This is a genomic window from Pseudomonas sp. 7P_10.2_Bac1, assembly GCF_025465935.1.
Classification (GTDB): Bacteria; Pseudomonadota; Gammaproteobacteria; order Pseudomonadales; family Pseudomonadaceae; genus Aquipseudomonas.
In genome coordinates, this window is sequence record NZ_JANLNV010000082.1 from 57,672 (window position 1) to 172,589 (window position 114,918).

101 protein-coding genes, 3 tRNA genes and 1 riboswitch (2 of these 105 running past the window's edge) are annotated in these 114,918 nt (G+C 57.5%); of the genes, 52 read left to right on the forward strand and 52 right to left on the reverse strand.

What is annotated here, in order from left to right; genetic code table 11:
- Positions 1-632, forward strand: partial view of a TetR family transcriptional regulator gene (locus NTD86_RS18055; protein ID WP_262204197.1) — the 3' portion only. It extends 4 nt beyond the left edge of the window; 632 of the gene's 636 nt are visible here — the last part of the coding sequence; its start codon lies off the left edge, out of view; it ends in the stop codon at positions 630-632.
- A 227-nt stretch (positions 633-859) separates the two neighbouring features.
- Here the strand turns inward: NTD86_RS18055 and fdxA are convergent, their stop codons facing one another.
- Both fdxA and mutS read right to left on the reverse strand, forming a co-directional pair.
- Positions 860-1,183 (reverse strand): ferredoxin FdxA, encoded by a 324-nt coding sequence (gene fdxA, locus NTD86_RS18060; RefSeq protein WP_262204198.1) that lies wholly within the window; start codon positions 1,181-1,183, stop codon positions 860-862.
- A gap of 128 nt (positions 1,184-1,311) precedes the next feature.
- Positions 1,312-3,891: a DNA mismatch repair protein MutS gene (gene mutS, locus NTD86_RS18065; protein ID WP_262204200.1), complete on the reverse strand. Its 2,580-nt coding sequence runs from the start codon at positions 3,889-3,891 to the stop codon at positions 1,312-1,314.
- Positions 3,892-4,082: 191 nt separating this feature from the next.
- On the opposite strand from mutS, the gene NTD86_RS18070 reads away from it, so the two are divergent.
- From NTD86_RS18070 to recX, 5 genes are all read left to right on the forward strand, one after another.
- Entirely contained in the window at positions 4,083-4,817 is a 735-nt protein-coding gene (locus tag NTD86_RS18070; protein WP_410016992.1) for a helix-turn-helix transcriptional regulator, read from the forward strand.
- 279 nt (positions 4,818-5,096) lie between these two features.
- On the forward strand, positions 5,097-5,438 hold the full coding sequence (locus tag NTD86_RS18075; protein WP_262204202.1) for a phage holin family protein: 342 nt from the start codon (positions 5,097-5,099) through the stop codon (positions 5,436-5,438).
- Between the two features lie 81 nt (positions 5,439-5,519).
- Positions 5,520-6,020 (forward strand): CinA family protein, encoded by a 501-nt coding sequence (locus NTD86_RS18080; RefSeq protein WP_262204204.1) that lies wholly within the window; start codon positions 5,520-5,522, stop codon positions 6,018-6,020.
- An 84-nt stretch (positions 6,021-6,104) separates the two neighbouring features.
- Positions 6,105-7,217 (forward strand): recombinase RecA, encoded by a 1,113-nt coding sequence (gene recA, locus NTD86_RS18085; RefSeq protein WP_262204205.1) that lies wholly within the window; start codon positions 6,105-6,107, stop codon positions 7,215-7,217.
- An 8-nt stretch (positions 7,218-7,225) separates the two neighbouring features.
- A complete protein-coding gene (gene recX, locus NTD86_RS18090) occupies positions 7,226-7,693 on the forward strand; it encodes a recombination regulator RecX (protein ID WP_262204207.1) in 468 nt (155 codons plus the stop codon).
- 63 nt (positions 7,694-7,756) lie between these two features.
- On the opposite strand, the gene NTD86_RS18095 is transcribed toward recX, so the two are convergent.
- Together NTD86_RS18095 and NTD86_RS18100 are read right to left on the reverse strand one after the other, a co-directional pair.
- Positions 7,757-8,890: a TIGR00730 family Rossman fold protein gene (locus NTD86_RS18095; protein ID WP_262204209.1), complete on the reverse strand. Its 1,134-nt coding sequence runs from the start codon at positions 8,888-8,890 to the stop codon at positions 7,757-7,759.
- Between the two features lie 198 nt (positions 8,891-9,088).
- Positions 9,089-9,499 (reverse strand): quorum-sensing-regulated virulence factor family protein, encoded by a 411-nt coding sequence (locus NTD86_RS18100; RefSeq protein ID WP_262204211.1) that lies wholly within the window; start codon positions 9,497-9,499, stop codon positions 9,089-9,091.
- Between the two features lie 220 nt (positions 9,500-9,719).
- Between NTD86_RS18100 and NTD86_RS18105 the strand changes: the two genes are divergently transcribed.
- From NTD86_RS18105 to NTD86_RS18115, 3 genes are all read left to right on the forward strand, one after another.
- Entirely contained in the window at positions 9,720-10,475 is a 756-nt protein-coding gene (locus tag NTD86_RS18105; protein WP_262204213.1) for a tRNA-uridine aminocarboxypropyltransferase, read from the forward strand.
- Positions 10,476-10,776: 301 nt separating this feature from the next.
- Entirely contained in the window at positions 10,777-11,427 is a 651-nt protein-coding gene (gene erdR / locus NTD86_RS18110; RefSeq protein ID WP_262204215.1) for a response regulator transcription factor ErdR, read from the forward strand.
- A gap of 75 nt (positions 11,428-11,502) precedes the next feature.
- A complete protein-coding gene (locus tag NTD86_RS18115) occupies positions 11,503-11,865 on the forward strand; it encodes a diacylglycerol kinase (RefSeq protein WP_262204216.1) in 363 nt (120 codons plus the stop codon).
- On the opposite strand, the gene NTD86_RS18120 is transcribed toward NTD86_RS18115, so the two are convergent.
- Positions 11,862-12,788 (reverse strand): LysR family transcriptional regulator, encoded by a 927-nt coding sequence (locus NTD86_RS18120; protein WP_262204217.1) that lies wholly within the window; start codon positions 12,786-12,788, stop codon positions 11,862-11,864. The genes NTD86_RS18115 and NTD86_RS18120 overlap by 4 nt on opposite strands.
- 117 nt (positions 12,789-12,905) lie before the next feature.
- Between NTD86_RS18120 and fpr the strand changes: the two genes are divergently transcribed.
- The gene (fpr, locus tag NTD86_RS18125; protein WP_262204218.1) at positions 12,906-13,685 is read left to right on the forward strand and encodes a ferredoxin-NADP reductase; all 780 of its coding nucleotides are present in this window, start codon (positions 12,906-12,908) and stop codon (positions 13,683-13,685) included.
- 97 nt (positions 13,686-13,782) lie between these two features.
- Here the strand turns inward: fpr and tsaA are convergent, their stop codons facing one another.
- From tsaA to rimO, 5 genes are all read right to left on the reverse strand, one after another.
- Positions 13,783-14,484: a tRNA (N6-threonylcarbamoyladenosine(37)-N6)-methyltransferase TrmO gene (gene tsaA, locus NTD86_RS18130; protein ID WP_262204219.1), complete on the reverse strand. Its 702-nt coding sequence runs from the start codon at positions 14,482-14,484 to the stop codon at positions 13,783-13,785.
- A 36-nt stretch (positions 14,485-14,520) separates the two neighbouring features.
- Positions 14,521-14,982 carry a DUF1456 family protein gene (locus NTD86_RS18135; protein WP_262204221.1) on the reverse strand — a complete coding sequence of 154 codons (462 nt, stop codon included), beginning with the start codon at positions 14,980-14,982 and terminating at the stop codon, positions 14,521-14,523.
- Between the two features lie 75 nt (positions 14,983-15,057).
- The gene (locus NTD86_RS18140) at positions 15,058-15,768 is read right to left on the reverse strand and encodes an rRNA pseudouridine synthase (RefSeq protein WP_262204222.1); all 711 of its coding nucleotides are present in this window, start codon (positions 15,766-15,768) and stop codon (positions 15,058-15,060) included.
- A gap of 71 nt (positions 15,769-15,839) precedes the next feature.
- Positions 15,840-16,313, reverse strand: coding sequence for a GNAT family N-acetyltransferase (locus NTD86_RS18145; RefSeq protein ID WP_262204223.1), 474 nt, complete (start codon positions 16,311-16,313; stop codon positions 15,840-15,842).
- A gap of 101 nt (positions 16,314-16,414) precedes the next feature.
- The gene (gene rimO / locus NTD86_RS18150) at positions 16,415-17,752 is read right to left on the reverse strand and encodes a 30S ribosomal protein S12 methylthiotransferase RimO (RefSeq protein WP_262204224.1); all 1,338 of its coding nucleotides are present in this window, start codon (positions 17,750-17,752) and stop codon (positions 16,415-16,417) included.
- 309 nt (positions 17,753-18,061) lie between these two features.
- Between rimO and NTD86_RS18155 the strand changes: the two genes are divergently transcribed.
- Positions 18,062-19,963: a potassium transporter Kup gene (locus tag NTD86_RS18155; RefSeq protein ID WP_262204226.1), complete on the forward strand. Its 1,902-nt coding sequence runs from the start codon at positions 18,062-18,064 to the stop codon at positions 19,961-19,963.
- 96 nt (positions 19,964-20,059) lie between these two features.
- Here the strand turns inward: NTD86_RS18155 and NTD86_RS18160 are convergent, their stop codons facing one another.
- From NTD86_RS18160 to NTD86_RS18180, 5 genes are all read right to left on the reverse strand, one after another.
- Positions 20,060-21,340, reverse strand: coding sequence for a virulence factor family protein (locus NTD86_RS18160; protein WP_262204227.1), 1,281 nt, complete (start codon positions 21,338-21,340; stop codon positions 20,060-20,062).
- Positions 21,340-23,982, reverse strand: coding sequence for a bifunctional lysylphosphatidylglycerol flippase/synthetase MprF (gene mprF, locus NTD86_RS18165; protein WP_262204229.1), 2,643 nt, complete (start codon positions 23,980-23,982; stop codon positions 21,340-21,342). Before mprF ends, NTD86_RS18160 begins: the two co-directional genes overlap by 1 nt.
- Before the next feature lie 257 nt (positions 23,983-24,239).
- Positions 24,240-24,316: transfer RNA gene (locus NTD86_RS18170), tRNA-Met, on the reverse strand.
- 162 nt (positions 24,317-24,478) lie between these two features.
- A tRNA-Met gene (locus NTD86_RS18175) sits at positions 24,479-24,555 on the reverse strand.
- 210 nt (positions 24,556-24,765) lie between these two features.
- A tRNA-Met gene (locus tag NTD86_RS18180) sits at positions 24,766-24,842 on the reverse strand.
- A gap of 287 nt (positions 24,843-25,129) precedes the next feature.
- Here NTD86_RS18180 and dinB point away from each other — a divergent pair.
- Positions 25,130-26,197 carry a DNA polymerase IV gene (gene dinB, locus NTD86_RS18185; RefSeq protein ID WP_262204230.1) on the forward strand — a complete coding sequence of 356 codons (1,068 nt, stop codon included), beginning with the start codon at positions 25,130-25,132 and terminating at the stop codon, positions 26,195-26,197.
- A gap of 18 nt (positions 26,198-26,215) precedes the next feature.
- On the opposite strand, the gene NTD86_RS18190 is transcribed toward dinB, so the two are convergent.
- The 4 genes from NTD86_RS18190 to NTD86_RS18205 form a co-directional block, all read right to left on the reverse strand.
- Positions 26,216-27,163: a hypothetical protein gene (locus NTD86_RS18190; protein ID WP_262204231.1), complete on the reverse strand. Its 948-nt coding sequence runs from the start codon at positions 27,161-27,163 to the stop codon at positions 26,216-26,218.
- A 17-nt stretch (positions 27,164-27,180) separates the two neighbouring features.
- Positions 27,181-28,896, reverse strand: a complete 1,716-nt coding sequence (locus NTD86_RS18195) for a proline--tRNA ligase (RefSeq protein WP_262204233.1) — start codon at positions 28,894-28,896, stop codon at positions 27,181-27,183.
- Between the two features lie 150 nt (positions 28,897-29,046).
- Entirely contained in the window at positions 29,047-30,594 is a 1,548-nt protein-coding gene (locus tag NTD86_RS18200) for an AmpG family muropeptide MFS transporter (RefSeq protein WP_262204234.1), read from the reverse strand.
- Positions 30,595-30,636: 42 nt separating this feature from the next.
- Complete coding sequence (locus tag NTD86_RS18205; protein WP_262204235.1) at positions 30,637-30,990, reverse strand: MGMT family protein; 354 nt, start codon at positions 30,988-30,990, stop codon at positions 30,637-30,639.
- 151 nt (positions 30,991-31,141) lie between these two features.
- On the opposite strand from NTD86_RS18205, the gene NTD86_RS18210 reads away from it, so the two are divergent.
- The gene (locus NTD86_RS18210; RefSeq protein ID WP_262204236.1) at positions 31,142-32,155 is read left to right on the forward strand and encodes a DUF481 domain-containing protein; all 1,014 of its coding nucleotides are present in this window, start codon (positions 31,142-31,144) and stop codon (positions 32,153-32,155) included.
- A 96-nt stretch (positions 32,156-32,251) separates the two neighbouring features.
- Here NTD86_RS18210 and NTD86_RS18215 read toward each other — a convergent pair whose 3' ends face one another.
- Positions 32,252-33,010 carry an SDR family oxidoreductase gene (locus tag NTD86_RS18215; protein ID WP_262204238.1) on the reverse strand — a complete coding sequence of 253 codons (759 nt, stop codon included), beginning with the start codon at positions 33,008-33,010 and terminating at the stop codon, positions 32,252-32,254.
- Between the two features lie 52 nt (positions 33,011-33,062).
- Here NTD86_RS18215 and NTD86_RS18220 point away from each other — a divergent pair, with 52 nt between their 5' ends.
- The 9 genes from NTD86_RS18220 (at position 33,063) to NTD86_RS18260 (ending at position 40,625) form a co-directional block, all read left to right on the forward strand.
- Entirely contained in the window at positions 33,063-33,794 is a 732-nt protein-coding gene (locus NTD86_RS18220; RefSeq protein WP_262204240.1) for a HugZ family protein, read from the forward strand.
- A 65-nt stretch (positions 33,795-33,859) separates the two neighbouring features.
- On the forward strand, positions 33,860-34,333 hold the full coding sequence (locus NTD86_RS18225) for an FxsA family protein (protein WP_262204241.1): 474 nt from the start codon (positions 33,860-33,862) through the stop codon (positions 34,331-34,333).
- Positions 34,334-34,582: 249 nt separating this feature from the next.
- Positions 34,583-34,876 carry a co-chaperone GroES gene (locus NTD86_RS18230; protein ID WP_016779794.1) on the forward strand — a complete coding sequence of 98 codons (294 nt, stop codon included), beginning with the start codon at positions 34,583-34,585 and terminating at the stop codon, positions 34,874-34,876.
- Between the two features lie 48 nt (positions 34,877-34,924).
- Positions 34,925-36,568: a chaperonin GroEL gene (gene groL, locus NTD86_RS18235; RefSeq protein WP_262204242.1), complete on the forward strand. Its 1,644-nt coding sequence runs from the start codon at positions 34,925-34,927 to the stop codon at positions 36,566-36,568.
- Between the two features lie 280 nt (positions 36,569-36,848).
- Positions 36,849-37,532, forward strand: coding sequence for a two-component system response regulator ColR (gene colR / locus NTD86_RS18240; protein ID WP_055100927.1), 684 nt, complete (start codon positions 36,849-36,851; stop codon positions 37,530-37,532).
- Positions 37,522-38,802 carry a sensor histidine kinase gene (locus NTD86_RS18245; protein ID WP_262204246.1) on the forward strand — a complete coding sequence of 427 codons (1,281 nt, stop codon included), beginning with the start codon at positions 37,522-37,524 and terminating at the stop codon, positions 38,800-38,802. Before colR ends, NTD86_RS18245 begins: the two co-directional genes overlap by 11 nt.
- 201 nt (positions 38,803-39,003) lie before the next feature.
- The gene (locus NTD86_RS18250; RefSeq protein WP_262204247.1) at positions 39,004-39,684 is read left to right on the forward strand and encodes a class I SAM-dependent methyltransferase; all 681 of its coding nucleotides are present in this window, start codon (positions 39,004-39,006) and stop codon (positions 39,682-39,684) included.
- Between the two features lie 3 nt (positions 39,685-39,687).
- Entirely contained in the window at positions 39,688-40,404 is a 717-nt protein-coding gene (locus tag NTD86_RS18255) for a lipopolysaccharide kinase InaA family protein (protein WP_262204249.1), read from the forward strand.
- Positions 40,404-40,625 carry a hypothetical protein gene (locus NTD86_RS18260; RefSeq protein WP_262204250.1) on the forward strand — a complete coding sequence of 74 codons (222 nt, stop codon included), beginning with the start codon at positions 40,404-40,406 and terminating at the stop codon, positions 40,623-40,625. Before NTD86_RS18255 ends, NTD86_RS18260 begins: the two co-directional genes overlap by 1 nt.
- A 71-nt stretch (positions 40,626-40,696) precedes the next feature.
- Here the strand turns inward: NTD86_RS18260 and NTD86_RS18265 are convergent, their stop codons facing one another.
- From NTD86_RS18265 to NTD86_RS18295, 7 genes are all read right to left on the reverse strand, one after another.
- Entirely contained in the window at positions 40,697-41,791 is a 1,095-nt protein-coding gene (locus NTD86_RS18265) for a DUF1513 domain-containing protein (protein WP_262204252.1), read from the reverse strand.
- A 14-nt stretch (positions 41,792-41,805) separates the two neighbouring features.
- Positions 41,806-42,870, reverse strand: coding sequence for an imelysin family protein (locus NTD86_RS18270; RefSeq protein WP_262204253.1), 1,065 nt, complete (start codon positions 42,868-42,870; stop codon positions 41,806-41,808).
- Positions 42,871-42,896: 26 nt separating this feature from the next.
- Positions 42,897-44,318, reverse strand: a complete 1,422-nt coding sequence (locus tag NTD86_RS18275; RefSeq protein WP_262204254.1) for a di-heme oxidoredictase family protein — start codon at positions 44,316-44,318, stop codon at positions 42,897-42,899.
- Positions 44,319-45,025: 707 nt separating this feature from the next.
- Positions 45,026-46,372 (reverse strand): imelysin family protein, encoded by a 1,347-nt coding sequence (locus NTD86_RS18280; RefSeq protein WP_262204255.1) that lies wholly within the window; start codon positions 46,370-46,372, stop codon positions 45,026-45,028.
- Between the two features lie 175 nt (positions 46,373-46,547).
- Complete coding sequence (locus tag NTD86_RS18285; protein WP_262204256.1) at positions 46,548-48,599, reverse strand: putative bifunctional diguanylate cyclase/phosphodiesterase; 2,052 nt, start codon at positions 48,597-48,599, stop codon at positions 46,548-46,550.
- A 246-nt stretch (positions 48,600-48,845) separates the two neighbouring features.
- Entirely contained in the window at positions 48,846-49,442 is a 597-nt protein-coding gene (locus tag NTD86_RS18290; RefSeq protein ID WP_262204258.1) for a superoxide dismutase, read from the reverse strand.
- Positions 49,443-49,672: 230 nt separating this feature from the next.
- Positions 49,673-50,275: a LysE/ArgO family amino acid transporter gene (locus NTD86_RS18295; protein ID WP_262204259.1), complete on the reverse strand. Its 603-nt coding sequence runs from the start codon at positions 50,273-50,275 to the stop codon at positions 49,673-49,675.
- 108 nt (positions 50,276-50,383) lie between these two features.
- Here NTD86_RS18295 and NTD86_RS18300 point away from each other — a divergent pair, with 108 nt between their 5' ends.
- The 3 genes from NTD86_RS18300 to NTD86_RS18310 all read left to right on the forward strand — a co-directional run bounded on the left by NTD86_RS18300 (position 50,384) and on the right by NTD86_RS18310 (position 53,242).
- Positions 50,384-51,277, forward strand: a complete 894-nt coding sequence (locus NTD86_RS18300) for a LysR family transcriptional regulator ArgP (RefSeq protein WP_262204261.1) — start codon at positions 50,384-50,386, stop codon at positions 51,275-51,277.
- Between the two features lie 52 nt (positions 51,278-51,329).
- Positions 51,330-52,316, forward strand: coding sequence for an NAD-dependent epimerase/dehydratase family protein (locus tag NTD86_RS18305; RefSeq protein ID WP_262204263.1), 987 nt, complete (start codon positions 51,330-51,332; stop codon positions 52,314-52,316).
- A gap of 104 nt (positions 52,317-52,420) precedes the next feature.
- Positions 52,421-53,242, forward strand: coding sequence for an ATPase (locus NTD86_RS18310; protein WP_262204265.1), 822 nt, complete (start codon positions 52,421-52,423; stop codon positions 53,240-53,242).
- Positions 53,243-53,335: 93 nt separating this feature from the next.
- Here NTD86_RS18310 and NTD86_RS18315 read toward each other — a convergent pair whose 3' ends face one another.
- Together NTD86_RS18315 and NTD86_RS18320 are read right to left on the reverse strand one after the other, a co-directional pair.
- The gene (locus tag NTD86_RS18315; RefSeq protein WP_262204266.1) at positions 53,336-54,853 is read right to left on the reverse strand and encodes an MDR family MFS transporter; all 1,518 of its coding nucleotides are present in this window, start codon (positions 54,851-54,853) and stop codon (positions 53,336-53,338) included.
- A 412-nt stretch (positions 54,854-55,265) separates the two neighbouring features.
- Positions 55,266-56,171: a LysR family transcriptional regulator gene (locus NTD86_RS18320; RefSeq protein WP_262204268.1), complete on the reverse strand. Its 906-nt coding sequence runs from the start codon at positions 56,169-56,171 to the stop codon at positions 55,266-55,268.
- A 106-nt stretch (positions 56,172-56,277) separates the two neighbouring features.
- Between NTD86_RS18320 and NTD86_RS18325 the strand changes: the two genes are divergently transcribed.
- A complete protein-coding gene (locus NTD86_RS18325; protein ID WP_262204269.1) occupies positions 56,278-57,162 on the forward strand; it encodes an MBL fold metallo-hydrolase in 885 nt (294 codons plus the stop codon).
- A gap of 137 nt (positions 57,163-57,299) precedes the next feature.
- Entirely contained in the window at positions 57,300-57,917 is a 618-nt protein-coding gene (locus NTD86_RS18330) for an NAD(P)-dependent oxidoreductase (RefSeq protein ID WP_262204270.1), read from the forward strand.
- Positions 57,918-57,983: 66 nt separating this feature from the next.
- On the opposite strand, the gene NTD86_RS18335 is transcribed toward NTD86_RS18330, so the two are convergent.
- On the reverse strand, positions 57,984-58,877 hold the full coding sequence (locus tag NTD86_RS18335) for a LysR substrate-binding domain-containing protein (RefSeq protein ID WP_262204272.1): 894 nt from the start codon (positions 58,875-58,877) through the stop codon (positions 57,984-57,986).
- 113 nt (positions 58,878-58,990) lie between these two features.
- Here NTD86_RS18335 and NTD86_RS18340 point away from each other — a divergent pair, with 113 nt between their 5' ends.
- A complete protein-coding gene (locus NTD86_RS18340) occupies positions 58,991-60,628 on the forward strand; it encodes a 5-guanidino-2-oxopentanoate decarboxylase (protein WP_262204273.1) in 1,638 nt (545 codons plus the stop codon).
- On the opposite strand, the gene NTD86_RS18345 is transcribed toward NTD86_RS18340, so the two are convergent.
- On the reverse strand, positions 60,623-61,552 hold the full coding sequence (locus tag NTD86_RS18345; RefSeq protein WP_262204275.1) for an AraC family transcriptional regulator: 930 nt from the start codon (positions 61,550-61,552) through the stop codon (positions 60,623-60,625). The two genes, NTD86_RS18340 and NTD86_RS18345, sit on opposite strands and share 6 nt — an antisense overlap.
- A 319-nt stretch (positions 61,553-61,871) precedes the next feature.
- Between NTD86_RS18345 and NTD86_RS18350 the strand changes: the two genes are divergently transcribed.
- Positions 61,872-62,201 (forward strand): putative quinol monooxygenase, encoded by a 330-nt coding sequence (locus NTD86_RS18350; protein WP_262204277.1) that lies wholly within the window; start codon positions 61,872-61,874, stop codon positions 62,199-62,201.
- 44 nt (positions 62,202-62,245) lie between these two features.
- Positions 62,246-62,488 (forward strand): hypothetical protein, encoded by a 243-nt coding sequence (locus NTD86_RS18355; protein WP_262204278.1) that lies wholly within the window; start codon positions 62,246-62,248, stop codon positions 62,486-62,488.
- On the opposite strand, the gene NTD86_RS18360 is transcribed toward NTD86_RS18355, so the two are convergent.
- The 5 genes from NTD86_RS18360 to NTD86_RS18380 all read right to left on the reverse strand — a co-directional run bounded on the left by NTD86_RS18360 (position 62,489) and on the right by NTD86_RS18380 (position 68,543).
- Positions 62,489-63,109 (reverse strand): flavin reductase family protein, encoded by a 621-nt coding sequence (locus tag NTD86_RS18360; RefSeq protein ID WP_262204279.1) that lies wholly within the window; start codon positions 63,107-63,109, stop codon positions 62,489-62,491.
- A 125-nt stretch (positions 63,110-63,234) separates the two neighbouring features.
- Positions 63,235-63,531: a hypothetical protein gene (locus NTD86_RS18365; protein ID WP_262204280.1), complete on the reverse strand. Its 297-nt coding sequence runs from the start codon at positions 63,529-63,531 to the stop codon at positions 63,235-63,237.
- A 343-nt stretch (positions 63,532-63,874) separates the two neighbouring features.
- Positions 63,875-65,191, reverse strand: a complete 1,317-nt coding sequence (locus tag NTD86_RS18370) for an MFS transporter (protein ID WP_262204282.1) — start codon at positions 65,189-65,191, stop codon at positions 63,875-63,877.
- A 259-nt stretch (positions 65,192-65,450) separates the two neighbouring features.
- A complete protein-coding gene (locus NTD86_RS18375) occupies positions 65,451-66,785 on the reverse strand; it encodes a sigma-54-dependent transcriptional regulator (RefSeq protein ID WP_262204284.1) in 1,335 nt (444 codons plus the stop codon).
- Positions 66,786-66,788: 3 nt separating this feature from the next.
- Positions 66,789-68,543 carry an ATP-binding protein gene (locus NTD86_RS18380; protein ID WP_262204285.1) on the reverse strand — a complete coding sequence of 585 codons (1,755 nt, stop codon included), beginning with the start codon at positions 68,541-68,543 and terminating at the stop codon, positions 66,789-66,791.
- Positions 68,544-68,871: 328 nt separating this feature from the next.
- On the opposite strand from NTD86_RS18380, the gene NTD86_RS18385 reads away from it, so the two are divergent.
- Both NTD86_RS18385 and NTD86_RS18390 read left to right on the forward strand, forming a co-directional pair.
- Positions 68,872-69,132, forward strand: a complete 261-nt coding sequence (locus tag NTD86_RS18385) for a short-chain dehydrogenase (RefSeq protein WP_262204286.1) — start codon at positions 68,872-68,874, stop codon at positions 69,130-69,132.
- 178 nt (positions 69,133-69,310) lie between these two features.
- Entirely contained in the window at positions 69,311-75,937 is a 6,627-nt protein-coding gene (locus NTD86_RS18390) for an NEL-type E3 ubiquitin ligase domain-containing protein (RefSeq protein ID WP_262204287.1), read from the forward strand.
- Positions 75,938-75,966: 29 nt separating this feature from the next.
- Here the strand turns inward: NTD86_RS18390 and NTD86_RS18395 are convergent, their stop codons facing one another.
- Positions 75,967-76,704, reverse strand: a complete 738-nt coding sequence (locus NTD86_RS18395; protein WP_262204289.1) for a 4'-phosphopantetheinyl transferase — start codon at positions 76,702-76,704, stop codon at positions 75,967-75,969.
- Between the two features lie 146 nt (positions 76,705-76,850).
- Here NTD86_RS18395 and NTD86_RS18400 point away from each other — a divergent pair, with 146 nt between their 5' ends.
- From NTD86_RS18400 to NTD86_RS18410, 3 genes are all read left to right on the forward strand, one after another.
- Complete coding sequence (locus tag NTD86_RS18400) at positions 76,851-77,528, forward strand: response regulator (RefSeq protein WP_262204291.1); 678 nt, start codon at positions 76,851-76,853, stop codon at positions 77,526-77,528.
- Positions 77,525-78,871 (forward strand): ATP-binding protein, encoded by a 1,347-nt coding sequence (locus NTD86_RS18405; RefSeq protein ID WP_262204293.1) that lies wholly within the window; start codon positions 77,525-77,527, stop codon positions 78,869-78,871. Before NTD86_RS18400 ends, NTD86_RS18405 begins: the two co-directional genes overlap by 4 nt.
- Positions 78,872-79,276: 405 nt before the next feature.
- Entirely contained in the window at positions 79,277-80,614 is a 1,338-nt protein-coding gene (locus tag NTD86_RS18410) for a dicarboxylate/amino acid:cation symporter (protein WP_262204295.1), read from the forward strand.
- A gap of 292 nt (positions 80,615-80,906) precedes the next feature.
- Here NTD86_RS18410 and NTD86_RS18415 read toward each other — a convergent pair whose 3' ends face one another.
- A complete protein-coding gene (locus NTD86_RS18415) occupies positions 80,907-85,097 on the reverse strand; it encodes a fibronectin type III domain-containing protein (RefSeq protein WP_262204296.1) in 4,191 nt (1,396 codons plus the stop codon).
- A 283-nt stretch (positions 85,098-85,380) separates the two neighbouring features.
- Here NTD86_RS18415 and NTD86_RS24360 point away from each other — a divergent pair, with 283 nt between their 5' ends.
- Positions 85,381-85,722 carry a transposase gene (locus tag NTD86_RS24360; protein ID WP_410016993.1) on the forward strand — a complete coding sequence of 114 codons (342 nt, stop codon included), beginning with the start codon at positions 85,381-85,383 and terminating at the stop codon, positions 85,720-85,722.
- Positions 85,723-86,109: 387 nt separating this feature from the next.
- Here NTD86_RS24360 and NTD86_RS18425 read toward each other — a convergent pair whose 3' ends face one another.
- Positions 86,110-86,604 carry a SprT family zinc-dependent metalloprotease gene (locus NTD86_RS18425; RefSeq protein WP_048369696.1) on the reverse strand — a complete coding sequence of 165 codons (495 nt, stop codon included), beginning with the start codon at positions 86,602-86,604 and terminating at the stop codon, positions 86,110-86,112.
- A 152-nt stretch (positions 86,605-86,756) separates the two neighbouring features.
- Positions 86,757-87,359 carry a Yip1 family protein gene (locus tag NTD86_RS18430; RefSeq protein ID WP_262204504.1) on the reverse strand — a complete coding sequence of 201 codons (603 nt, stop codon included), beginning with the start codon at positions 87,357-87,359 and terminating at the stop codon, positions 86,757-86,759.
- A 265-nt stretch (positions 87,360-87,624) separates the two neighbouring features.
- Between NTD86_RS18430 and ttcA the strand changes: the two genes are divergently transcribed.
- Together ttcA and NTD86_RS18440 are read left to right on the forward strand one after the other, a co-directional pair.
- Positions 87,625-88,449: a tRNA 2-thiocytidine(32) synthetase TtcA gene (gene ttcA, locus NTD86_RS18435; protein ID WP_262204298.1), complete on the forward strand. Its 825-nt coding sequence runs from the start codon at positions 87,625-87,627 to the stop codon at positions 88,447-88,449.
- Positions 88,450-88,505: 56 nt separating this feature from the next.
- A complete protein-coding gene (locus NTD86_RS18440) occupies positions 88,506-89,177 on the forward strand; it encodes a DNA-3-methyladenine glycosylase I (protein WP_262204299.1) in 672 nt (223 codons plus the stop codon).
- On the opposite strand, the gene NTD86_RS18445 is transcribed toward NTD86_RS18440, so the two are convergent.
- The 3 genes from NTD86_RS18445 to arsC are packed head-to-tail and all read right to left on the reverse strand — an operon-like array spanning position 89,161 to position 90,531.
- Positions 89,161-89,583, reverse strand: coding sequence for a DUF2069 domain-containing protein (locus NTD86_RS18445; RefSeq protein ID WP_262204300.1), 423 nt, complete (start codon positions 89,581-89,583; stop codon positions 89,161-89,163). The two genes, NTD86_RS18440 and NTD86_RS18445, sit on opposite strands and share 17 nt — an antisense overlap.
- On the reverse strand, positions 89,576-90,181 hold the full coding sequence (gene wrbA, locus NTD86_RS18450; protein ID WP_262204301.1) for an NAD(P)H:quinone oxidoreductase: 606 nt from the start codon (positions 90,179-90,181) through the stop codon (positions 89,576-89,578). The genes NTD86_RS18445 and wrbA overlap by 8 nt, the downstream gene beginning before the upstream one ends.
- Positions 90,178-90,531: an arsenate reductase (glutaredoxin) gene (gene arsC / locus NTD86_RS18455; protein WP_262204303.1), complete on the reverse strand. Its 354-nt coding sequence runs from the start codon at positions 90,529-90,531 to the stop codon at positions 90,178-90,180. Before arsC ends, wrbA begins: the two co-directional genes overlap by 4 nt.
- 125 nt (positions 90,532-90,656) lie before the next feature.
- Here arsC and NTD86_RS18460 point away from each other — a divergent pair, with 125 nt between their 5' ends.
- Positions 90,657-91,118, forward strand: coding sequence for a TlpA disulfide reductase family protein (locus NTD86_RS18460; RefSeq protein ID WP_262204305.1), 462 nt, complete (start codon positions 90,657-90,659; stop codon positions 91,116-91,118).
- 79 nt (positions 91,119-91,197) lie between these two features.
- Here NTD86_RS18460 and NTD86_RS18465 read toward each other — a convergent pair whose 3' ends face one another.
- Genes NTD86_RS18465 through NTD86_RS18480 form a run of 4 tightly spaced genes read right to left on the reverse strand, consistent with a single transcriptional unit; the run spans position 91,198 to position 95,859 of the window.
- Positions 91,198-91,602, reverse strand: coding sequence for an META domain-containing protein (locus NTD86_RS18465; protein ID WP_262204307.1), 405 nt, complete (start codon positions 91,600-91,602; stop codon positions 91,198-91,200).
- Positions 91,599-92,036, reverse strand: coding sequence for a hypothetical protein (locus NTD86_RS18470; RefSeq protein ID WP_262204309.1), 438 nt, complete (start codon positions 92,034-92,036; stop codon positions 91,599-91,601). Before NTD86_RS18470 ends, NTD86_RS18465 begins: the two co-directional genes overlap by 4 nt.
- Positions 92,037-92,063: 27 nt before the next feature.
- Positions 92,064-93,053 (reverse strand): 2-hydroxyacid dehydrogenase, encoded by a 990-nt coding sequence (locus NTD86_RS18475; RefSeq protein ID WP_262204310.1) that lies wholly within the window; start codon positions 93,051-93,053, stop codon positions 92,064-92,066.
- 40 nt (positions 93,054-93,093) lie between these two features.
- Positions 93,094-95,859 carry a response regulator gene (locus tag NTD86_RS18480; protein ID WP_262204506.1) on the reverse strand — a complete coding sequence of 922 codons (2,766 nt, stop codon included), beginning with the start codon at positions 95,857-95,859 and terminating at the stop codon, positions 93,094-93,096.
- A gap of 211 nt (positions 95,860-96,070) precedes the next feature.
- Between NTD86_RS18480 and NTD86_RS18485 the strand changes: the two genes are divergently transcribed.
- From NTD86_RS18485 to NTD86_RS18515, 7 genes are all read left to right on the forward strand, one after another.
- Positions 96,071-96,787, forward strand: a complete 717-nt coding sequence (locus NTD86_RS18485; protein WP_262204311.1) for a response regulator transcription factor — start codon at positions 96,071-96,073, stop codon at positions 96,785-96,787.
- Positions 96,777-98,144, forward strand: coding sequence for a sensor histidine kinase (locus tag NTD86_RS18490; RefSeq protein WP_262204313.1), 1,368 nt, complete (start codon positions 96,777-96,779; stop codon positions 98,142-98,144). Before NTD86_RS18485 ends, NTD86_RS18490 begins: the two co-directional genes overlap by 11 nt.
- 174 nt (positions 98,145-98,318) lie before the next feature.
- The gene (gene cysM, locus NTD86_RS18495) at positions 98,319-99,221 is read left to right on the forward strand and encodes a cysteine synthase CysM (protein WP_262204507.1); all 903 of its coding nucleotides are present in this window, start codon (positions 98,319-98,321) and stop codon (positions 99,219-99,221) included.
- Positions 99,221-100,573, forward strand: a complete 1,353-nt coding sequence (rlmD, locus tag NTD86_RS18500; RefSeq protein ID WP_262204314.1) for a 23S rRNA (uracil(1939)-C(5))-methyltransferase RlmD — start codon at positions 99,221-99,223, stop codon at positions 100,571-100,573. The genes cysM and rlmD overlap by 1 nt, the downstream gene beginning before the upstream one ends.
- A 119-nt stretch (positions 100,574-100,692) precedes the next feature.
- A complete protein-coding gene (gene relA, locus NTD86_RS18505; RefSeq protein WP_262204315.1) occupies positions 100,693-102,948 on the forward strand; it encodes a GTP diphosphokinase in 2,256 nt (751 codons plus the stop codon).
- 94 nt (positions 102,949-103,042) lie between these two features.
- The gene (gene mazG, locus NTD86_RS18510; protein WP_262204316.1) at positions 103,043-103,876 is read left to right on the forward strand and encodes a nucleoside triphosphate pyrophosphohydrolase; all 834 of its coding nucleotides are present in this window, start codon (positions 103,043-103,045) and stop codon (positions 103,874-103,876) included.
- Positions 103,877-103,898: 22 nt separating this feature from the next.
- Entirely contained in the window at positions 103,899-104,444 is a 546-nt protein-coding gene (locus tag NTD86_RS18515) for a DUF2058 domain-containing protein (protein ID WP_048369732.1), read from the forward strand.
- Between the two features lie 125 nt (positions 104,445-104,569).
- Here the strand turns inward: NTD86_RS18515 and NTD86_RS18520 are convergent, their stop codons facing one another.
- The 4 genes from NTD86_RS18520 to purM form a co-directional block, all read right to left on the reverse strand.
- Positions 104,570-104,755 (reverse strand): hypothetical protein, encoded by a 186-nt coding sequence (locus NTD86_RS18520; RefSeq protein ID WP_262204317.1) that lies wholly within the window; start codon positions 104,753-104,755, stop codon positions 104,570-104,572.
- Positions 104,756-105,113: 358 nt separating this feature from the next.
- A complete protein-coding gene (locus tag NTD86_RS18525) occupies positions 105,114-105,839 on the reverse strand; it encodes a DUF3108 domain-containing protein (protein WP_262204318.1) in 726 nt (241 codons plus the stop codon).
- Between the two features lie 8 nt (positions 105,840-105,847).
- Positions 105,848-106,498 carry a phosphoribosylglycinamide formyltransferase gene (gene purN / locus NTD86_RS18530; RefSeq protein ID WP_262204319.1) on the reverse strand — a complete coding sequence of 217 codons (651 nt, stop codon included), beginning with the start codon at positions 106,496-106,498 and terminating at the stop codon, positions 105,848-105,850.
- Entirely contained in the window at positions 106,498-107,556 is a 1,059-nt protein-coding gene (purM, locus tag NTD86_RS18535; RefSeq protein WP_262204320.1) for a phosphoribosylformylglycinamidine cyclo-ligase, read from the reverse strand. The genes purN and purM overlap by 1 nt, the downstream gene beginning before the upstream one ends.
- A 380-nt stretch (positions 107,557-107,936) precedes the next feature.
- Here purM and NTD86_RS18540 point away from each other — a divergent pair, with 380 nt between their 5' ends.
- From NTD86_RS18540 to NTD86_RS18560, 5 genes are all read left to right on the forward strand, one after another.
- Positions 107,937-108,938, forward strand: a complete 1,002-nt coding sequence (locus NTD86_RS18540) for a DUF2066 domain-containing protein (protein WP_262204322.1) — start codon at positions 107,937-107,939, stop codon at positions 108,936-108,938.
- 33 nt (positions 108,939-108,971) lie between these two features.
- Entirely contained in the window at positions 108,972-110,045 is a 1,074-nt protein-coding gene (locus NTD86_RS18545; RefSeq protein ID WP_262204323.1) for an AI-2E family transporter, read from the forward strand.
- A 216-nt stretch (positions 110,046-110,261) separates the two neighbouring features.
- Positions 110,262-110,966 (forward strand): DnaA regulatory inactivator Hda, encoded by a 705-nt coding sequence (gene hda / locus NTD86_RS18550; RefSeq protein WP_048369745.1) that lies wholly within the window; start codon positions 110,262-110,264, stop codon positions 110,964-110,966.
- Between the two features lie 210 nt (positions 110,967-111,176).
- Positions 111,177-111,800, forward strand: coding sequence for a C40 family peptidase (locus tag NTD86_RS18555; protein WP_262204324.1), 624 nt, complete (start codon positions 111,177-111,179; stop codon positions 111,798-111,800).
- 145 nt (positions 111,801-111,945) lie between these two features.
- Positions 111,946-112,485, forward strand: coding sequence for a C40 family peptidase (locus NTD86_RS18560; protein WP_262204325.1), 540 nt, complete (start codon positions 111,946-111,948; stop codon positions 112,483-112,485).
- A 178-nt stretch (positions 112,486-112,663) separates the two neighbouring features.
- On the opposite strand, the gene NTD86_RS18565 is transcribed toward NTD86_RS18560, so the two are convergent.
- Positions 112,664-113,968 (reverse strand): PQQ-dependent sugar dehydrogenase, encoded by a 1,305-nt coding sequence (locus tag NTD86_RS18565; RefSeq protein WP_262204326.1) that lies wholly within the window; start codon positions 113,966-113,968, stop codon positions 112,664-112,666.
- A gap of 115 nt (positions 113,969-114,083) precedes the next feature.
- Positions 114,084-114,331, forward strand: a riboswitch (cobalamin riboswitch).
- A gap of 81 nt (positions 114,332-114,412) precedes the next feature.
- Here NTD86_RS18565 and cobO point away from each other — a divergent pair.
- On the forward strand, positions 114,413-114,918 hold the 5' portion of the coding sequence (cobO, locus tag NTD86_RS18570) for a cob(I)yrinic acid a,c-diamide adenosyltransferase (RefSeq protein ID WP_262204327.1). Its footprint extends 106 nt past the window's final position; the window shows 506 of its 612 coding nt (coding positions 1-506); its start codon is at positions 114,413-114,415; the stop codon falls past the right edge of the window.

The window sequence follows — 114,918 nt, forward strand, 5'->3', positions numbered from 1 at the left end:
TGCGTCGTACCAAAGAAGAAGCTCAGGAAACCCGGAGCAAAATCCTCGAAGCAGCCGAGCAGGCCTTTTATGAACGGGGGGTCGCCCGTACCACATTGGCGGATATTGCCGCGTTGGCAGGGGTTACGCGGGGAGCCATTTACTGGCACTTCAGCAACAAGGCTGACTTGGTTCAGGCCATGCTGGACAGCTTGCGTGAGCCGCTGGATGAGCTGGCCAAGGCCAGTGAGAGCCAGGCCGAGGTTGATCCGTTGGGCTGTATGCGCAGTCTGCTGGTCCATTTGTTTCGTCAAGTTGCGATTGACCCGAAAACTCGGCGTATTAATGAAATTTTGTTTCATAAATGCGAATTCACTGACGAAATGTGCGATTTGCGCCGCCAGCGCCAAGTGGCGAGTGTCGACTGTAACAGCCGGATCGAACTCACGCTGAGTAATGCAATCCATCGCGAACAACTCCCTTCGGACCTGGATGCCCGACGCGCAGCAATTGCCTTGCATGCCTATATAGACGGCATTCTTGGGCAATGGCTTCTGGTTCCCGACTGTTTTGAGCTTCATAAAGAAGCCGAAACCTGGGTCGACATTTGCATGGATATGCTGCGGCACAGTCCTAGCTTGCGTAAGTCGTAACCCGATCGAGGCTAGAGTTTAGTAGCCCAAAGCCATATGGCTAGTGAAGTTTCAACCCGTAATGTGAATTGATACCAGATGGCCTTTATATACGTCTAGACCGCGGGTTTAAAGTTAGCGGCCTAAGTATTTTGTAGTGCAATTGTTATCGGCTGGGAATTTTTGCCAGCCCTGAACGCAAAAAGCCCCGGCTCGCAAGAGCACGGGGCTTTTTACTGAAGCATGAATCAGCGTTCCAGATCTTTGATCTTGCCTTCCACGCCATCCCACTCTTCCGCGTCCGGCAGAGCGTCTTTTTTTTCAGTGATGTTTGGCCAGATTTCAGCCAGCTCAACATTCAACTGAATGAATTGTTCCATGCCAGCAGGCACTTCATCTTCCGAGAAGATGGCTTGTGCAGGGCATTCAGGCTCACAAAGCGCGCAGTCAATGCACTCATCCGGGTGGATTACCAGGAAGTTCGGGCCTTCGTAGAAGCAGTCCACCGGACAGACTTCTACGCAGTCGGTGTACTTGCACTTGATGCAGTTGTCGGTGACGACGAAGGTCATTTCTAATTTTCTCCTCAGGCGGCGGCAGCGAAGCCCTTCCAGTTCGGGTTCGCAGGGCTCGGGAGTGATATCTACTGACCAGGCTAAAGGGCAGTAGCATCCCGAACCGCGCGCGATTCTAGCAGCTTTTAAAGGCGTGTCTTTAATGTGTAGAGCAAATCAAGTGCTTTACGCGGCGTCATGTTGTCCAGATCGAGCTTGGAAAGGTCATCCAGTACAGGATGCGGCAGGCTGGCAAACAGATCGCTTTGCTGCGGTACTGCTTTCTTGCCGGGCGCTGGTCGCGGTACTTCATGAGGCAGGCTGGTCGTTTCGAGTCGGCTCAAATGTTCACGTGCCCGAGTGATGACATTGGCTGGAACCCCGGCCAATTGTGCAACGGCCAAACCATAGCTTTGACTGGCCGGGCCTGGCAAGACGTGGTGCAAGAATACGATGCGTTCATTGTGTTCGGTTGCGCTCAAGTGCACGTTGGCGACCAGCGGCTCGTTTTCGGGCAGTACGGTCAGCTCAAAGTAGTGCGTGGCAAACAGCGTGTACGCGCGCAAGTGAGCGAGACGTTCGGCTGCTGCCCACGCCAGCGACAAACCATCGAAGGTGCTGGTGCCGCGTCCGACTTCATCCATCAATACCAGGCTGCGATCGGTGGCGTTGTGCAGAATATTGGCGGTTTCGCTCATTTCCACCATAAAGGTAGAGCGACCACCCGCCAGATCATCGCTGGAGCCGATCCGGGTGAAAATTCGGTCGACCAATGACAGCTCACAGCTGGCGGCCGGGACAAAACTACCGATGTGTGCCAACAGCACGATCAATGCGGTCTGACGCATGTAGGTCGATTTACCGCCCATGTTAGGACCGGTAATCACCAGCATGCGGGTCTTGTCATCCAGCGCCAAATCGTTTGCCACAAAGGGGGTCGTCAGCACTTGCTCGACCACGGGATGACGGCCCTGGTCGATACGCATGCACGGCTCGTCGACAAAGCGCGGGCAGTTCAAGTCTAGATTCAGTGCGCGTTCGGCCAAGTTACTCAGTACATCGAGTTCTGCCAGTGCAGCAGCGGTGTCCTGCAAGGGCGGCAATTCGCCAATAAGGGTTTCGAGCAGTGCTTCGTAGAGCATTTTCTCGCGAGCCAGCGCGCGGCTTTTGGCTGACAGGGCCTTATCTTCAAAAGCTTTGAGCTCCGGCGTGATAAAGCGCTCGGCGCCTTTGAGGGTTTGCCGGCGGATATAGTCCGCAGGCGCCTGCTCGGCCTGTTTGCTTGGCAGCTCGATAAAGTAACCGTGGACGCGGTTGTAACCCACTTTGAGATGGCTGAGGCCGGTACGGGCTTTTTCCCGGGCTTCAAGGTCAATCAGGAACTGCCCGGCGTTTTCGCTCAGCGATTGCAGCTCATCCAGCTCAGTGTCATAACCCGTTTTCAGCACTCCGCCATCGCGGATCACCGCCGGCGGATTGTCGTTAATGGCCTTTTCCAGCAGGGCAGCCAGTTCCGGGTAAGTGTTGGTGATGGTTGCCAGTTGTTGAAGATGTGGAGCTTCGAGGCCGATCATCGCATCTTGCAATTCAGGCAAGGCGCCCAAGGCATCACGCAGGCGCGCCAAGTCACGCGGGCGCGCATTGCGCAGGCCGATACGCGCCAGAATCCGCTCCAGGTCGCCGATTTCTTTGAGTTGCGGTTGCAGTTTTTCGAAGCGGTAGCCATCGAGCAGGCAAGTAATCGAAGACTGACGTGCCAACAGTACACTCAAATTACGCAGTGGTCGGTTCAGCCAGCGAGTGAGCAGGCGGCTGCCCATCGAGGTCTGGCAACGGTCGACAACAGACTGCAAGGTGTTGTCGCGACCACCGGCCAGGTTGGTGTCCAGCTCCAGGTTGCGACGGCTGGCGCCATCGAGCACCACGGTGTCATCCAGGCGCTCATGGCGCAGGCTACGCAAATGGGGCAGGGCGGTGCGCTGGGTTTCCTTGGCGTAGCTGAGCAGGCAACCGGCGGCACCGATTGCCAGGGTCAGGTTCTCGCATCCGAAACCTTTGAGATCCTGGGTCGAAAACTGTTGGCACAGGCTTTTTAGCGCAGAGTCGCGCTCGAAGTCCCACGGTGCGCGGCGGCGAACGCCACGGCGTTTTTCCGCAGGCAATCCTTGTGGCCAGTCGTCCGGAATCATCAGTTCTACCGGGTTGATGCGCTCCAGTTCGGCCAACAGGTTTTCCCAGCCCTTGATCTCCAGCACCGAGAAGTTGCCGCTGGTGATGTCCATCACCGCCAGGCCAAACAGACGCTCATCGCCCAGAACTGCAGCGATCAGGTTGTCTCGACGTTCATCCAGCAGCGCCTCATCGCTAACGGTGCCCGGCGTAATGATCCGTACCACTTGACGCTCGACCGGCCCTTTGCTGGTGGCCGGGTCACCGACCTGTTCGCAAATCACCACGGACTCGCCCAGTTTTACCAGCTTGGCCAAGTAGCCTTCGGCGGCGTGATACGGAATCCCGCACATTGGAATCGCCTGCCCGGCCGACTGCCCGCGCGCAGTCAAGGTGATGTCCAGCAACTTGGCGGCCTTTTTCGCGTCTTCGTAGAAGATCTCGTAAAAATCGCCCATGCGATAGAACATCAACTGGTCTGGGTGCTGGTTTTTGAGGCGCCAGTACTGTTGCATCATCGGCGTGTGTGAGGACAGGTCGGCAGTATTCTTACTCATGAGGGGGCTTAGGCGGATTCGATTGAAGGTGGGTGAAAAGCGGGCGTCAGGCGCGGCTGTTTCGCAATGGGCGCAAGGTTAACATGCCAGCCGCCTGCATCTACAGGTGCGTACCGGGCGTGCTGACACGTTGCTATAAATAGAAGAAATAGCATTTGCCATCTATAAACACGGCCAGCACTATTCCCGGCATGTCCAAACGAAATGTTTCATCTGTCTTGAAAGAGCTGCTTGCTCGGCATCAGATCAGCGCGATGGCGCTGCATCGGAGCACGGGCGTGCCGCAGTCGACACTCTCGCGGATCTTGAGCGGGAAAATTGTCGATCCCTCCGACAGACATATCTCCAAAATTGCCGAGTATTTTCACATCAGTACTGATCGCCTGCGTGGCCGGGATGATCTGCCAGGTTCGCGTCTTTCTGACTCTGCGCCCAGGCATGTTGAGTTGCGTGACATCTCGTTGTGGGATGACGACACGCCTGTGGCCGATGACGAAGTCTCCATAGCATTTCTGCGTCAGGTCGAACTGGCCGCCGGCTCTGGGCGTTTTGCCATTGAGGAAAGCGAGCGGGCTAAATTGCGTTTCGGCAAGCGCAGCTTGCGCCACAACGGGGTGGAGTTCGACCAGGCAAAATGCGTCACGGTGCGCGGTGACAGCATGCTCCCGGTGCTGCGTGACGGCGCCACAGTGGGTGTCAATGTCGGCAGGCGCTCACTTGATGAGGTCATCGACGGTGATCTTTATGCCCTCAACCACAACGGTCAGTTGCGCGTGAAACAGCTGTACCGTCTGCCCTGTGGCATTCGTTTGCGTAGTTTTAATCGCGATGAGTATCCCGATGAGGACTATGACTACTGCGATCTGGAGGATGAGCAACTGGTGATTCTGGGGCATGTCTTCTGGTGGGGCATGTACGCTCGCTAACCTTCGCTTCAAGAAAAAGCCCACGTTAAAGTGGGTTTTTTTCTGCCTTTTAAAAGATCGATCGTACTGCGCCTGCTGCCTTGGCTGACTGTTGACGGTCGGCAAAACAAATATATGCACTGGTGCATTGACTGTATATTCATACATGCATAGTCTTTGTTCATCGCGGTTCCCACTGGTCTGACACCGCGCAGGGATGTGGTGCATCGGGCTGCGCCCGCTGTTCAGTTCAGGCCAGGTATTGGCTTCTATCAGTAAGGATTCAGGAGTGATGACACGATGAATGAGCCGCAAATATTGCAGGAAATGCCCCTGCTGCTGGTCATCCTTCTCGCTTTGGTGGGCGGCGTCTTTGGCGAGATGTGGCGCGCCGACAAAGATGGCGCCAGCGGCTGGCTACTGGTACGGCGGTTGGCGTTGCGTTCCGGAGCCTGCATGGTATGTGGTGTGTCCACCTTCATGTTGTTGTATGCAGCGGGGATGTCGATTCTGGCTGCTGGTGCGTTCGGCTGCCTGACCGCCCTGGCGGGGGCCGATGCCGCGATCAGTGTGTATCAACGTTGGGCGGCAAAGCGGCTGGGGGTCGAGAGTCCTGCGTCTGACTCGCGCAGCGAACGTTAGGCCCCAAACAGGGCTGCGGCTGTTTAACATCCACTTGCTGGTGTAGGTTATGGCGCTTGGACGCACCCACCGGAGAGCCTCATGGACACACTATCTCAACTGGCGGCTGAACTTGGGCGCCAATTGCACACGCTTGACGCCCAGGTCACAACGGCCGAGTCCTGCACCGGCGGTGGCATCGCCGAGGCCATAACCCGAATCGCAGGCAGCTCTGCTTGGTTTGAGGCTGGTTTCGTCACTTACTCCAATCAGCAGAAAACCCGTCAGCTTGATGTACCACACCCTTTATTTGCTCAGGTGGGTGCTGTCAGCCGTGAGGTAGTCGAGGCAATGGTTCGCGGTGCACAGGCGCACAGTGGTGCCCACTTTGCTGTGGCGGTGAGTGGCGTGGCTGGCCCCGGTGGTGGGTCAGCAGAAAAACCAGTGGGCACCGTATGGTTGGCGTGGGGCGTGGGTGATGAGGTGACAGCCGAGCGCAGGCACTTCCCCGGCGACCGCGATGAGGTCCGCCGACAAACCGTTATTGCAGCGCTGGAAGGCCTAATACGCCGAACGGTACGAGAAATAGAAAATCAGGGGTAGGCGATCGTTTAACCCTGTGGAATAATACTGGCTACTTATACAGTTATCGGCCGTCACGGCCTTATTGATTTTGAGAGGACTTTAATGGACGACAACAAGAAGAAAGCCTTGGCTGCGGCCCTGGGTCAGATCGAACGTCAATTCGGCAAAGGCGCCGTAATGCTGATGGGCGATCAGGATCGCCAGCCAATTCCGGCCATCTCTACCGGCTCGCTGGGTCTGGACATCGCTCTGGGCATTGGCGGTCTGCCAAAAGGCCGTATTGTTGAAATCTACGGTCCAGAGTCTTCGGGTAAAACCACCCTGACACTGTCTGTTATCGCACAAGCGCAAAAAACCGGCGCCACCTGTGCCTTCGTTGACGCCGAACACGCCCTTGACCCTGAATATGCGGCCAAGCTGGGTGTAAACGTCGATGACCTGCTGGTTTCTCAGCCGGACACGGGCGAGCAAGCGCTGGAAATTACCGACATGCTGGTACGTTCCAACGCGGTTGACGTGATCATCATCGACTCCGTGGCCGCTCTGACTCCTAAAGCTGAAATTGAAGGCGACATGGGCGACGCGCACGTGGGCCTGCAAGCTCGTCTGATGTCGCAAGCGCTGCGTAAAATCACCGGCAACATCAAAAACGCGAACTGCCTGGTGATCTTCATCAACCAGATCCGTATGAAAATCGGTGTCATGTTCGGTAGCCCGGAAACCACCACCGGTGGTAACGCCTTGAAGTTCTACTCGTCGGTACGTCTGGATATCCGTCGCACGGGTGCCGTGAAAGAAGGCGATGTAGTGGTGGGTAGCGAAACCCGCGTCAAAGTGGTCAAGAACAAGGTGTCACCGCCATTCCGTCAGGCTGAATTCCAGATCCTGTACGGCAAGGGCATCTACCTCAACGGTGAGATGATCGACCTGGGCGTACTGCATGGTTTCGTCGAAAAAGCGGGTGCCTGGTACAGCTACAACGGCAACAAAATCGGTCAGGGCAAGGCTAACTCTGCCAAGTTCCTGGACGATAACCCGGACATCAAGGACGCCCTTGAGAAACAATTGCGCGCCAAGCTGCTGGGCCCAAAGACTGAAAGCGAGCTGGCTGAATTGAAAGTCATGCCAAAAATGAGCAAGGCGGCCAAGGCAGCGGCTGAAGAAGCTGAAGCGGCAGAAATCGAGTTCGAAAACTCTGCAGAAAACGACAACTGATAGAACTCATGACTGTCGTTTTGGATAACCTCGTCGCGGTGCGGCGAGCTGCAATGGACCTGCTCGCGCGACGCGAGCATGGTCGCGTCGAGCTGACGCGTAAACTGCGCCAGCGCGGCGCTTGCCCTGACATGATCGACATCGCCCTCGACCGTTTAACGGAAGAGGGGCTGTTGTCGGAGTCGCGTTACCTCGAAAGCTATATCAATTACCGTGCAGGCTCTGGCTATGGTCCTATGCGTATTCGCGAAGAGCTAAGCCAGCGCGGCTTGTCGCGCGGTGATATAGAAGAAGCTTTGCGTGAGTGTGGCTTGAACTGGCAAGCACAGTTGGAAGACACCTGGCGCCGTAAGTTTGCCGGTAAGTTGCCTGCAGATGCCAAAGAGCGCGCCCGGCAAGGTCGCTTTTTAAGTTACCGAGGTTATACGCTGGATATGATTGGTCGCGTGTTAAGCGGCCGCGAATTTGATGACTAGCGACTACACCTGTAGTCGCTGCCAAAGGCTGCGATGAGTCGCGCAGCGCGCCTGTTTTAATCCTTACACCAAACGTTCACTGGCTACTTGATTCTCCAGCGACTCACACTGCGCCGCAGTAGTTTCCAAGTCGTCCATTTCCCAGTGCTGCGGCAGGTTGATAAAGTCGACCAGTTCGCGCAAACGCCCCTGATTGCGCCCGCTGAACGCGAAACTCAAACAGTACAAGTTGAGTGACGCGTCATGATCCTGCCCGTCATCTGGCGACTGGCAAAACCCATTGTTCAAGCAGATATCGGCAAAGGCCTTTTGGATGTGCGCCAACGCATGCACGTTAAGCGGGTACTTCATGCGCAGAACAAAGGTTTTATTCAGCCAGCGGCTTGAATGGAAGTTGTTATAAAACTGATTGATCTCGGCCTGGGCCTCTTCGGCGCTGTGGGCAAAGCGCATCAATTTCAGATCGTTAGGCAAAATGTACTGATTGGCTTCCAACTGGCTGTGAACGAACTCCAGTGCGCTTTTCCAATACGTCCCGCCTGGCATGTCCAGTAACACGATGGGCACCAAAGGCGATTTGCCGGTCTGAATCAATGTCAGTACTTCCAGGGCCTCATCCAGCGTACCAAAACCTCCAGGGCACATGATCAGGGCATCTGCTTCCTTGATGAAGAAGAGCTTGCGGGTGAAGAAGAAATGAAAGGCCAGCAAATTGGCAGAGCCATTGATTGTCGGGTTGGCGCGCTGCTCAAAAGGCAGGGTGATATTGAAACCCAAGCTGTGCTCGAGCCCCGCGCCTTCGTGGGCGGCCCCCATGATACCGGCACCGCCCCCGGTGATGACCATCATGTCGGCACGAGCCAGTGTCGCGCCCATCTCGCGGGCCAGCGCATACAGTGGATGTTCAACGGGAGTGCGTGCTGAGCCAAAAACCGTGACCTTGCGTCGACCTTTGAAGGTTTGCAGCACCCGGAAGGTTTTTTCCAGCTCGCGGATGGCTTGAAGCATGATCTTGGCATTCCAGCGATCAAGATCGTCGTGGGCCATGCGTAGCACGGTGAACAGCATTTCGCGATACAGCGCACGATTCGGGCTGTCAGGTGCGACCAGCTGTAGCTGGGCATCGACGTGTTGAGCTAGGTCGAGGCCCTGCCCCTCGAAAAACAGCGGGACAGAATCATTGGATTGATCGGACATGTAATTCTCCTTCTACACAGCATCCTTGAGAGCGCCGCACATTGCTCAGGCGCCTAGACACACAGTGTCCATCACGATACCTTGATAATGGTCCCGGTGTATCAGCGCTGGCAACCGCTAATTGGCTGATGTAAATGAAGAATTACAGAGCGGGTGAGGGCACGCCGTCAGCAGTGACGGCGTGATGCGCTGGGGCGATCAGCCTTTACGCTGGCAGTTTTCAGCACGGATATCCTGGGTCAGCACCGGCGCGTTGGTATTGTATTCGCGGATATCGAAACGCATGGTGGCGCCCCGGGCCATCAGTTTGCGGAAATTGGGATCGCTGCAAACGCTGCGGCCCAACTGTGGAACAGCCAACTCAGGGGCCGAGCGCATTTTGGCGGCCATGTTCGGGCTGGCTTCCAGGCTGTTGATCAGGACAGTGCCATCCACTGTAAATCCCTTGTCCAACAGATCAGGGCTGATAGCCCGCGGTTTTCCCACGTTGCTGGCGTCTGCCGTCGCTTGCAGGGACTTGTTCAGGTTGAATTCTGCAAGAGAGGCAGCTTGCGCGCCCACAGGCAGGGCCAGCAATAGGGCTACGGTTGGAATAATAGTGCGCAACATGAATCTCTCCTGATTTGCGTGACGCAGGCTTTGACCCGTCATCGATCTGTGCGTTCAGTGGCGCAGGAGTATAGGTCAGCATTGAGTGTCAGGAAATGCCCGACGTCATGCTTTGGCATGTAGGCCCGTGCCCTCTGGTAGACTGCGCGACTTTCTCTATTGAGCCCGTTTATTCGCCAAATCGAGGCGAGTCGGCGGCTGCTGCCGTAAGTAAAAACCAATGACATTGACGACTTTTTCCCCTAACGCTGTAGCCCGTTTACGAGACGAGCGTGAAGAGGAGAGCACCAAACCGTATTTGGCGCGTGGTTCTCGTGCGCCGCGCTGCCATACCTGCCGCGTGATAGAAAGTCATTGTCTATGTCGGTGGCGGCCAAAGGTCAGCTCGCGCTCGGGCGTATGCCTGCTCATGACCAAAAAAGAAGTGTTCAAGCCCAGCAATACCGGGTGGTTGATCGCAGACGTGGTCAGCGACAACTTTGCCTTTATCTGGTCGCGGACCGAGACCGATCAAGACCTGTTGGCCTTGTTGGCGGACCCTCAGTGGCAGCCTTATCTGGTGTTTCCCGGCGAATATGTGGAGGCCGAGCGGGTCACTCATACCGTCGAAGTCGACAGCAACAAGCGGCCGTTATTTATCCTGCTCGATGCCACTTGGACCGAGGCCCGCAAGATATTCCGCAAAAGCCCTTATCTGGATGGGTTGCCGATCCTGAGTCTTTTGCCAGAGAAACTTTCGCGCTATCGCTTACGCCGTTCCACGCGCAGTGAGCATTTGTGTACGGCCGAAGTAGCCAGCCTGTGCCTTGAGCTGGCGGGCGACACTCAGGCATCGGCCGCGCTGGATGCGTATTTCGATGTGTTCAGCCAGCATTATTTGGATGCCAAAAACCAATTGCCGGTCAACGAATTGAGTGCAGCGCATCAGGAACTGGGCTTTTTTGTAAAAGACCTTCCTCAGAACCGGACTCAATAGACTAAAGAAGTAGCGCTACAATTTTCGCGGCGAAGTAAACGGTTAGCCCCTTTCGATTTGCGCGGTGGCAAAGTAATAGCCCTTACTGGACCGCAGTGTCAGGTTTTACGCTTGACCCTACCGTTTTCGCTGGGCATGCTTGGCGCCGATTCGGCGGCAGATGCTGCTCAAACGCTGAGATGTTCTGACTTTTAGCGTAAATCTTGCCTTTTGATGCGCAGTCTTCTGATTGTTGCTCGAGTTGCCTTAGCGGGTCCTGGCTGTAAACCAGGCCTGCCTGAAAAACAGGATCATTTAAAAAATGGCCACATACGAAATCCTGATTGCTGATGACCATCCGTTGTTTCGCAGTGCCTTGCACCAGGCGGTTGCCTTGGGGCTGGGCTCTGATGTTCGCTTGGTCGAGGTCGCCAGTATTGCCGAGTTGGAAAAACAGCTGGCAATAAAGGCCGATTGGGATCTGGTGCTGCTCGACTTGAACATGCCAGGTGCTTACGGTTTCTCCGGATTGGTGCTGTTGCGCGGGCAATACCCGCAGATCCCGGTGGTCATGGTGTCGGCTCAAGAAGAGGCGTCGGTCATGGTCCGCTCCCGCGAGTTCGGCGCCAGTGGCTTCATCCCTAAATCCAGTTCCATGGAAGCCATTCAAAGCGCGGTGCGTGCAGTACTGGACGGTGATGTTTGCTGGCCGCCCCAGGCATTTGAAGAGGTGACGGTTTCGGCAGAAGCCAAAGCGGCCAGCGAAGGCCTGGCCAGCCTGACACCTCAGCAGTTCCGGGTGCTGACCATGGTTTGTGAGGGGTTGCTGAACAAGCAGATTGCCTATGAGTTGAGCGTCTCGGAAGCGACGATCAAGGCGCACGTGACTGCAATTTTCCGCAAGCTGGGGGTGCGGACCCGCACTCAGGCTGCGCTGCTGCTGCAACAGCTGGAATCCATATCGAGCCATTAAAGTGCCGGGCTTCACGCATTTTTGACGCCGTGTCGCTTAGTTTCCCCATTAATTTTTTTGCGCAGTTGCTTATCTATGTCGCCTTTCAAGGGTAAAACCGGATTTAAACGGATTTTGAATGCTGGCGGTTACTCGCTGGACGGTCTACGCGCAGCCTTCACTGGTGAGGCGGCTTTTCGGCAATTGGTGCTGCTTAATGTGGTGTTGATTCCCTTGGCGTTCTTCCTGGAGGTGAGCCGGGTCGAGCGTGCGTTGCTGATAGCCGTATGCCTGTTGGCGTTGATTGTTGAGCTGATCAACTCGGCCATCGAAGCCGCGATCGATCGAATTTCCCTCGACTTGCACCCCTTGTCGAAGAACGCCAAGGACATGGGCAGCGCCGCTCAATTGGTGGTACTGACCCTGATCGCTGTGGTGTGGGCGGTGATTCTGCTTTAAGCGATGGCCGGCAAGACAATTTCGTCGCTGCGCTGAACCCCGGCGGTAAAAGCGCGGCACAGCTCCAGAAATTCGCGCATGGCAGAGGTTTGGTACTTCTTCTTGTGCCAGATAAAGAAAAACTGCCGTGCCAGATCCAGGTCTGGGGTTTCGACCGCCACCAGGCTGCCGCGGCGAAAAGCGTCACGCAGTGCCAGGCGAGAAATACAGCCGATGCCCAGGCCCGACTCAACGGCCCGTTTAATTGCTTCGGTATGTTCAAGCTCCAGACGGATATTGAGCGCACTTTGATGATGACGCATGGCTTGGTCGAAAGTGAGGCGAGTGCCGGATCCTTGTTCACGTAAAATCCAGGCTTCACGGGTCAGTTCTTCGAGAGTTGCGTGGCCACGGGCAGCCAGTGGATGTTGAGGGGCGCAAAACACCACCAATTCATCCTCGACCCAGCTCTGAACCTCGATATCCGGATGGCTGCAGTCGCCTTCGATCAGACCTAGGTCAATTTCATAATGGGCGACTTGTTGCACGATATGCGCTGTATTTTGGACAATCAGTTTGACTTGGCTTTCCGGGTGTTCCTGCATGAAACTACCGATCAGCAGCGTGGCCAGGTAATTGCCAATCGTCAGGGTCGCACCGACGGTCAATGAGCCAAAGCCCGACTTGCCATTAAGCAAGTCTTCGATTTCCTTGGCCTGGTCCAGTAAGGCGACGGCTTGGGGGAGTAATTGCCGACCCAGGGCATTTAGGCTCAAGCGTTTGCCCGCGCGGTCGAACAGTTGGCAACTGGTCTGACGTTCCAACTCGGTGATTGAGGTACTGGCGGCCGATTGTGAAAGAGCCAACAAGCCTGCAGCGCGTGAAACGCTCTCTTGTTGGGCGACAGTAACGAACACTTGGAGTTGTCTGAGAGTAAATCGCATATCGATATAACCGATAACCCTTATCTTAATAATTCAGTTAACAGATATTGTCGTCGCCATTAGAATGCTGTGCAATCGCGCTCATAGTCAGCGCTGGCGAATTTAGGAGCCCTGTACATGAGCAACATGAACCACGAACGTGTCCTCAGTGTTCATCACTGGAATGACACCCTTTTCAGCTTCAAGTGCACCCGTGATCCGGGCCTGCGCTTTGAAAACGGTCAGTTCGTGATGATCGGCCTGCAACAGCCAAATGGCCGTCCGCTTATGCGCGCTTACTCCATTGCCAGCCCTAACTGGGAAGAGCATCTGGAGTTCTTCAGCATCAAGGTGCCGGATGGTCCGTTGACCTCCCAGTTGCAGCACTTGAAAGAAGGCGACGAGATCATCATCAGTAAAAAACCTACGGGTACGCTGGTGCTGGACGACTTGAAGCCGGGCAAGCATCTGTACCTGTTGAGCACTGGTACTGGCTTGGCGCCTTTCATGAGCGTCATTCAGGACCCGGAAACCTACGAGCGTTTTGAAAAAGTGATCCTGTGCCATGGCGTGCGTTACGTCAACGAAGTTGCGTACCGCGAGTTCATCACTGAACACTTGCCGCAGAACGAATTTTTCGGCGAAGCGCTGCGTGAAAAACTGATCTACTACCCGACCGTAACCCGTGAGCCATTCGAGAACCAGGGCCGTCTGACGGACCTGATGCGCAGCGGCAAGCTGTTCAGCGACATCGGCCTGCCGCCGATCAATCCGCAGGACGACCGAGCCATGTTGTGCGGTAGCCCAAGCATGCTCGACGAAACCAGCGAAGTGTTGAACAGCTTCGGCCTGACCGTATCGCCACGCATGCGTGAGCCGGGTGATTACCTGATCGAGCGCGCCTTCGTCGAGAAGTAAGCGTCGCTGTACAAAAAAGCCCGCGCTACCTCAAGGTAGCGCGGGCTTTTTGCTATTCGTGACGACAATTCGACTCGCGATCTCTTAATCTTGACGCTTACGGTTGGCTGGCTAAAACAACCTCAAGCACACGAATTACTCCCGGCTCCGGATAATGCCAGCGCACATCCAGATCCCAGAACTGCGCGCCGTATTCACGCTCTACTGTAGGGGTTTGGTAGGCCGGGCGCGGGTCTTGTGCCAGGCACTGCTCAATCAAGACCACCAACGGCTCCTGCAGGCGCAACGCATGGGCATGCGCCTCAAGCAGGGCTTTGTCCGACCAGTACACTGGAATCAGCACCGGAGCGGCACTGGCCATGCTGTTGCTGGCGCTGTCGATGATATCGGCGTAAGGCACATACGGCTTGATGTCGAGAATCGGTGTTCCGTCGAGCAGGTCGATGCCTGAAATGTGCAACCGATCGGCTTGCACCTTGTCCAGCCTGACCACGGACTGGCCGATGCCATTGGGCCGGTGAGTAGCACGCGTGGCAAACACTCCCATGGACTTGTTGCCGCCCAAGCGAGGTGGACGCACCTTGAGTCGAGGCTTGTCTTCCAGCGCCTGATGAAACACAAACAACAGCCAGACATGGCTGACCTGCTCCAGGCCTTGAACCGCATCGCCCTGGTCAAAGGGTGCAACCAACTCCACCACACCCCGGGCAGCAGGCGCCAGTTGGGGTTGTCGAGGAATAGCGAACTTCTCCTTGAAGCAAGAGCGGACAAAGCCGACGGGAGAAACGGTGTAGGGCATGGTCGCGGGCTCCCAGCTTGCAGCTCAAAGCTGCTTTTAACCTCTAACCCGCAGGGTCAGTCCCTTGAGAAAGTTGCGCAGCAACTGGTCGCCACAGGTGCGGTAGTTGGTATGGCCGAACTTGCGGAACAGGGCACTCAGTTCTGGCTTGGACACCGGGAAGTCAACCGATTTGAGGATCGTGTGCATGTCTTCCTCTTTAAGTTCGAACGCCACGCGCAGCTTTTTCAAGATGATGTTGTTGGTCACGGGTAGCTCGACCGGCTGCGGTGGACGGCTTTCGTCCTTGCCGCGCTTGAAGATCACCAGGCCATCCAGAAAGTGCGCCATGACATTGTCCGGGCAGCGCACAAAGCCTTCTTCTTCGTCTTTTTTCAGGTAGGTCACGATGTCGTCTTTGGTGACATCCAGACCGCCCAGCTTGATGATCTCGACAACTTTGTTGTCGCTGATGTCCAGCATGTAGCGCACGCTGCGCAATACGTCGTTATGAATCATAGGGGTAATCCTGATAATCGGCAGTGAGCACCGCAGGCCAGGCTGCGGTCTCGAAATAGGGCGGCATGGCCGGAGTTAGAACTTTTCTTTGGCCGTCATATAGCGCCATTGGCCAGCGGGCAGTTTGCCCATCGACACGCCGCCAATACGAATCCGGCGAATCGAAATGACGCTGAGGCCTACGGCCTGGCAAAACAGGGCAATGACGCCCGGTTGCGGATTCTTCATTGCAAAGCGTAGGCGATTCTCACTCTGCCAACTGGCTTTGACTGCTGGCAGTTCACGGCCTTTGTAGGTCAGGCCGTGGTTGAGTCGATTCAGGCCATGGGGAGCCATCTCGCCAGACACCTCAACCACGTATTCCTGCTCAATTTTGCCGGCGTCGGCCGTCAGCTTGCGAACGATTTTCCAGTCCTGGGTGAACACCAGCAAACCGCTGGCATTGGCTTGCAGCTCATTGCCGACGGTCAGGCGCAGAAAGTGCCCTTTGAGTGGGCGCTTGGCGAAGCGGTGTTCTTCGCTCAGGGTCTGCGGGCTGAGCAGTTGCATGGCGCTGTCAGTGTCCAGGCCCGGTGGGGCGTTGAGCAGCAGGGTGACGGGCTCGGGGGCGGTGGCCTTGGCTTGCGGGTCCAGTTCGACTTTTTGCTGGTCGACCTTGAATTGCGGTTCGTCGATGACTTCGCCATCTACCGTGACCCAGCCACCTTCAATGAACAGTTCGGCCTCACGGCGCGAGCAGCCGACGAGTTCGATGAGGCGTTTGGAGAGACGTATCGGTTCAGACATGACAGGGGCCGTAATGTAATTGGGCGGCTATTGTACCCGCCTGGCGCCGGTTAAGCCCGGCAACATTTGACTTATGCGCGTGTCAGGCATGGCTGGCGCTTGTACCGCAGGTGAAGTAACGGATAAGGCTGGCCCAGACCATCGGTTTCACAGCGCCCGATTACTTCAAAACCTTGCTTGAGGTAAAAGCCGATGGCTTGCGGGTTTTGTTCATTGACGTCCAGGCATTCGGCGTTCAACTCGTCTATGGCGAACCTCAGCAAGCCCTTGCCAATGCCCTGGCCTCGATAATCCGGGTGGATGAAGAGCATTTCAACCTTGCCGCCTGCAACCCCGGCAAACCCGGCAATACGCTTGTTGATCGGGTCTTTGCAGCAAATCAGCATCACTGCGTCCAGATACTGGCTGATGACCAGTTGGCGTAGCAGCACAATATAACTGTCAGGCAAAAAATCATGGGTGGCGCGAACAGACGCTTCCCACACCTCGGTTAACGTTTGGAAATCCGTAATACGGGGTGTTTGGATAGCCCATTTGTGTTTCATCGTGCCTCCGGACACTGATGATTGAGCAGCTTCCTAACAATAGTCGTAAAAAAAGCCCTGGCGCCTAAGCGGCAGGGCTTTTTTTGCGTGCAGTTTGTCGTTTACAGCGCTTCAGCCCACAAATCGTATTCGTCGGCATCGGTGACGCGGCACATGATCTTGTCGCCCGGCTTGATGTCTTTCTCGGTGGCGATGAATACGTTGCCGTCGATTTCCGGCGCATCGAAGAAGCAACGGCCCACAGCGCCTTGCTCGTCGACTTCGTCGATCAGCACTTCGATCTCTTTGCCGATCTTCAGTTGCAGGCGTGCAGCACTGATTGCCTGCTGGTGAGCCATGAAGCGCTCCCAACGATCTTGTTTAACATCGTCCGGTACGATGGCAGCGTCCAGCAAGTTGGCCGGCGCGCCTTCGACTGGCGAGTACTGGAAGCAACCGACGCGGTCCAGTTGGGCTTCTGTCAGCCAGTCCAGCAGGTACTGGAAGTCTTCTTCAGTTTCACCCGGGAAGCCGACGATAAAGGTCGAGCGGATGATCAAGTCCGGGCAGATCTCGCGCCAGTTCTTGATGCGGGCCAGGGTTTTGTCTTCAAAGGCCGGGCGTTTCATGGCCTTGAGTACTTTCGGGCTAGCGTGCTGGAACGGGATGTCCAGGTAGGGCAGGATCTTGCCGGCCGCCATCAGCGGGATCAGCTCGTCAACGTGCGGGTATGGGTAAACGTAGTGCAGGCGAACCCAAACACCCAGTGTGCTCAAGGCTTCGCACAGCTCGGTCATGCGTGTCTTGACCGGCGCACCGTTCCAGAAGCCGGTGCGGTATTTCACGTCGACACCATAGGCGCTGGTGTCTTGGGAGATGACCAGCAGCTCCTTGACCCCGGATTTGACCAGGCGCTGCGCCTCGTCCAGCACATCACCTACCGGGCGGCTGACCAATTTGCCGCGCATTGAAGGAATGATGCAGAAGCTGCAGCTATGGTTACAGCCTTCGGAGATCTTCAGGTACGCGTAATGACGCGGAGTCAGCTTGATGCCTTGCGGCGGCACCAGGTCGATCAGCGGGTTGTGGTCCTGACGGGGTGGCACCACTTCGTGAACCGCGTTGACCACTTGCTCGTACTGCTGAGGGCCGGTCACGGCGAGCACGCTTGGGTGCACGTCACGGATGTTGCCTTCTTCGACGCCCATGCAGCCGGTCACGATGACCTTGCCGTTTTCCTTGATGGCTTCGCCAATGACTTCCAGCGATTCAGCCTTGGCGCTGTCGATAAAGCCGCAGGTATTGACCACCACGACGTCGGCGTCCTGGTAGGTGGAAACAACGTCGTAGCCTTCCATACGCAGTTGCGTAAGGATGCGCTCTGAGTCGACCAGTGCTTTCGGGCAACCCAAGGAAACAAAGCCAACCTTAGGGTTGGCTGGCGTGGTAACGGTGGACATGGCGAACCTCGGTATGTAGTGACGTTACATGCCCGTAAAGGCTGCACGACGAACGGGCGCTTAAGGTTTCTTGCGCCTCTGATCAAAAAAAGTGCGCAATTTTAGCTATGGTGAACGCACTTGACCAGCGTTATACGGGGATTTACGACGAGTGCTGCGCTATGCTGCGCGCCGTTGCGAAAACAGCTTTTTAACGGAGCTGATTTTGTAGGTAAAAGTCGTGGCTAACAGTCAGAAAATCAGAGCATGCTGCACAACAAATGCGGCGCTCGCCATTAGAAACACGGTCCAAAGTCGTAGGAGTGGTTAATGGGGCATGTCAGTAGTCCGGCAACAGAAGACGGTCACTCAAAGGCAAAACCTATCGGAATGCTGGTTGCCGCGGTTGGCGTGGTATATGGCGATATCGGCACCAGCCCGCTGTACACCCTCAAAGAGGTGTTTACCGGCGGGTATGGCGTACAGGTTAACCACGATGGCGTCTTCGGTATTTTGGCGTTGATCCTGTGGTCGCTGATCTGGGTGGTCTCGATCAAGTACGTGCTGTTTATCCTGCGTGCCGACAACGAAGGCGAGGGCGGCATCATGGCCCTGACCGCGCTCGCACGTCGGGCGGCGTCACCTTATCCGCGGTTGCGCACGGTACTGGTGATTCTGGGGCTGATTGGTGCTGCGCTGTTTTATGGCGACAGCATGATTACCCCGGCCATTTCGGTCCTGTCGGCCGTTGAGGGTCTGGAGCTGGCGTTTGACGGCCTGGATCGCTGGGTCGTGCCGCTGGCGCTGATTGTACTGATCGCGCTGTTTTTGATTCAGCGTCGCGGCACGGCCACGCTCGGCAAGCTGTTCGGGCCGATCATGGTGCTGTGGTTTGTGGTGCTGGGCGGGCTCGGGATCCACGGTATTGCTCAACATCCAGAAGTACTGAACGCGTTGAACCCGATATGGGGTGTGCGTTTCTTTGTTTCCCATCCGGGTATGGGCGTGGCCATTTTGGGTGCCGTGGTGCTGGCCCTGACGGGAGCCGAAGCTTTGTACGCCGACATGGGGCACTTTGGACGCAAGCCAATTGCCCGTGCCTGGTTCATCCTGGTGTTGCCCGCGCTGGTGCTCAATTACTTTGGGCAGGGCGCCTTGCTGCTGGAGAACGCCGAAGCCGCGCGTAACCCGTTCTACCTGCTGGCGCCGAGCTGGGCGTTGATTCCCCTGGTGGTGCTGGCCACACTGGCTACCGTCATTGCCTCTCAGGCGGTGATCTCTGGGGCTTTCTCGTTGACTCGCCAGGCGATCCAGTTGGGTTACATCCCGCGTATGCACATTCAGCACACGTCCAGTGCCGAGCAAGGGCAGATCTACATTGGTGCGGTGAACTGGTCGCTGATGGTCGGGGTTATTCTGCTGGTGCTGGGCTTTGAGTCGTCGGGCGCTCTGGCTTCGGCCTACGGCGTGGCCGTGACCGGCACCATGTTGATCACCAGTATTCTGGTGTCGGCAGTGATGCTCATGTTGTGGAAGTGGCCGCCTGTGCTGGCCGTGCCGGTGTTGGTCGGGTTCCTGCTGGTCGACGGCCTGTTCTTTGCGGCCAACGTACCGAAAATCGTGCAGGGCGGTGCCTTCCCGGTGCTGGCGGGGATTGTGCTGTTTATCCTGATGACCACTTGGAGACGCGGTAAGCAGTTGCTGGTCGATCGGCTGGATGAGAGCGCCTTGCCGCTACCGTTGTTTATCAGCAGCATCCGCGTTCAGCCTCCGCATCGTGTGCAGGGCACTGCCGTATTCCTGACTGCCCGGCCGGACGCCGTGCCCCATGCCTTGCTGCATAACCTGCTGCATAACCAGGTGTTGCACGAACAAGTGGTGTTGCTCACCGTGGTCAACGAAGACTCCCCGCGGGTACCTGCCCAGCGGCGTTTTGAGGTTGACGCATACGGTGAAGGCTTCTTCCGGGTGATCCTGCACTTCGGCTTCATGGACGAAACGGATGTACCCGAGGCGCTCAAGCTGTGTCATCTCGACGAGCTGGATTTCAGCCCGATGCGCACAACTTACTTCTTGAGCCGTGAGACGGTCATCGCCTCCAAGCTGGTAGGCATGGCGCGCTGGCGGGAAGGGTTGTTTGCTTTCATGTTGAAGAACGCCAACAGCAACCTGCGGTTCTTCAATTTGCCGGTTAACCGGGTGATCGAGCTGGGAACCCAGGTCGAGATGTAACGAGCCTTGTAGTGACGTCAAACCCCTGTAAGAGCGAGCTGGTATCGCGATCAGATCAAAAGATCGCGATGCTCGCTCCTGCAGGGGTTGGGTGTTTTACGGGGCTGTAGCCTGGTGCTTTTTGATCATGTCGACCAGGCGTTGAGCCAACGCCGGGTAGTTTTCATCAAAGTGATGGCCGCCAGGTAGCTTCACGCTTTCACCTACTGCGGTTTTGGCGGTGCAACCGCTTTCATCTGCTTCTTCCGCGCCGTAAATGCACACCACTTTGTTGGCAGGCAGCTTGGACATGGCTTCGCCAGTATCGGTTTCTGCGCCTGCTTTACCCAGCCAGCCATCAACGTGAATCTCGAAGCTGCCCGAGCGGGCGAACGCCAGCAGGATAATCGCGTCGACGCGTTTCTGCTCGGCCTCTGGCAAGAGGTTGTAGGTGGCAGGCAAGACATCGGCACCAAACGAATAGCCGACCAAGACGAAGCGCTGGGTACCCCATTTCTGACGGTAGTGCTGCATCAGCTCGGTCAGGTCCGTGGCGCTTTGCTCAGGTGTCTTGTGCTGCCAGTAGTAGCGCAGCGTGTCGATACCCACCACCGGATAGCCGATTTTGGCCATCTCGCCGGCAACGTCACGGTCCAGGTCGCGCCAGCCGCCATCACCGGACAAGAACAAGGTCACGGTGCTGTTTTGCTGGCCTGCAGGCACTTCTACCACCGGCATATTCAACCCGCCGTTGTCATCGCCAACCAGGATCTTGCGTAATTCGTTACTCAGGACCTGTGGGAAGTGAATGTCATAGTCGCTGATGCTGGTCTGGGCATTGGGCTGATCACGTACGAACGCAGCGCTTGGATCGTCAGGATTGTCGTTCCAGGCCACTAGCCAGCTACCGTGCGCCGCAGATTTTGGCACAGGCAGTTTGCAATCAGGCTGATCGAGGGCGAAACCAACCGACACGGCCTGGGCTTTGTCATTGGTTTGCTCGGAGAGCCAGCGCCAGGCCAGGGTTGCGCCCGGGCCGATACCGCTGACCAATGTGGCCGGAGCAGATAACTGCTTGAGCGCCGTTTGCAGCGCTTGCTGCTGCAGGTCGCAGTCTTCTTTAGGCAGGATGACCTGCACCAGTTCTGCCTTGCCGCCTCGGCTCAACGCCATGAGTTGAGTATCGGTCAGGGCCTGGTCGGCCGGCGTTGCAATGACCACTTGGGCGCGCGCCTTCTGGCCCGGAATCACCTTGGTGAGGGTCGAGCCATCGGTTTGGCTCACATGCTCGACCGTTGGCTCGGGAGCCGGCCGATTCCAGAACCAGTATCCGCCGGCCGCCACTGCAGCCAGTATCAGCAGAATCAACAGCAAAAAACGCCAGGAACGATGTTTCATTAACGTTTCACCAATCCAGTCAAGCCGCCTGCAATCAGGGCGGCGGTATCAGCCAGCGCCACCAGCGGGTCTAGCCCGGCAGGCACGGCCATATAACGAGGTTCCCAGTCAGGCTGGAATTTGTCTTTAAAGCGACGCAAACCCTGGAAGTTGTACAGGTGCTCGCCACGCTGGAACAGCATTGACCCTAGACGCTGAGTCAGCGGTGCGCCACGACGGGGTTGCAAGCCAGACAATGGGACCATGCCCAGGCTAAAACGTGCGTATCCATGCTTTTTATAATGCTGAATCAAGCCGACCATCATGTACTCCATGGTCAGTTTGGGGGCTTCCGGGTGGGCGCGCATCAGATCGAGGCTCGACAGCTCATGGCTGTGAGTCTCAAGCAAGTTGGCAAAGGCCACGGGTTTGCCTTCAAAACGGATGATGGCAACGCGAAAGTGCTTGATGTAATCCTCGCTGAAGCGTCCGAGCGAGAAGCCTTTTTCGCGCACGTTTTTGCCGGTCAGCCACGCATCGGAAATCACTTTCAACTCGTCCATCGGTGCTTCGCCCGGTTCGTGGATTTCCAGTGACAGGCCGTCACGGGTGCCGCGGTTCCAGGTGTAGCGCAGGTCTTTCATCTCTTTGCCTTTGGCCTCGAGATCAAAGCGGTGCAGGTCAACCCGGGCCTCTTCACCCAATTTGATCGCGGTGAGGCCAATGTCCATGTAAAACGGCAAATTCTCGGCGCGCACCTGGTAGAACACCGGACGAGCGTGGAAGGTGTCGCACAAATCACGGAACTGCCAGATCAATTCGGCGCGTTGTTGCGCCGGGCCGATTGGGTCGTACAGCGCAACCAGGCTGCGGCCACGGCGGGCATACATCAGGAAGGCGCTGTCGTCCGGGTGGAAGAGCAAGGCTTTGTCGCCGGTCAAGGCGAGGCCGCCGTCAGGCTGATCCGACGCCAACAGGATTTTCTCGGCGCGCTCCAATTCCCCGGCATCCGGCAAATGGATGGTTGGCCGCGCCGTGCGCAGCAACCAGGTCAGGGACACGATGACCAGCAGCACCGCAGCGCCCATCAGCGAGCGCAAGCCACGTGGGGCGTCTGAGTCGAGGGTGAACTGCCACCACAGTTGGTGGCTGTACGGCACGTCCTGATACGCAAACAGCAGCAGCCACACCGAAGCGCCCAGTACGCACGCACTGGCCACCAGGTAGAGCGGTGAGAAAGGCAGTTCGGTCAGGCGGCTAGGGCGATAGAACGAGCGGCGGAACAGGCCCAGCAGGCTCGCGGTCAGGACCAGTATCGTGGCTTCTTCCCAGTCAAAGCCCTTGAGCAGCGAGAGTACGGCGCCCACCAGCAGCAGAATTGTGGTCAGCATCCAGGCTGCCGAAAGGCGGCGACGCAAACCCTGAGCCAGCAACAGGCACAACACGCCGATCAGGCTGGCGCCAAAGTGCGAGGCGTCGATCAGGCGGTGTGGGATCAGAAAACCGATGTGCTCAAGCCGGGTGTCGATTTCGGGTGTGGCGCCGGAAAACAGCAGCACCACGCCGGACATGAACACCAACACCGCCAGAATCGGCGCGGCAAGGCCAGAGGCGACCCGCAAGCTCTGCCGGGTCTGGATCAGGCGTTGAGCTTCGTTGATCAGCAGCATCAGGCACGCCAGTAGCAGCGGCAGAATCACGTAGATCAGGCGGTACAGCAGCAGGGCGGCGGCCAAGGGGGCGGCACCCAGCTTATCGGCAAAGGCGGCCAGCAAGATCGCTTCAAAAACACCCACGCCGCCCGGCACATGGCTGAGTACACCGGCGGCCAGTGCCAGCAGGTAAACCAGCAGGAAAGCGCCAAAGGGCGGCGCCTCTGGCAGCAGCAGATACAGCACAGTGGCCGCTGCCGCAACGTCCAGCGCAGTGATGACCAATTGCAGCAGGGTCAGGCGTGCACTTGGCAGGCGCAAAGTACGGCGTCCGGCTTTGACCAGCAGGTTGTCCGGGATAGGTTGTTCGGGGAGGCGACGACGGTAAATACCCAGCGCCAACAGCCCGAACAGCAACAATACGGCGACCGCAATGCCGCCCAGAATGTAGGCCGGTATGTGCAGGGCTGCAGAGGCCGCGGGCAGGTTGCTCAGGGTTGCCAGGGCGGCGAGGGGCGGCAATGCGCAGCCCAGCGACAAGCTGGCAAACAACGTCATGTGTGCGACTTCGGAGGCGCCCACGCCGTGGCGTGCGTACAGGCGATAGCGCACTGAGCCACCGGACAGCAGCGACAAACCAATGGCATTGCCGATGGCAAAGGCGGTGAAGCCACCCAGTGCTAAGGTCTTGCGCGGCAGATGGACGCCGGCATAGCGGCTGGCAGACCACTCGTACCCGAGCAGAATCACAAAACCGACAGCGGTCGCCGCTACGGCGCCGAGCAGGGCAGGCCTGGGCACGTCCATGATCGAGTCGTGCAGGGCGTACAGGTCGAGTTCGCTAAGCAGATGGCGGCAGGCAATCAGGGCTATGGCAAACAGCAGTAGTGTGATCGCGAGTCCAATAGGTTGGCGGTACTTGCTCAGCAGATCCAGCAAATGCAGGCGTTTGGCTGCAATCGGATGGGCTGCTGTCGCGGGTTCTTTAAGTTCTGGCGAGTTATCGGGCATCAATCACCTCGTGAATCGTGCGCGATAGGATGGAGGCATACACTCAAGTTACCAATCCTTTTGGTCAAAATATTTCAAAATACATTCAACTGTTCGCCTGATGTTCAGGTTTGGCATGTGAAAAAAAGGTAATTGCTGCCGCTCAGCATAGACGACCGGCTCTTCAGATAGATGACAGAACCTTCATTCAAGCGAGGAAAATGTTTTTTGATCGCGCACAAAAAAGGCCACTCTTTCGAGTAGCCTTTTTCGATGTTTGGTTGCGGGAGCCGGATTTGAACCGACGACCTTCGGGTTATGAGCCCGACGAGCTACCAGACTGCTCCATCCCGCGTCTGTGTGGGCGCATTCTACAGAGGCATGCTGAGTTGTCAACCTAAAATCGCGTAAGCGATTGAATTGTCCGACTTTAATTCCTTTTCTCCACCCATGGGGGAGGTTGGAAAACACTCGGGCACAAAAAAGGCCACTCTTTCGAGTAGCCTTTTTTGATGTTTGGTTGCGGGAGCCGGATTTGAACCGACGACCTTCGGGTTATGAGCCCGACGAGCTACCAGGCTGCTCCATCCCGCGTCTGTGGTGCGCACTCTACAGTGATGAGCGAGTGAGTCAACCTTTAATGCATAAATGGGGTAAATAAGTACCTGTCTGTAGCAGCGAGCGTGTCTTGCGGTCTTTTTAAAGATCAAAAGATCGCGAGACACGCTCGCTCCTGCGGGGTTCGGGGCATAAAACAAGCGCGCACAAAAAAGGCCACTCTTTCGAGTAGCCTTTTTTGATGTTTGGTTGCGGGAGCCGGATTTGAACCGACGACCTTCGGGTTATGAGCCCGACGAGCTACCAGGCTGCTCCATCCCGCGTCTGTGGGGCGGATTCTACAGTGATACGCCTGGCTGTCAAACGTTAATTTCAAAAAATGTCTTCTGGTTCAAGTGGTTAGAAAGGTCATCAGGCTATGAAAACGGCTGCAGGCCCTGTGGCTAAAGGGGTGTAGCGCTATCAGGGGTTTAAGTTCGATTACAAAGATACATGTGTGAATGAGGCAGCCGCGCCTATCGGTCTGCATTTCACTACTGGTGCTATATACAGTGATCGGTGACATACTGGCGCTCTGCTTGGCCTACACATATGAAGAACACTGCCTGACATGACGCAGCGCAAAATCATCCACGTCGACTGTGACTGTTTCTATGCCGCTATTGAGATGCGCGATAACCCGAGCCTGGCGAACAAGCCCATGGCGGTCGGAGGCTCGGCTGACCGGCGCGGAGTGATTTCGACGTGTAATTATGAAGCGCGTGCTTATGGCGTGCGTTCAGCGATGGCGTCCCGACATGCCCTTAAGTTATGCCCGGACCTGATTATCGTGAACGGACGCATGGAGGCTTATAAAGAAGCGTCGAAAGAAATCCACAGTATTTTGCGCGATTACACCGAGATCATTGAGCCACTGTCTTTGGACGAAGCTTATCTGGATGTCTCTGAAAGCCCGCATTTTGGCGGCAGTGCCACGCGCATTGCCCAGGACATCCGGCGCCGGGTTTCGAATCAATTGCACATAACTGTCTCTGCCGGGGTAGCGCCAAACAAGTTCCTGGCAAAAATCGCCAGTGACTGGAGAAAGCCCAACGGCTTGTTTGTGATTACCCCGGAACAGGTAGAAGCCTTTGTTTCGGCATTGCCGGTCAGTAAGTTGCACGGTGTGGGCAAGGTAACAGCCGACAAGCTGGGACGGCTGGGTATTGAAACCTGCCAGGACCTGCGCGACTGGAACAAGCTGGCACTGGTGCGTGAATTTGGCAGTTTTGGTGAGCGTTTGTGGGGGCTAGCGCGCGGGATCGATGACCGGTTGGTACAAAGTGACAGCCGACGACAGTCCGTGAGTGTTGAAAACACCTACGACACGGATTTACCGGATTTGGTGGCTTGCCTGGATAAAATTCCTGAGTTGCTCGAAACCCTGAATCGGCGTATCGCCAGAATCGACAGCAGCTATCGCCCTGGCAAGCCGTTCGTCAAAGTTAAATTCCACGACTTTGCCCAGACCACGCTCGAACAGTCCGGGGCGGGGCGAGATCTGGAGAGTTATCGGGCGTTAATGAGCCAGGCATTTGCGCGCGGTGCCAAGCCCGTCCGGTTGTTGGGGCTTGGCGTGCGTTTGCATGATTTGAGCACGGGGCATGAGCAACTGGAGTTGTTCAGCAGGCTTCCGTAGGGGGCGGACGGTACTGGCTCAACTGACCCCAGGGTCTGCAACCAGTCGACCGGCATTTCTGGTCAGAGACTGAAGAAACTCACGCTGCAACTCGGGATCGTTGCGCGTCAATTCGATCAGGCTTTGCTCCAGTTCGCTGGCTTCTTCTTCGAGGCCTAGTTCTGACAAGCGTTTGACTCGATGGACCCACTGATTGACGTCATCGCCTTCCAGGTCGTCATAGATCAGGTTGTGCGCCTCAAGTAACTTGCCACGCAAATTGCTGCTGATTGACAGTGTCGAGTCCGAATGAGCCTCGTCCTGGGCATCTTCGACCGTGATGGTCAATTTGCTCACGCGATTCAAATCCTGCTCGGCAAACGGGCTGTCGAGCAGGTTAAGGCGCAGCACACCATTGCGATCCGTGGTCATTTCATGGTTTTGCTTGCCAGCGCTGACAGTCACCGGGCGCTCAGCCCACGGCAAGCTTGAGTATTCCAATCGCTTGTCGCGCTGAATCTCTTCGATGCCTGCCAGGTTTTGCTCGGCGCGGCCGTGAGATTGCATATTCATCGCCGGGTTGAGTCCGTCGATGCCATAACTGATCCAGTCTTTGGTCACGCTGTCAGGCAGTTGCCCGAACATGAACACGTTCAGCACATTGGCGCCGACACCGGCCACCACCGCTACCGCGCCCAGTGGCATCTCATAGACTTTGCGCCAGGGTTGATAAGGGGTGTAGCGGTCGTAATGACGGGTGACATCGAACTCTGTGACCTCAAAGGTCTTTTGTTCATTGATGCGCACACGCCGTTGCGGCAGCTCCATGGCAGTAGGCGAGCCAACGTCAATTTGCAGGGTATGTGCGAGCAGTTTGCGTTCGATACGCTCTTCATGCTCGCTGCGTTGTGACATGTGATTGGCGCAGCCGCTCAACAACAGGGCGCCGCATATGGCGGCGCCCGTCAGGGTACTTCGATTGAACATGGCGTCTCTATGTAGATTCAGCGACGGATACGCGCCTGAAGGAAAGCCAGTACGTCAGCAACAGGCAGAGGTTGCGCCTCAGCTTCGGTGCGGCTCTTGTATTCAAGGTTGCCTTCGGCCAGACCACGGTCACTGACGACGATGCGGTGGGGAATGCCGATCAGTTCCATGTCTGCGAACTTGATGCCCGGGCTGGTTTTTTTGTCGCGGTCATCCAGCAGCACTTCAAAACCTGCGGCGGTCAGCTGTGCATACAGCGCGTCGGTGGCTTCGCGAACGGCTTCGGTTTCGTAGCGCAGAGGAACCAGGGCGATCTGGAAAGGTGCCAGCGCATCGCTCCAGATAATGCCGCGCTCGTCGTTGTTCTGCTCGATGGCTGCCGCGACGACACGAGAAACACCAATGCCGTAGCAACCCATGGTCAGGGTCACAGGCTTGCCGTTTTCGCCCAGTACCTGGCACTTCATCGCTTCGCTGTACTTGGTGCCCAACTGGAAGATGTGGCCAACTTCGATGCCGCGTTTGATTTCCAGGGTGCCTTTGCCGTCCGGGCTCGGGTCACCTGCCACCACGTTGCGCAGGTCGGCAACGGTAGGCACAGGCAAGTCACGTTCCCAGTTCACGCCGAAATAGTGCTTGTCGTCGATGTTGGCGCCGACTGCAAAGTCGCTCATCAGCTCGACCGAACGGTCGATGATGCAGGGCAATGGCAGATTCAGCGGGCCCAGGGAGCCGGCACCGGCGCCGATGGCGTCACGCAGTTCGGCGTCTGAGGCCATGGTCAACGGGCTGGCCACCAGAGGATGGTTGCCGGCCTTGATTTCGTTCAGGTCGTGGTCGCCACGGATCACCAGCGCGATCAGCTTGCCTTCTTCGGCAGCATGAACGATCAGGGTCTTGACGGTTTTTTCGATTGGCAGGTTGTAGCCTTCTACCAATTGAGCAATGGTTTTTGCGTCCGGGGTATCCACCAGGCGCAGCTCTTCAGAGGCTGCAGCGCGCGAGGTTTCGGCCGCAATCGCTTCGGCTTTCTCGATGTTGGCCGCGTAGTCGGAGCCGTTGCTGAACACGATATCGTCCTCACCGGACTCGGCCAGAACGTGGAACTCGTGGGAGCCAGCGCCGCCGATGGAGCCGTTGTCCGCTTCTACCGGGCGGAACTTGAGGCCCAGGCGAGTGAACACGTTGCAGTAAGCCTGGTGCATGCGGTCATAGGTGACCTGCAGCGACGCCTGGTCTGCGTGGAACGAATAGGCGTCCTTCATGATGAACTCGCGGCCACGCATCAAGCCGAAGCGTGGGCGGATCTCGTCACGGAACTTGGTTTGGATCTGGTACAGGTTGATCGGCAACTGCTTGTAGCTGTTCAGCTCGTTGCGGCACAGATCGGTAATGACTTCTTCGTGAGTTGGGCCCACACAGAATTCGCGACCGTGGCGATCCTTGAGGCGCAGCAGCTCTGGGCCGTACTCTTCCCAGCGACCGGATTCCTGCCACAACTCAGCCGGCTGAATGCTCGGCATCAGCACTTCCAGAGCGCCTGCTGCGTCCATTTCTTCGCGAACAATGGCTTCGGCCTTGCGCATGATCCGCAAGCCCATGGGCAGCCAGGTGTACAGGCCGGAAGCCAGTTTGCGAATCATGCCGGCGCGCAGCATCAGCTGGTGGCTGATAACGACCGCGTCCGAAGGCGTTTCTTTTTGTGTGGCGAGCAAATATTGACTGGTGCGCATGAGTAGTCGTTGCCGTTGCTGATGACTAAATTTGACTGGCCATTGTACGGGCGAGATTGCATGGCGTACAGGCCGGGGGAGGGGGGGGCGCTTTTAGTGGATCTGTTCCCATTTCGTCGCGGCTGCCATGAAACGGGAACGGCGCTTCATTTATTCGGGGTGTTTATCCGGGTCTGCCGCAGGGTTGAGGCGCGCCTTACGGGTTTCCTGATACCAGTGCAGGCTGATCAGCACCAGTGTCGGGATGCCCATGACGGCCGTGATAATGAAGAAGTTGTGGTAGCCAAACTTCTCGACCATCACCCCCGAGTAGCCCCCCATCAAGCGTGGCAGCAACAGCATGATCGAGCTGAGCAGCGCGTACTGGGTAGCGGAAAACTTGAGGTTGGTCAGGCTCGACAGGTAGGCAACAAAGGCAGAGGTGGCGAGGCCGGAACTGAAGTTGTCGAGCGAAATCGTGACAATCAGCATCTGCAGGTTCGGGCCCATGTCGGCCAGCAACATAAACAGCAGGTTGGTCGCGGCGGACGCCGCACCGCCAATCAGCAGAATCGGCAAGATGCCGAAACGCACGATCAACAATCCGCCCATGCCCGCGCCGAACAGGGTCATGAACAGGCCGAAAATCTTGCTGACCCCAGCGATCTGATCTTTGGTGAAGCCCTGGTCGATATAGAACACGTTGGCCATCACACCCATGACCGTGTCCGACATGCGGTAGGTAGCGATCAGCCCGAGCAGCAACAGCGCCTGCCAGCGATAACGCACGATAAAGTCGTTGACCGGCGTCAGCACCGGCGCGAGCCCGCGTCGGCCCATGGAAGACAGGCACAGCGCTGTCAGCAGGATATAAAGGATGGCGCGCAGGAAGGCGCGGTCTTCCATCAACAGCCTCATCGGGCTCATGCCTTCGAACAGCACGCCGGCAAAGTTGGTGTTGTACAACTGAGTGAACATCGCCGGAACCGAGACCAGCAAGACAATCAGCACGAACACCGAGGCCAGTTGATGGATGAAGCTGTAACGGCCCACCGTCAGTTGCGTGCGCAGGGTGACCGGCGGTTCACGCATCAAGAAGGTGGTTATCAGCGCGGGAATCATCAGCACGCCGAACAGCACGTAGGTGCCGGTCCAGGCCGAGTGCTTGTAGTTGAAGCCGGTAGAGCCGAAACCTTCGGCAAAGAACAGCGCGCCTGCGGTAGCCAGCAAGGCCGCGACACGATAGCCAGACATGTAACTGGCGGCGAGGGCAGCCTGACGGTTATCACCAGCAATCTCGAGGCGGTAGGCGTCGATGGCGATGTCCTGGGTGGCCGATGCAAAGGACACGATTACCGCAATCGCTATCAGCCATGACAGGTGTTTTTGTGGGTCACAAAAGCCCATGCCAATCAGGCCCAGAATCACCAGCGTCTGCGACAGCACCAGCCAGGAGCGGCGCCGTCCCAGCTTCCCGAGCAAGGGCAGGCGCCATTGGTCGAGCAGCGGTGACCACACCCATTTGAAGGCATAGGCCAGGCCAATCAGGCTTGCATAGCCAATGGTTTCACGCGCCACACCCGCTTCACGCAACCACACAGACAGCGTGGAAAACACCAGCATGTACGGCAAACCGGCGGCGAAACCGAGCAACAACAGCACAAGGGTTGAAGGGCTGGAATAGGCAGCTAGCGCATCGCGCCAGGTTTTACGGGGCATGGACTCGAGTCTGCCTCTGATTGCGGAAACAAAGGGCGCACTCTAACCGCAGTGCTCTATCTGGCGCCAGCCATGGCGTTGCATATCCACACGATTATTAACAATGCTTAACCCTTCGCTGCGTAGACGCGCGCGTTGTTCGTCACCCGAAGGGCTACCTGCTGGCAAACTGATTCTGCCGCCCGAGGCCAAGACACGGTGCCAGGGCAGGCGAGTATCCTCGGGCAATTGGCTCAATGTACGCCCGACCCAACGTGCCGCCCGGCCCAGTCCTGCCAGTTCTGCGAGTTGTCCGTAAGTCACGACTTTGGCACTCGGGACTTGCATCAATGTCGAGTAGAGGGCTGTTCGGCGAAGTTCGGCCGTCGTTGGTGCTGTGCTATCAGGTGAATTCATGCAGGCATATTCAAAAAGTTAAAAAAAGGCCTATCCCACACGTTCTATATCAAAGGAACTACGCGGTAAACACTGGGTCTTTCTTTGCCTGGGGTGTGTCCTTCTGGATAATGCCGTCATTCTTTCGAAAAACCGAGTTTCGCATCTATTTATGTTGTCCCGAACCCTGTTATGCCTTGCCGTCATGAATGTGTCCACGCCCTTGCTGGCGGATACGGTCTGGTTAAAGAACGGTGACCGTCTGTCCGGCAAGATCAAAGTCTTTGATGGGGGCAAGTTACTCATTCAGACCGACTACGCGGGCGCCATTCCCATTGACTGGAAGCAAGTCAAAACCCTTGAAAGTGATCAAGAGTTATTGGTCAAGCAGGATGCCTACGTGGGTGAGAAGGCCAAGTCATTGAAGGCCGCCGATGACGGCCAGGTCATTCTGGCTAATGGCGAAGCCCCTAAAACCGTCGAACTGGCCAGCATCCAGCAAATCGTCAAGCCCAAGCCCTTGATCGAAGACTTTGTCTGGAAAGGCAATGTCGACGTCGCACTGGACTACAAGCGGGCTGATAAAGACACCGATGACTACGACATCGATTTGAAAACCACCGCCCGCCACGGTGCCTGGCGCCATCACGCCGAAGCGTCCTATAACCGTGAAGTCCAGAACGATGTGGTCACGACCAACAACTGGAATGCCGAGTATGCGCTTGACCACTTCATTGATGAGCATTGGTACTGGCAGGGGCGTTTAAGCTACACCCGTGATCGGGTGGAAGACATTTCCCGTCAGCGGACTTTAGGTACAGGCCCGGGCTATCAGTTCTGGGATGACGAACTGGGCGCATTCTCTCTGGGGTCATTGCTCAACCGTACTGACTACCAATACTCCGATGGCAGCAAAAGCAACTTTTATTCGTTAGCCATGAAGTGGGACTACAACCGTTATCTGGTAGGCAAAACCGTGTCGCTCTATACCAGCGGAGAGTTGGGCAAACCCTTGGGTGGGGACTCGGATTACAGCCTCGATGCCGAAATCGGTTTGCGCTACAAGATTACCGAATGGGCATCGCTTAACCTGAAGGCAGAAAAAGATTTGATCGGCAGCGACAGCGGCAAAGACAACGCGCTCAATAAAACCCGTTACACCGCCGGTTTTGGCGTGATGTGGTAACAGCTTCTCCCCTTTGTGGGTGCGAGCTTGCCCCGCGATCTTTTGATCTTGATAGTCAAAAGATCGCGGCCTTCGACAGCTCAAGCGGGGCGGGGGTTAAAGACGCAAACCGCCATCCAGCTCCAGGATCCGACCGCTGTAATAATCGTTTTCGAAGATGTACGCCGCCGAATGGGCGATTTCTTCGACCTTGCCCATGCGTTTCAACGGGATGCCCGCGGTCATTTTTTCAAGGGCTTCGGGCTTCATTCCCAACGTCATTTCGGTTTCGATAAAACCAGGTGCGATGCCCGCTACACGAATGCCATAACGCGCCAACTCCTTGGCCCAGGTCACGGTCGCGGCCGCGACGCCCGCTTTGGCTGCCGAGTAGTTGGTTTGGCCGACATTGCCTGCGCGGGATATAGAGGAAATATTGATAATCGCGCCCTGAGTGTTCAGTTCGACCATCTTTGCTGCTACTTCCCGGGTGCAGAGGAACACGCCGGTCAGGTTGACGTCGATAACGGCTTGCCATTGCGCGAGGCTCATTTTGCTCAACACGCCGTCCTTGACCTTCAATAGCAGACCGTCACGCAGGATGCCGGCATTGTTGACCAGACCGTTGATCGCGCCAAAGTCTTCAGCTATTTGGCCCACGGTTTGTGTAACCTGCTCTTCATCGGCCACGTTGCATAGATACGCACGGGCTTCGACACCGTGGGCCTGGCAGGCGGCGACGGCGAGGTCGAGTTTTTCCGGGTTAAGGTCTACCAGTGCCAGTTTGGCGCCCTTGGCGGCCAGATACTCGGCCATGGCGCGACCCAGCCCTTGGCAGCCGCCAGTGATAATGATTACTTTGTCTTTTAGTTGCATGAGTGCCCTGATCTCGACCGTTTAGACGGGTTTTTATTAAAGGAGTCATAAGTTGAGCGTTGAAGTAGCCAAGCATGCCCGAGAATTATTGCTCAAGGAATACCGCGGAGCGCTGGCCACGCTTTCCAAGGCCATGCCCGGGTTTCCATTTGGGTCAGTGGTGCCTTATTGCCTTGATGACCAAGGGCGGCCTTTGATCCTGATCAGCCGGATCGCTCAGCACACCCATAACCTGCGCAAAGACCCCAAGTGTTCATTGATGGTCGGTGAGCGTGGCGCCGAAGACGTGCAGGCGGTCGGACGCTTGACCTACCTGGCTGAAGCCGAGCAATTGACTGATCCGGCGGCCATTGAAGCGGCCGCTGAGCGCTACTATCGCTATTTCCCGGAGTCGCAGAGCTATCACACGGCCCATGATTTTGATTTCTGGGTATTGAACCCGGTTCGGCATCGCTATATCGGCGGCTTTGGTGCCATCCATTGGGTGGACCAGGTCACGTTGCCTAACCCGTTTGCTGGTCAGGTCGAAGTGCGCATGGTCGATCACATGAACGAAGACCATGCCAATGCCATCGCACATTACGTTGAACTGGCCGGTCTGCCCGCTACCGAGCCTGCCAAACTGATCGGTCTGGACAGTGAAGGAATGCATCTGCGCATTGGTCAGAGCCTGTACTGGCTGGCTTTTCCAGAGCCTTGTAACACTTCGACACAAGTGCGCGAGGCCTTGGTTCTTCTGGCCCGCGCCAGCGAATGGCCTAAAAAAGAAATTTCACAACCTTGAATTCAGAACGGCGCGCCGTCATCTAAGGTCTGTTGGAAGATATTCTTCCGGAGAGGAATCATTTGATGCGCGCTTTTCTATTGCTCTTTCTGTTATTTCCAGTACTAGAGCTGTACGTCTTTTTCCAGGTCAGCACCGCTATCGGGTTTTTCCCGGCGTTGTTGCTGATCATCGCAGGCTCCCTGCTTGGGGTTCTGGTTGTTCGCGTTGCGGGTTTGGCCACTGCCCTGAGTGCGCGTGAAAGTCTTAACCGGGGTGAGTTGCCAGCCCAGCAAATGCTTCAGGGGCTGATGGTGGCTTTGGGTGGCGGCTTGCTGGTACTCCCGGGTTTTATCAGTGACATTGCCGGTCTGTTGTTGCTGCTGCCGCCTGTTCGTCACTTTTTGGTCAACCGCTTGCGCAAGCGCGCCGAAGAACAGGCGATTCGCCAGCGTGCCTTTGCCGATGAATTTGAAGCGGCACGTCGCCCCGGAACGCATCAACCCGTGGGTCGTGAGCCCAATGTGATCGAAGGCGAGTTCGAGCACCGGGACAAGTAAGTTTCCCCTGTAAATGCTTAAGCACGGCACTCAAGAGTGCCGTGTCTGTTTGTGAGTCGTGCAAAAGGTTAAAAAATTTCGTCAGGGCGCTCTTGTAATCACTGGATGCGCCCTTATGTAACTGGCACCGCAGGGTTTTGCTGGCAACAGCAGAGACTCTTCAGCGATTAACACCCGGCATTTCCGGACTTGCAAACCCAGCCGGTATTGACACCGGCCGATGAACACCACAATTAGGAGAGATCGACAATGAAGCTTCGTCCTCTGCATGACCGCGTCGTAATCCGTCGCAGCGAAGAAGAAAAGAAAACCGCTGGCGGTATCGTTCTGCCGGGTTCAGCTGCCGAGAAAGCCAACAGCGGTGAAGTCATTGCTGTGGGCACTGGCCGCGTTCTGGACAACGGTGAAGTGCGTGCGCTGGCCGTGAAAGTGGGTGACAAGGTTGTGTTCGGCCCTTACTCCGGCAGCAACACTGTAAAAGTCGACGGTGAAGACCTGCTGGTGATGGCTGAGAACGAAATTCTCGCTGTTATCGAAGGCTGATTTTCCGCTCCTTTTCCGTTACTACAAAGTATTTAAGGAAGAACGAACATGGCTGCTAAAGAAGTTAAATTCGGCGATTCCGCCCGTAAAAAAATGCTCGCCGGTGTCAACGTCCTGGCTGACGCAGTAAAAGCAACACTGGGCCCTAAAGGCCGCAACGTAATCATCGAGAAGAGCTTCGGCGCTCCAACCATCACTAAAGACGGTGTGTCGGTAGCCAAAGAAATCGAACTCAAAGACCGTTTCGAGAACATGGGCGCGCAGCTGGTTAAAGACGTTGCCTCCCGTGCAAACGATGACGCTGGTGACGGTACTACCACCGCCACCGTTCTGGCTCAGTCGATTGTCAACGAAGGCCTGAAAGCCGTCGCTGCCGGCATGAACCCGATGGACCTCAAGCGCGGTATCGACAAGGCGACCATCGCCATCGTCAAAGAGCTGCGTCAACTGTCCAAGCCATGCGCTGACAGCAAGGCAATCGCTCAGGTAGGTACCATCTCTGCCAACTCCGACAGCTCGATCGGCGACATCATTGCCGAAGCAATGGCTAAAGTCGGCAAAGAAGGCGTGATCACCGTTGAAGAGGGCTCGGGCCTGGAAAACGAACTGTCTGTTGTAGAAGGCATGCAGTTTGACCGTGGCTACCTGTCCCCTTACTTCGTGAACAAGCCAGACACCATGGTGGCTGAGCTGGACGGCCCGCTGATCCTGCTGGTCGACAAAAAGATCTCCAACATCCGCGAAATGCTGCCAGTGCTGGAAGCCGTTGCCAAAGCCGGCCGCCCACTGCTGATCGTGGCTGAAGACGTTGAAGGCGAAGCCTTGGCGACTCTGGTTGTGAACAACATGCGCGGTATCGTTAAAGTCGCAGCTGTTAAAGCACCTGGCTTCGGCGACCGTCGCAAGGCAATGCTGCAGGACATCGCTGTTCTGACCGGCGGTACCGTTATCTCCGAAGAGATCGGCCTGAGCCTGGAAAGCACCACCCTGGAGCACCTGGGTAACGCCAAGCGCGTGATCCTGTCCAAAGAAAACACCACCATCATCGACGGTGCTGGCGTTGAAGCGGACATTCAGGCTCGTGTGACTCAGATCCGTGCTCAAGTGGCTGACACCACCTCGGACTACGACCGTGAAAAACTGCAAGAGCGTCTGGCCAAGCTGTCTGGCGGCGTTGCAGTGATCAAGGTTGGCGCTGGTTCCGAAGTTGAAATGAAAGAGAAGAAAGCACGCGTTGAAGACGCCCTGCACGCTACCCGTGCAGCCGTTGAAGAAGGCGTGGTACCTGGCGGTGGCGTGGCACTGGTTCGCGCTCTGCAAGCGATCTCTGATCTGCAAGGCGACAACTCTGACCAAAACGTCGGTATCGCTCTGCTGCGTCGTGCTGTTGAAGCACCTCTGCGTCAGATCGTTGCCAACTCCGGCGACGAGCCAAGCGTTGTTGTCGACAAAGTGAAGCAGGGTTCGGGTAACTTCGGTTACAACGCTGCGACTGGTGAATACGGCGACATGATCGAAATGGGTATCCTTGACCCAGCTAAAGTGACCCGTTCGGCTCTGCAAGCGGCTTCCTCGATTGCCAGCCTGATGATCACCACTGAGGCGATGATCGCTGAGATCCAGGAAGACAAACCAGCAGCTGGCGGCATGCCAGACATGGGCGGCATGGGTGGTATGGGCGGCATGATGTAAGCCAGCCTTACCCCGTTACGCTAAAAACCCCGCCTGAGTGATCAGGCGGGGTTTTTTTATGTGCTTTGGTACACCCTTTAGCAGCCGTCAAACACTTGTGGGCGCACGAGTATGCCGTCCCCATTGTCTGTAGTGTGTGAGCCGAGAGTGAAAGACTCGTCAATATCGCGCGCCGGTTAACTAAATCGTGTAAACGCCCTCTGGCGCTGGCTCTCAGCGGTTCTTGGCCTTAAGCTGCCGTGGCCAAGATGGCCGTTATTGCGTACGGAGAAAAGTGCCCATGCGAATTTTATTGGTTGAAGACAATCGCGATATCCTCGCCAATCTGGCGGACTACCTGGGGCTTAAAGGCTATACCGTTGACTGTGCGCAGGACGGCTTGTCCGGATTGCATCTGGCCGCGACCGAACATTACGACCTGATCGTGCTCGACATCATGTTGCCGGGTATCGATGGCTACACCTTGTGCAAACGCCTGCGTGAAGACGCCCGTCGTGACACGCCGGTCATCATGCTGACGGCCCGCGACCAACTGGATGATCGACTCCAGGGCTTCAAGTCCGGTGCCGATGACTACCTGCTCAAGCCATTTGCATTGTCTGAGCTGGCAGCCCGGATCGAGGCTGTCTTGCGCCGTGCCCAAGGCGGTGGCCGCCGCGAGCTGCAGGTCGGCGACTTGCGTTATGACCTCGACACCCTGGAAGTGACCCGTGAAGGACGCATGCTCAAGCTCAACCCCGTCGGCTTGAAGCTCCTGGCAGTGTTGATGCAAAAAAGCCCGCATGTGTTGCGCCGTGAAGTGCTGGAAGAAGCCCTGTGGGGCGACGACTGCCCGGACAGTGACAGCTTGCGCAGCCACGTTCACCAACTGCGTCAGGTGATCGACAAACCATTCGACAAGCCCTTGCTGCAAACGGTGCATGGCGTTGGGTATCGTCTCGCCGAGAGCCGTGATGGAGTTTAAACAAAGCCTTGCCCAGCGAATCATCATCGCCTTCGCGCTAATGAGCGCGCTGGTGGCGGGGACCTTCGCCATGGGCATTGTCGCCACCGTACATCTGGTTGAAGAAAAACTGATTTCGGCAGGCTTGGGAGGCGACCTGCAGCGCCTGCTGTTGATGGATAACGTCAGCGACTGGAATCACCGTCCTGAGCCTGATCAGCTGTTTTACTACAGCGGCGGGCGCGGCGATTTCGCATTGCCCAAAGACCTGCGCCACCTGGAACCGGGTTTTCATGAGGTGTTTCGCGACCAGCTGTCGTATCACGCGATGGTGGAAGTGGTCGACGGACGTCGCTATGTGTTGCTGCAAGACCAAAGCGACTTTGAAGAACGCGAGCGCGTGCTGTTTGCCGTGGTTCTGGTCGGCTTTGTACTGGCGTTGGCGTTGGCGGTTTTCCTGGGCTGGGTATTGGCCCGCCGAGTCATGGCCCCGGTGGTGCGTCTGGCCCGGCAGGTTCGCCATCGCGAGCAATTGCTGGGCCTGGCCCCACCCTTGGCACCCGATTATGCCGCCGATGAAGTGGGCGAACTGGCAGTGGCGTTCGATGCTACCTTGGGTCGCCTGCGTGACACCTTGACCCGCGAACGGCTGTTCACCAGCGACGTGAGCCACGAACTGCGTACGCCGTTGATGGTGCTGGCCAGTTCCTGTGAGTTGCTACTGGAAAGCCCGTCGCTGGATCAGCGTAGCCGCTCGCAAGTAGAGCGCATCTCCCGTGCCTGTGAAGAAATGCGCGAGTTGGTGCAGACCTTCCTCATGCTTGCCCGTGCGCAGCATGAAGACTCCAACATGTCGCCGACAGTTACCCTCACCACTGTGGCCGAGGGTTTGATCAGCCTGTGGCGCGGGCCCATCGAGGCGAAAGGGTTAACGCTGATCTATGACCCGGGCGATCCGCTCGATACGCGCTACAACGCAACCTTTCTGCACGCGGTCATGGGCAACTTGCTGCGCAATGCATTGCACTACACAGACACCGGGTTCATTCGCCTGAGCCTTGAATCAACCGGTTTCGTAGTCGAAGACAGTGGCGTGGGGATCCCTGAAGAGAAGCGCCAGGCCATGTTTCAGCCTTTTGTTCGTGGCGGCGAAAAGCGTGGCGAAGGGCTCGGATTGGGCTTGTCACTGGTACAGCGAATCTGCGAAAGCCAGGGCTGGCGAGTGGAACTGACGACCATGGAGCCCAACGGTTGCCGCTTCCACGTTGAGCTCAATCCAACAGATATCTGACATGTCCTATCGTGACCTGCTGTTTGCAGGTCACTTTCCCTACAGCTGATTAGTCCGTAGAGTGGCCCTGAGCCAGTATCTTGTGTCTGTAAAACCCTACAGCGTTTGCGGAATCACTCGTACATTTTTTTCACCTGATGATCACCTGGTGCACACGTTCTCCTGATTAAGGTGGCACGTACTTGCTTCAGGAGACCCATCATGAGTGTGGCTATCAAACTTCAGTTTTCCGAAAAGTATGACCTGCAACACGCGACCGAGTACTTGCTCAAACACCAGGACGGCCTTGTGCGCCGTCTCTCGCACAAACGCGAAGTTCATTTGGCCCGCAGGGCTTTGGCGTTGGCAGGCGAGCCTGGTCAAGTACTGGATCTGCCATGCGGGGCAGGGCGTTTTTGGCCGTTACTGGCCGAACAGCCGTACCGTGAAATTCTGGGGGCCGACAATTCGGCGTCCATGCTGGAAGTTGCGTCCATCGCTCAACCGGCCGAAGTGGTTAAACGGGTACGGCGCTTGCAGACATCTGCATTTGACATCGACCTGCCGGACAACGCAGTCGACAGCATTTTTTGCATGCGCCTGCTTCATCACGTGGGTAATGCTCAGCACCGGATGGCTCTATTAAGGGAGTTTCACCGCGTTAGCCGAGACAGTGTGATTGTTTCATTGTGGGTCGATGGCAACATTAAAGCCTGGAGACGCAAGCGTCTTGAGCGCTATCGAGGAATGGATTCTGTGGCGGACGGTTACCAAAATCGTTTTGTGTTACCGGCCGCAACCGTTGAAGCCGAGTTCAGGAAGGCCGGTTTCAGGGTTCAGGAAAATTTGGACTTTATCCCGCTCTACGCTATGTGGCGGGTTTACATATTACGCAAGAGGTAATGCATGACCGTTGATTCCGTATCGCCATCCCACGCCGCGACTGAAAACCGTTTTGAGTTCTACTGGCAGCAACAGGGCGAGTGGGTGGAGGAACCGAATCAACGTCGTGGCGGTGAAAGTGGCGTACAGCGTATCCACGAGGCCAATGGCCGCTTGCTCTATGTCAAACGTCAAGTCGGGCACACCTACCGCAGTTGGCGTTACCCGTTGGGTCGGCCGACGGTATTGCGTGAGCGTGATGCGCTACAGGCCTTTAACCGTTTATCGGTGGGCGTGCCGGAACTGGTGTACTGCGGGGCGCAACAGGGGGCGGATAAACAGTGGCGTGCCTTGTTGGTGACCGCAGCGTTGGAAAATTTTATTGAAATAGATCGCTGGTACGCTGCGGGCGAGCGCGAAATTCACGGTGAAGCCATACACGATCGGGTACTGGAAACCATCGCCCAGACTCTGGCGCGCATGCACCTGGGCCGGTGGCAGCATGGCTGCCTGTACGCCAAACATGTGTTCGTGCGGGTGACTGGCAAAGGTGAGAGCGCTCAGGTGGATGTGGCACTGCTGGACCTTGAAAAAAGCCGGCAACGGCTGACGGCACGCAAGGCTGCCGCGCACGATCTCAAACAGCTGCGCCGCCATTCGTCGTGGAATACCGACGATTGGAACAAACTGAACTACTTTTATGAAAAGGTGTTTGGCAGCGCCATCAAAGGGTTACGGTGATGAAGCGAGAAATAGCACGAGGTTTGTTTTTGCTGGCGTCTCTGGCGATTGCCACGGCGGCGGTGGCTGCGTGGCAGCCGCCAGTGATGCAGGTCCTAAGCAATGCGCAAGCGGGTGCGCAGTGTCCGATTCCGCGGGTGGCAAAAGTCGCGATAGACGCCGAGCCCGATCACGACTTGTTGCTATTTATGTATGGAATGAAGCAAGGCTTAAGGCCGTAGGGCTTAGAGGAAAGCTGCAAGCTATAAAGCAAATCTGCTCTGGCTGTTGCTCTTACTTGCAGCTTGCCGCTCTACACAACGTGTAGATGGTTATCCCAAAGCCCCGATGGCAAGTCCAAAGGCTTTGGCACCAGCTCGCTTTTGCGGCAATCGTAAAACCGGCAGCGGCCTTGGCCGGAAGTCACTACAAACCCGTCCTCGACTGCGCCCACGCCCGCACAGTCCGGCAAGGGCGCATCCAGGCGCAAGGCGCCACTGTCCAGCTCCCAGATAAAAAACCGGTTCCCTCTAGGAGCCGTCAGTGCGACCAGCCGCAGTTCGCTGTGTACCGCCACACTGGCCGTGTAATGGCCCATGGCACGCAACTGTGGCTCAGCCACCGGGAAAGGCTCAAACGGTTGGCCGGGGCGTTTGATGGCCAACAGTTCAGACAATTCGTGGGCCTCGCCCATGAATTGCTGACACGCCAGGATGGTGCCGTCGCTGGCAATGCCCAAATGGCGGACGCTGTTCATCTGCTGGCTCAAGGTTTCTTTGCTCAGCAATCTACCGTCACGCTGCATCAGCACCAGGCTGGGTTCCATGGCGTTGAGATTCATCTCGACTCGGCTTTCGGCCTCGGTGCGAATGCCACCGTTGGCCACCACCAGAGTCTCGCCATCCGGCATCCATGACACTTGATGCGGGCCTACGCCGTGGGTCGGGATTTCACCGCTGTACATCAGGCGCTCGCCTTCGAAGCGATAAATACCCAGCACGCCGCGCCCCGGATCGCGAGTGTCATTTTCGGTGGTGTACAGCCACTCGCCGTCCTTGTGGATCACCGCATGCCCATAAAAGTGGCGATTGGGCTGTGAGGTGATGGTTTGCAATAACTGACCGTCCTTGAGGCTGACCAGATAACTTTCCGTCCCTGGGCGGCGCGCGACAAACAACGCAATGGGCAGGGTCGGGTGGTTGATGATGTCATGGCAGCGCTGGCCCACCCGGGTGCTGAATACCTGAGTGCCATCCAGACGATAGCCCACGGCATAGTGATTGCCGTCTACATCGTCACGGGCACTCAAGAGCAGCGGGCTGCGGCCTTGTTTGGACAGCGACCAGCCACCCAGGGTGAGAGCACTCAACAACAAACCGCCGAGCTTGAGAGCTTGCCTGCGCATCATCGAACCATCCTTTATCAATCGCCGTCGTTGGCGTTAAAGCCCAGTTGAATGCCCAGCGCCTTGGCCAGTTCGCCTTCGTGCAGGCGGTGAACCACATTGAGGCTGTCGTAGATGGCATTCAGTTGCGCGCGGCCGGCCTCATCCGCCAGCAGCTCATTGAGCGAGCGCTGGTTGTCGTTGAACAACTTGAGGGATGTGGCGTACGCGGCATCGATTTTGTCAGCCAGCGGCTTTTGCTCGGCTGGCAACAGGCCGCGCAGGCCTTTGTTGTCGACCCCGACCCAAACGGTCTGCGCGGCAGCGAGGCTGGCTGCAAGGCTTTGCAGGGACGCCTGACTGCGCCATGCCTCAGCCTGCAACGGTTGTGCAATGCCTTTGCTCTGACGGCCCATCGGCGTGCCGAGCTTTTTCTTCAAGGTGTCGAGAGCCGTGACTTGTGCGCGCAACAGATCAGCGATGGCTTCATGAGAGTCGGCATAACGCTGATTCGGGAACTTGGTCATTTGCGCCAACATCCCGTCGGTGCTGTTCCAACTCGCCAGGATTTCTTCAGCCAATTGTTTCTGACGCTCGCCAATGGCCGTCAGCAAAGGGCAATAGCGGGCTTTCTGCTCGGCGTTGGCGAGGTCGATATTGCTGTCGAACAAAATGTACTCATAAGCCGACAGGCCTTGTACGACAACACTGGATTTACCCAGCGCAGCGGCATCGATCTGTGGCTGGGCAACGACTAGTTGCTCTACCTGACGGCCGACCAGGTTCTTTTTGTCCGGCCAGAATTGCACTTGCCATGAGCGGTTGCCTTCGGCCAGTGGGCCAATCAGCAACGGTTGCAGCTCGGCCCAGGCTTTTTGAGCGTGCAAGAAGTCGGCGCGAGCGGTCTCAAGCGTTTCTTTACCTTCACAGTAAGCCAGTGCGCTGATTGCCAATTGACGATCAGCATCTACCCAGCGGCTGTAGGTCGGCAAGATCACCTGTTTAGCGATGGCAGCCGAGGTGATGGCTTGTTGATCCTGGGGCGAGCAGGCTGCCAAAGCGATAGCGGCCAGGCTGGTGAACAAAAGTTTGGGTCTAAACATGTCGGGGTCCCCGATCTTATAAGACGTTAAAGAGAATTCAGAAAGGCCAGCAACGCAGCACGCTGCTCGGCATTGAATTGCAAGACCTGCTGCTTGGCCGGTTCGGCCTCACCGCCATGCCACAGCACGGCTTCGAGCAGGTTGCGGGCACGACCATCGTGCAAAAACTGGGTGTGGCCGCTCACGGCCTGGGTCAAACCAATACCCCAGAGGGGCGGTGTGCGCCAATCGCTGCCCGATGCGGTGTACTCGGTGCGGTTATCCGCAAGGCCTGGTCCCATATCGTGTAACAGCAAATCGCTGTAAGGGTGAATGACCTGGTTGGCCAGTTCAGGCTCGGCGGCGTTGGCCGAGGTCGTGAATGTGGGCGTGTGGCACGACACACAGCCAGCCTTGTAGAACAGGTTTTTACCGGCCAGCACTTGCGGCGAACCGACATCGCGGCGTGCGGGCACGGCGAGGTTGCGGGTGTAAAACTCGACCAGGCGCAAAATGTTGTCACTGACCTCGGGTTCGCCATCCGGCCCATTGCCGTTGGGCGCGGCCAGACAGGCAGTTTGTGCGGGCGTGCAATCATCAAACGGTCTCAGGCTGGTGGTGAGCCCCATATCACCAGAAAAGGCGTGAACATTTTGTTGATTGAGGTTCGGTTGGCCGGCTTTCCAGCCAAAACGGCCTAAAACTGTCTTTTGCTGAGCGTCATCCCACACCCGGTTCGGTCGCCCGTTAATACCCGCGTCATTCTTGTTGGCCGCGGCATTGGCCAGGATCGCCTCTTCGGGGATAGCTTCAAGCAGTCCCAGGCCAATCATCGGCGGGGCAATGCGCGCCGAGAAGCGCGTGTCGGGATGCATGGGCCCGTAGCCTAACTGAGTGATCTGCAGCAAAGGCTTGCGCAATTGGACTTCGTTACCGTCCTTGAAGCGTACGGGCACCGCTTCATAATCGACTCGCACCTTGCCTTCCGGGGCAACACCGGGCACCGCCATGTCTTGCAACTGGCCACCGTACACCGGCTCGGGGACGATGCCGGTTTGCTCGATCAGCTTGGCGTAAGTGGGGTCATTGGGGATCGACAGACGCACCAGCATCGACACGGCGTTCTTGGCGTTGGGCGTCGGCGGGTGTCCGCGGCCGTCGCGAATATGGCAGTTCTGGCAGGCGTTGGTGTTGAACAGCGGGCCTAACCCGTCACGCGCCGTGGTGGTGGAGGGCGCGATTACCCACGGGCTGCGGAAAAAACTGTTTCCCACACTGAAATCCAGCCGCTGAGTATGCGAAAGGTTTGCGGAGGGCATGGAAAAGGCATTCCGGTCTGTTTTAAACACCGTCGTGTCTCCGCCAGAGCGGGCTTCGCCGGGCTCGGGTTGAGTAAAGCGCGGCGCCTCATCACAGCCAGCAAGACCCAAGGCCAGCAGCAAAGACAGGCGCAGAGGCAACGAGGGCATCAAACGTCCAGATCAGTCAGCAAAATCGAGGGGCGAAAGTTTATCAGGGAAGGTGAATTGAAATAAGAGGAATTAGCATTTGGTTGTTTCGATCCTTGCTCAGGCTCAATAAAAAACCAGTAATACAGAAGGTATTTCGCACAAAGTAATCAGATCCAAACGATATACTTTTTTTTTCGCGAAGCTCATGTTGGCTAAAAAATTGGAGCAAGCATGAAAGTACTTTTGGCCTTAACACTATTGATGGCACTTTCAGCGTGTACCAATAGCCGGCTATCTGCTGACACATATAGCCCTGAACTTGCTTATAAATGCCAGACAGATCCATATGGATCTTACTGTCTGCATCCCCCTGCATTCATAAAGAACTGACAGCGCCTTGTATGAGTGAGGCAAATAAACCTCGTAGTCGCTGACGAGGCATGAAAGCTGCGATTGGCAGTGTGTTGGCCGTAAATCCTTGCGCGCGGTGGAGTGGGTAGAGCGGGCAAGATCAGAAGATCGCGAGGCAAGCTCGCTCCTACAGGGCGTGGCGCTCAAGGTTGGGATTGGCAGTGTGTTGGCCGTAAAATCCTCTCGCGCGGTGTAATGGGTAGAGCGGGCAAGATCAGAAGATCGCGAGGCAAGCTCGCTCCTACAGTTTGAACTGTCCACAAAAAAGGCGACCCGAAGGTCGCCTTTTGCATCACTCATTCAAACATTGCCCATCAGAACTCGTGATCGGCGTTGTCCGGGTTCAGGTCGGTAATGCCCAGCTTGCCGGCTGCTTGCTCGATAGCGCCGGTCTGTTTGACCAGGGCGGCGATGGCGTCGCGCACCACCTGGTTGCCTTTTTCGTTGTCGGCAGCAATCAACTGGTCGTAGTGCTCGCCCTTGTCGGCGAGGTCGACCATGACCTGGATCTTGGCTTCAGTGTCGGCCAGGTCGGATTTCAGCGTGGCGTCTGTGGCCGGGTCGATGGCAACCACCAGCGACGACAGGCTTGGGCCGGTCATTTTGGTGCCGTCTGTGCGTACGTATTCACCCAGGTACACGTTACGAATGCCTTTGGCATCGTAGAAATGCGAGTTGTGGGTGTTGTCGCTGAAGCAATCTTGTTCGTCTTCAGGGGAGTTGGCTTCCAGCGACACTTTCATGCGCTCGCCTGCCAGTTCGCCCAACGACAGGCTACCCATGCCGAACAGCATTTTGCGCAGGCCGTTTTTGGCAGGTTCTGCTTCCAGCGAGGCGCGGTAGTTGTCAGGCACGTTTGGCGCCCAGTTACCGACCATTTCCGTCAGGTCGTTGACCAGCAGTTGGGTCACCGCCTTCAGGTAGGCACGGCGGCGGTCGTTGTGGCCGCCGGTAGCACCTTCGCCTTCCAGGTAATCAGATGCAGGGCGGTCACCTGCGCCCGGGCCGGTACCGTTCAGGTCCTGGCCCCACAGCAGGAATTCAATGGCGTGGTAGCCGGTGGCGACGTTGGCTTCGGAACCGCCCAGTTCATTGAGACTGGCCAGGGTTTCCGGGGTGATTTGCGTCACGTCGATTTTGTCTTCGCCCACCTGGATCTGGGTGTTGGCGATAATGTTGGCATTGGCAGCCGGGTTGCCCAGCGCACCCGCATAGCTGGAGTCAACGTAGTCGATCAGGCCTTCGTCCAGCGGCCAGGCGTTCACTTGGCCTTCCCAGTCATCAATGATGGTGTTGCCGAAGCGGAACACTTCGCTTTGCAGGTAAGGCACGCGAGCTGCAATCCAGGCCTCACGGGCAGCTTTCAAGGTGTCGGCATTGGGGTTGGCGAGGAATGTGTCGATAGTGGTTTGCAGCGTTTTAGCCGTGGATTCGGAGTCGCTGTACACCGCGTGCACCATGTCGGCGTAATGCGCGACAACGGCTTTGGCGGCGGCGTCATCAACTTGGGTAGCCGTGGCGTCAGTGGCTGGCGTAGCAGGAGTGGTCGCTGCGGCTGGCGTAGGTGCTGTGGCTGTTTTTTCTTTGTCTTTGTCGCCGCAACCGGCGAGTGAAATTGCTATGGCCAGCAGACTGGCGGTAGCCAGGGGCATACGAATCATGGGCGAACATCCTGCTTCGAGAGGTGGGACAAGCATGCGACGGCACGCAAAACGTGCAACATGATGCGAAAGATATGCATTTTGTGTAAAGGGTTATGGTTGTAAATATTTCCTATTTACTAATGCGCCAAGGCCACGGCCTGCATGACTTAAGCAAAAATCTTGAAACATAAAATTACATATTAAGTGCGTTATTGCGCTGGGCCTGTTTCAGATAAACGCCTAATTCCCGCGCTCCCAGCGGTTTGCTGTACAGATAGCCTTGGCCTTCATGGCACCCTTCTGTGATCACATACGTTTCCTGTTCGAGGGTTTCGACGCCCTCTGCAATCACTTGCATGCCCAAGCTTTTACCCAGTTGGATAATGGCGCGCACGATGGTGGAATCGTCGTCATCGTCAAACAGATCCTGGACGAAGCTCTTGTCGATCTTGATCTTGTCCAATGGCAGGCTTTTGAGATAACTCAGCGATGAATAACCGGTGCCGAAGTCATCAATGGCAATCAGCGCGCCGGAGCGGCGCAGGTTCAGCAGGTGCTGGGCGGCGGTGTTGATGTCTTCCATCAGGCTGGTCTCCGTCACTTCCAGCTCAAGACTGCCGGGTGGCAAGCGGTACATCTGCAACAGGTTATTCACCACCCGGGGCAGCTCGGCGTGGTGCAACTGTACGGTCGAGAGGTTGACCGCCATGCGCAATTCGGTGAACCCCTGATCATGCCATTCGCGTAGCTGGCAACAGGCTTGATCCAGTACCCACTCGCCAATGTCGATGATGCTGCCATTGGCTTCTGCCAACGGGATAAACAGGTCGGGCGGGATCATGCCGTGCTCGGGGTGCTGCCAGCGCAGCAAGGCTTCGACCCCGACCACGCGGTGGTCGCTGTAGCGGATCTGCGGTTGATAGGCCAGGTACAACTGGTTGCCGAGCAGGGCCTCTCGCAGGTCTTTTTCCAGCTCGCGACGGCGGCGCATTTCGCGGTCCACGCTGGCGATATAAAACTGGTAGCGCCCCCGTGAGCGGCTCTTGGCCAGCGTCATGGTCTGCTCGGCCTTTTGCAGCAACTGCTCGGAGGTGTCGCTGTCTTCGGGGAACAGCGTGATCCCGATGGTGGCGCGCAAGCGGATGTTTTGCTGACCGACACTGAACGGCTTTTCCAGGTCATCCAGAATGCGTTGTGCCAACTCGGCGGCTTCATAGGGCTGCTCGATATGGGCCTGCACCAGAGCGAACTGATCACCGCCCAGACGCGCCAGCGCCCCCAGGCTATCGCTGTGGGCGCGCAGGCGGTCGGTCAAGGCTTGCAGCAACTGGTCGCCAGTCTGATAACCGAATTGCTCGTTGATGCCCTTGAAATCGTCCAGGCCAACACACAGCACGGCAACGCGGCGTTGAGAGCGGCCAGCCTCCACCAGAATCTTGCTCAGATGGGTTTGCAGTTGCTGACGATTCGCCAGCCCGGTCAGGAAGTCGTACTGGGCCATGCGCAGCAAGGAGCTTTCAGCTTCGTGGCGCAAATGCGCGTTGCGCTCTATCGAGGCCAGCAACTGGTTGGCGGTGTTGACCCAGACCCCCAGTTCATTGGATTCGTGGCCTTTGAGTTGCGGGATCAAATGCGCGCTGGGGTGATCCGGGTTGATGCTGGTCAGGTGCTGGATCATTTTCGACAGGGGTTTGGTCAGCAACCAGTGATAAATCAGGTACAGCACCAGGCTCATCAGCAGCGCTCGCAACACGCCCGAGAGCAGCAGGGCGCCGGCGTTGGTCAAGAAGCCTTGGCCGTAGGTGGCGGTGTCGAGCGTAATGCTCAGGTCGCCGTAGTATTCCTGGTCTGTGCCCGTACCCACCAACGGCGTCTTGAAGGAGCGTTCCTGGCCCAGAATGGCGTCAGTCAGCCATCGGCTTGAGGTGTCTTGCAGAGGGCGGATCTTTTCTGCGAGCAAGGCTCCACTCGGTGGGCCGATCGATGCCTGGCGGATCGCCGTGTTCTGAAACAACCCCTCGATGACCTGCATCGCCATTTCCCGGTCCAGGCTATACAGCGCTTGGGTGGATGGGTCGCGGAACATGTTGAGGGTCCGCCTAGCGTCTTCGTTGACCGCTTGGCGCGTTAGATAAGCGTCGAACACAATTTGTGCGCAGCCCAACACTGCGCCCACGATCAATGCTGAAAGCAACACGATCCGGAGTAGTTTGATCGACAAGCTGTTCTTGAATTCCAGCTTCAAAGGGTCATTCCTTGTTTCTTGCCGACATATCTGAGGTCATGGGGGCGGGTAAGTGTTCATCTGATTGGTGGGCGCTACCCCGGGGCTTGGGCACTGGCCTATGTGTCGGTCCGCTGTGGACTTAACTTGAGGCGTCGAATGAAAAAAACATAAGAGTGATAGTAGTCTGAAGAGCCGTTGCCACGCACTTTTACGTGGGCCAAAAAAAACCCGGCAAAGCCGGGTTTTTTTTAACTGAAGTCAGTTTCAGGCAGTGAAGGTTTTGCCTTCGAACTGCTCAGCAACGAACTTCCAGTTAACGATGTTCCAGAACGCCTCAACATACTTCGGACGCACGTTGCGGTAGTCGATGTAGTAAGCGTGTTCCCAAACGTCGCAGGTCAGCAGCGGGGTGTCGCCGCTGGTCAGCGGGTTGCCGGCGCCGATGGTGCTGGCCAGGGCCAGGGAACCGTCAGCCTTCTTCACCAGCCAGCCCCAGCCGGAGCCGAAAGTGCCGATGGAGGTTTTGCTGAATTCTTCTTTGAACTTCTCGAACGAACCGAAAGAAGCGTTGATGGCTTCAGCCAGAGCGCCGGTAGGCTCGCCGCCGCCGTTTGGCGACAGGCAGTTCCAGTAGAACGTGTGGTTCCACACTTGAGCGGCGTTGTTGAAGATACCGCCCGAAGAGGTTTTAACGATCTCTTCCAGGGTTTTGCCTTCGAACTCGGTGCCTGGCACCAGGTTGTTCAGGTTCACGACGTAGGTGTTGTGGTGCTTGTCGTGGTGATACTCCAGGGTTTCCTTGGAGATGTGCGGCTGCAAGGCATCGTGGGCGTACGGCAGCGGCGGCAATTCGAAAGCCATGTTGATTCTCCTAATCAGGTCAGTTGCGGTGAGCGCAAGGCCGATCACGGGCGGCCAAACACGCGCCGTGGAGTTTGTACTCTTTGCGGCGCAAGCGTTGGATCATAGCACCGGGGTTGCGGCATAACCACGCGACAACTGTGTGGAATAGACGTTTCAGCGAGATTGATTCAAAAACTCGATGTTTTCTCAGACCCTCGAAATGAGCTTGCGAACGCGCCGTGCAACACTCAACCCGCCACGATCAACTGCACCGCCACCGCGTACATCATTACCGCCACCATCAGATCGAGCAGGCGCCAGGTGCCGGGGCGGGCCAGCCAGGGCGCGAGCCATGCGGCGCCCAGCGCCAGGGTGAAGAACCACATCAGCGAGGCACTCGCCGCCCCTACTACGTAGGCGCCGGGCACGCTTTGCTGCGCGCCGAGGGAGCCGATCAGCAACACGGTATCCAGGTAAACGTGCGGGTTAAGCAGCGTCACCGCCAACGCGCTGAGCATCACCGCCTTGAGTGAACGCGCCGTTTGCCCTGCGGACTGTTCAAGGCTGGACGCCGAAAAGGCGCGGCGCAGCGCCTGGGTGCCGTACCACAACAAAAACACCGCACCGCCCCAGCGCGCCACACTCAGCAACACCGGGTTTTGCGCCAGAATCGTCGCCAGCCCAAAGACCCCGGCCGCCACCAGCAACGCATCGCAAATCACACAAAAAGCTGCCACGGGCAGGTGATGTTCACGGCGCAAGCTTTGCGCCAGCACGAAAGCGTTTTGGGTACCGATTGCCATAATCAGCCCGAACGCGACCAACAGGCCATTCACGTAGCTTTGCCACATAAGAAATACTCGCCGAACTGCATCACAAGAGAGGTTGATGCTGGCTATTGTCCGAGGCTTGGCTGTATAAGAAAAACCAATATTGCTGATCGCCCATTAGGAAAACTGATGTTCGACTATAAATTGCTTTCGGCTTTGGCCGCCGTGGTAGAGCAGGCCGGTTTTGAACGTGCAGCGCAGGTGCTGGGGCTGTCACAATCGGCTATTTCCCAGCGCATCAAACTCTTGGAAGCTCGTGTCGGGCAGCCCGTGCTGGTGCGCGCCACGCCACCCAGCCCAACGGACATCGGTCGGCGTTTGCTCAACCATGTGCAGCAAGTGCGCTTGCTGGAGCGCGACCTGCAAAGCGTTGTCCCGGCGCTGGACGATGAAGGCCTGCCCGAGCGGCTGCGGATCGCCTTGAATGCCGACAGCCTGGCCACATGGTGGGCACAGGCCTTGGGAGATTTCTGCGCTGAGCACCATTTGTTACTGGATCTGGTGGTGGAAGACCAGACCGTTGGCCTCAAGCGCATGCGCGCGGGCGAAGTGGCGGCTTGCCTGTGTGCCAGCGAGCGCCCGGTGGCGGGCGCGCGCAGTGTGTTGCTGGGCGCCATGCGTTATCGCGCCATGGCCAGCCCGGCATTTATTGAACGGTATTTTGCGCAGGGGGTGATTGCTGCACGGTTGCCCAAAACCCCGGCAGTGGTGTTTGGCCCTGATGATTTTTTACAACATCGGTACCTGGCGGCACTGGGCGTGGACGGTGGTTTCGAGCACCATCTGTGCCCCTCATCAGAAGGGTTTCTGCGCCTGACTGAGGCCGGGTTGGGTTGGGGACTGATTCCCGAGCAGCAAGCGGCTGAGCAACTGGCCAGTGGCGCGTTGGTTGAGCTTTTGCCCGATAAACCGATAGACGTGCCATTGTACTGGCATCATTGGCGCAATGGTGGGCAAGTGCTGGAAGCGCTGACGGCACATTTATCTCGCTCGGCATCACGTTGGTTAGTGCCTTTGGCCTGACGACCGACGTTTAAACAGCAGGCAACAAGACTTACAGCATTTGGAGCAATTGATGAAGATTCTGGTCACCGGCGCGAGCGGCTTTATTGGCGGACGCTTTGCGCGTTTTGCCTTGGAGCAGGGCTTTGACGTGCGGGTCAGCGGGCGTCGAGCCGAAGGTGTTGAGCATCTGGTGCGGCGCGGTGCTGAATTTATCCAGGGTGATTTGACCGATGGCCTGTTGGTGCGTGACTTGTGCGTCGATGTCGATGTGGTGGTGCATTGCGCAGGGCATGTTGGCGCCTGGGGGCGTTATCAGGACTTCTTCCGCGACAACGTGCTGGTCACTGAAAACGTGGTCGAAGCGTGCTTGAAACAACGGGTTAGACGCCTGGTGTATCTGTCTTCGGCTTCGCTGTACTTTGACGGCAACCCGCATCTGGGGCTGACAGAAGAGCAGGTTCCGCGACGTTTCAAGCATCCCTATGCCGAGACCAAGTTCCTGGCCGAGCAAAGAGTCTTTGGCGCACAGGAATTCGGTCTCGAAGTGATTGCCCTGCGCCCGCGTTTTGTCACGGGTGCCGGGGACATGAGCCTGTTCCCGCGGCTGCTGGAACTGCAACGCAAAAATCGCGTAGCGATCATTGGCAATGGCCTGAACAAGGTCGACTTCACCAGCATCCAAAACCTTAACGACGCGCTGATGAGCAGCGTCCTGGTGAGTGGCTCGGCCTTGGGCAAGGCCTACAACATCAGCAATGGCGCGCCGATCCCTTACTGGGATGTGGTCAATTACGTGATGCGCCAGGTGAACGTGCCGCCCGTTACCCGTTATCGTGGATACGCCATGGCTTATGGCGTGGGCGCGCTGAGCGAGGTCGGCTGTAAACTGTGGCCCGGGCAACCGGCACCGACGCTGTCGCGTTTGGGCGTACAGATGATGAACAAAGACTTCACCCTCGACATCAGCCGGGCCCGGCATTACCTCGACTACGACCCCAAGGTCAGCCTGTGGGCGGCCCTGGATGAGTTTTGCGGTTGGTGGAAAGCGCAGCATTAAGCAACGGCTAGCTTCAAACGGTAAGCGGCAAGCTGCAAGTTTGTGGGCGCATGCTTTAAGCTTGCGGCCTGAAGTTTGCCGCTTGTAGCTTTTAAGGACTTTCAATGCGTAACGACTCACGAGACGACTTCGACAATGTTCCGACGCTGCGCGCCGATGCAGATGACCATGATGAGTTGGCGTCGACGGGCGGGGCACGTGAGCGTACTGCGGTTTATTCGCGCAGCACGCCGGTGACTAAGGCCAAGGGGCCAAGCACGGGGCCTTTGTGGGCGTTGATCCTGGCTGTGTTGCTGGCCTTTGGCGGCCTGGCCTGGTGGAGTTTTCAACAAATTTCGTTGATGGAGCAGCAACTGGTCGCCACCCAGGAAAGTTTTGCCCGCATCAGTGAGGAAGCAGCGGGGCGTTTGCAGGCTATTTCGGGCAAGGTGGTGGCCAGCGAGTCGACTCTCAACAGCGGCAGTGAAGCCCTGAAATTGCAGATCAAGCAGCTCGAAGATCAGCTCGCCGAACAAACAAAGCACCAGCAGGGATTGGTGGCGGGGCAGATGGGCGACCTTGACCAGCGCTTTGAGCAAATCAATGCCGCGATGGTGCTGCAAGTAAACGCGCAGAAAGAAACCCAGACCCAGCTTGAGAACGACCTCAAGGCCATGGGCGCGGAATTGGCCACCTTGAAGGCCACCGTTGCGCAGCAGGCAGGTGAAGTAAGCACCTTGAAAAAGCAGGGTAATCCGAACGATGCCTTGAAGAGCCTGGAGCAAGACGTGATCGTGCTCAAAAGCCAGCTGGAAAATCGTCCGGCTGCGTCCCAAGGTCCCAATAATGCTGAGTTCGACGTGTTTCGTGCGCAAGTGACACGCAACATCACCACCCTGCAGAGCCAGATCCAGAACCTGCAAAAACAGATCAGCGCCCGGCCATGACCCGTTTGCCCAAACCCCTGAAGCGAGCTTGCTTGCGATCCTTTGAACTTTAAAAGATCGCGAGCATGCTCGCTCCTGCAAGGGAGCAGGCAGTTACTGCGCTTTATCCCCGCGACCGCGCAGCACCTGATTGGGCATCACTAGGGCTGCGATCAACCCCAACAGTGAAATGGCCGCGCTGACCAGCAGCAAGTGGCGGAAGGTCATCAGCAACTCACCGCGCAAGAGCTCCAGTGCCGGGCCTTGTACGGCGTTCAGACCGTCGAGCAGCGCATTGCCCGAGCTGCCTTCACCCAGCAACGGCTGGCCGCCCGCCGGAGTCAGTAATGACTCATGCAGCAAGGCCAGCAGCAAGGCCGACATCAGCGCCACACCCACGGCGCCACCCAGTGAGCGGAACAGGTTAGTGGTGCTGGTAGCAACGCCAATATCCGACTGCTGCACCGAGTTTTGAGCGCCCACCAGCGACGTCGGGAACTGCAGCCCAGAAGCAATTCCGCTCAGCAACATAAACACGCCACTCAACAGTTCGGCGTTCGGTGGGCTGAAGGCCATGCCGGCAATGGCGCAGGGCATGAGAATCGCCCCGCTCAGGATCATCGGTTTGTAATACCCGGTCACGGAGGTCATCCGCCCGGCAAAGTAAGCGCCGATCGGCAGGCCCATTGCCAGTGGCAGCAAATGCAGAGCCGCACTGTCAGCCCCGGCGCCGGTGATGCTCTGGTAACGCAACGGCAGCAGCACAATCAGTGAAATAGCCTGGAAACTGGTGAAGAAAATGGTGCACCAGCACAAGACCGCGTTGCGGTTGGCAAACAGGTGCATTGGCAGCAAAGGCTCCAGGGTGCGTCGTTCGTGCCACACAAACAGCACCAGCGCGACCAGTGCCGCCGCCAGCAGGCTCAGCACCTGATCATCGCGCCAGCTGTGGCCCTGGCCAATAAAAGTAATGCCCAGCAGCAGCGACGTCAGGCCGACAATCATCAGCACCGTGCCGACGTAGTCGATAATCGGCTTGCGCTGCGGGACAGGCAGCCCGATCAGCGTGCGATAAGCCGTCAGCCACGCCACCAGGCCCAGTGGCAAGTTGATCAGGAACACCCAGCGCCAGGACAAATACTCGGTCATGTAGCCGCCCAGTACCGGCCCGGCGACGCTGGCCACGGCGTACATGCTGCTGAAATACCCTTGATAGCGGCCGCGCTCGCGGGGCGGGACGATGTCACCAATGATTGCCTGGCTGACCGAGATCATTCCGCCGGCGCCGATCCCTTGAATGATCCGCGCCAGCACCAGTTGCTCCATGTTCTGCGCGAGCCCGCAAAACAACGACGCCAGGGTAAACACGCCCATCCCAAACAGCATCAGGCGCCTGCGCCCGTACAAATCGCCGAGTTTGCCGTAAATCGGTACGGCCACGGTCATGGCCACCATATAGCCGGAAATCACCCAGGCCAGTTGGCTGACATCTTTGAACTGCGCAGAAATGGCCGGGATCGACACGGCGACGATGGTCTGGTCCAGCGCCCCCAGAAAAATAGCCAGCATCAGGGCAACCAGAATGCTGCGAATGGCGGGTTTGGATTGTGGAGGCTGGTTAAGACTGGTCACGAAGTACACCTGCGGGCATCGAACGTGGGGCGGGATGCCCGCGATTGTACTCGATAGCCTGCTATTCGATAGCTTCGTAAGTAAGGCCGCCGTCATTTTTCACACAGAGTCTGCCCACCGTTGGCGTCACCTGAGTGTGGTAAACATCGACGTGCAGTGCCCGCCAAAACAACTGGCTGTCAGCCCTGTCGACATTCGCGTTTGCTCGGCGCGATAGCAGGCGCCAGCAAACAGTACAGCGGCAGCAAAAATAATGAACACGGTTATGCATCTTGTTTTTGTTTGAGTGGTCATGGCTTATCTCTCTCCTGTCATTCACGGAGTCAGACCTAGACTTCACACCCTTAAGGCTAGCTCAGCCCAGCGCACTTGCCATGTCCGTAGCACGAGCGGTCAAGGCCCTGTTCATCCCTCACAACCCCTTGTCCCACCACGGTTCTTCAGTGAAGCGCTCGGCGAGAAAGTCGAGCATGCTGCGCAGCGTGGCGGGCATGTGCTTGCGCGAGGCGTACACGGCATAAATGTTCATTTGCAAAGGCTCCGCTTGCGGCAGTAAGCGCACCAGCTCACCACTGCGCACATGGCACCCCGCCAGGTAGCTGGGCAGCAGCGAGACCCCAGCCCCCGCCAGGGTGGCTCTGAGCAAGGTGCTGGCTTCGTTGGCGCTGATATTGCCTTGCACGGGGACCGACACGGCTTCACCTTCCACAGTGAAATGCCACTGGCTCTTGCCGTAGTAAGCATGGCTCAGGCAGTTGTGCAGGCTCAGGTCATCGACCTGTTGCGGCGCAGGGTGCTCGCTCAGATAAGCGGGCGAGGCACAGAGCACGGAGCGACACACGGTCAGCTTGCGGGCGATCAGGCTCGGGTCCAGATCGTTGCTGGTTCGAATGGCCAGGTCGATACGTTCGTCCACCAGGTGAACCGTGCGGTCGAGCATTTGCAGGTCAATGTTGACCTCGGGATAGCGGCGCACGTATTCGGTCATGGCACAGGCCAGTTGAGCCTGGCCGAAGGAGGTGCTGACGCTGATGCGCAGTAACCCGCGTGGCGCCGCATCGGGCGTGCTGACAGCCGCTTGCAGGTCGTCCGCCAGCTCCAGCAACTGGCGACAACGGGGCAGGGTTTCGTTGCCGGCGGCGGTCAGGCTGAGTTTGCGTGTGGTGCGATGCATCAAGCGCGCACCGACCCATTCTTCCAGTTCAGCCAAATAGCGTGACACCACCGGGCGTGATAGGTCCAGGTGGTCGGCAGCGGCCGACTGGCTGCCCAGATCGACGACGGTTACAAACACACGCATTGCAATTAAACGATCCATGATCTGCCCGATTACTGAAACAAACTATGTCGAAGCATCGCATTTTTTGTCGTCTATTGTGCGTCTAAGCTCTGTCCATCGCTGACCCTTGCCACAGGAAGTTGCCATGACCGTATTGTCCGCTGTCCGCCGTTTTTGCCTGAGTGCGGTTGTACTCGGACTCACTGCGCATGCCGTCGCCGCGCCAGCGCCGTTGAGCCTGGATGTCTACAACCCTGGTGCTTCGGCGATTTTCCCGGTGTCGTCGGTCCTGGTCAGCGGCGAGAAAGACGCGATTCTGGTTGATGCACAGTTCTCCAGGGCTCAGGCCCAGCAGGTGGTCGACAAGATTCGCGCCAGTGGCAAACACCTTACGACCATTTACATCAGCCACGGCGACCCCGATTACTACTTTGGCCTGGACACCCTGACCCGGGCGTTCCCCGACGCCAAGGTGCTGGCCTCGGCGCCGACGGTGGCGCACATCGAGCAAACCAAAGACGCCAAGTTGGCGTACTGGGGCCCGCAAATGGGCGCTGATGTGCCAAGCAAGCTGATCGTGCCGAAAGTCATGAAGGGCAACACGCTGGAGCTTGAAGGCAATGAGCTGGACATCGTGGGCCTGACCGGGCGCCAACCCGAGCGCACATTTGTCTGGATTCCTTCGCTCAAGGCCGTGGTCGGTGGCGTGGTAGTGGCCGATAACCTGCACGTATGGATGGCTGACACGCAAACACCGCAGTCGCACCGGCAATGGTTGTCTACCCTCAAACGCATCGCCAGTCTGCAACCGGATATCGTCGTGCCAGGGCATTACCTGGGCGACAACGACCGGTCATTGAAGTCGGTGAACTTCACCCGCGATTACATCAAGGCCTTTGATGAAGAAACCCTCAAAGCCAAGAGCGCGGATGAACTGATTGCTGCGATGAAAAAACGCTATCCAGATCTGGGTGAAGAAGCTTCGCTGGAACTGAGCGCCAAAGTGGCGAAAGGCGAAATGAAGTGGTGATTTAAAACGACCCTTACCCCCGCCTCTTCCAAAGGCAGAGGGCGCAAATTGCCGGTGTTCATGAACTGTTCGGCGGTCTGTGCCTTCTTCTTTTGGGCGAGGCAGGGGAAACCTAATCAATCCATCGGGAGAACATCATGAGCAAGATTGCAATTATCGGAGCGACTGGCCGCGCAGGCAGTCAACTGCTGGAAGAAGCGCTGCGTCGTGGGCACCAAGTGACCGCGATTGCTCGCCATGCATCGTCCAAAATCGGTCAGCGGGATGGCGTTGTGGCAAAGGACGTTGATGTCAACGATGCTTCGGCGCTGCAAGACGCATTGGCCGGCAGCGACGTGGTGCTCAGCGCTGCGCATTTCTCGACCTTGCCAGCATCGGCGATTATCGAGCCGGTGAAAAAGGCCGGGATCAAGCGTCTGTTGGTGGTAGGTGGGGCGGGTTCGCTGCTGTTGCCGGATGATACCCGCGTCATCGACAGCGAGGGCTTTCCCGAAGCGTACAAGCCAGAAGCCACGGCGGGCGGCGAGTACCTGGACACCTTGCGCAAAGAGCACGATCTGGACTGGACCTTCCTGTCGCCGTCGGCCGAGTTTGTGGAAGGCGAACGCACCGGCCACTACCGTTCGGGCAAAGACCATTTGCTGTTCGATAAAGACGGTAAAAGTTGGATCACCTTCGCCGACTACGCCATAGCCCTGCTGGACGAAGTTGAAAACCCCCAGCACTCACGCCAGCGCTTCACCGTAGGCTACTAACCAACATCCCTGCAGGAACGAGCTTGCCGCGCGATCTTTTGATCTTTAAACGCGGCAGGCCCGCTCCTACACAGGATTTGCATCATTGCGAGCCTGCACGACCAGCCAGTCCATCAATTCGCGCAAGGGCTCTGGCGTCTCTTTGCTGGGTGAACTCACCAGCATGTAGGCCGCTCCGGTCCGTACCGTCAAATCAAACGGCATTGCCAGCCGTCCCGCCTTCAGGTCTTCGCCGATCAACGAGTAATCGCCCATCGCGACGCCGCTGCCTTGAGCAGCCACCGTCATGGCCAGGTCCAGGGTGTCAAAGTACTGGCTCTGGCGAATGGCCGATGCCTCGAGTCCCGCCACGCTGAGCCACTGAGTCCAGTCCTGCTGGTCTCGGCTGGGGTGCAAAAAGGTGTGCTGTTCAAGGTCGCGCAAGCGGTTGATGGCGTCCGGGCCTTCCAGCAGGTGCGGCGCGCAGACGGGTGTGAGCAGCTCGTCGAACAGATGATGGCCGACCCGCTTTGGCCCGGGTTGCGCGCTGTACACCACCGCCGCATCGAAGGTTTCACGTCGAAAATCAATGCCATGGTGCACGCTGCTGGTCAGTTCTACTGGTACGTCCGGGCGCAGTTTTTGCCACGCCATCAACTTGGGCAGCAGCCAGCGCAGCATGCAGGTCGGCGCTTTGATTTGCAGGGGCGTGCGGCGGATGCTGGCGTGCTCGACCGCTTCGCCGATCAGGTCGAAGACCTGCTCGATACGCGGGTAAAGCGCCAGGCCCTGTTCAGTCAGGCTCAGACCACGAGCCTGACGATGAAACAACGCATAACCCAAGTGCTGCTCAAGGCCGGCGATTTGCCGGCTCACGGCGCCCTGGGTGATGTGCAACTGTTCACCTGCGTGGGTGAAATTGCAGCAGCGGGCGGTGATCAAAAACGTGTGCAGCGCAGGCAGCGGCGGTAGGCGTTTCATGTTGAACCAAGCCATGATTTCAGGACATGGCTAGTATGAGCAGGTTTGCGTTGTGTCCGCCACCTGCGCTCGCTTCAATGGCGCATCACTCGAACAACAAGAGGGCAGTATCGATGGCAACGTGCGGCGAAGTATTGGTCAAGTTGCTGGAAGCGTACGGGGTTGAGCAGGTATTCGGTATCCCCGGCGTACACACCGTTGAGTTGTACCGTGGGCTGGCCAGCTCGCCAATCAACCACGTGACCCCGCGCCATGAACAAGGCGCAGGCTTTATGGCTGATGGCTATGCGCGCACCAGCGGCAAACCGGGGGTGTGTTTCATCATCACCGGGCCAGGCATGACCAACATCACCACGGCGATGGGCCAGGCGTACGCAGACTCGATTCCGATGCTGGTGATCTCCAGCGTGCAATCACGCAGCCAGTTGGGTGGCGGGCGCGGCAAGTTGCATGAACTGCCGAACCAAAGTGCGCTGGTGGCGGGCGTTGCCGCGTTTTCCCACACGCTGATGTCGGCAGCTGAATTGCCGGCAGTGCTGGCGCGTGCCTTTGCGCTGTTCCAGGCCGGTCGTCCACGCCCGGTGCACATTGAGATCCCGTTGGATGTGCTGGTCGAAAATGCCGATGCCTTGCTCGCCAGTCTGCCGGTGAACATTGCCCGCCCCGGGGCGGCTCCAGCGGCCGTTGAGCAGATGAGCCAGCGCCTGATCGAAGCCAAGCGGCCGCTGATTCTGGCCGGTGGCGGGGCAATCGATGCCGCGCCGGCCCTGCTGCAACTGGCTGAACGCTTGGGCGCGCCCGTGGCGCTGACCATCAATGCCAAAGGCATGCTGCCTTCCAGTCACCCGTTGCTGATCGGCTCCACGCAAACCCTGGTGCAGACCCGCGCTTTGGTGGCCGAAGCCGATGTGGTGTTGGCGATTGGCACCGAGTTGGCCGAAACCGATTACGACGTGACCTTTGCCGGAGGTTTTGAGATCCCCGGCGCATTGCTGCGCATCGACATCGACCCGGATCAGACCGTGCGCAATTACTCGCCCGCACTGGCGCTGGTGGCCGACGCGCAATTGGCCGCCGAAGCCTTGCTGGCGCGTATCAGCGCCCACGCCTTGCCCGAGCGCCAGGCCGACTGGGGCGCTACACGTGCCGCACGCCTGAACAACGCATTGGCCGAGAGCTGGGATGAGCCGACTCGCGCGCAAACGCACTTTTTGCAGACCGTTTTTGATGTGCTGCCCGATGCCGTGTGCGTCGGTGATTCGACCCAACCGGTGTACACCGGCAACCTGATGTTCAACCCTGAGCAACCGCGTCGCTGGTTCAACTCATCGACTGGCTACGGCACCCTCGGCTATGCCTTGCCAGCCGCCATCGGTGCGTGGCTGGGGCGTTGTGCCCAAGGGCGCACGCCGGGCCCGGTGCTGTGCCTGATCGGGGATGGCGGCTTGCAGTTCACCTTGCCGGAACTGGCCAGTGCCGTTGAAGCGCGCACGCCGATCATCGTGCTGCTGTGGAACAACCAAGGCTATGGCGAAATCAAGAAGTACATGGTCAATCGCGATATTGAGCCTGTGGGCGTCGACATCTACACCCCGGACCTGATCGGCGCCGCCAAAGCGCTGGGCTGCCAGGCTATTGCCGTTGAAGGCGAAGCGCAATTACGTGCGGCACTGGCCAAGGCTGCCGGGCACCAGGGGCCGACCGTGATTGAGATCGACGAGCAGCACTGGCAACACTCGTTGGCGTTATAAGCTCTTGCGCAGGCGCGCCAGATCCCGTGCGGGCGGCGCGCCAAACTGGCGACTGTATTCGCGGCTGAATTGCGAGGCGCTTTCATAGCCCACGCGATACCCGGCCGCCGAGGCGTCCAGCCCTTCACTGAGCATCAGGCGGCGCGCTTCGTTGAGGCGCAGCTGCTTTTGATACTGCAATGGGCTCATGGCCGTCATGGCCTTGAACCGATGATGCAACGTTGACACGCTCAAATTGGCTTCACGGGCCAGGTTGTCGATGCGCAACGGCTGCTCGAAATGATCGTTGAGCCAGGAAATCGCACGGCTGACGCGGTGGGTCTGGCTGTTCTCGCTGGCAATTTCGTACAAGCGATAACCCTGCGGACTGCGCAGTAGACGGTACAAAATCTCACGTCGGATCAGAGGCGCCAGCATGGCAATGTCTTTCGGTGTGTCGAGCAGGCGCGTCAGGCGCAGCAACGCGTCCAGCATGGGCGGGTCTAGCGGCTCAACGTACAACCCGCAGCCAGCAGGGCGTGACGGCACGCCCATGGGGCCGGCGTCGCTGAGCAGCGTGGTGATTTCTGCCGGTTCGATATCCAGGCGCAACGCCAGGATGGGCTTGTGGGGCGAAACCTCAAGCACGCGGCCGCTGATGGGCATCGACACCGAGACGACCAGGTAATTGAGTGGGTCGTAAGCGAAGTATTCATCGCCCAAGCGCACTTCCTTATTGCCCTGCGCCATCACGCACAGCGCCGGTTTGGGCAGGCTGGGTGAAAAGCCGCTGGGCTGGCTGTAGCGCGACAGGAAAAACGCCTGGATGCGGGTCTCATACGAGCCGTCCTGCGGGGTGTGGCGGCTAATCAGGTCGGCCAGTTCCACGCGCTGTTTTTCGAGCGCGCTGTCGAGCGCAGGTCGCGGTGATTCTGACAGAGACATGGGGAGGCGTCCTCGAACAAGCAGTTGAAGGTTCACAGCTTAAATTTGTGCAAGGCACACGGGTAGCCAATTTCTGCTCAAGACTTGCCTGATCCTGTCAGCGTGGGCCTGCGGCTGCCCACATAAGCCGATACAGCGAAGCTAACTTGCTCGAAATTCTGATCGGCGGTGCACTGCGTCCGTCTTGATGAACGAATGAATCGATCGGTGATTTTGCAGAATCGTGCAAGTCTGGGGCAGGAATCGACTAACGGCCTTGAGCGGCGGGCCTTAAGCTTTGAACCTTCCCCTCACGCCACTTTTCTCTGTGGAGGCCTCCATGCCCCAGTCCTATGCCGTCAGTCACATGACCCTGGTTCGCGCGCGCGCAGGGTGTTCGGCCCAGGTTCATGCATGCTTGAAGCCATTGGTCGAACCGTCACTGCAAACTCCCGGCTGCCTGCACTTTACACTCATGCATTGCGACAGTGACCCGCTGCTATGGCATGTCGCGGGCTATTGGGAAGACGAATGTGCGATGCAGGCCTACTTCAACTCGCCGTTGATGGACGTGTTCAGCGCGTTGCTCAACCACGATGTGGTCGATAGCCTGGATTTCCAGACCTTCAATGCCTATGAAAGCGCGCAGATGCGCAAGCGCGCCAGCTAAACGGGTATAGAATGGCGGCTTTTTCTCTGCCCGGAATGTGAAGCATGGCGCGTAAAGAGTTTGAGCAGTTTGAAGCAGTATCAGCCGTAGTCCCGGTACAAATGGGTGTCGCAGGTGCTTACCATGCCGCCATTGCGGTCAAAGCCTTGTACGAAGGCGGGGCACCGCGCTTTCACACAGTCAGCAACGAGCAGGTCTTCGCCACTGCCACGGCAGCCGATGCCGCAGCGGTAGAGCAATTGGAACGTCTGCGAGACGTCACAGCAGACGGTGAGCTGGTCTGGTAATTACTTTGGGCGGTGCATCTGGAAGCGTGCTTCTGGGCCCAGCTGGAAATAGTCCGCCGGGCCACCGCCGCGCAAAATAGGTTCAGCGGCGGCGGTGTCGTAAACGCCGTTGTTGAGCAGATGCCTGGCGATATGCACCGCCACCACTTCCCCCAAAATCAGCCAGCTGGGTACCCGTTCTTTGTCGGCCCGTTGCAACTGGATGATCTGGGTCACTTTGCATTCAAACGACACCGGCGTTTCAGCCACCCGTGGCACGCTGACTACGCGTGACGCCACTGTGGTCAAGCCTGACAGCGCAAACTCATCCACTTCCGGGCCTACGGGCGCGCAGCTCTGGTTCATGGCCTCGGCCAACGGGCGTGTGGCCAGGTTCCAGACGAACTCACCGGTTTGCTCAATATTGTTGAGGCTGTCTTTGCGGCCCACGCTGCAAAAACCAATGATCGGCGGGATGTAATTGAACGCGTTGAAAAAACTGTACGGCGCCAGGTTCAAGCGCCCTTGGGCATCTTGCGACGAAATCCAGCCAATCGGGCGTGGCCCGACGATCGCATTGAACGGGTCATGGGGCAGGCCGTGTCCCTTGGACGGTTCGTAGAAATGGATATCGTCATGCATGGCAGCATCCGCAAACAGTGAATTAGAGGGGCCATAGTGTGCTAGCCATTTGCCCCGATCACAATCGCAGACCCCAAAAATGACTAAGCCCGGCCGAAGCCGGGCTACCAGGTCGCCCGCCAGGGTTAGCTGAAGCGAGCCCCTTTGGTGCGGTCATAGCCGTCTTCGGCAAAAGTCGCGGAGCGCGTGTTGTTGAAACCATCTTCGGCCAGGGTCGCCGAATGAGTGCGATCGTAGCCGTCTTCCACAAACATGGCAGAAGGGGTGCGGTCGTAGCCGTCGGCAGCAAACTCGGCCGAGCGGGTGTTGCTGTAGCCGTCTTCAGCAAAGGTCGCTGACTGGGTACGGTCAAAACCATCGGCGGCAAAAGTGTTGAAAGCCAGAACCGACAGGGCAGCGGCGAGGATCAATTGGGTTTTCATGGGGGGACTCCTTGTTGCAGTAATGGGTGTTGAATCGCTATGGGTTTAAGGCTACTCCGATAAATTTGATTAAAAAGCGCAAAAATTAGCGTTTATAAATCAGTTTATTCGATGTATTAGCCGTCGAAAAAACCAGTCAAAAGGCTGTTCCCTATGCCTGGCAGGGCAGAGTTGTGGCCGTCGTGTATGAGGTTTTTGTCGAGGGTGATAGTGAGCCAACACCATTAACTGACTATTAATTCAGGAAAATCGGGTCAGCGGTGCTGCGAGGGAGCGGGAGGGAGGGCGTTTCTAATCCCGCAGGCGCACAGCCGGTGTGCGCCTGCGGGGGGAGTGCGCTGACTTAGTCAGTGGTGATGCGCGAGTGAGTGCGGGTGTCTTTCATGGTGGCGTACACCAGCAGCGAGCAGGCGATGCACGCCGTCACGTACCAGTAGTAACCGGTTTCCATGCCAGCGCTCTTGAACCACAACGCAATGTATTCAGCCGTACCGCCAAAGATCGACACGGTCAGTGCGTACGGCAGGCCGACGCCCAGTGCGCGGATCTCGGTCGGGAACAACTCGGCCTTCACTACGGCGTTGATCGAGGTGTAACCGCTGACGATGATCAAGGCAGCCATGATCAGGAAGAACGCGCCCCACCAGGTGGTGATGGTGTGCAACGTGGTCAGGATCGGCACTGTGAACAGCGTACCCAACACGCCGAAGGCAATCAGGATCGGGCGACGACCGATCTTGTCAGACAGCCCGCCGATGATCGGCTGCAAGCACATGAACAGGAACAGTGTGGCGGCGGAAATCGTGGTGGAGTCCGAGATGCTCATCCCGACCGTGTTCACCAGGTATTTCTGCATGTACGTGGTGTAGGTGTAGAACGCCAGCGTACCGCCCATGGTCAGGCCGACAACGGTCAGCAGCTCTTTGGGGTGGCGCAGCAGCGTGCGCATGGCGCTTTCTTTTTTCTCGGTCTTGACCTTGGTGAACGACTCGGTTTCTTGCATGCCGCGACGCAACCACAGTGCAACCACCGCGCACAGGGCACCGATCACGAACGGAATACGCCAGCCCCAGCTGTACAGCTGCTCTTCGGTGAGGGTTTGTTGCAGGACGATCAACACGCCCAGCGCGATGAGTTGACCCGAAATCAGGGTCACGTACTGGAAGCTGGAGAAGAAACCACGACGGTCCTTGGTGGCCATTTCACTGAGGTAAGTGGCCGAGGTGCCGTATTCGCCACCCACCGACAAACCTTGCAGCAAACGGGCGAAGACCAACAGGATCGGAGCCCAGACGCCGATGGTTTCGTAACCTGGGGACAGGGCGATGACCAGCGAGCCGAAACACATCAGCAAGACCGACGCCATCAGTGCGGCTTTACGGCCTTTACGGTCTGCGTACAGACCCATCAGCCAGCCACCGATCGGGCGCATCAAAAAGCCCACGGCGAAAATCGCAGCGGTGTTGAGCAATTGCGCGGTGGTGTCGCCTTTAGGGAAAAAGGCCTTGGCGAAGTACAGGGAGAAAGCGGCGTAAACGTACCAGTCGTACCATTCGACCATGTTGCCGACCGAGCCACTGAAGATGGACTTGATGCGGCTGGACGTTGTCTTGGGTGCTGCAGAGGCTGCCCCTGCTGACAGAGTGCTTGAGTTGTCCATTGAATGGATCCTTGTTTTCTTGGTTTTGTTATAGCGCGGCGAAACGCGAGCTTGCGGGGCTATAGCAGAACTTGTGCCAAGGCTGAAACGCCCGGTTTACAAGGGTTTCAAAGAACGAATGAGCGGGAATCCGCTGGTTGGTGGTTATGCGTAAGCGGAAATCCGCCGATCAACGCACATTTGTAGGAGCCAGCTTGCCTCGCGATCTTTTAAAAAATCAAAAGCTCGCGAGGCAGTTGGCTCCTACAAATGAATTGTTTTATTCAACACTCAAAAAAGCCTCACGCGCCAACCCATGGCGCTGCATTTTTTCATTCAGGGTGCGGCGCGGCAGTTGCAGTTCGTTGAGCACTGCCTTGATGTCGCCCTTGTGCCGACTCAGGGCGGCTCGCAAACAGTGGGCTTCGAATGCTTCCTGCTGGGCCACCAGGGATTGGCCCGCCTCGATCGTGTCGAACTGCGGCTCACCCAGGCCCAGCACATGCCGCTCGGCCACGTTCGCCAGTTCGCGCACGTTGCCCGGCCAGTGGTGGCTCAGCAGGTGCGTCAGGTGCGGCCCGGAAAGGGGCGGGGTGCTGCGACCCAAACGTTCTGCGGCCTGGCGGGCAAATGTCTCATACAGCAGGGCAATGTCTTCGCGGCGCTCACGCAACGGCGCCAGGCGCAGTTCGGCCACGGTCAGGCGATAGGCCAAGTCTTCTCGAAAACGTCCGGCCCGTGCTTCGTCGAGCAGGTCCGGCTTGGTGGCAGCCACCACGCGCAAATCGACATGGATGCTCTGGTTTGAGCCCAGGCGCTCAAGTTTTTGCTCCTGCAACACCCGCAGCAATTTGGCTTGCTGGGCCAAGGGCATGCTTTCGATCTCATCAAGAAACAACGTGCCGCCGTCGGCATATTCCAGCTTGCCGATACGTTTGCCCTGGGCGCCGGTGAACGCCCCGTTTTCATGGCCAAACAGCTCGGCCTCGAACAGTTGCTCCGGGATGGCCGCGCAGTTCAGCGCCACAAACGGTTTGTCGGCACGCGGGCCAAAGTCATGCAGGCAGCGGGCGACCAGTTCTTTGCCGCTGCCAGTTTCACCGCGGATCAGCACGTTGACCGGCAATGGCGCCAAATCGACGATCTGTCGGCGCAAGGTCTGTACGCTGCGTGATACGCCGAGCAAGCGCCCGTCAATCTGTTCGCGCAGGTCGGCCTGTTCATGCAGGCGGCGGTTTTCCAGGACCAGTTGGCGTTTTTCCAGTGCCCGGCGCAGGCTGCTGAGCAGTGCCTCGGGGCTGAAGGGTTTTTCCAGAAAGTCGTACGCGCCATCGCGCATGGCTTCGACCGCCATCGGCACGTCGCCATGCCCGGTCAGCAGAATCACCGGCAGGTCGGGGTCCAGTTGCTGCAACTGGCTGAGCAGCGCCAGGCCGCCCATGCCCGGCATTCGCACGTCACTGACCACCACCCCGGCAAAGTGCGGCGGAAGCTGGCGCAGGCAGTCTTCGGCGCAACTGAACAGCTGCACCTCAAACCCGCTCAGGCTTAGCCATTGCTCCACGGCACTGCGAATACTGGCTTCATCATCGACCACGATCACTGAATTGAGCATGCTTCAAGAGTCCTGTGCGATCGGCAGCGTGAGCGTAAACAACGCGCCTTCGGCATGGTTACTGGCGGTCAGGCGGCCGCCGAGTTCGTGAACAATGGCGTACGACACCGCCAACCCGAGCCCCAGACCATCGCCCACCGGCTTGGTGGTGAAAAACGGGTCGAAGATTTTACCCAAATGCTCATCCGCAATCCCGCCACCGGTGTCGCTGACGGTCAAATGCCAGACCTGTTGATCCGCTTGGATACGGATCTCCAGCCGTTTGCGCGGCGAGTCACGCAGGGCATCGAGTGCATTGCGCAGCAGGTTGATCAGCACTTGCTCCAGGCGAATCGCGTCGCCGCATACCCAGGCCGGGCGTTGCAGGTCAACGTGCAGGTCGATGGTTTCTTCCTGGATGCGCGGTTCCAGCAGTTGCAAGGCGTGGTCGACGACCGTTGCCAGATCGAGTGGTTCGCGCAGGCCGCTGGGGCTTTGCCGGGCATAGGTTTTGAGGTGGCCGGTGAGCGCGGCCATGCGCGTAAGCAGGTTGTCCAGCGGGGCCAGGGCCTTGTAGGCGTCCTCGATGCGGCCGTGATCGAGCAGCAGGCGCAACGTTGCCAGTTGCATGCGCTGGGCGGTCAACGGTTGATTGATTTCATGGGCCAGCGCGGCAGACATCTGCCCCAGCGCGGCGAGCTTGGCCGACTGCACCAGGCCGTCCTGGGCAGTGCGCAAGTCGCGGGTGCGGTCTTGGACCAACTGCTCAAGTTCTTCACGATTACGCTGGCGCAACCGCGACAGACGCCAGCGTTGCAGCAACAACAGCCCCGAAAATACCAGGGTCAGCCACAGGCCAATCCCGGCCAGCGCGGCATTGCGGCTGTCTTCGGCCAAAATCAGTGGGCGCCTGAGCAAATGCAGGGTCCAGCCCTCGGCACTGAGCGGTAACGATTCCCAGAGATAGTCTTGCGAGCCGTCCGGGCCATCGGCCCGGATCAGGAAGCTGCTGTCGTCGAAGCTGCGCAGGGTGCGGGTTTGCAACAGGGTAAGCGGTTGTTTGTGGTACTGGCGGGTGAGGGTGATTTCGCTGCGATCCTGGTCAGACAACGGTCGCAAATGGCGATAGCGCCAGCCCGGCTGGTTGGCAATAAACACAATGCCCTTTGCGTCGCTCACCAGCAAAATATCGTTGCCCTGGCTCCATTCATGCTCCAACTCCGGAAACTCCAGCTTGACCACCATCGCGCCTAAAAACCGACCCTCGGCGTCGTGGATGGCGCTGGACAAGAAATAACCGGGAATGCCGCTGGTTACCCCGACCGCATAAAAGCTGCCGGTGCCTTCAACCTGGGTTTGCTTGAAATAAGGGCGAAACGCGTAATTATGGCCCACATAACTGTTGGCGGTGTTCCAGTTGCTGGCCGCCACGGCCAACCCGGTAGGGTCCAATAACTCAAGTGTCGATGACTTCGCCGCACCGTTGATGCGTTCCAGCTTATGGTTAAGTTGGTCTTGCAGCTCTGGGGTGATCGGGCCACTCAAGGCGCTGATCAATTCCGAGTCCAGTGCCAGCACCGCAGGCAGGGCGCGGTAACGCTCAATCAAGGTGTGCAGAGAGTTGGCATACAGGTTGAGCTGCTCGGCCCCGCGTTTGGCGCTCTCTTCCTGGGCATGGCGCTCGGTCTGATGCATCGCCCAGCCGCCAGCCAGAGCAGCGCCGATCACAATCAGCAAGGTATACAGGGCCAGACGCAGGTGGCGAGCGGTCACGGGCATAAAGGGCTTGGGCTTGGATTGATGGGCGCAAACCATAGCATGGCGGCGGTTCGGGCTCCTACCTTGCCTCATACCCCACGGGCGCCTATAGTGCGCCGGTCGCCCCTATGGCGACCGGGTTTGGCGACTCGTAGAACTATGTGCGAAGGCTCTGTGCTGTTTGCAGGTGTTTTCGTACGCGCACAAACTGTTATGGCAGCTGTGCGCGGGAGACCTTCGGGTCTGCCGGTTCAGTAGTTCTCGGTTCGCCAACCTGCGTACAGCTGCCACCTATCGTTTGGCGACGATCAGGTGGTGGTCTCTTAACGAACTACTGAGGCTACATCCTATGAGCACTACCTTCCCCATGACGGCCATCGACTGCTTGATCCCGTGCATGCTCATCGACACCCAAACCCCGCCCGATGTGATTCACGCCAACGCTGCCGCGCGGATTTTGGCCGTGACCCACTTGCTGGAAAGCGTCAGCCGGCTCGACGGCGTTAACGCTGACGGCATAGACCTGAAACACATCACCCAGGCGGCCGCGCTGTTGTTGCGCGATGGCTGCGATTTGATGGACGCACTGGGGCGCCGCTTGCAGGTCTGACGATTCGCAAGCCCAAGCCTTGATCGCTGTGGCAGGCGGCGATTTTTGACGTTCACGCACGCTCAAAAGTCGCCGCGACGGGCGCTGCAGCGCAGCGTTTTTACGCGGTTATCTATGTACTGCATCTGCCTGAGGTGGGGTTGCTACGTTGGCGCATCTGTCCAACGGAGTCATGACCATGACCACTCGATTTCCCGCCGTTCGCCAACGTGCACCGTTGCTTTTGTCCAGTACGCAGTGGGCGCAAAAAGAAGCCCTGGCGTATGTATCGGCCATTTATGAAGAGAACTTCGCTTCGCTGACGCTCGACGAGAAAAAGCGCTACCCCGAACTTCATCAGCGTTGCCAAGCCTCTTTAGAACACCTGGACCAGGAAGTCTCGCGCATAAAGGAGGCGTTCAAGGCCACTCATCTGGCACAGCTCAAGAGTGAGCTAAAAACACTCCTGGGCGTCGATATCGACCCAGAGCAGGCGCGTATCTACACGCGCTACCGTGAAAATGTGGAGGAGGATTTCATTGAGTATTTGGCGCGACTGGGGGGCGACCAAAGTGCCTCGCAGGAGTCCAAATTCTCTTTTAGCCCCTCACGTACCAAGCGCGCGCTGGACGAGTCCAGGTTTAAAGAGCACGTGAAGTCTGTGTCGTTGTGGGAGGCCGCGTGCGAGAACTTCAGCTACCGCACGGATTCAGTGCTGCTCAAGCCTTTTAGCTATGAGCAGGCCAGTTACATTGACTACACCAGTGAATTGAAGGGGCATCCGGCGGGTCCGTTTATTGCGATTGTGCGCAAGCTGGATCTGGGCACTCAGTTGAATAGCGCGCTGGATGTGGCTGTTGCCTCCCAGGGGTCGTTGACCCTACGCACGCAGGACGCGGTGCGGGCCAGCGTTGAATTCGAGTTGCTGGAGGCATTACGAGACAGTTGGCAGACAAAAATATTCAAGCGAGAGCATGACAAGCTGGTTGCGATGCTCAAGGGCGATGCGGCACCGCACATTTGGCCCGTTTCGATGAGTACAACCAAGAAATCCAGGTTTATTTCTCGTCCGACCCCTACAAGCACGAACAGTCGGTTGTTGTTCGGCAATGAGGATGACTTCGACTACGTGGGGGGAGGCGAAGTGCCCATCCCGCTGTTCATCATCAAGGTGGAGAGCGAGTTGGGGGTTTTCAGCTATTTCCCGCAGCGTTTGGGCGGTGCTCTGCACTGGCATAAAGATGTCCCCACTGCGTTTTCGCATTTTCGTGATCAGCTCAAGACCGACCATGGCAAAGGGCAATTAGGCTGGTTTTTGCGCCAGTTGGCGTTAAAGGACCTGGGCTATTTCAGCAAGTTGCTGAGCAAAGAGCCCAGACCCCAAGGCCTGACATGGCTGGCGGGGGTGATGTATGACGGTTTTAAAGGGGTGTTCCCCGAGCCTGATCTGGATAGCTTGCACCTGTATGTTGACGTGAACGAGAGCGACTCGTTGCCCATTGTGCAGGCCATTACTCAGCGCCACCTGGACCGTTATCGCTCTAACTTGAGCCAGTTAGCCACCAGTAAGTCCGTGCGCGATTGGCAAGCCTTCAAAGAGGCCCTGAGCGATCTGGGCAATGAGGTGCTCGGCTTGCTGACCACGCCCTTGCCGGGTGGTGTGCTGGGGTTGAATACGATCATGCAGGCCGCGGTGTTTGGCTCGTTGGCTTACAGCATTGTGCAGGGCGTGAGGGAGGCGCTCAAAGGCGAGTCCACGACCTTCGCCAGTGCTCTGGCCGATACCACAGACCTGTTGATCAATGCCCGACTGATTGGGGTGGCTGCCAGGGTGCACCGGCAACGGATGCACACGCTGTGGAACACCTTGGGCCAGCCGCGCAAGATCACCCAGGCGGATGGCACGGCCGACCTCTGGCGAGCGGATCTCAAGGCTTACCCGCATCTGGAGGCTGGTGCCCTTGAGAGCCTCAAGCCTACTCACGAGGGCGTGTATGAACGTGATGGCAAGGTCTACGCCAAGGTGCAGGAGGGCGATCAGACGCTGGCCATGGAAGTCACTTTCGATGCGCAGGCTCGGCATTACGTACTCAAAGCCGACGCCGCGCAACGCTTTACGCCTGCGCTGACCTACGATCCTGTCCACCAGTTGTGGCGCCTGGTGCTGGACGATGTGCAAGCGCTGGACAATAAACAGCTGGTGCAGCGCATGTTGCCCGGCGACACCTCAAACGCGGACCTTGGCCGCATTCAACGGATGCTGGAGATTACCGGTGCCACCCGCGAGCAACTGCTGCACGTCTGGCAAGGCGAGCTGATTGCAGGGCCGCTGGCCGATGGCGTTCGCCGTTTACAAGCGGATCAACTGATCGACAGGATCATCAATGAATTGCCTTTACGCGGGCAGATGCCAGAAAACGCGGACAGTGCGGTGTTTGCCCTGCTGACCCAGCTGCCTGACTGGCCCGCCGATACCGTGCTCGATGTGTTCAATCAGCGAGGTGAGCTTGTCGAAAGCTATGGCAAAGGCACTTATGCTGCACCCTTTGAGCGTCACGTCGAGCTCAAGCGCCTGGACCATGGCGCGTATGTCGCCAGGCACGATGCCAGCCAGGGCAGCGCCCAGGTGGAACAGATGTTCACCTTGATTCTGGACCAACTGCCAGCCGCATCGACGCTTGGGCGTGACGGCAACCCGGACCTCAGCAAAACCGGCCGAATTGCCTCGGTGCGTGAGCAAATAGCCAATTGGGCGCGTGATGACAAAACCTTGCTGTTCAGGGCCCTTACCGGGCTGGAGGGGCACAAGCGCGGTGATGTGATCGCCAGTTCAGATCCGGCCAATAAGTATTTGCCGTTGCTTTGCCCCCCGTTGACGGAGTCGACCACTGCGTTGTTGGCCAAGTTGCACGAGCTCAACCCCGCTTTGTCGGTTGAGAGCCTGGAAGCGTTGCTGGTGGCGCATCCGTTCAGTGCTCACGCGGTCACGCGGGCGCTGGAACACAACGCCCAGCCTCTGGTGTTTGACTATGCGGCGCAGCGTTTGAAAACGAGACTGCGGGCCGATCTGGCGCTGGACACTCTTTATCATCGGCGTGCCTTCAACCCTGATGGTGACCTGTGGGCGCGCGAGTTTGCCCGTGGCGTGTTGCACGACAAACTGAATCGCCGGCTGGTGATCGAAGAGGCATCCAGCGCCTCCCAATTGCCAGCCTATAGGCCGAGCGGGCCGGATGATTCCACCGTGGTGCTGACCCATCATGGTCAGGGGACTTACCAAGTGAATGATTTGAAGGGCGGGGGCGCGGTCACATTCTCCCGGACCCCGGACAGTTTTTTCCTGGCGCTCAGTCATTTTCTGAGCCATCAAGAGCGTCAAACCGTGGGGGCAGAGGCGGGTGCCAGCATCGAAGGCCTGCGCCAGGCCCTGGGCGATGCCATGCGCGCCAATCGTCAGGCCAATGGCGAGGTGAATTTGTGGGACACGACGACGGCCCAGTATGAGCGCGACGTGCCACTGGCCGGTCATCATCCCGGCGGTGAACTGGGGCTCTACGAGATACAGGGCAAGCCTTACGTGGCCTTGTATGGCAAAACCTACCAGGTTGAATATGACCATCTGGCTCACCAGTGGCGCATGGTGCACCCCAACAAACCCGGGGTGAATACCCCCCTTTTGGCACACAACTACAAGGGCGCCTGGCGCCTGCAAAAAGAGAAGCCGCAGCAGTGGGACGGCCCCCGTTTATTACGTCGATTACGTGCCGAGCCAACCGGTTTCAGTGATGAGGTGGGGCGCCAGATCCTGACCGTGAGCCATACGGATGAAGGGGTGTTACGCCAGGTGCATATCAATAACCTCGCGCCGCCACCGTTATTGATGGACACCTGGAAGCGTTTCAAGATCGAGCAAGATATCAATGACTTTGTCAGGCAAATGCAGGCCCATCACACGCTGCCTGATGCCAACAGTGATTTCCAACTGCTGCTGATCCAAAGCTTGCCGGGTTGGCTGCACAACAAGGTGCTGCAAATTACCGATGCTCAAGGCGCGCTCTTGAAAGAGTACGGTGCTGATCTGGACAGCGCTTTGCCGCGCCTGCGGCTGACGGTTGATGAGTCGCGCAAGGGTAGCTTCCTGCGCGTTCTATTGATGAATCTGAACGAGGCCGAGACGCGTGCCTTATTGGGCGAATACAACCCGATCATTGAGCACCGGATGCTCGCCCTGGCCAGAAAAATCGCTGCGCACGCGTTAAAGCGTGAAGCCAACTTGTTCAGTTCGATCTACGAGAGTCTGGAGTACAGCGCAGATCCGTACGTGAAGCTTGTCCAGAAAAATCACCCGCAGTTACCCAAAAGCGTTATCGAAAGCTTGGTCCTTCACACTTCACGAAAAGAGCGCATCAACTATCTGGATAAAGGGCTCGTGCCTCCACGTGTCACCGAACAGGCTCAGTGGACGGCCAAAGACGTCAGGCTGGCCCGGGCCTACGAAGGCTTGTATCTGAACGCCACGTCGACCCCGGACAGTGAAAAGCTCACGTTGCATCTGTTGCAGTCCCTGCCGGGTTGGCCGGGCGAAGTGAGGATCGAAGTGCGTGACAGGCAGGTCACTGGCAAGGTGCTGGACAGTATTGGCGCCGCAGATGCCCCAGCGCCGCGGGTGTTGGTTTTGCAGGATGGCCGTTACCGAGCATGGTCACGTGAAGGTCAACCGATTAACCCGGAGTCTGTGAATGGCAACAATTTGTTGTCGTCCATTCTCCATGCGCTGGAGCCTGCTGAGCGGGCAGCGATTAAGGTCAAGGATGCCAGTGATACGCAAACCCTTAGCCAGAAGATTCAGTCACTGGCGATCGCGCATCGAGCTAACTTGAAAACGCTGTTGGGACTTGAGCCGCCCGCACCGCCGCGCAAACCCCCGATGAACATTGATAGCGAGTTTACGGTTTACCCGCTAACTGTAACGCTGGATAACGCCACTCACCCTTTGTCGTTGATCCGTGAAGCGCGGGATCTTTACCCGAGCATGGATTACGAAGACACCATCACCTTCCTCAACGAGTTGGGTGCTACTCAGGCCGAGCGTGAGGCGGTATTGGTACAAAGGCGTACGCAATATCAAATGTTGCAAGGCGAACTGAGGGTCTGGGAGCAAATCCAGTTGTATCGGTACGGTACGAGCCATGTGGGCATCGTCACTCCGGGGCATCGAGTGCAGGCAAGGCGCAGAATTGAAAGTGCCTGGCGCCGGGAAACCGAGCTTGCCGTGATGGAAGACAGCGGTGACATCGTCGGCTTCGAACTCGATCTGTCAGGCCTGAATGTCGGTGACCTTCCCGCTATCAGCGGTGATTTCAGCCATGTTGGCGCATTGCGGATGGATGACATGAACTTGCGCAGTGGCTCGAATGAATTTCTCGCCAGCTTCAGTCAATTACGTGTGCTGGACATGTCCGAGAACCGTATGACCCGCATACCTCCTGCCATTGCACAGATGTCTCAGTTGTTGTCCCTTGAACTGACAAGCAACCGCATCAGCCTCACGCCAGAGAGTGCACAGCAACTGGCCAATCATTCGAGCCTGGAGATACTGGACCTGAGTGGTAACCCCTTGGGTATGAGCCCGGATGTGAGTCAGTTGGTTAATTTGCGCCAGTTGGACTTGAGCAATACCGGCATAACCCAATGGCCCAACGGGTTATGGGCGCTGACTCACATCGAGTGGGCGAACCTGAGGAACAATATGATTGCCAGCATCCCGCCCGCTGTTTTTGAGCCGCAATGGACGCTTGGAGCCAATCGGTCGACCACTATTTCCGGGAACCCGATCGATGCCTCATCGCGTAATCGCATTGTTGAGTACTGGACCCAGGGCCACAGTGACTTTGGCTACGGGCCGGCGATTTCGCACGGTTTTAACCAGCTTGCGCATAACGCTCAGCTTCAGGCGGCGGTGAGTGATATTTCGCCTTGGTTGCCTCTTAACTTCAGTGAGGCGCAAATCGCGGCCAGAACCCAGCAATGGCAATTGCTGCAAGGGGCGGGAGGGAGCGTCAAAGACTTTTTCGAGACCCTGGTATTGTTCGCCACTGATCGGCGCAAGATGAGTGAGCAGGTGTGGACGAACCTGACAGACCGAGTATGGGCACTGATTGATCAAATGCTGGCCAACACCGCGCTGCGCGAAACCCTGCTGAACAGGATCTTCCGTGAGGAGCGAAGCTGCGGGGACGGCGCCATGGTGCTTCTGGAAAACATGGAAGTCGAAGTGCTGGTGCATGAGGCACTCAACAACGCGGGTGAGGCCCGGCGCGGCACTGAACTGTTCAGCCTGGCAAAACGTTTGTTCCGTTTACGGCAAGTTGACTCGCTATCGGGCCAGGAAGTCGCCCGGCGTGTGGCCCAGGGCGGCAATCCTGATGCCTCTGAAGTGATCCTGTTTTATCGTGTCGAGCTGGCGCAGGCCCTTGATTTACCGACCCGGGCGAGGTCGATGCTGTATGCGCCGACTGCCGGAGTGACCCCGGAGCAAATCACTGCAGCGCGGGACAGCATCCTGGCGATGGATGGCAGCCCGGCGTTTATGCACGCCATCATGCAGGAAAAATTTTGGCGTGACTTTCTGCAGGCCAGCCATGCGGACCGTTTTGCAGCCATCGAGGCCGACTATCAGCAGGGCTATACAAAGCTCTCCGAAGAAACCGGTCTGTCAGATGAGGCTGAGTTGCAAAAGGGGAGTGAGCTGACGTTGGCCAGGGATCAACAGATAAACCGCTTGATTGAAGAGCTGACGCTGCAGGCCTATAACGCGCCAAATTGATCGGAAAGCAGGGGGAGTGATCCCCCTGTTCATCGGGCAGTGGGCGCCTTGATAGCAATCGCGCTCAATAGCTGCTCATCCAACAAGGCGAATTGCCCTTCTATTTCTTTTGCCGGGTGCCACTCATCAGACAGCTCCGTGAGCAGACGTACGCGCACTTGGCCGTCTTTTGACCAACTCAGCACTTCGGCGTGTTCAAAGTAAAAGCGCTGTTGCACCAGCGGGAACAGCGCTTTGAACAGGCTTTCCTTGATCGAAAAGGTCAGCGTGACCACCAGCGCAAGGTCGGCGGCGGGGCCGGCGGCCAGGCGTTGCAGTTCATCCGGGGTGAGGATTTCCTTGGCCAGCCGTTGCGCCCGCTCGTGGCTCAGGAGATTTTCCAGGTCAATGCCCAGCCCTTGCCATTCACTCTTGAGGGCCACCAGTGCAGCTGCACGGCCTTTGCTGTGCGTGATGGCACCGGTGATATGGCGTGGCCACACGGGCGCACGGTCATCTCCAATCGCCGGTATGGCTTGTGTCCCGTCCAAGTGCTGCAAGGCTTCGCGGGCGCACAGGCGGCCGGCCAGAAATTCGGCTTGGCGTTTTGCCACTGATCGTTGAATACTCGCAGGCGCGGGTATTGCGCTGCGGGCAAAATCTTGCGTGCTAAAGAGCGCCGGGTTGAACGCGGTGCTACGCCATACGCTACCGGGCAGCGCGATAGGCAAGGGCCAGTCGCACCCAAGCGGCGTGCAACAGGCTGGCAAGTCGGGGAGTCTATTCATGGCGTGCATTCTGCTGGCCTTCACCAGGCGGTGCAATTGTTCAGAGTGTGTTCAGGGCCTACGCCTTATTCTGTGAGGGCTAGGCTGATAAATGTATAGGTGGTGGACTCATGTCATGAGTGGCATGACAGGCTTGGGAGAGCGCGATGAAATTGCTGGTGGTTGAAGATGAGGCGCTGTTGCGCCATCACTTGCAAACCCGTCTGACTGAAAGCGGCCATGTGGTCGAGGCGGTGGCCAATGCCGATGAGGCGTTGTACCAGACCGAGCAGTTCAATCACGATTTGGCGATGATTGATTTGGGCTTGCCGGGCATGGGCGGCCTGGAGTTGATCCGCCAGTTGCGGGCGCGGGGCAAGACATTCCCGATCCTGATCCTCACCGCACGGGGCAACTGGCAAGACAAAGTCGAAGGGCTGGCTGCCGGCGCCGACGATTACGTGGTCAAGCCGTTTCAGTTCGAAGAGCTTGAGGCCCGTCTCAATGCGCTGTTGCGTCGCTCCAGTGGTTTCACCCAGTCGACCATCGTCGCGGGTGGGCTGGTGCTGGACATCAACCGCAAACAAGCGGTGCTGGACGAGAAGCCGCTGCCACTGACTGCCTACGAATACCGAATTTTGGAATACCTGATGCGCCATCATCAGCAAGTGGTGGCCAAGGACCGACTGATGGAACAGCTGTACCCGGATGACGAGGAGCGTGATCCGAATGTGATCGAGGTGCTGGTCGGGCGCCTGCGTCGCAAGCTTGAGGGGGCAAATGGCTTTAAGCCAATCGATACGGTACGCGGCCTGGGGTACCTGTTTACTGAGCGCTGTCGTTGATTCGTTCGCTTCGCGTTCGTTTGATGCTGGCGGCCACTTTGTTGGCCGTCCTGTTTATGCTCGCGCTGCTGCCGGCCATGCAAGGCGCATTTAGCCTGGCTCTCAAAGATGCCATTGAGCAGCGCCTGGCCTCGGATGTCACGACGCTGATTTCAGCGGCCAAGGTTGAAAAAAACCACCTCAAAATGCCGACCTTGTTGCCGGATGAGGAACTCAACCTGCCGGACAGCCGCTTGCTGGGCTACATCTATGACCGCGAAGGCCGTCTGGTCTGGCGCTCGCGGGCCACGCAAGAAGAGAGCATCAACTACACGCCACGTTACGACGGGCGCGGTAATGAGTTTGCAAGCATTCGAGAAGCCAGCGGCGAAGAGTTTTTTGTCTACGACGTTGAAGTGAAGTCGTTGGGTGGCAGAAGCGCCGCGTTCAGCTTTGTGGCGTTGCAGCCCATGCGCGAATACAACCTGACACTCGCCGGATTGCGCGAAAACCTCTACCTGGGGTTTGGTGCGGCCTTGTTTGTTTTGCTGGCGTTGCTGTGGATTGGTCTGACGTGGGGGTTACAGGCATTGCGACGCTTAAGTCAGGAACTGGATGAAATCGAAACCGGCGAGCGAGAGAGCCTGAGCGAGCAGCACCCTCGGGAGCTGTTGCGTTTGACCGGCTCGCTGAACCGTTTGCTGCAAAGCGAACGTGAGCAGCGGGCGCGCTACCGCGATTCTCTGGATGACCTGGCACACAGCTTGAAAACGCCGCTGGCGGTGTTGCAGGGTGTGAGTGAAAGCATGGCGCAACGCCCCACTGAGCGTGAGCAGGCCAAAGTGCTGCAAACCCAGATTGAGCGCATGAACCAGCAAATCAGCTACCAGTTGCAGCGAGCCAGCCTGCGCAAAAGCGGCCTGGTGCGCCATCAGGTTGAACTGTTGCCGGTGGTTGAGAGCCTGTGCAATACGCTGGACAAGGTTTATCACGACAAGCAGGTCAAGGTCAGTTACGACATTGCGCCGCTCAGCCATGTGCCGATTGAGCAGAATGCGTTGCTGGAGTTGCTGGGTAACCTGCTGGAAAACGCCTACCGCCTGTGCCTGCGCCAAGTGCGTATCAGCCTGCACCGCAATGCGCTGGGCATAGAAGTCTGTGTCGAGGATGACGGGCCTGGCGTGCCGCCGGATCAGCGGGCGCGCATTCTGCAACGTGGTGAGCGGCTGGACCGCCAGCACCCGGGGCAGGGCATTGGTTTGGCCGTGGTCAAGGACATCATCGAGAGCTACGACGCCCAATTGACCCTCGAAGATTCTCCACTGGGCGGGGCTGCGTTTCGGATTCACTTCTCGACGGTCTAGCGCCCATGCTCTTGCGATCTTTTGATCTTGATCTAAGAGCCCCCTCACCCTAGCCCTCTCCCGAAGGAGAGGGAACCGATTGGGGGATGCTGAAAATACCCGCTGCCCTGTTTGTCTCTATGGGCGGGTATCCGCCATATCCCCTGCCGAAAACCCGCCAAAGGGCGGAAATCCGCCAAATATTGTCCTACAGGATTTGGCGGATATTTCCTACGCGATTAGATAAAACGGGCTTTTGCACTCGTTTCGTGCAAAGTGGCCCGTGCCTTGCAAAGAGTGGTGCGAGAGTTGCCGATAGAGCAGCTCGAAACAACAAATCCCTCCAAGTACAGGAGGGTTCGCGCTTTAGGTATCAGCCGTCCCGGATGGAATGACGACGGTGTGATGCACTTGAGGAACTTTGCAATGACGACTCGTCAGCCACTGTACAAATCTCTGTATGTGCAAGTAATCGTAGCGATTGCTATCGGTATCTTGCTGGGCCATTACTACCCTGAAACCGGTGTTGCACTCAAACCGCTGGGTGATGGCTTCATCAAACTGATCAAAATGGTTATCGCACCCATTATTTTCTGTACGGTGGTGAGCGGTATCGCCGGCATGCAGAGCATGAAGTCGGTCGGTAAGACCGGTGGTTATGCGTTGCTGTACTTTGAAATCGTATCGACCATCGCCCTGATCATTGGTCTGGTCGTGGTCAACGTGGTGCAGCCGGGTGCCGGCATGCACATCGACGTGTCCACACTGGATGCCTCTAAAGTCGCTGCCTATGTGACTGCAGGCGCAGATCAGAGCATCGTTGGCTTTATCCTTAACGTCATCCCGTCGACCATCGTCGGTGCCTTCGCCAACGGTGACATCCTGCAAGTGCTGATGTTCTCGGTACTGTTCGGTTTTGCCCTGCATCGCCTGGGTGCCTACGGCAAGCCGGTGCTGGACTTCATCGATCGTTTTGCCCACGTGATGTTCAACATCATCAACATGATCATGAAGCTGGCGCCGATCGGTGCACTGGGCGCCATGGCGTTCACCATCGGTGCTTACGGTGTAGGCTCGCTGGTGCAGTTGGGTCAACTGATGATCTGCTTCTACGTCACCTGCGTACTGTTCATCCTGATCGTGCTGGGCGGCATTGCTCGCGCTCACGGCTTCAGCGTGGTCAAGCTGATTCGCTACATCCGTGAAGAACTGTTGATCGTGCTGGGTACCTCGTCGTCGGAATCGGCCTTGCCACGCATGCTGGTGAAGATGGAACGCCTGGGCGCGAAGAAGTCGGTAGTGGGTCTGGTGATTCCTACCGGTTACTCGTTCAACCTGGACGGTACGTCGATCTACCTGACCATGGCGGCTGTGTTCATTGCTCAGGCCACCGACACCCACATGGACATCACGCACCAGATCACCTTGCTGCTGGTCTTGCTGCTGTCGTCCAAGGGCGCTGCTGGCGTCACCGGTAGCGGCTTTATCGTACTGGCGGCGACCCTGTCGGCTGTTGGTCACTTGCCAGTGGCTGGCCTGGCGCTGATTCTGGGTATCGACCGCTTCATGTCCGAAGCCCGCGCCCTGACCAACTTGATTGGTAACGCCGTGGCCACCCTGGTGGTTGCCAAGTGGGTCAAAGAGCTGGACGTCGACGTGATGGACCGTGAGTTGGCGTCGGGCGGTAGCCCGCTGGACAACACCCTGCCAGAAGACGACCAACTGGTTGCTGAAGGCCAGATGCCGTCGCAAGTGATGAAGTAACGCTAAGCACCTAAAAAGCCCATCTTCGGATGGGTTAATGAGAGGGTCAACCTCCCCACACCCTGCGAGAGCTGCGCTTTCGCAGGGTGTTTTATTTTTGCAGGCCATCACCATGAGCGAGTCAGCGCTGGTGCATGACCGCTCCAAGACGGTCAATCAGATACACGGTTTTTCTTGCTGGCGTTCCTATTGGCGTAGAACTGCTCGCCGCACATTTCAAGATAGCCACAGATCCTCATCTACTCAAAGGTGGGGATCTGTGGCGCGCTTGCTGATAACAGGGTGTTTGCCCTCATTCGTGTGGGGTGATTGTTCTCGTGACACTTAAGGATTTGACTCCGTCTTTGTCGATCGCCTGGACTTGGATAGTGATTGCGCTGTTACTAGTAACGGTGATTTGCGTGGAGGTCATTTCCTGGTCAATTCCAGTGTTGGTTTTTACTGCATATTTCACAGTTCGATTGTCAGGTCCCCTGAACCAGTCGAAGACAACTCCGTTGTTCGAGATTGCAGTTCCTTTTAGCGAAGTTGGCTCATTAGGTCGGTTAGGTTGAAGGTTGAACTCAATGGGTGAAGAGTAGTTACCTGCCGCATCAAATGCTCGCAGTGATAAAGCATGTTCAAGAGTAGAGTCCATGCCTTCCAGGCGAGCCGAGAATTGAGTGCTTGGCAACTCTATTTTTTTATCGTGATTGTTATCGACAACGAGTTCATAACCGGTAACCGCGATATCGTCTGTTGCAGCGCTCCAGTTTAAGGTTGGGAAATCGGAGGTCTGGTCACTGGCGTAAAAGAATACGGGCGTAGCGGGTGGTACTCGGTCAACCTGTATTGGCGTTCTGGGCGACTTATTACCCGCCGCATCGATCGCTTCAATATAGAAGGTATACGTCGTGACGGGCCTTAATTTTTCGACGATAACCTCTGGCGTTGCAGATGTCGCAATTGCTTCAGGGGTTTTGTCGGTGTAAATGTTGTAACCCGTCACGCCAATATCATCGCTTGACGCATCCCACTTGAGCTTCAATGTTGTCCCTGTGTCATTGCTGTATTGCGGATTGAGTGGCGCCGAGGGTGGCTCTCGATCAATCAGCAACGGCGCAGGGGTCGACATGTTTGCGTTAGCATCGTAAGCCGTGACGGTATAACGATAAGTCGTTGCAGGCTGCAACGTTGTATCGTTAAAGTTCGTGACTTTGGAATCAAACGTCTGGTTGTCATCCCGCGTGATGGCGTATCCAGTGACCGCTACGTTATCGGTACTCGGACTCCAGCTCAGGAGCAATGAAGAGTCGGTAACATTGCTGTAAGTCAGGTCTTTAACAGGCTTGGGACTTTCGCGATCAACAAAAACGGAGACGGGGGCAGACAGATTTTCAGCAGCATCCCTGGCTCTGACTGAGAATGTGTGATTTTCACCGGGTTTAAGTTGCAGGACACTGTAACTCGTGCCAGTGATAGCCTCGAGGTATACGTCATCCTTGTAGACATAATATTCCTTCATTTTTATATCGTCCGTGGATGCGCTCCACGCGAGCTTCAGAGAGGTTGGCTGTAACTCACTAAAGGTCAGTGATGTGGGCGTAGACGGTGGCGTACGATCAATGAAGAGCGTGGTGGGCGCGGAGTAGGTATCGTTGTATTTGTGAGCTCGAATAGAGAATGTAAAGTTTGCAGGTGGGGTGGTATCAGCAATGACCATGCTGTATTCAGTCGGGATTTTGGCGACCATCGAGTTGCCAGAGGTTTCATAGGTCAGTTCATTGATGGGCGCTGAAGTTTTATCCCAGCTTACTTCAACCAAACCTCCCTGCAAGTTGCTCACCTTCAGCCCTGTCGGCGGCGCAGGGGGAACGGTATCGTATGCGGGGAGAGTAATAGACTGGGTTGGAGACATGTTGTTGTCAAAATCGACGGCTGTAACAGATATTTTATTTACACCGGCAGTATTGAACTCAGTAAAGTTTTGATGGGTCGTTAATAGAGGTTTGCCATCAGCTTCAACCTTGAACTCAGCAATGCCAGATTGTCCTGCGGGTTCTTCCCAGTAAAGCAGAGCGGTGCTGGGAGTCAGCTGGCGCACAAGTGGTGTTACCGGTAGTGCGCTCGTCAGACTTTTTGCGCAATACATTCTTAACCCGTTCATGGCCGTATCATCGCCTTCGCCCTGATCCGGTTCTACGCGATTTGTAAAGCCCACGACGTTCTCACCCGCTGGGCATATAAAGTTAGAGCTCCATGTGCCCCAATAACCCAAGTCGCCACCAATCACGGTGTTGTCCTGGCAAATACCCCGTACTTCTGTAGCCTCTACTTCATCTCTATGGTCACGGGACCAAAGCCTTTTCAAGGCAAACCCTTTTAACGGGCCGTTGGCAGCGCTGCACTTATAGATGCTGCTCCAATCCCCCCAGTAGCCATTATTGCTGCTTATAAGTGTGGTCGAAGCACCACTGTTTTCAGAACAATACATGCGCAGGCTGTTAAGGCCTGAGTTATCACCTTTCTGGCCTTGGTCTTTTTCATTCCTGAGGTCAAATCCCCAGGCAACAGTAGGTGCTGGGCAGCTTGCTTTATTTCCCCACTCGCCCCATCCACCATCCGCTTCGGCAGAGGTGGGTATTACATCTTGCCCCCCGAATCTGTTCATGTTGACGGTCATGTAGGAGACTTTGCCGTCCAAGGCTTGGTCACCGCCAAAACGATAAGCGATAGCTGAGCCATCAGGGCTCTCTATACTTTGACCGAACTCTTGAATGTTGCCTATATTAAAAGACGAGGTCATATCTTTGCGTACAAAAATACGCAGGCAGCCTTGGCTGCATTTTTCATCAGCATTTTTAGTGCCAAACAACGTGATCGTGGTCCCGGCCAACGCATTTGAAAGTACTGCGGTTGCTGCTTGGTCATTTTTACAGCCCCAGTGATCAGCGCCGCTTCCCAATTCGAATGATAAGGTTGCGTCCACAGGGACATTACAAAAAATATCACCTTCCTGATCGCCTAAACTCAGTTTTGGCGTGACCGAACCTGTCACGGGTTCGATCGTGATGTGTGAAACCTTTCCGTCAAGCCCGTTATGGGGATGGCTCGTTACTTTGACATCGCGATCAGAGTAGGATTTCTCAAATGTGCCGACGACTACGCGCTCTGTAAGTGCAATGTCTCTTAATACTTCAATTTCCACCCAGTCATCGGATTTGGAACTGTCGGGTTTGTCGAATAATTTTATACTGGTCCCTTTTTTAACACCGCGCAGTGCCAGTGAACGGGCTTCATCATTTTCGCATCCCGCTGCCTTCAAACGGACATCCCACTCAACACTGGTGGGTAAAACACACACGACATCATCACTTGTTAGTGCACCGGGGCGCGTGTCGGGATACGCTTCTGAATAGCCGTCATTTTTTTCATAGAAATAAACCCCGCCCTCTGTTAAAGCGCCTGCATACGGAATGGCATCACCGACTTGGGTAAAGTCGAGGGCGATATAATTAGGCACCATACGAAAATCTTTATTCGAATTTTTGCAGGCGTTGTCGACCCTGAATTCGAGCCACGTCAAATTGTTGTCAATTTGAGCTGCGTGCGGTGCGGAGGAAAATAAAGAGTGGAATTGATTCATGGTGAACAAGCGAGGCCATAGCTGAAACCCGGACTTGTCTATCATTTTATATCTATAGTTATAAAAAATATGGTCTTTATCATATTTGCCGTCATCGTATCGGCTATTGCAGGCCCAATTGTCTTTTGTGACTCCGGCTAAGCCGAGGTCGTAAGTGTTTTGCATTGAGAATATCTTGTCTTTTGGGAGTTCCATTGTGTTTCCGGAAAATAGGTAGTTTCCATTTTTACGCTCTAGGAAAATAATAATTCTACGATTGCTGTCTATGATTTTTTGTAGTGTTGGCCATTGGGGAGTGTTGGCGTAATCAGAGATTCTAAAAACATAGTTACTCAAATTTGGGACTTCATTGAAGGCTTTTTGTATATATTCATAGTCGATCCTGTCTTCCAGAAATATAGTGACAACTGCATTTTTGTTTTCGGGCTGATCAAGGAAATTTTTGACCTTTTCAAGTTCTGAGCTAAATTTTTTTTTGTCTACTCCCAGGCCTGAACAACCTTGATTGGGTTGGTCGTCATCGCTTGGTGGTGTGTGATGGCACATATAGGCATCAACGGTATAATCATTACTACTACTTGATCTTAATGGGTGTAAATCCCACATTAATGAGCGAATACCGCTTTTCAATTGTTCGGTGGTGTCGTTCATGTAGGCATTGTGAGCCGATACCCATGTGTACTTATTAAAAGGCTTGGAAAAGTCTCGAATATATGGCGCGCTGGGAGGTTCCGCATTGGCGCCCGGCCAAGGCCTGCTTGAAGATGATTCGTTATAATGCGGGCTACGCACAGAGGGCGCCAGAGAGTTATCTGTCTGGGCAAAGATAGTATTGGTATCAATGAGCAACGCAGTCACTAATAGTGTGCCTAATAGTTTGCACGCCGAATTAATAAGATTGTGCGACTCGGTCTTACACAATAGTCTATTCATTTTCTATGATTCCAGACAGTCAGGTAAAAATTATCATGTGGCATGTCAGTTGCTTTTACTACTGTCAGAAATAACAGGTAGGCAATCTTTTTATTACGCCTGTAAAGCAGCGGGGCAAGGGTTGTTTCCAGTCACCTGAATCTAATAAATCGTATGGCTACAAGAAAGCCACCGACGCCAACTGCCGGAGCCGCTATAGCCCAGTTGCTTGACAGATACCGAGTGGGCACTGGTCGCCAAGCTGTTTGAATGCCGGGGCGGACGAGGGGGCCGCCGCTTCATTCTCGGCGGACCTTGCTGGAGGCCTGTTGCTATGTGGTACGCACGGGGTGCTAATGGCAAATTGCTACCCTGCGATTTTCCTCATTGGGACGATGTCTACAAGACCTTCCGCCGGTGGAGCGCTCAAGGCAAATTCGAGCAAATGCATGATCGCTTGCGAGCTCAATGGCGCGAACGGGAAGAACGCTCTGACAGCCCGTCAGCGGCTGTCTTGGATTCGCAATCGACCCGCAGATGCAAGCGTTCAGGATCGGGACGCTGCGGATGATGCGGTGGCCTACTCGAAGGAACAATATCCGTCACTGGTCACGCTCTTTGTTGATACTGCGTACGCAGGAAAATGGGCACAACGCACACATCAAATGCACGCGATCGATGTTCAAGTGATCCATGGTCCGAACAACAGAGCAACAGGACAATGGCACTCATAACAAGGCGATTTTTTTCCGTGGAACCTGCTCAGGCTAGATTTTTGGTCATGCCCAAGCGATGGGTGGTGGAGCGAACTCATGCCTGAAATGAGAGGCTCGGCGACTGATCATGCACCACGACCGTCTTTTTGAGGCAAGCGAAGCATGGGTGTGGTTGGCCGAGGCACGAATACTCGAGCGCCGACTCTCCACATGATTTTGTCTACGCCCCCTAAGCCATGTTTTTACTCGACCCGGGCCTCGCCACTGAACACCAGCGTCTGCCGACAGCGGCGGCACAGGTAGCGCCGGCCTTGCTTGACCAGGTTATGACGCTGGGCGCTGAAGGGGAAATCGCTGTCGGGGCATGGGCAGCGGTATATGTAGCGCGTCGCGGTGCGTCGCTTGATCGCGTAGGTGTGGCAGCGGTTGGGCGGCAACTCGTATACCCCGCGCATGATCAACTGCCATTCCTCGCCATGGGGCGCGATGCGGTCGCCAAATAATTGGTGGGCAATCAGGTGTGCGACTTCGTGGGGGACGGTTTGCTTGAGAAAATCTTCGCTGTTTTCGCGGTACAACTGAGGATTGAAGCGCAGCAGGTTTTCATGCAGATGGGCGACACCGGCTTTTTGGCCGCGTAACTTGAAACTGACCACAGGGCGCTTGAAAGGCCGCTTGAAAAACACTTCGGCCTGTTTGAAGCAGTCTTCGACACGGGTGTTGAGTAACTCGGGCATTCGGTTCGGTTCTCCAGAAGCGGCGATTATGCCGCAAGGGGAAAGGGTTCCGAAGCGCTTGGCGCTGAATGGTCTGCCCCCGTCACTGTAGGAGCGAGCTTGCCTCGCGATCTTTTGATCTTCAAAAGATCGCGAGCACCTTTAAAGCAGGCTCAGGAGATATACGTCGGCCCAATCCCCAGCCCCCAGACGATGACGCTGAAGGCGATAATCGCCACCAGCACCACTAAACCCACGGCCAGGATCGAGCTTGAAAACAAAAAGCCTTCATCCGGGTCAATGTTCATCACGGTGGGGATGCCGACGAACAACAGGAACACGGTGTAGCAAATGGCCGCTGTGCCCACCAGCATTGCCAGCCACATCTGCGGGTAAAGCGCCGCCAGCCCGGCAATGAACAAAGGCGTTGCCGTGTAGGTGGCAAAGGCCACGCAGCGGGACATGCTCGGTAGGGCGTCGTAGGTGCGGGCCATCCAGTGAATGAAGGTGGCCATCACGCCCACGCCGACCAGCATTGCCAAGTAAGACAGCGCGCTCATCCACAGCGCGCTGTCCAGGGTCAGCATCACCGGCGGATTGCCGCCGATGGTCCAGCCGACCTGGGTGGTGCCAATAAACGCAGAAACCGCCGGGATCGCCGCCAGGATCAGGGTGTGGGTGAGGTAGATGCGGCTGACGCTCTGCTCGGCATCGACGCGGATCTGGCGCCACTCCTGATCAGGGTGGGTAAAGAGTCCTAGAACATGGTGGATCATGGCGCTCACTCCTGTTTCAAACACATCATCCTTGACGGAAGCTTCCAGGGCCGCGTCGCGGGTCACGCCGATTTGGCCTGCTGGCAGGCGGCCTTCATTGGAGTATAGGAACGCATGCCGGTCATCGCTCTAGTCCTTTAGTGCTAATTACTTTGTTAGCTATAGCTTTATCGCGTTGAGGTCTAAGCGTTTCAGGGGTTCGTGTGCGGGGCTTTTTTCAGTAAAATGCCCGGCTTTTGGTCTTAACACGCGGAATTGAAGCGCTATGGGCACTCTCTCGGTCTCACAACTCAAACTCCAGAAACGCCTGCGCCGATTGACCGGTGAGGCTGTAGCCGACTTCAACATGATTGAGGACGGCGACAAGGTGATGGTGTGCCTGTCGGGCGGCAAGGACAGTTACACGTTGCTGGACGTGCTGCTGCATTTGCAAAAGGTTGCTCCGATCCAATTTTCGATCGTGGCCGTGAACATGGACCAGAAGCAGCCGGGGTTCCCTGAAGACGTGCTGCCGGCTTACCTGAAGTCGCTGGGCGTGGACTACCACATCGTTGAAAAAGACACCTATTCGGTGGTCAAGGAACTGGTCCCGGAAGGCAAGACCACGTGTTCGCTGTGCTCGCGCCTGCGCCGCGGCACCTTGTATACCTTTGCGGACGAAATTGGTGCGACCAAAATGGCCTTGGGCCATCACCGCGATGACATCGTCGAGACCTTCTTCCTGAACATGTTCTTTAACGGCACCCTCAAGGCGATGCCGCCCAAGTTGCGTTCCGATGACGGGCGTAACGTGGTGATCCGCCCGCTGGCCTACTGCAACGAGAAGGACATTCAGGCGTATTCGGACTTGCAGCAGTTCCCGATTATTCCGTGCAATCTCTGCGGCTCGCAGGAAAATCTCCAGCGTCAGGTCGTCAAAGACATGCTGCAAGAGTGGGAACGCAAGAACCCGGGGCGTACTGAAAGCATCTTCCGCAGCCTGCAACACGTGAATCCGTCGCAACTGGCCGACCGTAACCTGTTTGACTTCGCCAGCCTGAAGATCGACGAAACCGCGACCCCGCGCTTCGTCAATCTGTTGAACCTCTAAGCCGCTTCGCGGCTCTGAACCCAAAGTGACACCCCCACAGACTTAGAGGAGAGGGCATGCGCGACTACCAATGGCTGCACGAATACTGTTTGAACCGTTTTGGTTCGTCCGCCGCGCTGGAAGCCGAACTGCCCGTTCCTCGCACGCCCGCGCAACTGCGCAAGATCCCGGACGACCGCTATTTGTCGACCTTGGCACTGCGGGTATTTCGTGCCGGGCTCAAGCACAGCGTGGTGGACGCCAAATGGCCGGTCTTTGAAGAGGTGTTCTTCGGTTTCGACCCGGAAAAAGTGGTGCTCATGGGCGCCGAGCATCTGGAGCGCCTGATGCAGGACGCACGGATCATTCGCCATTTGGGCAAGCTCAAGAGCGTGCCGCGCAATGCCCAGTTGATCCTCGACATTGCCCACGAACACGGTAGCTTCGGCGCGTTTATCGCCGACTGGCCAGTGACCGACATTGTCGGGCTCTGGAAATACCTGTCCAAACACGGGAATCAACTGGGCGGCTTATCGGCGCCGCGGTTTTTGCGGATGGTCGGCAAAGACACCTTTGTCCCGAGCTATGACGTCGTGGCGGCGCTCAATGCACAAAAGCTGGTGGACAAGGTGCCAACCAGCTTGCGCGACCTGGCCATTGTGCAAAACGCCTTCAACCAGTGGCACGCCGACAGCGGCCGGCCGATGTGTCAGTTGTCGCAGATGTTGGCGTTTACGGTGAACCACTGACTTCACCCGCCAGCCGGCGGTCCAGTTGGTAGCGCCAGCGCACAAATAGCATCGCGCTGATGAACAGCGCCACACTGGCGGCTATTTCCAGCAGGCCGAACACCTGCCGGTTTGGATCAAAGGCGGCCAGTGCCCCCTTGAGTAGGTACAGATTCACCACGTAGCAGGTGAACGCGTGCCCGCGCGGGCTGCCCTTGAGCATGCCAGGCACGAGGATCAGCAACGGCACCAGCTCAATCAGCACGATCACCCAGGGCCGTGCGCCGTGCAGGTTGGCGAACACCAGGTAATACACGCACAGCAAACCGATCAAGCCAAAAAAACACGCCAGGCTCAGGGCTCGCATCCAGCGCACCCGCAGTTCCAGCCATTCACGCGACGCCAGCACCTTGGGCTTTTTAGCCACGCGGGCTCTCCAGCTTCAGGGCAGTGGCGGCCAAGCGTTGCCCCAGCGCCCGGCACAGGGCGATTTCGTGTTCATCCAGCTTGCGCTTGCCATCGGCACCCGCGTGGTGGCTTGGGCCATAGGGCGTGCCGCCGCCGCTGGTGTTGAGCAGGGCCGATTCGCTGTAAGGCAGGCCAGTGATCAGCATGCCGTGGTGCAGCAGGGGCATGATCATCGACAGCAGTGTGGTTTCCTGGCCGCCATGCAGGCTGGCGGTTGAGGTGAACACGCCAGCCGGTTTGCCCACCAGGGCGCCGGTCAGCCACAGGTTGCTGGTGCCGTCCAGAAAGTACTTGAGCGGCGCAGCCATGTTGCCGAAGCGAGTCGGGCTGCCGAGCGCCAGGCCGGCGCAGTTTTTCAGGTCATCAAGGCTGGCGTACAGTGCACCTTGCTCGGGAATGTCTGGGGCCACGGCTTCACATTCGGCAGAGATCGCCGGGACGGTGCGCAACCGCGCCTCCAGGCCGCCTTGTTCAATGCCGCGGGCAATGTGTCGCGCCATTTCGCGGGTTGAACCATGGCGGCTGTAAAACAGCACCAGGATGTACGGGGCGCTCATGGCAGGAGCTCCAGCACCTTTTCCGGCGGGCGGCCGATGACCGCCTTGTCGCCTGCGACCAGAATCGGTCGTTCGATGAGTTTGGGGTGTGTGGCCATGGCGCCAATCAGCTGTTCGTCGCTGAGGCTGGCGTCGGCCAGGTTCAGGGTTTTGTACTCGTCTTCGCCAGTGCGCAGCAATTGCCGGGCGCTGAGGCCAAGTTTGCCCAGCAGGCTGCGCAGTTGCGCTGCATCCAGCGGGGTTTCGAGGTAGCGCACCACGGTGGGTGCCAGGCCGCGGGCTTCGAGAATCTCGAGTGCCGCACGCGATTTAGAGCAGCGCGGGTTGTGATAAAGCGTCAGATCAGTCATGAGCGGGTCGCTTCTTGCGTAAGGTGACGGGTATTCTACCCGCCTCACAGGCGTGTCTGAACCGTGTGCGGTCATTGGTCGCCTGTTAATGTCTTTGGTTGTCTTAAATCGAGAAGGAACAGCACATGTTCAAGCGACTATTGGCGGTCACTGCCGTCGCCGCTACGTTATTGCTCGCAGGGTGCGGGAATGATTACGGGGTCGATCAACATGGAGAGAAGGTCGCGTCCGAACGTCTGGACAAGCAATGGAAGGTGATCAACTACTGGGCCGAGTGGTGTGGGCCGTGTCGGGTAGAGATTCCGGAACTCAACTCGCTGGAAGCCCAGTTGCAGGGGCAGTCGGTGGGCTTGTTCGGGGTGAACTTCGACGGTCTGCAGGGCAAGGAACTGAGCGATGCCAGCACCGCGATGGGCATCACTTTTACCGTATTGGCCCAGGACCCGGCCGATACCTTTGATCTGCCTCGCAGTGAAGCGCTCCCGGTGACCTACATCATTGATGACAAGGGCAAGGTCCGGGCACAGATGCTGGGTGAGCAGACGGCCGCGGGGATTCTGGCCAAGCTGAAGGAATTGCGCGGTTAGTCACCTGTAGTCGCTGCCCAGGCACGAAGGCTGCGATCCGCATCGCAGCCTTCGTGCTTTGTCAGCGACGACAAGCAGGTCAGCTTTCTTCAGGCCACAGCCGCAATGGCAGGCCTTCAGCTGGCCAGAAGCGCACTTGCTCAATCGGCGAGACGTCCCAACGCTGTACGGTCTGCAAAGCGTTGAAGAAACGCTGCTCCTGTTCCATCAATGCCGGGGCGCAGGCTTTACGGGTGCTGCCTATCGGGCCAAAGGTCAACTTGTCACCGTCCAGGGTGTACGGCGCGAACCAATGGTTGCAGCCGCCGTTGCCATAGGCCCGGCCACCGTCATCAAAGGTCACGGTCAGGTGGCTGTAGTCCATCAACGGACGTTCGCCAATCCACTCCACCACGTAAGCATGGTTGCGCTGTAATTGCGGCGAGTGCCCTGCGCAGCCCACCAGGCTGGCGCCCAGTAACACCAGCAGGCAGCCGCGTTTCATAGCGCGGCCTTTTGGCACTGCGGGCACAGGTGCTTGTTGTCTTCAGTGCGCCAGCCCAGCTCGGCAATTCGCGCGCTGGCTGCAGGTTTCTGGGCCTTGGTGCCCAGCTTGGCGTCGACCGCGAACTCGAACTTCAGTTGTTTGGCGCAGCCGTCGCAGTTGACTTGCCACTCATGAATCGCCAGTTCACCAAACACCGGGCCATGGGCCACGGCAACCCACTGACCGCGCGGGTTGATCAGGTGGCGGACTTTTTCGACGGTCAGGCGCATGGACAAGTCCTTGCTGCCCTTGAGCGTCACAATCAGCACGTCGTCGTTCTGGATCGAGCCACCATTGCCGGTGACTTGGTAGCGGCCCGGCATCAGGGCACGGCATTCAATCAAGGTGTGCTGCGGGCTAAGCAGGTTGTAACGGAAATCGTGTTCGACCATGGGTCCTCCAAATGGGCCGCTATGCTATCAACCTTCGACCAGGTTTTGTGGGGCACCTTTGCGCCAGGCCGCGATATTGTTCAGGGTCGTCGTGGCAATCGCACTGAGTGCTTCGCGGGTCAGGAAGGCTTGATGCGCAGTGATGATCACGTTCGGGAAGGTCAGCAAGCGCGCCAGTACGTCGTCTTGCAGGGGCAGGTCGGAGCGGTCTTCGAAAAACAGTTGGGCTTCTTCTTCGTATACATCCAGCCCAAGATAGCCCAACTGGCCGCTTTTGAGTGCCTCGATCAGCGCTGGCGTATCCACCAGAGCGCCGCGCCCGGTGTTGATCAGCATGGCCCCGTGTTGCAGGGTAGCCAGTGAATGGCGGTTGATCAGGTGCTTGTTGTCGGCGGTTAGCGGGCAATGCAGGCTGATGATGTGCGAACTGGCGAGAAGCTGCGCCAGGCTCACGTACTCGGCACCCAAGGCGACCAGCTCGGCATTGGGGTAGGGGTCAAAGCACTGCAGCTTGCAGCCAAAGCCGGCCATGATTTTGCCAAACGTCGCGCCGATTTGCCCGGTGCCGACGATCCCCACGGTTTTGCCCACCAGATCAAAACCGGTCAGACCGTGCAGGGTGAAGTCGCCTTCGCGGGTGCGGTTATAGGCCCGGTGCAAGCGTCGGTTGAGTGCCAGAATCAAGGCCACGGCGTGTTCAGCCACCGCGTGTGGCGAGTAGGCAGGCACTCGCACCACGCTCAAGCCCAGGCGTTTGGCGGCAGTGAGATCGACGTGGTTGTAACCGGCTGAGCGCAGGGCGATCAGGCGGGTGCCACCCGCGGCCAGTTGTTCAAGCACCTCTGCGCTCAAGTCGTCATTGATAAACGGACAGACCACTTCATAGCCATGGGCCAGCGCTGCGGTGTCGAAGCTCAAGCGCGCGGGCTGAAAGTGCAGCTCAAGGTCGCCGGGCTGTGCGGCACTGCTAAAGCTGTCCTGATCGTAGGTCTGGCTGCTGAAAAGAATCGTGCGCATCAGTGCTTCCTTGGAGGTTGGGTGAGACCGCAATCCTGCGTTACGCCTTGCTGCGTGCTTCTTCGGCCAGACGCAGGATGGCTTGATCCAGTTCGTCGAGAGCGGCGCTGGCTTCAGGGCTGGCTTGTTTGAGCAAGGTTTCGCTGCGCTGGCAGGCCCCGCGCAATTGCGGCACGCCGCAGTAACGGGTGGCACCGTGCAAACGATGCACGCGTTCGAGCAGGGCTTCGGTGTCATTGTCTTCACGGGCCTGGCGGATGGCCAGGCGGTCTGTTTCCAGCGAGGCCAGCAACATCGACAGCATGTCGGCGGCCAAATCGGCCTTGCCCGCCGCCAGGCGCAACCCTTCCTCGGCATCCAGCACGGCTGGCTTGTTGGATTGGCGTGCGGGCTCTTGGATGCCGTCGTTGGTTTGATTGCGCAAGGCCAGGCCGGTCCACTTCAAGACGACTTGAGCCAATTGGCGCTCGCTGATGGGTTTGGTCAGGTAGTCGTCCATGCCGCTTTGCAGCAGGGCACGTTTTTCGTTGGCCATGGCGTGGGCGGTCAGGGCAACAATGGGCACCGGCGAAGACAGGCGCTTTTGTTCCCACTGGCGCAGCACTTCGGTGGTTTCCCGGCCGTCCATGCCGGGCATTTGCACGTCCATCAGGACCAGGTCGAAGTCCTCTGCCTTGAAGGCGTCCACGGCGGCATACCCGCTGTCCACGGCGGTGATCTTGGCGCCCATGTCTTCGAGCAGGGTTTGCACCAGCAGCAGGTTGGCCGGGTTGTCATCCACGCACAAAATGCGTGGCGCACGGCTGGCCAGTATTTCACCGGGCTCGTGACGGGGTTGCTGTGGGTTGATGAGTTCGATCAGCGTCCTGCGCACTTTTCGCGTGCAGGCAGGTTTGGCCTGCAACTGGTTGTGGGGGTTGGGCACGGCGGTGTTGAACAGCACCAGTTCTGTGGTGGGGCACAACACCAGAACCTTGCAGCCCAGGTGCTCCAGGTCCCAGATATGCTGGTTAAGGCGCTCGGGCGGGATGTCGTGGGCGGTCACGCCCAGCACGGCCAGTTCGATCGCATGCTCGGTCTGGTGCGCGCTGGTCACGCCGTTGGCGAGGTTGTCCAGCGTCAGGTACGGCGTCACGCTGAGCCCGCAATCTTCGAGCTGGTGGAGCATGGCCTGACGGGCCAGGTCGTGCTTCTCCAGTAGGGCCACGCGATGGCCGAGCAGCGGGGTGACAGGCAGGTCTTCAACATCGTCATGGGCTTTGGGCAGGTTGACGCTGATCCAGAACATTGAGCCTTCACCCGGCTCGCTCTCAACGCCAATCTCGCCGCCCATCTGCTCCACCAGGCGCTTGGAAATCACCAAGCCAAGGCCCGTACCGCCGGTTTGGCGCGTGAGCGAGTTGTCGGCCTGGCTGAAGGCCTGGAACAGCGCCCGTACATCCTGGCTGGTCAGCCCGATTCCGGTGTCCTGTACGCTGATGCGCAGTTGGACGCCGCCACTGGTAGTGTTGTCGTCATCATCTTCAAGCATGGCCCGTACGACAATCGTGCCTTCACGGGTGAACTTGATCGCGTTGTTGACCAGGTTGGTCAGGATTTGCTTGAGCCGCAGTGGGTCGCCGATCAAGGACAGCGGGGTATCGCGGTACACCAGACTGACCAGCTCCAGGCCTTTTTCGTGGGCCGAGGGGGCGAGGATGGTCAGGGTGTCCTGCAACAAGTCGCGCAGGTTGAACGGGGTGCTGTCGAGCACCAGCTTGCCGGCCTCGATTTTCGAGAAGTCGAGAATCTCGTTGATGATCCCAAGCAGGTTGTCCGCCGATTTTTCGATGGTGTGTAGGTAATCGAACTGGCGTGGCGTGAGTTCACTTTTTTGCAGCAGGTGCGTGAACCCCAGAATGCCGTTGAGTGGTGTACGGATCTCGTGGCTCATGTTGGCCAGAAATTCCGACTTGATCCGGCTGGCTTCCAGGGCTTCCTTGCGCGCCAGATCGAGTTCCAGGTTCTGGATTTCGATGGTTTCGAGGTTTTGCCGAACGTCTTCGGTGGCTTGGTCGACGCTGTGTTGCAGTTCTTCCTGGGCATTTTGCAGGGTTTCAGCCATGCGGTTGATGCCTGAGGCCAACTCGTCCAGCTCTTGGCTGCCCAATGGCGGCAGACGGGTTTGCAACTGGCCGTCCTTGAGTTGCGCGACCGCCTGCTTGATTTGGCCGATCGGGGCGTTGATCGTGCGGCTCATGCGCAAGGCCAGCAGGGTGGTCAGCACCAGGCCAGTGGCGATGAGCAACAGGCTGGCGAACAGGCTGCGGTAGCCGCGCAACAGCATGTTGTGGTGTGACAGCTCCAGCTCGACCCAGCCCAGCAGGCGGTGGGCTTCGTTGGGGATGACGTCGCCCGCCAGGTTGCGATGGCGGCCAAAGACCGGCAGCAAATAGCGTGTGGCGTCGCTGTCAGTGCGTTGCAGCAATTGCGAGCTGTTGCCCATCGGGGCCTGATTGAGCATGGTCGGCCCGGCGTGGGCCAGCGGCTCGTGATTGGCGCTCAAAAACGCCACGGCGCGCACGTCTTGCTGATCGAGGGACTCGCTGGCAATACGTTGCAGCAGGGCCGTGTCATGCCGACCCATGGCGGGCGCAACCAGTGGCGCCAGTTGTTCGGCGATCATTTCACCGCGCTGCAACAACTGCGACTCCAGTTCCGATTGCTGCAGCCACGTGAAGTAACTCCCTAATACCACCGCCATCAACGTGACGGGCAGCAAGGTCAGCAGCAATACGCGGCCTTTTATCCCGAGGTTTTTCAGCACACCACTCTCCAGCCCGGCATTGGTCAAAGCATCCTTATGACGTTCGTTATAGATCAGCTCGCAGTGTAGCCATTTGATACGTGGCAAATCTGTGTAAATTTACCTTCAGTCCGAACAGCGCCCACTTAAAAGGCAGTGCAACGGCCGTGCCGGTTGCCCGTGATGGCTCAATCTTGAATAATCAGCCATTGAGAATGACTTGCAGACGCTAATGAATCCCGTAGCTGTTCAACCCTCAAGGCTTCTGGCCATTGAAGACGATCCCGTGCTGGGTACCTATTTGCATGAGCAATTGGTGCGCCACGGGTTTGAGGTGGTGTGGTGCCAGAACGGCCCGGAGGGCTTGAGTCGCGCCACCCATGAACACTTTGACGTGGTGCTGATGGACATCCTGCTGCCGGGCATGAATGGCTTGCAGGTGTTGACGCAATTGCGCCAGACCCACGCCCTGCCGGTCATCCTGATGTCGGCGCTGGGGGCAGAGGCCGACCGCATCAGCGGGTTTCAACTGGGCGCCGATGACTATCTGCCCAAGCCGTTCAGCATCGCGGAATTGCGCGTGCGTATTCAGGCCATCCTGCGCCGTGTGGCGCTGGACCGCATGCCGCCGCAAGCGCCGGTAATGGCCCAAAGTGCGCTGGTGCTCGATGAAGACGCGGCAGATGCCCGTTACGGCCAACAATGGGCCGGGTTCACCCGCAGTGAGTACCGCTTGCTCGACACCCTGCAACGTAACGTTGACGAGGTGCTGAGCAAGGCGTTCCTTTATCAGCAGGTATTGCAGCGGGGCTATTCGGCCCATGACCGCAGCCTGGACATGCACATCAGCCAAATCCGTCGCAAGCTCAAGGCTATCGGCTATCACGAGCGGGAAGTGCGCACGGTGTGGGGCAAAGGTTATGTGTTGAGCGCCTGTGATGCGCTCTAAGCTGCCCGGCAAGCATTCGCTGTTCTGGAAGCTCGCCTGTTTGCTGGTGGCTTTCTGCTTATTGATGATCTGGCTCAGTTGGTCCTGGGGCCGCTACATGGACAAGCGCACCGGTTTCTTGACCGATGAGGCCAAGAGCACGCTGATCCGCTATGCCGGGGAAGCGGAACAGGCCTGGGACAAGGGCCAGCAAGCCGGCGTCGACCAATGGCTGCAGGCGTTCGGCAAGACCGAGCAGGGGTGGGTGGGCGTGGTTGGCCAGGACTTGCAGGCGCTGAGCAGTTATCCGCTGAGTGACCTCGAAGCCCAACGCATGACTTTTTTGCGCGGTCTGGACTGGCCCATCAGCCATATCAATCGGGTCCGGCCCTGGATCAAGGTGCCGTTCCCCAAAGACCCGACAGCCGGTTACCTGGTGATTGAACTGCCGCAGCGCTTCATGCCGGGGCTTTCGCAACGGGTCTGGCGTTTCCTTATTAATGGCGTGATCCCCGGCGTGTTCACCTTGCTGCTGTGCGTGGGGCTGTACCGTTTGTTGATCGTGCCGCTGAACCAGTTGCGCGAGCAGGCCAATGCCTGGCGCGCTGATCAGTTGGGCGTGCGGCTGTCGAGCCAGACCACCAGTCGTCAGGACGAGCTGGGTGAATTGGGCCGGGCCTTCGATCAAATGTCCGAACGTTTGCAAAGTACGGTCAGCCAGCAACAACAGCTCCTGCGTGATTTGTCCCATGAACTGCGCACGCCATTGAGCCGTCTGCGCGTGGCCTGTGACAGCGAGCAGGGCGTTGAAGCTTTGCGCGAGCGCTTGAGCCGAGAGGTCGATGGCATGCAACGCCTGGTGGAAGACACCTTGCAACTGGCCTGGCTGGATGCCGAACGCGGGCCATTGCCGGTTGAAGACATCCAGATCCAGGCGCTGTGGGAGATGCTGACCGAAAACGCGCGTTTCGAGAGCGGCTGGGATGCGTCACGACTGCCATGTCGGCTGGGGGCTGATTGCTGGGTCAAAGGCCACCTCAACAGCTTGGCCCAGGCGTTGGAGAACATCTTGCGCAATGCTATTCGGCATTCCCCGGCAGATGGCATTGTCAGCCTGGGTGGCCAGCGGGAAGGGAGTGAGTGGCATGTGTGGCTCGATGATCAGGGCGGCGGTGTCGCCCCGCAAGCGCTTGAGCGGATCTTTGACCCGTTTATCCGCCTCGATGGCTCGCGCCCCGGCGACGGCGGCTTTGGCCTGGGCTTGAGCATCGCGCGCAATGCCCTGCGTGTGCAGGGCGGCAGTTTGTGGGCGCAAAACACCGAGCACGGGCTGCGCGTGCACCTGCGCCTGCCCATCGCAGACCCGCCCAAGCAGTAGGAGCGAGCTTGCCTCGCGATCTTTTAAAGATCAAAAGATCGCGAGGCAAGCTCCTACAAATACTATTCCTTCTGCTTATAGCCTTTCGCCATAAGCTTTGCACTTTGCGTGATATGGGCTATCGGCGTTTGCCGGTATGATGTGCCCCCCCGCAGTCTGGATTGCGAATACGCCATGACCTTGCAGTACCCAACTATCGCCGATTGCATCGGTAACACGCCGCTGGTGCGCTTGCAGCGCCTGGCCGGCAACACCACCAACACGCTTTTGCTCAAGCTCGAAGGGAATAACCCGGCGGGCTCGGTCAAGGACCGTCCCGCGCTGTCGATGATCACCCGCGCTGAAACGCGTGGGCAGATCCAGCCGGGCGATACCTTGATCGAAGCCACCTCGGGTAATACTGGTATTGCCTTGGCCATGGCCGCAGCGATCAAGGGTTACAAGATGATCCTGATCATGCCGGACAATTCCAGCGCCGAGCGCAAGGCGGCCATGACGGCTTATGGCGCCGAGCTGATTCTGGTGACCCAGGAAGAGGGCATGGAAGGTGCGCGCGACCTGGCCGACAAGCTGCAGGCCGAAGGCCGTGGCAAGGTGCTCGATCAGTTCGCCAACGGTGATAACCCGCAGGCGCACTACACCACTACCGGCCCGGAGATTTGGCGTCAGACCCAAGGTACGGTCACTCATTTCGTCAGCTCCATGGGCACCACGGGCACCATCATGGGTGTCTCGCGTTACCTCAAAGAGCAAAACGCCCAGGTGCAGATCGTCGGCTTGCAGCCGATGGAAGGCGCGGCCATTCCGGGCATTCGCCGCTGGCCGACCGAATACCTGCCGAAAATCTACCAGGCTGACCGTGTTGACCGCATTGTCGACATGGCTCAGCGCGAAGCCGAAGACGTCATGCGTCGTCTGGCTCGCGAAGAAGGCATTTTCTGCGGCGTTTCGTCGGGCGGTGCGGTAGCCGCTATGCTGCGTCTGTCCCAGGAAGTCGAAAACGCCGTGATTGTCGGCATCATTTGCGACCGTGGCGACCGTTACCTGTCGACTGGCATTTACGATGCGCCTAACTAATGGCTAAGCAAGAGAGAGGCCTGCGCTTCCAGCCCACTGGCGGCACCAAGGCCCCGCAAGTGCCTGCGGGCAAAAAACAGCGATTGAGTATCGAACGCCTGGCCAACGACGGCCGTGGTATTGCCTTTATCGAGGGACGTACCTGGTTCGTGTCGGGGGCCTTGGCCGGTGAAGAGGTCGAAGCCCGGGTGCTGGGGGCACACGGTAAAGTGGTCGAGGCGCGCACTGAGCGTGTATTCACCGCCAGTGCCAGCCGTCGCGTGGCGCCTTGCAAGTTGGCAGGCAAGTGCGGAGGGTGCAGTGTTCAGCATCTGCCCCACGATGAGCAGCTTGCACTGAAACAGCGCATGCTCGCCGAGCAGTTGACCCGCGTGGCCGGCGTCGAGCCCGACGAGTGGGCACCACCGTTGACCGGGCCGGAATTTGGCTATCGCCGTCGGGCCCGTATCGCGGTGCGCTGGGACGCACGGGCCAAGCGGCTGGACGTCGGCTTCCGGGCTGCCGGCAGTCAGGACATCGTCGCCATCGACCACTGTTTGGTGCTGGTACAGGCTTTGCAACCTATCATGAGTGGGCTGCCGGCCATGCTGCGTCAATTGAGCAATCCGAAAGCCCTTGGGCATGTCGAGTTGTTCAGTGGGTCGGCCAACGCGGTGTTGCTGCGCCATATGGCGCCACTCAGCGCAGCCGATCTACAGGTTTTACAGGGTTTTTGTGCCACCCATCAGGCCCAGTTGTGGCTACAGGGTGACGGTGAGCCGCAACCGGTCGATTTGACGCAGACCTTGGGCTACCGTTTACAGCAGTGGGATCTGGAATTGGCCTATCGGCCGGGTGACTTTGTTCAGGTCAACGCCGGGGTCAACGAGGCCATGGTGGCGCAAGCGCTGGACTGGCTGGCGCCGCAGGCAGACGAACGGGTTCTTGACTTGTTCTGTGGGCTGGGTAATTTCGCATTACCACTGGCGCGTCAGGTACGCGAAGTGGTGGCCGTCGAAGGTGTTACGACGATGGTCGAACGCGCCGCGCAAAACGCGGTCAGTAACAAGCTGCATAATGCAGCGTTTTTTCAGGCCGACCTGTCGCAGCCTTTGGTAGATGCTGACTGGGCCGGGCAGGGCTTTGCCGCTGTGCTCCTCGACCCGCCGCGTGACGGGGCGTATGAGCTGGTGCGCAAGCTGTCGGGTCTGGGAGCCAAGCGTTTGGTGTATGTGTCGTGTAACCCGGCCACGCTGGCCCGCGATACGGTTGAATTGATGAAACAGGGGTATCGGTTAAAACGTGCCGGAATCCTCGATATGTTCCCGCAAACCGCACATGTCGAGGCGATGGCGTTATTTGAAGCAGACTAGGAAGGTCTGTCTATTTCGACGGGCCCGCAACCCCATGCCGCTAGACCCTGGAGCATGGTGTTGGGATTCGGGTCGGTATATCGGCGCATTGAACGTGCGCCGTAGGGAAGGTAAGCAAGATGGTACAGGTCAGAGCACACCAGCCGATCAACACAGACGGCAGTCTCAACCTCGAGGCATGGCTTGATCATGCGGTGAGTGTCGATGTGGCGCTGGACCGTGAAGCCTTGAAAGAAGCGTGTGAGTACGCACGCGAGGCGGAGCAGCAAGCCAATGCAGCAAAAAACCTGTGGACTGAAGGCGCGTCGAGCTTTCGAACCGGGTTGGAAATTGCTGAAATCCTCGCCGATCTCAAGCTGGACCAGGATTCGCTGGTCGCGGCGATTTTGTATCGTGGCGTCCGTGAAGGGCAGATTCAGTTGCCTGCGGTCAGCCAGCGTTTTGGCCCGGTGGTCGCCAAGCTGATCGATGGTGTGCTGCGCATGGCTGCGATCAGCGCCAGCCTCAGCCCCCGTCAATCGATGGTGATGGGCTCCCAGGGGCAGGTCGAAAACCTGCGCAAAATGCTCGTAGCGATGGTTGATGATGTGCGTGTCGCACTCATCAAGCTGGCCGAACGTACCTGCGCTATCCGTGAAGTCAAAAGTGCCTCCGACGAAAAGCGCATTCGCGTTGCCCGTGAGGTCTTCGACATCTACGCGCCGCTGGCACATCGTTTGGGCATCGGCCACATCAAATGGGAGCTGGAGGACTTGTCCTTCCGCTACCTGGAACCAGAACAGTACAAACAAATCGCCACATTGCTGCATGAGCGCCGGCTGGACCGCGAACGCTTCATCAGCGATGTGATGAACCAGTTGCGCACCGAGCTTGAAGCCACCGGCGTGGTGGACGCCGACATCAGCGGCCGGGCCAAACACATCTATTCGATCTGGCGCAAAATGCAGCGCAAGGGTCTGGCCTTCAGTCAGATCTACGACGTGCGGGCGGTGCGGGTACTGGTGCCGGAAATGCGCGATTGCTACACCGCGCTGGGCATCGTCCATACGCTGTGGCGGCATATTCCCAAAGAGTTTGACGACTACATCGCCAACCCCAAGGAAAACGGCTACCGCTCGCTGCACACTGCGGTGATCGGGCCTGAAGGCAAGGTACTCGAAGTACAGATTCGTACCCATGCCATGCACGAAGAAGCCGAGCTGGGGGTGTGTGCGCACTGGCGTTACAAGGGCACCGACGTCAAGGCCGGGTCCAACCAGTACGAAGAGAAAATCTCGTGGTTGCGCCAGGTGCTGGAGTGGCACGAGGAGCTGGGCGATATCGGCGGGCTGGCGGACCAGTTGCGCGTCGACATCGAGCCGGACCGCGTTTACATCTTTACCCCGGACGGCCACGCTATCGACTTGCCCAAGGGGGCAACGCCGCTGGACTTTGCCTATCGTGTGCACACCGAGATTGGCCACAATTGCCGGGGCGCCAAGATCAACGGGCGCATTGTGCCGCTTAACTACAGCCTGCAAACCGGCGAGCAGGTCGAGATCATCACCAGTAAGCACGGTACGCCGAGCCGCGACTGGCTGAACTCGAACCTGGGTTATGTCACCACGTCGCGGGCACGGGCGAAGATCGTTCACTGGTTCAAATTGCAGGCCCGTGACCAGAACGTCTCGGCTGGTAAAACCCTGCTTGAGCGTGAGCTGGGTCGCCTCGGTTTACCTGCGGTGGACTACGAGAAGCTCGCCGAAAAAGCCAACATGAAAACCGCCGAGGACATGTTCGCGGCGTTGGGGGCAGGCGATTTGCGCCTGGCCCAACTGATCAACCTGGCGCAGCAACTGGTCGAGCCGGAGCGCGGCAACGAACAGATCGAGTTGATCCCGCGCAAAGCCTCGGGCTACAAGCCGGGCAAGCGCGGCGATATCCAGATCGAAGGCGTGGGCAACTTGCTGACCCAAATGGCTGGTTGCTGCCAGCCGCTACCGGGCGATGCGATTGTCGGTTACATCACCCAAGGGCGCGGCGTGAGCATTCACCGTCAGGACTGCGCCTCGGTGCTGCAACTGGGTAGCCGTGAGCCGGAGCGGATCATTCAGGTGAGCTGGGGGCCGATCCCGGTGTCGACGTATCCGGTCGACATCGAAATCCGCGCCTACGACCGTTCTGGCTTGCTGCGCGATGTGTCACAAGTGCTGCTCAACGAGCGCATCAACGTCTTGGCGGTCAACACCCGCTCGAACAAAGAGGACAACACGGCGTTGATGTCCCTGACCATCGAGATCCCGGGGCTGGATGCATTGGGGCGTTTGCTGGGGCGTATTTCGCAACTGCCGAACATCATCGAAACCCGCCGTATCGGGCGTAGCGAACCCCGTTGATCTATTGTAGGAGCGAGCTTGCCTCGCGATCTTTTGACCTTTAAAAGATCGCGAGGCAAGCTCGCTCCTACATCGTTCTGCCCAAGGATTAATGATGTATACCCTCGACGACTTGCTGAACCTCATGGCCCGCCTGCGTGACCCGCAGTACGGTTGCCCGTGGGATACCAAACAAACGTACGCTTCCCTCGTCCCGTTTACCCTCGAAGAAGCCTACGAAGTGGCTGACGCCATTGAGCGCAGCGATTTTGAGCACTTGCAGGGCGAACTCGGCGACTTGCTGTTCCAGGTGGTGTATTACAGCCAACTGGCCCGCGAAGAAGGGCGTTTTGAATTTGCCGGGGTGGTCGACAGCATTACCCGCAAGTTGATCCGCCGCCATCCCCATGTGTTCCCCACCGGCGACCTGTATGCGCCGCTGGATGTACCGCGCTTGAGCGAGCAGCAGGTCAAGGAGCGTTGGGATGAAATCAAGGCGCAGGAGCGCGCTGAGAAGTCTGTGGCGCCGCAGCAGTTGTCGTTGCTCGATGATGTGCCGGTGGCGCTGCCGGCGTTGTCCCGCGCGGCCAAGTTGCAGAAGCGTGCCGCTCAGGTGGGCTTTGACTGGCCTGGCGCCTTGCCGGTACTGGATAAGGTGCGTGAAGAGTTGGACGAAGTGCTGGAGGCCATGGCAGATAACGACTCGGCGGCGATCCGCGATGAGGTGGGGGACTTGCTGTTTTCGGTGGTGAACCTGGCCCGGCATTTGAAAGTTGACCCGGAAACCGCCTTGCGCGGCGCGAATGCCAAATTTGACCGACGCTTCCGGTTTATCGAACAGGCATTGCGCGATACCCTGCGTCCCATTGAAGATTGCACCCTTGAAGACCTGGACGCCCTGTGGGGTGAAGCCAAGCGCCAGGAAAAGAATTTGCCCAGCTGCGGCTGAGTTTGCCTAAGTGAGTAAGACAATGAGCATTTCCCTACGCGACCAGTTGCTCAAAGCCGGATTGGTCAACGAGAAGCAGGCCAAGCAGGCCGGCAAAGAAAAGCAAAAGCAGCAGCGTCTGGCCCATAAAGGCCAGATCGAGCTGGATGACACGCAGCAGCGCCTGGCCGCTGAAGCCAAGGCCGAGAAGATCAAGCGTGATCAGGAGCTCAATCGCCAGCAGCAAGAAAAGGCCGAGCAAAAAGCCCGTGCTGCACAGATCAAGCAATTGATCGAAGTCTCGCGTCTGCCCAAGCTGAACACCGAGGACTACTACAACTTTGTGGATGACAAGAAGGTCAAGCGCCTGTCGGTCAACACCTTGATGCGCAACAAACTGGCCAATGGCTCGTTGGCGATCGTGCAGCATCAGGGCGGTTACGAAGTGATCCCGCGTGAGGCGGCGCTGAAGATCCAGGAGCGCGACCCGCGTCGCATTGTTCAGCTCAACGTGCTGGTCGAGTCGAAAACCCCGGAAGAAGACGATCCGTACGCGGCGTACCAGATCCCTGATGATCTGATGTGGTAAAAAGTTGAACATACTGTAGGAGCGAGCTTGCCTCGCGATCTTTTCAAAGATCCAAAGATCGCGAGGCAATAAACAAACCCCGCTTCGGCGGGGTTTGTGTTTTTCAAGACAGTGGTTGCGGTGGTTCAGGCCTTTTGTTGTTTCAACGCTTCAAGCTTTTCCAGCTCGGCTTTGTAATTATGAGCGTCGCTTTCGCGGTGAAACATACCGACCAATACGTCTTCCTGATGAACATCCCACAGGTGTACACCATGGGCGACAAGTTGGTGGAACATACGTGAATCGTCGCGTTCAGTTACTGTGATAGTCATCTGCTTGCTCCAAATTCTGGTAAGGACCTGCGGCAAGACGTCGCAGGACTTCTTTATAGAATTTGTTAGCTTCCTAAGTAAATAGCTAATTGTCGCCCTGTCATATTGAGAAAAACCGTCAAACGCTGCAGGCCTTATGTGGCGCGGTGTTTACGGTTTTTGCCAATAGTTTTATGACAAAAGTTTCATGCAGGAAGGCGTTTTTTGAGACGTGGCGAATCCCTTGGCAGGATCTGCGCAAGCCCGAAGGCTGCGGCCTTATAAAGATCAAAAGATCGCAGCCTTCGCCAGCGCCTACAAAAAAACCTCGCCGAAGCGAGGTTTTCTTGAAGCTTGCAGCTTAAAGCTTGTGGCTGACTTAACTGCCCTTGACGGCCTGACCATTCACCGTGCCGTCTTGCAGCATGATGTTGTATTCCTTGCCGTCTTTTTCAACCTGGCGCAGCTTGACCAGCAAACCGTCCCAGTTCTTGGCGAACCACATTTCGGTGATGCGCTTGTTCTGGTTCTGGTCCAGTGTAGGGTCGCGTACGCGTTCAACCTTGATGGCGTCTACCTTGCCCGCTTTGGTCTCGACAACTTCCGGGCCTATGACGCGAAAGTCGTAAGTGTCTACGCCATCCTCATCAACCACCTGGTAGCTCATGCTCTTTTTGCCAGCCAGTACATCGCGCTGCAATGCCAGCTGATAAGTAGACTTGTCGAGCACGCCGCTGAGCAATTTGACCTTGACCGCATCTTTGTTGAAGGTGCCGGTGACCATGTTGGTCGTCCAGTCAAAGTCCAGGTTTATGTCCTTGGCTTTACCCAGGCCGCCACGATCAAAGCTGTAGGACTGAGGGATCAGGTTGCCGTTCTTGAACGCGAAGGTGCTGGATTCGGTCAGGCTGGCAATCATCATCGAGGCCTTGAAGTTCAAGGTCCAGGTGTCGTTGCCATTCTTGACCAGGCTGCGCTCGGCAGAGCCGCTCATGGGCAACTGTTTCCAGTCGGCCGTGTAGCTGGCCTTGAAAGGCTGGAGTTCGGCCGCTTGCACTGCTGGGATAGCCAGCAGGCTCAGGGCGAGGAGCAGGGCACGACGCATAATGTCTCCTAGGTTCGTATCAAGTGGCCGCTGGCCGCGAGTAATTGACCGTCTAATAATGCGCCTCGCTCGTCAAGAGACAAGCGATCTTCGGCAAACCAGCGCACTGCAAGCGGATAAATCAGGTGCTCTTGGGCGTGAACCCGTTGCGCCAGACTGTGCGGCGAGTCGTTGGACTCTACCGCAATGACTGCTTGTACGACCAGAGGCCCGCCATCGAGTTCCTCGGTCACAAAGTGCACGCTACAGCCATGTTCGCTGTCACCAGCCTCCAGCGCACGCTGATGCGTGTGCAGCCCCTTGTATTTGGGCAACAGTGAAGGGTGGATATTGAGCAGGCGACCCTGATAGTGACGCACGAAACCGGCGCTGAGGATGCGCATGAAGCCGGCGAGAACCACCAGTTGCGGGTTGAAGGAATCAATGACTTCGATCAGTGCAGCATCGAAGGCCTCGCGGCCCTCGAATGCTGTGTGATCCAGCACGCGGGTGTCGATACCCGCGTCTTTGGCGCGTTGCAGGCCGTAGGCATCTGCGCGGTTGGAGATCACCGCGCGGATTCTGGCCGGGCTGCCCTTGACTTCAGGGCTGTCGATCAAGGCCTGCAAGTTGCTGCCGGTGCCGGAAAGCAGCACCACTACATCACAGGTATCGGGCATCAGTGCGCCTTGAGGTTTTGCAGCTCTACTTGCGGTGCGCCTTCGGCGGCCGTTGCGATGTGGCCGATCACCCATGGTTGCTCGCCGGCTTCGCGCAGCACGTTCAATGCGGTTTCAACATCAGCCTGAGCCACGCAGATCACCATGCCCACGCCGCAGTTCAGCACGCGGTGCATTTCGGTTTCGTTCACGTTGCCTTTTTCTTGCAGCCAGTTGAAGACCGCAGGGCGCTGCCAGCTGGCCACGTCAACCACCGCTTGAGCGCCTTTAGGCAGCACACGCGGGATGTTGTCGAGCAGGCCACCGCCGGTGATGTGGGCCATGGCTTTGACCACGCCGGTTTCTTTGATCAACTTGAGCAGCGGTTTGACGTAGATACGGGTCGGCGCCATCAGCAGGTCGGTCAGTGGTTTGCCGTCCAGCTGGGTGTTTTCGATGTCGGCACCCGACACTTCGATGATCTTGCGGATCAGCGAATAGCCGTTGGAGTGCGGGCCCGAAGACGGCAGGGCGAGCAGGGCGTCGCCGGCAGCCACTTTAGAGCCGTCGATGATCTCGGACTTCTCGACCACGCCCACGCAGAAGCCGGCCAGGTCGTAGTCTTCGCCTTCGTACATGCCAGGCATTTCTGCCGTTTCGCCGCCTACCAGCGAGCAGCCGGACAATTCACAGCCAGCGCCAATACCGGTCACCACTTGGGCGGCGGTGTCGACGTTGAGCTTGCCGGTGGCGTAGTAGTCGAGGAAGAACAGGGGCTCTGCGCCGCACACGATCAGGTCGTTAACGCACATGGCAACCAGGTCGATGCCGATGCTGTCGTGCTTGTTCAGGTTCAGGGCCAGACGCAGCTTGGTGCCTACACCGTCGGTACCGGAAACCAGAACTGGTTGCTTGTAACCCGCCGGGATTTCGCAGAGGGCGCCAAAACCGCCGAGGCCGCCCATCACTTCAGGGCGCGCAGTGCGCTTGGCTACGCTCTTGATGCGTTCGACCAATGCTTCACCGGCGTCGATGTCTACACCGGCGTCCTTGTAGCTCAGGGAGGGTTGCTTGCTCATGATCCAGGCCTTTAGGGGGGATTCGGGGGTATCGACCGATCTCAGCGGGCCTGTTGCAAGTGCTCAAGGTGTGAAGCAGAGCATTTGCAGGTGGCCCGGCTGTCGCCGGTCTGCGAAGGCGCGCGATTTTATCAGGCTTGAAGGGCAGCGGCCATCCTCGGGCCGACAGGCAGGGTTATATCTGTCGAAAAAAACCTTTTTTAGTCGTACTGGCTGCTTTGCGCGACGCTGTATAAGGTATACCCGCCAACTTTAGATTTTCATGACCGTATGAATTCTGCGATGCAGACCTGAATGATTTGGCTGTCGGCCTGTCTGAAGCGTTATCGAGTGTTTTAATACGGCCTTTCATTGCCCTTTTTTGCCGTTGGGAATCTTTCATGCGTTTTCATCAATTTTTAGCTGTGGGCTGTTTGTCTTTTTTCAGCCTGGCGAGTCATGCCGAAATTCTGACGGGGCTGTATCAAGTGCGTGAGCCGGTGAGCAGCCAGTCTGCGGACGAGCGCGCGCAAGCCACGCAAAAAGCCCTGGAAACCATGGTGCTGCGCCTGACGGGTGATGCCAAGGCGGTCCAGAGCCCGGCGCTGGAGGCGATTCGCAAAGACCCTCAGCAGATCATCAGCCAATACGGCTATGACGCCGGCCCGCCTGAATCCCTGCAAGTGGACTTTGACCCGGTGAGCACTGATCGCGCCTTGCGCCAGGCCGGTTTGTCGCTGTGGGGGACTAACCGTCCGGCGTTGCTGGGCTGGTGGTTGAACGATGCGGTTGACGGCTCCAGCCTGGTCGGTGACGGTCAAGCGGCTGCCGAGCCCTTGCGCCGCGCTGCACAACACCGCGGGCTACCGCTGCGTTTGCCGCTGGCTGACTTGAGCGAGCAGTTGGTCGGCACCGCTGAAAATCTGGAAGGTTCCAACCCGGCGCCACTCAAGGATGCCTCCGAGCGTTATGGTGCAGACGCGCTGCTGGCGGTGCATGCCCACGAAGACAGTGGTCAATGGCAGGCCAAGTGGCGCTTGTGGATCGGTGATCAGCAAGAGCAAGGCACCGCCACTGGCGCCGATCAGGCGGCCCTGGCAGACGATGTGCTCCTGCAGGTCAGCCAACGGCTGGCGCCGCGCTATGCCGTCAAGCCGGGTGTTTCAACGGATCAGTTGCTTGAAGTGCAGGGTATGACCCTGGAGCGCTATGCTCAGTTGAGCCGGTTGCTTGAGCCTTTTGGCGGTCAACTGGTGAGCGTGGAAGGCGATCATATCGTTTACAAGGTCAATGGCAGTGCAGATCAACTGCGTTCGCAGTTGGCGCTGGCGCAGATGCATGAAGTACCTGCGGACCAGGCTGCTGGTGCATCTCAGGGTTCGCAATTGCGTTTTAGCTGGTAGGTTTTTCTCTTCTATATATAAGGACACGTATTTATGAAGGGTTCGCGACTGTGGGTATGGTTGGGGGTAGCGTTGGCGGCAGCGCTATTTGTGTACTTCTTGCACCCGATACTGACGCCTTTTCTGATCGCGATGCTCCTCGCCTATATGTTCGACCCGGTGGTTGACCGGCTGGAGAGGGTAGGGCTTTCAAGAACCTGGGGCACGATCACGGTGTTCGCCCTGTTCACCGTCATCCTTGTCACCTTGATGGTGGTGCTGGTGCCGATGCTGGCCAAACAGTTGATGAAGCTCTATCAACTGGCGCCGCAAGTTCTGGACTGGCTGCAGAACACGGCCTTGCCTTGGGTGCAGACCAAGTTCGGGCTGGGTGACAACTTCTGGAACTTCGACAAGATCAAGGCGACGATTACCGCACACATGGGCCAGGCGGGTGATATCGCCGGTGTGGTGTTGTCGCGGGCGACGGCGTCGAGCCTCGCGCTGGTCGGTCTATTGGTCAATCTGGTACTGATTCCAGTGGTGGCTTTCTACTTGCTGCGTGACTGGGATGTGTTGCTGGCCAAGATTCGCGGGCTGCTGCCGCGTGATCGCGAAAAGCAGATCGTGTCGTTGGCCACCGAGTGTCACGACGTTCTGGGGGCCTTCGTGCGCGGGCAATTGCTGGTGATGCTGGCCTTGGGCGTGATCTATTCCGCCGGCCTGATGTTGTTGGGCCTAGAGCTGGGGCTGTTGATCGGCTTGCTCGCCGGCCTGGCGTCCATCGTGCCGTACATGGGCTTTATCACCGGCATTGGTGCGGCATTGATTGCAGGGTTGTTCCAGTTTGGCGGTGACTTGTACCCGATGCTGGGGATTGTCGCGGTGTTCATGGTCGGCCAGGCGCTGGAAGGCATGGTGCTGACCCCCTTGCTGGTGGGTGATCGTATCGGCCTGCACCCGGTGGCAGTGATCTTTGCGATTCTTGCGGGCGGTGAGCTGTTCGGCTTCACCGGGGTGCTGCTGGCCTTGCCGGTGGCGGCGGTGATCATGGTGCTGGTGCGCCATGTGCACGATTTGTACAAAGGCTCCAAGGCCTATAAGGGAGATGCGGAGCCGGAGTTGTAGCGTGATCAACGTTTGAAAAAGAGGCCGGTTCATGTGGCGATGAACCGGCCTCTTTTTATTCTCGCCCTGTCAAAAAACTCCATTCAATCCAATGTGTTAACGCAAACCTTTGATTTTGCTCGTGGTCTGTTACATTGTGCGCCCGGCTACACGGGTATAAACTTTGCAAACTTTACACAGAGGCCACTAACGGTTCGTTTGAACTGTTCAGTCAGCATGAAACCGATTCAGCTGCCCCTAGGTGTGCGTCTGCGAGATGACGCTACCTTCATCAATTACTATCCAGGCGCCAATGCCGCTGCACTCGGCTACGTCGAACGTCTGTGCGAAGCCGACGCCGGCTGGACAGAAAGTCTGATTTATCTGTGGGGCAAGCATGGGGTAGGGCGTACGCATTTGCTGCAGGCAGCGTGCTTGCGTTTTGAACAGCTGGGTGAGCCGGCCGTGTATTTGCCGCTTGCCGAGTTGCTGGATCGCGGTATCGAGATTCTCGACAACCTCGAGCAATACGAGTTGGTGTGCCTTGATGACCTTCAGGCGGTGGCCGGGCGTGCTGATTGGGAAGAAGCACTGTTCCATCTGTTCAATCGTCTGCGCGACAGCGGCCGTCGTTTATTGATTGCCGCGTCGGCTTCGCCGCGTGAGTTGCCGATCAAACTGGCTGACCTCAAATCGCGCCTTACCCTGGCGCTGATTTTTCAAATGCGCCCTTTGTCCGATGAGGACAAGTTGCGTGCCTTGCAATTGCGCGCGTCGCGTCGTGGCCTGCACCTGACCGATGAAGTCGGGCATTTCATCCTTACGCGTGGTACGCGCAGCATGAGCGCGTTGTTCGAGCTGCTCGAGCGCCTCGATCAGGCGTCCTTGCAAGCGCAACGCAAGCTCACCATCCCCTTTTTGAAAGAAACCCTTGGCTGGTAAGCAGCCCGTTCCTGCTGCGTTTTAATACCGTTCAGGCGCCAGGGAACCTGCGTGCCAGACGTTGTCGACGCAAATTCAAAGCTCAGGGGTGTAAAACCTTAGATGTCACGTGAAATCGACTGAGTCACATTTAATTCGATTGAATTTGCAAATGAGGATCATAGAAGGCATAGTCTCCGCTACTTTTTCCTACAAGCCACGGTCGTGCCCATGCTAAAGCGCTTCGCACCCCTCGTGCCTCTCGCACTCGTTACCCTGCTGTTCGGCTGCGCTGCTCACTCGCCAGTGTCCCAGCAAGTTGTCGACTCACAGGTTCAAAAGTCATCTTCGTCCCAGTCTTCCGCTCTTTATCAGGAAGAAATGGCGACTGAAAAAGAACTGGCTCAATTCTCTGAAAACAGCAAGCCTTACGAACTGCCAGCTTTGGCTGACAGCATTCTTGAGCGCGGAATGTCCTTGATTGGTACCCGTTACCGTTTTGGCGGCACTTCTGAGGCTGGGTTCGATTGCAGTGGCTTTATCGGCTATCTGTTCAAAGAGGAAGCGGGCATGCAACTGCCGCGCTCCACACGTGAAATGATCAACGTAAATGCACCGTTGGTCGCACGAAACAACCTCAAACCGGGTGATTTGCTGTTCTTCAGCACCAATGGTCGCGGGCGCGTCAGCCACGCGGGCATTTACCTGGGCGATGACCAGTTTATTCACTCCAGCAGCCGCCGCAGCGGTGGTGTGCGGATTGATAGCCTGGGTGATACCTACTGGAACAAGACCTTTATTGAAGCCAAGCGTGCCTTGGCGATGGCGCCGACTAGCGTAGTGGCCCGTAAGTAAAGTTAAAGTCTTACTTGAAGTTTGGCTTCTAAGAGCTAGAATTCAGTCGCAATGTTAAATTCCTGAAGCCGCGAAGGTGCTCCCTGTCGCGGCTTCGGGTTTTCGCGGCCCAGTAGCCGTATCCAGAATCAGGAACATTCTGTTTATGTCGACCATGGCCCGCGTTGCCCTGATTACGTTAGCCGCCTTGCTCAGTGCTTGCGCCAACCGCCCGGCGCCAGTCCCGGTAGAGGTCAAGCCTCCGGTTGTGGCAGCTCCAGTCGATGATGGTTCGCCTTTGGCGGCAGACGTCTTGTTCCGCGCCCTTGGGCTGGTGGGTACGCCTTATCGCTGGGGTGGCAATACGCCGGATTCGGGTTTTGATTGCAGCGGTTTGATCAAATACGTCTACAACGACGTGGCGGGTATTTCATTGCCGCGCACCACGCGCGAAATGATTGTGATGAGGGGCCAGAGTGTCGGCAAGGATCAACTGCAAACCGGCGATCTGCTGTTCTTCGCAACCGGTGGCGGCACTCAGGTGAGCCATGCAGGTATCTATGTGGGTGAAGGTCGCTTCGTCCATGCGCCGGCCACAGGCGGTACGGTCAAGCTGGACAGCCTCAGCAAAGCCTACTGGCAAAAAGCTTATTTGAACGCCAAGCGCGTACTGCCGACCGAGCAGCACCTGGCGCGTTTGCCTTAATAACCCTGCGCCAAAAGCCCCCTCACCCCAGCCCTCTCCCGAAGGAGAGGGAGCTTTATCGCGGTGTTTTCTGGATTTGATGCAGTCCTGGCAGGGCGCTACACATCTCAAGCATTCCCCAATCAGTTCCCTCTCCCTCCGGGAGAGGGTTAGGGTGAGGGCGTTCAGATTTTGAGCTTCATTTGCCCGACACCCGCCACACTTTGTTGCCGACGTCATCGGCTACCAGTAAATCCCCCTGTTTATCGATAACCACTCCCACCGGCCGGCCCATGGCCTTTTCGTCGGGGCTGAGAAAACCGGTCAATACATCAATTGGCATGCCGTGAGGCTTGCCATCGGCAAACGGTACGAAAACCACTTTATAACCACTGTGCGGTTTGCGGTTCCAGGAGCCGTGTTGGCCAATGAAGACGCCTTCGGTGAAGTTGGGCAGTTTGCTGTTTTGAGCAAAGCTCAAACCCAACGAGGCGGTGTGCGGGCCGACCGCGTAGTCCGGGGCAATGGCCTTGGCCACCAGTTCGGGGTTTTGCGGGTTGACCCGCGCGTCGATGTGCTGGCCATAGTAGCTGTACGGCCAGCCATAAAAGCCGCCGTCCTGTACCGAGGTGATGTAGTCAGGTACCAGATCGCTGCCGATTTCGTCACGCTCGTTCACGGCTGTCCACAATTTGCCGGTCTTCGGTTCCCAGTCCATGCCATTAGGGTTGCGCAGCCCGGAGGCAAATATGCGGTGGCTGCCAGTGGCAGGGTCGACTTCCCAGATCGCCGCGCGACCTTCTTCCTTGTCGAGGCCGTTCTCACCGACGTTACTGTTCGATCCCACGCTCACATAGAGTTTTTTACCGTCAGGGCTGGCGATGACGTTTTTGGTCCAGTGATGGTTCAGACCGCTTGGCAAGTCAATGATCTTGGTTGGCTGTGCGCTGATTGACTGGTCACCCGTTTGGTAAGGAAAGCGCAGGAGTTTGTCGGCATCCGCGACGTACAGGTCATTGCCCACCAAGGTCATGCCAAAGGGCGAGTTCAGGTTCTCAAGGAACACCGTACGGGTTTCGGCCTTGCCGTCATGGTCTGCGTCGCGCAACAAGGTGATCCGATTGGCGCTCGGGACGCCCGCTCCGGCGCGCCCCATGACCTTGCCCGCAATCCATTCACGAATGCCCTGGCTGCCTTCCGGCTTGGCCGGTGCATTGCTTTCGGCCACCAATACATCGCCATTGGGCAACACATACAACCAGCGCGGGTGATCAAGCCCTTCGGCAAACGCCTGCACCTGCAGACCTTGTGCGGCAACCGGCGTGGCGCCTTCTGCCCAGCCCACCGCCGGGGCGATATTGACCGTGGGGATCAGTGTCTTGTTAGGCGCAGGCAACTTGGGCGAGGGGCCGGTGCCGTCCGCGACGTTCAAGGTCGAACTTTCACCGCAGGCAGCCAACCCTGCCGCTAAAACGATGACAACAGCGTGCTGGCGTTTGAGCATGTGGATCTCCATGAAAAAAAGGCGTGTCAGTCATAGAGAAGCGTAGTTGCCCAAAGGTTCAGGTCGATGCCAACGCCCAGCACCTTTAATTGACGCTCCACCCCCAACCCTCTAACCTTCGCGGCTTGTTTCAGGTGCTCTGCAACCCAGGGTTGGCAGAGTGAAACAGGGAAGCCGGTGAGGGCGCGTTGTACCCACGCAACCGCTTTGATCCCGGCGCTGCCCCCGCAACGGTAAATGAGTAGACATCACGCTCAATGCCACTGTGTTTAAAGCACGGGAAGGCGCGTGGCCAGGCGCTGCCCAGCATAAGGAGCGCGCCACTCATGAGTCCGGAGACCGGCCTGATCCATCCAGCACCCTTGCGGCGGGCGAAGGTGTGTCGATTTTCAATGAATTCCCCCGCCTCCCGTTTGCATTTTTTAGCCCCAACGGAGAGCTGCCATGAACGAATCCCCGGAACGCGACGAACGCCATCTGGCACGTATGCAACGCAAAAAAGCGATTATGGACGAACGCATTGCCAGCGCTCCCAATGAGTGCGGCCTGCTGCTGGTGTTGACCGGCAACGGCAAAGGCAAGAGCAGTTCGGCTTTCGGCATGTTGGCCCGGGCCATGGGCCACGGCATGCAGTGCGGCGTGGTGCAGTTCATCAAGGGGCGTAACAGCACCGGCGAAGAGATCTTTTTCCGTCGCTTCCCTGAACAAGTGCGCTATCACGTGATGGGCGAAGGCTTTACCTGGGAAACTCAGGACCGTCAGCGTGATATCGCTGCCGCCCAAGCCGCCTGGGAAGTGTCCCGCGAGATGCTGCGCGACCCGGCCATCGGCCTGGTGGTGCTGGATGAATTGAACATTGCGCTCAAGCACGGCTACCTCGACCTGGAGCAAGTGCTGAGCGACCTGCAAGCCCGTCCGCCGATGCAGCATGTGCTGGTCACCGGGCGCGG

Bases quoted from the DNA above. Each gene is read 5' to 3' on its own strand.
- NTD86_RS18200 (WP_262204234.1), bottom strand. From the start codon at position 30,594: ATGCCCCGTAAAACCTGGCGCGATGCGCTAGCTGCCTATTCCAGCCCT.
- NTD86_RS18325 (WP_262204269.1), top strand. From the start codon at position 56,278: ATGACCGTATTGTCCGCTGTCCGCCGTTTTTGCCTGAGTGCGGTTGTA.
- NTD86_RS18205 (WP_262204235.1), bottom strand. From the start codon at position 30,990: ATGAATTCACCTGATAGCACAGCACCAACGACGGCCGAACTTCGCCGA.
- dinB (WP_262204230.1), top strand. From the start codon at position 25,130: ATGACGCAGCGCAAAATCATCCACGTCGACTGTGACTGTTTCTATGCC.
- NTD86_RS18540 (WP_262204322.1), top strand. From the start codon at position 107,937: ATGCGTTTTCATCAATTTTTAGCTGTGGGCTGTTTGTCTTTTTTCAGC.
- NTD86_RS18140 (WP_262204222.1), bottom strand. From the start codon at position 15,768: ATGTCTGAACCGATACGTCTCTCCAAACGCCTCATCGAACTCGTCGGC.
- colR (WP_055100927.1), top strand. From the start codon at position 36,849: ATGCGAATTTTATTGGTTGAAGACAATCGCGATATCCTCGCCAATCTG.
- NTD86_RS18075 (WP_262204202.1), top strand. From the start codon at position 5,097: ATGAATGAGCCGCAAATATTGCAGGAAATGCCCCTGCTGCTGGTCATC.
- NTD86_RS18245 (WP_262204246.1), top strand. From the start codon at position 37,522: ATGGAGTTTAAACAAAGCCTTGCCCAGCGAATCATCATCGCCTTCGCG.
- NTD86_RS18275 (WP_262204254.1), bottom strand. From the start codon at position 44,318: ATGCCCTCGTTGCCTCTGCGCCTGTCTTTGCTGCTGGCCTTGGGTCTT.
- NTD86_RS18095 (WP_262204209.1), bottom strand. From the start codon at position 8,890: ATGTCCGATCAATCCAATGATTCTGTCCCGCTGTTTTTCGAGGGGCAG.
- NTD86_RS18225 (WP_262204241.1), top strand. From the start codon at position 33,860: ATGCGCGCTTTTCTATTGCTCTTTCTGTTATTTCCAGTACTAGAGCTG.
- rimO (WP_262204224.1), bottom strand. From the start codon at position 17,752: ATGTCCACCGTTACCACGCCAGCCAACCCTAAGGTTGGCTTTGTTTCC.
- NTD86_RS18215 (WP_262204238.1), bottom strand. From the start codon at position 33,010: ATGCAACTAAAAGACAAAGTAATCATTATCACTGGCGGCTGCCAAGGG.
- NTD86_RS18120 (WP_262204217.1), bottom strand. From the start codon at position 12,788: ATGCGATTTACTCTCAGACAACTCCAAGTGTTCGTTACTGTCGCCCAA.
- NTD86_RS18560 (WP_262204325.1), top strand. From the start codon at position 111,946: ATGTCGACCATGGCCCGCGTTGCCCTGATTACGTTAGCCGCCTTGCTC.
- NTD86_RS18300 (WP_262204261.1), top strand. From the start codon at position 50,384: ATGTTCGACTATAAATTGCTTTCGGCTTTGGCCGCCGTGGTAGAGCAG.
- NTD86_RS18340 (WP_262204273.1), top strand. From the start codon at position 58,991: ATGGCAACGTGCGGCGAAGTATTGGTCAAGTTGCTGGAAGCGTACGGG.
- NTD86_RS18425 (WP_048369696.1), bottom strand. From the start codon at position 86,604: ATGCCCGAGTTACTCAACACCCGTGTCGAAGACTGCTTCAAACAGGCC.
- NTD86_RS18260 (WP_262204250.1), top strand. From the start codon at position 40,404: ATGAAGCGAGAAATAGCACGAGGTTTGTTTTTGCTGGCGTCTCTGGCG.
- NTD86_RS18255 (WP_262204249.1), top strand. From the start codon at position 39,688: ATGACCGTTGATTCCGTATCGCCATCCCACGCCGCGACTGAAAACCGT.
- wrbA (WP_262204301.1), bottom strand. From the start codon at position 90,181: ATGAGCGCCCCGTACATCCTGGTGCTGTTTTACAGCCGCCATGGTTCA.
- relA (WP_262204315.1), top strand. From the start codon at position 100,693: ATGGTACAGGTCAGAGCACACCAGCCGATCAACACAGACGGCAGTCTC.
- rlmD (WP_262204314.1), top strand. From the start codon at position 99,221: ATGGCTAAGCAAGAGAGAGGCCTGCGCTTCCAGCCCACTGGCGGCACC.
- NTD86_RS18345 (WP_262204275.1), bottom strand. From the start codon at position 61,552: ATGTCTCTGTCAGAATCACCGCGACCTGCGCTCGACAGCGCGCTCGAA.
- purM (WP_262204320.1), bottom strand. From the start codon at position 107,556: ATGAGCAAGCAACCCTCCCTGAGCTACAAGGACGCCGGTGTAGACATC.
- NTD86_RS18295 (WP_262204259.1), bottom strand. From the start codon at position 50,275: ATGTGGCAAAGCTACGTGAATGGCCTGTTGGTCGCGTTCGGGCTGATT.
- NTD86_RS18250 (WP_262204247.1), top strand. From the start codon at position 39,004: ATGAGTGTGGCTATCAAACTTCAGTTTTCCGAAAAGTATGACCTGCAA.
- NTD86_RS18380 (WP_262204285.1), bottom strand. From the start codon at position 68,543: ATGCCCGTGACCGCTCGCCACCTGCGTCTGGCCCTGTATACCTTGCTG.
- NTD86_RS18155 (WP_262204226.1), top strand. From the start codon at position 18,062: ATGGGGCATGTCAGTAGTCCGGCAACAGAAGACGGTCACTCAAAGGCA.
- NTD86_RS18190 (WP_262204231.1), bottom strand. From the start codon at position 27,163: ATGTTCAATCGAAGTACCCTGACGGGCGCCGCCATATGCGGCGCCCTG.
- NTD86_RS18400 (WP_262204291.1), top strand. From the start codon at position 76,851: ATGAAATTGCTGGTGGTTGAAGATGAGGCGCTGTTGCGCCATCACTTG.
- NTD86_RS18475 (WP_262204310.1), bottom strand. From the start codon at position 93,053: ATGCGCACGATTCTTTTCAGCAGCCAGACCTACGATCAGGACAGCTTT.
- NTD86_RS18555 (WP_262204324.1), top strand. From the start codon at position 111,177: ATGCTAAAGCGCTTCGCACCCCTCGTGCCTCTCGCACTCGTTACCCTG.
- NTD86_RS18470 (WP_262204309.1), bottom strand. From the start codon at position 92,036: ATGGTCGAACACGATTTCCGTTACAACCTGCTTAGCCCGCAGCACACC.
- mprF (WP_262204229.1), bottom strand. From the start codon at position 23,982: ATGCCCGATAACTCGCCAGAACTTAAAGAACCCGCGACAGCAGCCCAT.
- NTD86_RS18565 (WP_262204326.1), bottom strand. From the start codon at position 113,968: ATGCTCAAACGCCAGCACGCTGTTGTCATCGTTTTAGCGGCAGGGTTG.
- tsaA (WP_262204219.1), bottom strand. From the start codon at position 14,484: ATGCCCTACACCGTTTCTCCCGTCGGCTTTGTCCGCTCTTGCTTCAAG.
- NTD86_RS18195 (WP_262204233.1), bottom strand. From the start codon at position 28,896: ATGCGCACCAGTCAATATTTGCTCGCCACACAAAAAGAAACGCCTTCG.
- NTD86_RS18545 (WP_262204323.1), top strand. From the start codon at position 108,972: ATGAAGGGTTCGCGACTGTGGGTATGGTTGGGGGTAGCGTTGGCGGCA.
- NTD86_RS18330 (WP_262204270.1), top strand. From the start codon at position 57,300: ATGAGCAAGATTGCAATTATCGGAGCGACTGGCCGCGCAGGCAGTCAA.
- NTD86_RS18390 (WP_262204287.1), top strand. From the start codon at position 69,311: ATGACCACTCGATTTCCCGCCGTTCGCCAACGTGCACCGTTGCTTTTG.
- NTD86_RS18465 (WP_262204307.1), bottom strand. From the start codon at position 91,602: ATGAAACGCGGCTGCCTGCTGGTGTTACTGGGCGCCAGCCTGGTGGGC.
- NTD86_RS18440 (WP_262204299.1), top strand. From the start codon at position 88,506: ATGCGCGACTACCAATGGCTGCACGAATACTGTTTGAACCGTTTTGGT.
- NTD86_RS18430 (WP_262204504.1), bottom strand. From the start codon at position 87,359: ATGATCCACCATGTTCTAGGACTCTTTACCCACCCTGATCAGGAGTGG.
- NTD86_RS18080 (WP_262204204.1), top strand. From the start codon at position 5,520: ATGGACACACTATCTCAACTGGCGGCTGAACTTGGGCGCCAATTGCAC.
- NTD86_RS18370 (WP_262204282.1), bottom strand. From the start codon at position 65,191: ATGGACAACTCAAGCACTCTGTCAGCAGGGGCAGCCTCTGCAGCACCC.
- NTD86_RS18105 (WP_262204213.1), top strand. From the start codon at position 9,720: ATGACATTGACGACTTTTTCCCCTAACGCTGTAGCCCGTTTACGAGAC.
- NTD86_RS18365 (WP_262204280.1), bottom strand. From the start codon at position 63,531: ATGAAAACCCAATTGATCCTCGCCGCTGCCCTGTCGGTTCTGGCTTTC.
- NTD86_RS18310 (WP_262204265.1), top strand. From the start codon at position 52,421: ATGCGTAACGACTCACGAGACGACTTCGACAATGTTCCGACGCTGCGC.
- mutS (WP_262204200.1), bottom strand. From the start codon at position 3,891: ATGAGTAAGAATACTGCCGACCTGTCCTCACACACGCCGATGATGCAA.
- ttcA (WP_262204298.1), top strand. From the start codon at position 87,625: ATGGGCACTCTCTCGGTCTCACAACTCAAACTCCAGAAACGCCTGCGC.
- NTD86_RS18525 (WP_262204318.1), bottom strand. From the start codon at position 105,839: ATGCGTCGTGCCCTGCTCCTCGCCCTGAGCCTGCTGGCTATCCCAGCA.
- NTD86_RS18410 (WP_262204295.1), top strand. From the start codon at position 79,277: ATGACGACTCGTCAGCCACTGTACAAATCTCTGTATGTGCAAGTAATC.
- NTD86_RS18230 (WP_016779794.1), top strand. From the start codon at position 34,583: ATGAAGCTTCGTCCTCTGCATGACCGCGTCGTAATCCGTCGCAGCGAA.
- NTD86_RS18280 (WP_262204255.1), bottom strand. From the start codon at position 46,372: ATGATTCGTATGCCCCTGGCTACCGCCAGTCTGCTGGCCATAGCAATT.
- mazG (WP_262204316.1), top strand. From the start codon at position 103,043: ATGTATACCCTCGACGACTTGCTGAACCTCATGGCCCGCCTGCGTGAC.
- groL (WP_262204242.1), top strand. From the start codon at position 34,925: ATGGCTGCTAAAGAAGTTAAATTCGGCGATTCCGCCCGTAAAAAAATG.
- NTD86_RS18460 (WP_262204305.1), top strand. From the start codon at position 90,657: ATGTTCAAGCGACTATTGGCGGTCACTGCCGTCGCCGCTACGTTATTG.
- NTD86_RS18210 (WP_262204236.1), top strand. From the start codon at position 31,142: ATGTTGTCCCGAACCCTGTTATGCCTTGCCGTCATGAATGTGTCCACG.
- hda (WP_048369745.1), top strand. From the start codon at position 110,262: ATGAAACCGATTCAGCTGCCCCTAGGTGTGCGTCTGCGAGATGACGCT.
- fpr (WP_262204218.1), top strand. From the start codon at position 12,906: ATGAGCAACATGAACCACGAACGTGTCCTCAGTGTTCATCACTGGAAT.
- NTD86_RS18335 (WP_262204272.1), bottom strand. From the start codon at position 58,877: ATGAAACGCCTACCGCCGCTGCCTGCGCTGCACACGTTTTTGATCACC.
- NTD86_RS18290 (WP_262204258.1), bottom strand. From the start codon at position 49,442: ATGGCTTTCGAATTGCCGCCGCTGCCGTACGCCCACGATGCCTTGCAG.
- NTD86_RS18270 (WP_262204253.1), bottom strand. From the start codon at position 42,870: ATGTTTAGACCCAAACTTTTGTTCACCAGCCTGGCCGCTATCGCTTTG.
- arsC (WP_262204303.1), bottom strand. From the start codon at position 90,531: ATGACTGATCTGACGCTTTATCACAACCCGCGCTGCTCTAAATCGCGT.
- cysM (WP_262204507.1), top strand. From the start codon at position 98,319: ATGACCTTGCAGTACCCAACTATCGCCGATTGCATCGGTAACACGCCG.
- NTD86_RS18115 (WP_262204216.1), top strand. From the start codon at position 11,503: ATGTCGCCTTTCAAGGGTAAAACCGGATTTAAACGGATTTTGAATGCT.
- NTD86_RS18070 (WP_410016992.1), top strand. From the start codon at position 4,083: ATGTCCAAACGAAATGTTTCATCTGTCTTGAAAGAGCTGCTTGCTCGG.
- erdR (WP_262204215.1), top strand. From the start codon at position 10,777: ATGGCCACATACGAAATCCTGATTGCTGATGACCATCCGTTGTTTCGC.
- NTD86_RS18350 (WP_262204277.1), top strand. From the start codon at position 61,872: ATGCCCCAGTCCTATGCCGTCAGTCACATGACCCTGGTTCGCGCGCGC.
- purN (WP_262204319.1), bottom strand. From the start codon at position 106,498: ATGCCCGATACCTGTGATGTAGTGGTGCTGCTTTCCGGCACCGGCAGC.
- NTD86_RS18305 (WP_262204263.1), top strand. From the start codon at position 51,330: ATGAAGATTCTGGTCACCGGCGCGAGCGGCTTTATTGGCGGACGCTTT.
- NTD86_RS18395 (WP_262204289.1), bottom strand. From the start codon at position 76,704: ATGAATAGACTCCCCGACTTGCCAGCCTGTTGCACGCCGCTTGGGTGC.
- NTD86_RS18515 (WP_048369732.1), top strand. From the start codon at position 103,899: ATGAGCATTTCCCTACGCGACCAGTTGCTCAAAGCCGGATTGGTCAAC.
- NTD86_RS18320 (WP_262204268.1), bottom strand. From the start codon at position 56,171: ATGGATCGTTTAATTGCAATGCGTGTGTTTGTAACCGTCGTCGATCTG.
- recA (WP_262204205.1), top strand. From the start codon at position 6,105: ATGGACGACAACAAGAAGAAAGCCTTGGCTGCGGCCCTGGGTCAGATC.
- NTD86_RS18385 (WP_262204286.1), top strand. From the start codon at position 68,872: ATGAGCACTACCTTCCCCATGACGGCCATCGACTGCTTGATCCCGTGC.
- NTD86_RS18265 (WP_262204252.1), bottom strand. From the start codon at position 41,791: ATGATGCGCAGGCAAGCTCTCAAGCTCGGCGGTTTGTTGTTGAGTGCT.
- NTD86_RS18160 (WP_262204227.1), bottom strand. From the start codon at position 21,340: ATGAAACATCGTTCCTGGCGTTTTTTGCTGTTGATTCTGCTGATACTG.
- fdxA (WP_262204198.1), bottom strand. From the start codon at position 1,183: ATGACCTTCGTCGTCACCGACAACTGCATCAAGTGCAAGTACACCGAC.
- NTD86_RS18135 (WP_262204221.1), bottom strand. From the start codon at position 14,982: ATGATTCATAACGACGTATTGCGCAGCGTGCGCTACATGCTGGACATC.
- NTD86_RS18490 (WP_262204313.1), top strand. From the start codon at position 96,777: ATGCGCTCTAAGCTGCCCGGCAAGCATTCGCTGTTCTGGAAGCTCGCC.
- NTD86_RS18485 (WP_262204311.1), top strand. From the start codon at position 96,071: ATGAATCCCGTAGCTGTTCAACCCTCAAGGCTTCTGGCCATTGAAGAC.
- NTD86_RS18375 (WP_262204284.1), bottom strand. From the start codon at position 66,785: ATGCTCAATTCAGTGATCGTGGTCGATGATGAAGCCAGTATTCGCAGT.
- NTD86_RS18145 (WP_262204223.1), bottom strand. From the start codon at position 16,313: ATGAAACACAAATGGGCTATCCAAACACCCCGTATTACGGATTTCCAA.
- NTD86_RS18360 (WP_262204279.1), bottom strand. From the start codon at position 63,109: ATGCATGACGATATCCATTTCTACGAACCGTCCAAGGGACACGGCCTG.
- recX (WP_262204207.1), top strand. From the start codon at position 7,226: ATGACTGTCGTTTTGGATAACCTCGTCGCGGTGCGGCGAGCTGCAATG.
- NTD86_RS18355 (WP_262204278.1), top strand. From the start codon at position 62,246: ATGGCGCGTAAAGAGTTTGAGCAGTTTGAAGCAGTATCAGCCGTAGTC.
- NTD86_RS18100 (WP_262204211.1), bottom strand. From the start codon at position 9,499: ATGTTGCGCACTATTATTCCAACCGTAGCCCTATTGCTGGCCCTGCCT.
- NTD86_RS18520 (WP_262204317.1), bottom strand. From the start codon at position 104,755: ATGACTATCACAGTAACTGAACGCGACGATTCACGTATGTTCCACCAA.